Raw genomic sequence first — 96,447 nt, forward strand, 5'->3', positions numbered from 1 at the left:
CAACCAACATGTGGCGACAAATCGAAGCGACATAATCGACCAGTCCATCTGATTCCGCCAAGGCTTTCGCGACAATCGCCAAGATATCATCATAATCGAGAAAACTACGCGCACGTTTACGGGCTTCGTATTCTTTCATGATATCCGCGATTTGATCTTTCAACGCAAAGTACTCTGGCATTTGCTTTTCCATGGCAATGCTGAGTTTCTGACGTGTATTCCGCGCAAAGGAATACAGATCACAGAGTTCTTTCGGCTTGGGCAAGTGATTGGGGTTTTTCTTATCATCACGACCACGAATCAGGCGGAACATCATGAGTTGATCATCACGATCAATAATCGAAAACTGTTCTAGGCCAAAGGCTTTTGGAATGCGGCGCAATAGGTACATACAAAAGGTGTGAAAGGTTGATGCACGTAACCCTTTGGCTTGCTCCCCCAGAGCCAGCTCCACACGAGCAACAATTTCACTCGCTGCACGGCGAGTAAAAGTCAAAATTTGAATTTGATTGGCAGGCACGCCTTGATCAATTAAATAAGCTGCACGCGCTACGATGGTTTTGGTTTTACCACAACCTGCTCCTGCCAAAACCAAGCTATGCTGTGCTTCTGTTGTTGCGGCTTGTTTTTGTTGAGGATTTAATTCATCAATCAGGTTGGCTAAACTCATGGTGTCTCATCGTGCTATATGAATTGGTAGTTTAACAGAGCTACCCTAAATTCACAGCGTAGACGACTACAAAGTGACTCAACTTGACGCGGAAACACACCGTTTTAACCATGACTATTCATTTAAAATTTTCATTGTTTATACAGTAAAAAATCAGTAGATTTACAAATCAATATCATTAGAAAAACAAAGACCTATTTAAATCCATAGGCTTATAACTTTAGAAAATAACCGTCTCTAGGAATCATGACATGTTCAATAGATTTTCACAGCTTTCTCTGTTGGTACTGAGTAGTAGTTTTTTTCCATGTCCAAGTATTCAAGCTGCAGATAAACTTAGCCCCATGACACCTAGTGAGTGCCAAAAAGATTTTAACTTTAGCTCTGAATTTATACTCAAAAATGATGCGGGTATTCGAGCAAAAAACTGGGACAACTATCCAGAAAATATTCAAAAGGTCATAAATGAGCAAAACGCTAAAATTACACAAGTAAATTCGGTCGATGCCTGTAAAGAAATCACCAATCACTTTCTGAAATCTATCCGTAAAGGCCATCTGAGCTTAGGCCGAAAAACCATATCAGAAGCCATCACAGAGAGTTCAACAATACAATCAAGCAATCTCGTGACCACGCAAAAATTATCTGAGCAGACAACCTTAATTACCATCCCAACTTTTGCTCTGTCTGTTCAAGATCAACTTGAAAAGATCATTCAAGACAATCAAAACCAAGTGTTAGACGCACGTTATTTAATTCTTGATCTACGCAAAAACTCAGGCGGATTTGATACATCAGCACAACCCCTTTATCCACTTTTGGGAGCAGCTGAGTATTGGTTTGAAATACCCCAAATTTATGCATCTACAGAAAATATTCAATCATGGAAAGAAACAGCCAAAACCTTACCTGATGGGGAAATCAAGGTAGAATTTAATCGTATGATTGCTAAACTTGAAAGCAATAAAAATAGCTGGGTTGGGATGACGAAGCAGAAAGAGGAAAAATATGTGATCGCCCATTCAGACGTCAAAGCTACGCCCAAAAAAGTTGTTATTCTGTCAGATGAAGAATGCGGTAGTTCGTGTGAAATGTTTATTTTAACCGCACGTCAAAATCCGAATGTTTTAGTCATGGGGCGTAACACTTATGGTGCTTTAGATGCATCGAATATTCGAACCATCAAAACGCCATCTCAACAATTCACACTGTATTATGCAACCACATTTATCCACCGCCGTACGGGGCAGCAAATTGACGACATTGGTATTGCACCTAATATTCGCCTCCCTAAACCGCAAAATCCAACTGAGTACGATGCAGAAGTCACATTGGCACAGCACTATTTAGAAAATCGCTTATAGAAGTAACACTTTTCAGAACCGATCCATCTTAAGAGGAGTAGGTTCTGATCTTTTACATATAGAATTGATGAGATCTGTACAACTTTTTTCTAAGTATGTTTCGGCATTTTTTAATGCATCTTCCAACTTACAATCTGGTGGATTAATCCCAACAATCTGTGTGAAACCTAAATCATAAAGTTCTGTTATTTCCTCACCCACTAGACCAGCAAAGGCGATCACGGGTTTATTAAACTTTTTTGCAACCTGCGCCACACCAAATGGTGTTTTACCTAACTTGGTTTGATGATCAATTTTCCCTTCACCTGTCAGCACATAATCTGCCTGTGCTATTTTTTCCTTCAACTGAGTTTGTTCAATAACCAATTCCACACCTGATTGCATCGATGCACCTGCAAAAGCCATCAACCCAAAACCTAATCCACCTGCAGCACCTGCACCTGCTACATCACGTAAAGTACAACCCAGTGTCGCTTCAACCACATCGGCATAATGACTGAGGTTCTGATCTAACTGACGCACCATCTCCTGCGTTGCACCTTTTTGCGGGCTAAAGATATGGGATGCACCATTTTCACCACATAGTGTATTAATGACGTCGCTGGCAATGATAATTTCTGTATGCGCTAAACGTGAGTCGAGCTGCGTCAAATCAATACTGTTAATTTGATCAAGACAACCACCACAAACTGCTATTTCCAAGCCATTTTCATCTAAAAATTGTGCCCCCAAGGCCTGCGCCATACCTGCACCGCCATCATTGGTCACACTCCCGCCCAAGCCAATGATAATTTTACTTACTCCGAAGTCTAGAGCAGCCTGGATCATTTCGCCCGTACCATTAGTTGACGTCAGTAAAGGATTTCGCTGAGCAATATCGACAAGATGAATACCATTAGCTTTTGCCATTTCAATCACTGCGGTTTTCCCACCGTCGATCAAACCGAAATACGTCGTCACACGTTGATTGGGCAAAGGACCTGTAAGCGCTATCGTCACTTTTTGGCCGTCGCAAGCACTGAGTAACGCATCTACAGTTCCCTCACCGCCATCTGCCATTGGCACAGCGATGACATTGGCGTCAGGTATGAGCTTTAAAATTGCACGCTGCATCGCGTCACAGGCTTGTTGAGCACTCATACTTTCTTTAAATGAATCGGGCGCAAGAACAAAAGTGGTCATCTAAATGCTCAAAATAAAACTTGTCCTCAACCATAACGGTTTTAAAATAGCAGGTATATCTAAAAACATCAGAAAGGTTCGAAATGTCACGAATCAACCTAGGTCAATCTGCACCTGAGCTATATAAAAAAGTCGCAGAACTTGATGCACTGGCAATGCAAAAAATAAATGAGGCTGGCCTAAGTGAAGGATTAGCTCATTTACTCAAATTACGTGCATCCCAAATCAACGAATGTGCGTTCTGTATTCGTATGCATGCACAAGATGCACTTAAAACTGGTGAAAGTATTGAACGTATTAGCCTACTGACTGCATGGCGTGAAACTGCGTACTATGACGAAAAAGAACGTGCGGCTTTAAGCTTGATCGAAGCGATTACATTAATTGCCGAAGGCCAAGTTCCTGATGCAGTTTATGAAGATGCCCTACCATTTTTAACGGATGATCAAATCAGTGCGATTGAATGGCTCGCAATTGTCATTAACACATGGAATCGTATCGCCATTAGTAGCCGCTATAGCGTGAAACCTTAACGGGTTGTACACATTAAAAGTGAATAAAAAAAAGAGTGCCTCAGCACTCTTTTTTTATTTATCAGATCCGCAAGCAGCTTACTGCTCTGCCGAGCTTTTCGGCACTTCACGTCGAATATAAGAAGCCAAAGTAAGGTAGTTGACCCCTTGGAATAAAATATCAACCGCCAAGAATAATCCTAATACCCAAAATGGTGCATCAGGCGACATCAAAATGATCACACCCGTAATCAAGGTCAATAGACCTGAAAATAGTGTCCATCCCCAACCTTGAAATGTTTGAAATAGCACAGCATTAAAGATACGAATGACCCCTGCAATGATCAAAATAATCGCCAACAAATTGGTCAGGACAATGGCCGTTTTGACAGGCGTTGTAAATGCATAATAGCCTGCGACCAAATACAACACACCAAATAGTGCCCAGAACCAGCGGTAGCCGCCTTCAAAAATTTTAAATGCTGCGATGAAGTGAATTACGCCACCTAACATCATCAGCAAACCAAAAATATAAATCACCGTAAGTGTCGCAAATGGCAAGGCTACCAAAAGGACCAATCCGAAGACCACCAATAAAGCACCTAAACCGAGATACCACTTACGGTTTTCATGGAGCTGACTGCGAATTAAATCGTTGCCTACTGTTCTCATGCTTTTTCTCAAGTTATTCGTTATTCAATGGATTATGCAACTTCATGATGAAGAAAAATAAAAGAAAAGTCCAAATCTTATCCACACTGCCACTTGAAGCTGTGGATAAAATACGCTTTATCCACATTATTTTTTCCATCCCACTTCAATCGCTGTGACGTCATTCACCACAGTATCAGCTAAATCTTCAGGCATTTTACTTTGCGTCTGTGAAGTTGGAATGTGCCCAGCCATTAGTTCAGCTTTACTTTGTGGAAACAAAGGCTGCCGCTCAGGTTCTGCATAACCGACAGGGAAGATAGGCTGACCTGTGGCCAAATCATATTTATCAGTTGCACCCAAAGCGTGTAATAACTCATGGGCTAAAACGATTTTATTCTGCGCTGTCTGTTTATTCGATGCAAATATATTCACCGATCCAATTCGACCATTTTCCAAAGCTGTGGAATGTTTAAGTTCTTTGGTTTGAGTCGGATCATAATAATTTAAAAATAGCGTGACACTCGAAACACCATCTACATTTTCATGCTGCTGCCAAGCATAGTAGCGGAATTTCAAACTCCATAAGATAACGTCCAACATGCCAGCATCATTGGGTACTTTGGGAGGTAAAACTTTCAGCTCACGACCTAACTTAAAATACACATAAGTCGGTTGCCCTCGGTATTTCTGTGCTGTCGCTTGTAAATATTGTTGAACATCGTTTAAATCATTGACAGAGAGCTGCTGTATATAAGCTTGTGTGCTCTCTCGACCATCGGCATTAATTGGATGTAACAATACAAAGATCGGTTTACTCCAGTCTTGGTTTTTGTCTTTATAGGCATTGACTGCGACCACTAGTAGAATCAGCAGTAAACACAGTACCCGAATTTTTTTCCACATTCCCCAAGATCTCAATTAATTTTTAGCATTTATTTTCAGAATTAAAACAGAACATTCTTAAAATGTCTTGGACAATTTAAAAGCTCAATAGATTGCCTATCATCAAATATCCCTGATCAAAAGACATAAAAAATGCCGACCGAAGTCAGCACTTTATTGGTTTTAAAGCTTAAGCCTCAACCCACTTACCGTCTTGGTACACCAAAGACCATTTGGTTTGTTTGCCTTCAGCATTTTCAGAACCAATATATTGTGCTTGGTTTTTACGGCTGAATTTTACTAATGTTGGGTTTCCTTCAGGATCGACATCCGGTGCTTGCAAGATGAACTGATATTTTGCATCCAACTGATCTGCGACAGAACGTAGTTCAGCCACTTTCGGTGCACGAGTTTCACGAACTTTCGGGAACTTACTTGCAGCTAAGAATAAACCTGCTGCGCCATCACGAAGGACAAAGAAGTCATCATGTTTGGTTGAGCGTAAGTGTTCCATTTTAATTGGATCTACACGTGGAGGTGCAGGCTGACCGCTCTTCAACACTTTACGTGTATTATCACAGCTATTACATGCAAAGTATGGACCGAAACGGCCTGTCTTCAATTGCATTTCGCCATCACATTTGTCGCACGGAATGGTTGGACCATCATAACCTTTGATTTTGAACTCACCTTCTTCAAGCTCAAAACCAGCACAGTCTGGGTTATTACCACAGATATGCAACTTACGCCCACCATCAATCACATAGCTATCCATGGCTGTTTCACAGATTGGACAACGTTTTTTCGACATCAAATCTGCTGTTTCTGCCGAGTCATCGTCAGACAGTGCAGCCAATGATTCTACAGGTGTCAGGTTTAAAGTTCCCTTACAACGCTCTTTTGGCGGTAAGTTATAACCTGAACAACCCAAGAACACACCGGTAGTTCCTGTACGAATCTGCATCGGACGATCACATTCTTTACAGTGCACAGCATCCACTTCTACAGGTAAATTACGGCGCATGCCATTTTCACCCTGAGCTGTGGTTAAACGTGTTTTAAAATCACCGTAGAAGCTATTGAGTAACTCTTTCCAGTTACGATCACCATCCGCGACTTTATCTAGCTGACCTTCAAGATCTGCCGTAAATGCATAGTTCATCAAGTTATTAAAGTTTTCATCGAGACGGTCTGTCACGATTTCACCCATTTTCTCGGCGAACAAACGACGGTTATCAAGCTTCACATAACCACGGTCTTGAATAGTTGAGATAATCGCAGCATACGTCGATGGACGACCAATCCCTTTTTTCTCAAGCTCTTTGACCAAAGATGCTTCAGTGAAGCGCGCAGGTGGTTTAGTAAAGTGTTGCGATGGATCTAATTTTTCAAGTTTCAGTACTTCACCGACTTTTACAGCAGGCAACAGTACATCATCATCCGATTTGTTTTGACCACGCACTTTAGTGAAACCATCAAAAACCAATGTACGGCCTTTGGCTTTGAGTTCGACACCATTGGCATTGACTAAAATCGTTGATGATAAATATTCTGCTGGAGTCATTTGACATGCAACGAACTGACGCCAGATCAGGTCATAAAGACGCTGTGCATCACGCTCTACACCCACCAAACTATCGCCTTTTAGCGCGACATTTGATGGACGAATCGCTTCATGGGCTTCTTGCGCACCAGCTTTATTGCCGTAGCGATTTGGTTTAGCCGGTAAATATTTTTGACCAAACTCAGTTTCAATATGACCACGAACCATATTTACAGCGTCATCACTCAAGAATGTTGAGTCTGTACGCATGTAGGTAATAAAGCCGGCTTCATATAAACGCTGTGCCAACATCATGGTTTTCTTCACAGAAAAACCTAAACGTGTACTTGCTGCTTGTTGCAGTGTAGACGTGATGTATGGCGCACTTGGATTGACCTTGGTTGGTTTGTCTTCACGTGCTGAAACTGTGTAGTCGGCATCTTTAATCAGGTTCAGTAAAGCATCCGTTTCAGCTTTGTTGTGCAGTTTTAAAGTCTTGCCATTTTGCTTCACCGCTTCTAAGCGGATATCGTCTTTCTTCGACTTGGTATCTGCAAAAACTTGCCAAAACTCTTCTGGAATGAAGGCACGAATTTCACGTTCACGCTCAACCACAAGTTTAACAGCCACTGATTGCACACGACCTGCCGATAGACCACGGGCGATTTTTTCCCATAAGAGTGGCGAGATCATAAAGCCCACAATACGGTCGAGGAAACGACGGGCTTGTTGAGCATTGACTTTATCTGTATCGAGGCGAGAAGGATGTTTAAACGCTTCTTGGATGGCATTTTTGGTAATTTCGTTGAACACCACACGTTGATAACGTGAGTCGTCACCGCCAATCACTTCTTTTAAATGCCAAGCAATTGCTTCTCCTTCCCTATCCATATCCGTTGCGAGATAGACCTCGTCAACTTGCGATGCAAGCTTTTTCAGTTCTGCAACAACATGTTCTTTGCCCGGTAGGACTTCGTACTGTGCCTTCCAGTCATTTTCAGGGTCTACACCCATACGATTAACCAAAGCTTTTTGTGCTTTTTTGGCTTTTTCAGCTTCAGTTAATTTTGCACGAGTTACTGGCTTTTTCTCTGCTGTTTTACTCGAGCCGCCTGTAGGTAAATCACGGACATGACCCACCGATGATTTCACGATGTAATCAGAGCCCAAATATTTATTGATTGTTTTCGCTTTTGCAGGCGATTCCACAATCACTAACGCACGCTTTTTCCCAGCATCGGCAGATTTTGCTGTGGTACTTTTAGATGTGGACCGAGGAGCGTTCGCCATAGTTAACCATCATTCCTGTTTAATAGGTTTTTTAAAATTTAAAGTTCAGCCAATGAATGTAAAAATGCTTTCATATCTTCAAGCTGTGTGGCTCTTAAGTCAGATTCTTCGTTCCAATAGATTCCTACACAGTTTGCCTGCATATCAATAGCATAAATGCCCTTTAATGTAATGGCTAAATCCTTGAACTTGTCATCACCATGCACCAGTTCAAGTTTGTCATCGACCACTAAAGCACGCATTAAAGGCAAACGCGCATCTGGAATCAGCACACTGTAATACGCCACCATACTGGCACGTTTTTCAGATGCCATTGGAATCTTGGTCCAAGCAGGTGCAGCCACTAAACGTGGGTGCAGCCCCATCTTACGCGCCTTCTCGCGCATAATGCCCAAGGCTTTTTCTCTAGGATTTACTCGAAGTCCAAAAATCGACCCAAGTACAAAGACCACAATAAAAACGGTAACCCAGATTCCAGTATTTTCCATAGCACAACCTTTATATTCCTTTATTAGAGTTGCATAAGCGCAATATAAAACGCAAGTTCACTCGATAAAATTAATTCAGGAACATCTCGTGGCTATACAGCACTTCGTGACCATTCCAATAGATATATCCTTTTTCGATCAACTCTTTAAGTAATAATCGAACGTCAGATTGTGGGAACATTTGCTCCAATAAATCACGTAAGGCATAGATATCTTTTGGTTTATCTGACTTTAATTCATGCAATTTTCGGATCACTTCCATTTGCACAGGATCAATCTTATTGAAATTTTTAAATAAGCCTTGCTGTGCAGCCTGAATCATCGACGCCGTATCATCAGTATTTGAGGTTTGTTCTTCGAGTGAAGCAGTAAATGCATTCAGGTCTGTTTTTATCGGCAATGCTGTTTCAGCAGTCGTATTTAAATCTAGCTGCACCCATTGTTTGAGTACTTTTTTTCGAATCGAAATTTGCTCATCAAAGCGTTTGACGATTTTAAGATTGATCAACATACCGACCAAATGCTGAGCTTTTTCGCTAGAGACTTGCAAAATATTCATCAGCGAATTTTTCAGTTTATCCAAACTGTTGGGCTTGCCACTGAGTTTTTCCAGACCATCACAATAGTGTTTAATCAGTAATAAATCAGGTTTATTCCGAATGGTTTCTAGGTCAGGAATTTTATACTTCACTTTATGTGAAACTTCTTGTTCTGACTGAATTTGAATGAGATGTGCGCTGAGTCCAGAGCCGTCCAATTGTTCTATCAATAAGCCAATATCCGGCATCGCTGAAATCACTTCAATATGCGCATCTGGATCCATCAAGGCCATCAGTTGCCCCACAATCACCGCATATTCAAATTCTTTTTGCGGCGTTTCTGGAATATCCAAAACCACCAATTGACCACTCGCGATCCACCCTGCAATTTCAGTTAAATCTTCAAGTGCATATTCAAATTTTCCACTGCAGCTAAACACATACAAAGTACTGTAATGTTCAATGATATTGCGCAATAGATTTGCTGTGGGCGGGTTATTTTCCAAATCTAGCAGGACAACTTTTTGACTCATGAGATGAAATAATGGGTTTCGATCAGCAGATGCGGTGCATTAGACCTGTCACACTGCAAAAGGTCAAATAAATTTACACCAATCCACAGCTTTGGCCCTGATTCGTCATCTGCCTGTCATTCAAAATCGACATTAATAATGCGGTGGACGGTTGGTCATTGGGTCAAATGCCGCAATACCTTCAGATAAATCTGCCGATTCAATACGACGATACAATATCTGCATTTGTTTCTTTAAATCAGCGATTTCGGCGTTTTGACGCGCAACTTGATCATTCAGTTGGTCAACTAAATCATCTAAAAATGCAATTCGGACTTGCAAATCTTCAATGGGTGCGGAAAATGACGCCTGTTCATCAAGATTTTGTTGTGTAGTCAATTTACACTCCTCATATAAGATTTCAGGAAACATTATGGCCTATATTACTTTAAGGGACGTCCAGCTTGCATTTGGCGGACCTTCCCTACTCGACGGCGCGAACTTCAGTTTAGAACGTGGCGAGCGAGTGTGTCTAATCGGTCGTAATGGTGAAGGTAAGTCTACTTTACTTAAACTGATTGAGGGAACTTTATTGCCAGACGGCGGTGAAGTTTCATTACAAAATGGCATTACGATTTCAATGCTTGCGCAAGATGTACCCATGGATTCGGGCAAAGTCGCTGATATTGTAGCCGATGGTGCAGGTGAAGCTGCTACTGTACTGCGTGCTTATCATGAAGCCAGCGAAGCCTGCGTACTCGGTGATATGGACGCCTGTGAGCGCATGGGTAACCTACAACATCAGATGGATCAAATGGATGGCTGGTCACTTGAAACTAAAGTGAATGCCATCCTCAGTAAAATGGGCCTAGACCCAGAAGCTGACCTTGCAGATTTGTCTGGTGGTCGTAAGCGTCGTGTTCTATTGGCACGTGCTCTCTTAACGCAGCCCGATGTATTGCTACTCGACGAACCGACCAACCATTTGGACGTTGAAAGTATTGAATGGCTCGAAAAATTCCTGCTTGATCAAAACAACTTAACCCTGTTGTTTATTTCGCATGACCGTTCATTTGTCGATAGTATCGCAACCCGTATTGTGGAACTTGACCGCGGCATTTTGCGTAGCTATGAAGGTAACTATTCACGTTATCTCGAACTCAAAGCTCAGCAAATGGAAGCGGAAGAAAAGCAAAATGCGCTATTCGATAAAAAACTCGCTGAAGAAGAAGTGTGGATTCGTCAGGGCATTAAAGCGCGTCGTACCCGTAACGAAGGTCGTGTTCGTGCGCTAAAAGCATTGCGTGAAGAGTCTAAAGCACGCCGTTCACAACAAGGTAAAGTGAGCATGGCAACGCAAGATGCGCAGCGCTCAGGTAAAGTGGTCTTTGAAATTGAAAACTTAGCTGTGCAATTTGGCAACAGCGCTCCAATCATTAAAGACTTCTCGGCACTGGTGTTACGTGGTGACCGGATCGGTTTGGTCGGTGACAACGGCGTGGGTAAAACCACCCTCATCAAAGCTATTTTGGGTGAGCAAGAACATACTGGTACAGTGAAAACAGGTACACAGCTTGAAGTTGCTTACTTTGATCAGCTTCGAAATGCACTTGATCTTGAAAAATCAGTGAAAGATAACGTCTCTGAAGGCTCAGACCATGTCGATGTCAATGGTAGCCGTCGTCACATCTACAGTTATTTACAAGACTTTTTATTCTCTCCAGAACGCGCACGTACACCAGTTAAAGCACTGTCTGGGGGTGAGCGTAACCGTATTCTGTTGGCGAAACTGCTATTGAAACCATCGAACCTGATTGTGATGGACGAACCGACCAACGACTTGGATATGGTGACGCTTGAACTCTTGGAAGAAATGCTCAGTGCTTACAAAGGCACACTGTTACTGATTTCGCATGACCGTGCCTTTATGGACAACGTGGTGACTTCAACTTGGGTCTTTGATGGTAAAGGCCAAATCGATGAATACATCGGCGGTTACCAAGACTATTTGGAACAGCGTCCAGACCAAACTGTCGTTGATCAAAAAAGCGATGTGAAAAAAGCCATGGCTAAAGCCGAAGCAGCGGCTGCCGCTGCCGTGCCTAAAAAAGTCAAGCTTAGCTATAAAGACCAACGTGCCCTAGAACAACTGCCGACTGAAATTGAAGCATTGGAACAAGAGCAAGCTGAATTGTCTGAAAAATTAGCTGACGGTTCTTGGTTCATGACTGACGCCAATGCTGCGACCAAAGCATCACAGCGTCTTGCTGAAATTGATGACGAAATGTTGGAAAAAATGGAACGTTTAGATGAGCTAGAAACGCTCGCTAAAGGCTGAATCTACAAATATTCCACACAGAAAAAGCCGTATTTCGATACGGCTTTTTTATGTCATATGACTCGACTGGATGGCTAACCTAAATGACGCTGTTTCAAATTGGAGCATACAGCGTCTGTAAAGTCGATTCCGCAAATGTGAAAAGCTTGCTATGGTGACGTTCAATATAAGATTGAGTCACGAGCATGCAAATTTCAGATCAAATTGTCTTGGTTACAGGAGGCGCACGTGGCCTCGGTTTGGCAATTAGCCAAACTTTAATAGCTGAAGGGGCACGCGTGGTCGTGAACTATCTATCCAGTCAAACTGCGGCAGAACAGTTGGCGACCGCATTTCCTCAGCAAGTGTTTGCCTATCAAGCAGATGTCACAGATAAAGCTCAAGTAGAACAGCTTTTTGCCGCAGCAGAAGCACATTTTGGTACCGCGATCACCTCTGTCGTAAATAATGCCCTCATCCATTTTCAATTTAATGGCGATGCCCGTCCTAAAATGGAAGAACTGACCGCACAGCACTTACAGCAACAATTTGATGGAGCAGTCGTTGCTGCTCTCAACACCACACAAGCGGCGCTTCCCAAGATGAAAGCACAGGGTTTTGGTCGCATTGTCAATATTGGTACCAACCTGGTACAAAACCCTGTCGTGCCTTACCACGACTACACTGCAGCAAAGGCAGCTTTGTTGGCCTTCACCCGCACAGCGGCACATGAGCTGGGTGAGTTTGGGATTAATGTGAATATGCTTTCAGGTGGCTTATTACAAAGCACCGATGCCAGTAAAGCGACGCCCGATGCCGTGTTTGATTTAATCGCAGCATCGACACCTTTACGCACAGTGACCACACCTGAAGAATTTGCGGCGGCCATCATGATGTTCTTGTCCCCTTACTCACGTGCAGTCACCGGGCAGAATTTGATTGTCGATGGCGGTTTAGTCAAAGGTTAAGTCTAGCGCAGCATGAGTTTGAACTTTCTCTTTCAATTCAGCTTCATGCTAAACTGAACCCTATTTTTTAATCTTTGATTTAGCCCTATGAGTCAAAAGCCAACATATCAACCCGGAAAATTCCAATGGTCTTTCTTACTTCCTCAGTATTGGGGAATATGGATAGGGATTGTATTTCTTATGATTTTGGCGATTCTTCCTTGGGCAGTTCAGTATCGCCTTGGACAATTCCTCGGTTCTGTCGCATTTAAAAATCTCAAATCACGTCGTAAAACCACGATTCGCAACTTGGAAGTTTGCTTTCCTGAATGGACAGCAGAACAGGTTGAGGCCAATGCACGACAGGTTTTTATCGACCAAATGATTGGCATTTTTGAAACTTTAAATGCATGGTACAGTCCGCAGTGGTTCAAAAATCGGGTGCAAATTGAAGGCTTAGAACATATTCAAAATGCACAAGCTGAAGGCAAAGGTATTTTACTCCTCGGCACACATTCTACCCTGCTCGATGCTGGTGGCTACTTATGCGCACAGTTCTTTGAGCCGGATGTGGTTTATCGTCCGCAAAATAATCCGCTGTTGGATATGTTGATTGTGCGTTGCCGTGCCACCATCTATGCCAACCAAATCGACCATGACGATATGCGTGGCTTGATTCGCAATCTGAAAAATGGCCATGCCATTTGGTACAGTCCCGATCAAGACTTTGGTTTAAAACAAGGGGTCATGGCACCATTTTTTGGTACTCCAGCAGCCACTGTTACTGCACATCGTCGCTTATTAAAAATTGCTAAAGCCGAGGCGATCCCGTTGTATTTTTATCGCGATGGCGACATCAGCAACCCTCAATATCATGTGCTGATTGAACCTGCTTTGGATAATTTTCCGAGTGAAGATGAAGTTTCGGATGCTGTTCGAACCAATAAAATTATTGAAAATCAGCTACGAATCGCACCGACACAATACATGTGGTTCCATCGCCGCTTTAAAACCCGCCCACAAGGCTATGACAAAATCTATTGAGTTCAACTCAGCACATAAAAAAGAGAAATGCTATGAAAGTGATGCAGCTTTTACCTGAATTGAACAGTGGTGGTGTCGAGCGAGGAACCTTGGAAATAGCTCGTGCTTTAGTGACCGCCGGTCATGAGTCCTTAGTGGTTTCAAATGGTGGCCGCATGGTAACTCAATTGGAAGCTGAAGGTTCAACTCACCTCACGCTCGCAATCCATAAAAAAGCCTTATCAAGCTTATGGCAAATTCGTCCTCTACGTAAACTGATTGAGCAACATCAACCAGACATCGTGCATGTGCGCTCACGTGTCCCTGCGTGGCTCACGCATTTTGCCCTCAAAGGGATTCCTGCAAACAAGCGACCTCACCTGATTTCAACTGTACATGGTTTTTATTCGATTAATCGCTATAGTCAAATCATGACGCAGGCTGAAAAAGTCATTGCGGTCTCGGATAGTGTTGTCAAATACATCACGGACAACTACAAAAACTGTCCTACCAAGGACATTGTGCGTATTTATCGTGGCATTGACCCCGCTGCTTTTCCACATGGTTATCAACCCTCAGCACAGTGGCTCAATCAAACCCTAAAAGATTTCCCTGAACTAGAAAATAAGCGTCTGATTTGCTTACCAGGCCGTATCACCCGTTTGAAAGGTCATGAAACCCTGATCCATTTAATGGAACAGCTACAAACACAGTATCCCGACGTACATGCGGTGGTGGTCGGTGGTGCAGATCCGAAAAAAGCGGCTTATTTACAAGAAATGCAAGACAGTATTGCGGCTAAAGGGCTGAGTGATCGGATTACTTTTGTCGGTCATCGTTCAGATATCCGTGAATGGTTAGCTTTTAGCGATTTGGTTTTGTCTTTGTCGAGCCAAGCGGAAACCTTTGGACGGACAGTACTTGAAGCACTGTCTGTAGGTACACCTGTAATCGGTTGGAACCGTGGTGGCGTAGCTGAAATATTATCGAATGTCTATCCGCAAGGTTTAGTCACTGTCGATGATGAAACACAATTACTCGACACCTTAAAGTTGCATTTAGACCAACCACAACACGTGCAGCCTATCAGCATGTTTAGTTTAAAAGAGATGTGTGATCAGACTTTGGAGTTGTATACGCAAGTGGTCTCTCAGCATTCAGCTTGATTGACTACACGCCATAGATCTTTGCTGTGCAGGATAACGCTCTGGAAATCTTTTTAATTCGGCAACTAGATCAGCATCTAGAAAGGATATTGTGAAATGCACAATATCCTTTTTTATTATGAACGACTCAATGGTGATTCAACCCTTCCATACACGGTATCGGGCCATCAACCAAAGGATCAGCGGCAACAACATGACATTTAGAATATGTTTCAAACTTTGCCCTATACGCCAAAAGCCTCTATCTAAAATATCATGGCGTGCATTAAACAATTCCAATCCCACTGCGACGACCACAACAGTCCAAATCGCATAAGGTGATTTCAATTGGCGGTGATGGCAAAAGGCCACAAAAAAGAACAGTATTAAGCCAAGGTAAATGGAAAGTGCATCGGTGGATAAGTGTGTAATCTGCAATATTTTTTGGTGCCATTCGGACAGCATAGAACGTCTCATACCTATATTTTTATTGGAAATTCATCGTTTTTTTCTTGGCACACTGTAAAAGAAATTGATCAAAAGAAAAGCAAAAAATTCTATATCACAAAAGCAAAACCCGAGTTCTGCATCCTGCAAAACTCGGGTCTATGAGGTTGTGCTTTCACAAGTATTCTTTTTATTTTTTATTGGCTTTCCTTTCCTGCATCCGTTCCGTGATGCTTCCATCGGCTTCGTCTTCCTTAGTGGGATGTTCCGTTCCCAGTTCCATGTGCCGATGAACAAAGAATAAGTCAATACACTTGACCTGACCATTCGTCAGAAGCCGAAAGCTGTGTAAGCTATTTCTTACACTTTTCTCTTAAATCAAACAAAATCAAGGTGCCTTCGTACCATTCTTATAATCATGGGCGATTTCATCAGTCACAATCTTCTCCTCTTTCTCAGCTTTTTCTATACCCTCCTGAATTGCCTCTTGCGCTTCTTGTTCATCTTCATCTGTTTGCTCTAATTCTTCTTGGATTTGCTCAAATACCCTGCCTGTTTGCAGCACCACATAGACTGGAAAATGGTCTGAACCGATATTGGGCAAGCGTTCCATATGTACCAATGCAAAATCTGTACTATGAAAAATATGGTCGAGCGACCAACGCAGCAGTGGATAATTGGCATGAAAGGTATTTACGAAATGACGTCCAACACGCGGGTCTAAAAGCCCACTGATTCGTTGAAAGAGTCGTGTAGTACGTGACCATGCCACATCATTCAGGTCCCCCATAACGATGCAACTTTCATCTAAATCTTTAATCTGATCGCCCACAATCAGCAATTCTGCATCGCGTAAAGTTGAATCTTTGGCTTCTGTTGGACTTGGCGGTTTGGGATGTAAACAATACAGTTGAACCTGATTTCCTGATGCTAAGGTGACTCGGGTATGGATCGAAGGAATTTCATCACTGAGAATAAATTTGACTTCAGTTTCACTAAGTTCTAACTTGCTATACAAATGCATCCCATACAAATTATCCAAAGGTACGGGTACGCGATAAGGATAATCAGCTTCAATCACTGCCAATTCATTTTGCCAAGTTTGATCTGTTTCTAGCGTGAGTACTAAGTCAGGTTGATGCTTTTGTATTTGTGCCAATAATAAGTGATATTGAGTATTCGGCGTAAGTACATTTGAGACAATGATTGAAATTTGTTTCTGTTTATCTAACTGGTCTGAACGAACTTTTTTGACTTGTTTTTTCCAAATAAAGGTATAAGGCAAAACCATTTTTAATTGATATGCCAAGGCAGCAATCAACCCAATTAAAATGATTTCACGCGCCAAGTCCCATTCAGCATTCCATAAAATTAAGCCTATGAAGGCAAATATGCCCAAAGCCAAGATTTGCAGACGCGGAAAATCTGCACCACGAAACCACCATTCATCTCGTGGTATGAGTGACCAAAATGTCAACCAAATGACGAAGCCAGCCAGTATTTCAATCCAAATCATTACGCCTCCCTTATATTCTTTATTTTTTATTGATTCATAAATTTATATCAGTTTTGCATGTAACATAAACAAGATATATTGCACAATATTATTGGTGTTTTCATTATGTAGCGCTTGCAGTTATGCGCCCTTTTGGTACACTCGAACCCCCTTTTTATTTTTTTAACGCACCGAGGCAAAGTGACATGAAAGTAGGTCTGGTCGGTTGGCGCGGGATGGTTGGTTCCGTCCTTATGCAACGTATGGTTGAAGAAAACGATTTCGCTCATTTCGAACCGTTTTACTTTTCTACCAGTAATGCAGGTGGTGAAGCCCCTGCGTTTGGTGGTAAGACTGCCCCAGCACTTATGGATGCAACGGACATTGATAGTCTGAAGCAAATGGATGTCATTATCACCTGCCAAGGTGGCGATTATACGACTGAAGTTTTCCCTAAGCTTAAAGCTGAAAACTGGAATGGTTACTGGATCGATGCTGCATCGACTTTACGTATGGACGATGAAGCAATCATCGTACTTGACCCAGTAAACATGAATGTAATCAAAGACGGCTTAGTAAAAGGTACAAAAACATTCGTGGGCGGTAACTGTACCGTTTCATTAATGTTAATGGGTTTAGGCGGTCTATTCCAAAATAATTTAGTGGAATGGGCAACCTCAATGACTTATCAAGCAGCATCTGGTGCAGGCGCGCAAAACATGCGTGAACTGATTTCAGGTATGGGCTACTTGTACAACAATACCAAAGACTTGCTGGATGACCCACGTTCACCAATTTTAGATATCGATTCTAAAATTGCACAGTTACAACGTGGCGAAGGTTTCCCATCTGCAAACTTCGGTGTGCCTTTAGCGGGTTCTCTCATTCCTTATATCGACAAACAGCTTGAAAGCGGTCAGTCGAAAGAAGAGTGGAAAGGTCAAGTTGAAACCAACAAGATCTTAGGCAACCAGCAAATCGTTCCAATCGATGGCCACTGTGTCCGTATCGGTGCGATGCGTTGTCACTCACAAGCATTGACTTTAAAACTTCGTAAAGATGTTCCACTGGATGAAATCGAAGATATCATCGCAAGTGCCAACGATTGGTCTAAAGTGGTTCCAAATACCCGTGAAGCGTCAATGACTGATTTGACTCCTGTTGCTGTAACAGGCACCTTGTCTGTTCCAGTTGGTCGTCTCCGTAAGCTCAACATGGGTAAAGAATACCTAGGTGCATTCACTGTAGGTGACCAATTGCTTTGGGGTGCTGCTGAACCTTTACGCCGTATGCTAAGAATTCTCATTGATTATAAAACTGCTTAAGCATTTTTAAGTCTATGAACAGGAAGCCGATCACAATTGATCGGCTTTTTTATGTAACTGTCGTGTAAATATTTTACAATTCTTTGACAACTCGCTAATCTATAATTTTCGCCATGCGACATATATTCGAGCTAAAGATTAAGATGACCGTATATAACAAATTAAAGATCGCCATTTTAGCCGTTATTGCATCTCAAAACATTCACGCGATCAGCATTGATCCTGTACAAGTCCAGTCAGCACCCGGGGAATTGCTGTACGCTGAGATTCATTTTCGCCACTCAAACACATCTGTGCCGCTCAATGCAAGTTTAGCCACGGCAGAGGATTTGTTAAGTATGGGTACAGGGCATCAACCACCGGGACATTTAAACTTCTTTACGCGTCGTGATGGTGCAGGCAACGGGGTAATTACCATTACCTCTTCGCGTCCAGTAACCGATGCAGAACTTAATTTTATTGTTAATATTAAAGAAGGGAATGCTTCACGCCTGCAACAAATTCGCACACCATTAAAACGCAATCCAGCGCCGTCGAATGCGAATCAAACACGTGCCAATGAGCGTGCTTTAGCACCTGTCGTTATTGTAAATGAAAAAGATATTGCCTTAAATTTACCTGTCAGCACACTGTATACCGCAAAAGCACCCGTAGCTGCAGAACAACCCTTATTACTCAGTACCAAAGCACCTCCACAGTTAGCACAATTAGCAACGTCAACGCCTGTTGCGATTGAACCTGTCACGCATGTACAAAATTATAGTGTTACGCCTGCGGAGCAAAATAGCGCAAGTACTTCATCAGGTTCTGAAACATCAATTTCGCAAGTTACAAAAACCAATTCGACCGGCTCTGTCAGTTCAGAAATGCAAGCCACACAAACTGCAACAGCATCAACTGCAAGATCTAAAGACCCATTGGCACAAAAATTTGCTGCGGAGCAGGCAGCACAAAAACGTGAAAATCCAACAACGACAGCTCCAACAGCATCTACACCAAAACCAACAAGTACCGCGGCTTCATCGACAGCAACACCAGCAGCAAAATATGTGGTTCGCTCGAATGAAAGCCTTTGGGGGATTGCCTCACGTATTGCGACAGAACAAAACCGCCCTGTCTCTGAAGTCATGCAACAGATTAAAAACAGCAACGAACATGCATTCATTCAGGGCGACGTAAACCGTCTGCGCCGTGGTGCGGCCTTAAATCTGCATGGTATGCAGCAAGCAAAACAGCCTGTAAAAGTCTCTGCGGCAGAACTTGCCAAAGTGCCTTCGAAGCAGTCAGGCAAAACCAAATACCGCTTGAATCAAGCTGAAATGAGTCTGGTTGCAGAGAAAGCGCAAGATTCGGCACAATCTTCTGCCAACAGTGCAGCAGAAAAGAATAAAACTTCGAAAGAGTTGTCATTAAAAGTTATGACATCTCGTGAAAAAACCGTTAAATTACAGAGAAACGTAACTCAATTAGAATTGGCGCTAAATCAAAAGGATCACAGAATTCAATTATTAAATGCTCGTCTTGCTCAACTGCAACAACAGTTGAAAGCTCAACAAGCAGATAAAAGAAGCCAATAAACTAAAACGTTACCAATCAAGATTTTATAGGGATGAGTGCAACTTTATATCACTCTATCTCCAAGGGGTTAAAACATGCTGATTTATGTGATTCCATTAGTGATCTTAGTGATCGTATTGGTTTTTTTAAACAAACGCCAAAAAGATCAAGAATCAGATAAAGCCAAACCAACATCCACTAAAACCAAGAAAACGGGTGTTTCGGCCAAAGCGACTCCGAAGAAAACTCAAGTAGTTGAAAGCAGTGTCATTGAAAAAAAATCAATGACGCCATTAACGACCGATGCTCGTGGCAAAATTGAAAAATTAATTGCGGAACGTAATTTCTTTTCTGCTGAAGCGCAAATTAATCAATCATTAAAACGTGATAACTCACAACATGAGTTATATCTATATCTATTAGATATTCACATTTTACAAAAAGACGAATTTGCCATCAGCCAATTGCTGAGCCATATTCGTTCACTTGAACTCGATGAAATTTTAGAACAAGCTGAAGCAAAAAAAGTAGAGTTTGAAAATTCTCAAAATGTGAAAGATGATGCCATTAACTTTGTATCACCGATCACTGAAGAGGCTCCATCAAAAGCTCAAAATACCTCTGATTTTGATGCTCTAATGCAAAGTTCAACTGCTGCACCTGTTGAGCCAAAAGCAGCAGAAATTAAACCACTAGATTTTAATTTCACCACTGAAACACCTGCAAAAGCAGAAATTTCTTCCCCAGTTGAAAGTGCGCCTGCTGAAAAAATACAGCCGCTTGAATTTGACACGCTTTCAATTTCACCAGAACCTGCACTTGAAGCAACACCGAAAACCGAAGAGATTGCTCAGCCAACTCCTGCCGTTGAAGAAATCAAACCGATTGATTTTGCAATGGACTTTGCCCCAAGCACTGAAGCTGCGGCTGAAACCAAAACAGAAACTGTAGAAGAAAAAATCGAGCCTTTAGATTTTTCATTTACAACAGAAACACCGGTTGTAGAAGAAAACAAAGTTGAAGCTCCAACTTTAAACTTTGACTTAGGTGCTTTTGAAACAGCAAAAACAGAAGAAGCAGTTGTCGCTCCAGCAACAGAGTTTAGCTTAGAGTCTACGCCTGAAGTTAAACCTGCAGCCCCTGCTTCAAGTGGTGTGAGTTTTGACATTAGCGGTTTAGGCACACCGTCAACCCCATCTGCTACAGACCAAAACGATCCATTGGTTAAATCTTTCCCTGAACTGGTTGAAGTCAATGAAATTGAATTGAATCTTGAATTGGCAGCGCAATACATCAAACTAGGTGCTTATGACGCTGCACGTGAAATTTTAACTGAAAAAGAGGCTGAGTTTTCTTCAGCTCAGCGTCAACAAGTAGATCAGTTACTGAATCAAATCGCATCTTAAGCAAAAGCGATTTAAACTAAAGCAGTCTTTCAAGGCTGCTTTTTTTATGATGAAAAAAATTGCTCTTATTTATATGGGTGGTACCTTCGGTTGTATCGGTGAACCTTTAAGCCCCATGCCAGCGAATGCGTTTTTACCTAAATTACAGCATGTGCTGCCACTACACCTAAACATTGAATGTTTTGTTGCACCTGTCATTCGTGACAGTAGTGCTTGTACTGCACCCGACTGGCTGGCACTGATCCAACAAATTCAAAGTTTACAATTACAACAATTTCAGCATTTCGTAATTATTCATGGCACAGACACGCTTAGCTATGCCGGCGCAGTACTTGCACACTTTATGGCACAGTCTGCTCATATCGTGCTAACAGGCAGCCAATATCCGCTGTTTAATGTGGCTGGTGACAACACCCGTGAATTTACCGATGCCATCTACAATTTAAATTTTGCATTGGAATCGGTACACCAATCGAGTGTTGGGGTTTATTTGGCCTTTCATCATCAATTAATGCATGCTCAATCCGCACTAAAAGTACATACAACCGATCTGAAAGCCTTTGATGGGCTGCCAGCCACACAGCCACTTTCAATGCTGACATCGCCGTATATTGTTCAAGCCAATGATTTAGACAAAGCAGCTCATTTCAATTGCCTGAATTGGATGTGGCAACCGATAGCAACTGATCTACACAGTCAAAATTTAGCCACCCTGCTTACACACACGCCAGATGTTTTAATTTTACAAGGTTTTGGTACAGGCAACATTGCCGTTGATGCTGAATTACTCAATGTATTGAAGGCTATACAACAAAAAAATTGCAAAATTATCTTAAGTACACAGGTTGTTCATGGCGGTATAGATCAGCGCTATACTGTGAGTGACTGGGTCAAAGACAGTGGAATATTACTGAGCAATTGTTTGGGTCATGCAGATCTTTATGCCAAATGTTTGAAAATGTATTTACAATACGGCAGTGCCGCAGACTGGACTGCGCATTGGAACGATTAAGTCATTTGAGGTAACTATGCAACGTTTTGCGATTGGGATTGAGTTTTGTGGCATGCAATACAAGGGCTGGCAAACTCAGCAACCGGGCGTACCAAGCGTGCAAGAAACCATTGAAACAGTCCTCAGCAAAGTAGCCAATGAGCCGATCATGTTGCACGGCGCTGGTCGAACAGATGCCGGCGTCCATGCAACCAATATGGTGGCACATTTCGATACTCAGGCTATTCGCCCCATTCGTGGATGGTTAATGGGCAGCAATAGCCAATTACCTCGTGACATCTCCATCCAATGGATTAAGGAAATGGATCAGGACTTCCATGCCCGCTTTAAAGCGCAAGCACGTCGTTATCGCTATGTGGTCTATAACAATCCACAGCGACCAGCTTTACTGCACAAGCAAGTGACCCATGTTTATGCAAAATTAGATGTGCTAAAAATGCAACGTGCCGCGGCCAAATTTGAAGGCACTCATAATTTCGAAAGCTTCCGTGCCGCAGCCTGTCAGTCCAATCAGCCTGTTCGTCATGTCAGCCATTGCCGTCTGATCCAACACGGATGCTACTTGGTCCTAGATATTCAGGCCGATGGTTTTTTACATCACATGGTGCGTAACATCATGGGCTGTTTGTTGGAAATTGGGCAAGGTATGTATGACGTTGACCATATTGACGATATTTTTGCTGCTGAAGACCGAAAAGCAGCAGGTGTCACCGCACCACCCGATGGACTATATTTTATCCATGCAGACTATCCAGCTCAGTTTGAACTTCCTCAAGTTCCGTTAGGACCACATTGGCTAAATATGCCTGAATAAACAATCCCTCCCAACCTCACTTTCACAGAGAGGGTGTTTCATTTCCGCCATTGCCAGATTCTAAAGATGAAAATCCCCCTTTGAAAAAGGGGGATTCTGTTTAGGGAAGGATTTTATCGAAGATCAACCTTAACGCTGCTTCCGCTTACGATATTCCACAGGCGTTTCATTGGTCCAGCGTTTAAATGCGCGATAGAACGTACTTGGCTCAGAAAAACCCGTTAAGTACACAATGCGCTCCACACTTTCATTGGTATTGGCCAATAATTTTTTAGCCAAACGACAGCGATAGTCTGACAAAATTTGCTGAAAACTGGTATTGGCTTCTGACAACTGAGTCCGTAAACGACGCGGAGTAATGTTGAGCTGCGCAGCGACCGTTTCGAGTGTGGTTTCACCGCTTTCAAGCGTTGAACCAATAGCACGGCGAACTTCACCGACCAAATCATAACGCGCCAACTCCTGAAGCTTTTCAATCGCCAACTGCTCATGCAATTGTAATAACTCAGGTTCTGCCTGCCACAATTGATACTCTAAAATAGCCGGATCAAAATACAATCGGGTTTCTTTCTGCCCTAAGCTCACAGGACATTCATAAACACGGAAATACTCATCATCTGGCGCGCCCTGACTAAAGTTAAAGTCGATATAAATCGGCTGAAAACGCCCTTCAGTAATAAACTTAAAGAAACGCAAAACACCGGACATCGCGCATTCAGAAAAATGACGATTCACGATATTTTCTGCCCAAGGCTGATGACCATTGGTCAAATAGCAGCGGTCATCTTCAATCACCAATTGTGCATGAAAGGCATCGCTAATTAGGCGTTGATAGGCCAAAGCCCGCTTTAAACCTTCACCGAAATTCTCAGATGAAATAAATAAGTGTTCAATCACCTGCCCTCGATATAAAGGCAAATGCTCTCCCAGATGCAAACCAATATCAGGATCCTTACTGACTTCTTCTGCAGCCACCCAGAACGCAAATTGCGCATTCAATGGGGTACGGTCATTGGTTTCAACCTGATTTAATGCCACACCCGCTTTTGTTAAAATTTCTTCTGTTGGTAATCCGGCACGACGAATCGCTTGATACCCTAAACGCAACACAACAGATGCATCAGTTAGCTGACCCACTCCAGAACCTTCCTTGTATGTACTTCATTTATACCTAAAAAGATTGATTTTAGATTAACTGCGATTGACCAAACTGACAACTGTTACTGCACATTTTTTGTTGAAAATATTTAACTGAATTGTTCGCTTATTTTACTGACAGTCGATCAGTTCAAAGCCTTTTACGGCTTGTATTCTGAAAAAAAATTGACTATAATTTGCGCCTTGCTAATTTATTCATTCAGGTAGGCTATGGCCAATAAAGAGGAACTCATCGAGTTCGAAGGCGTTGTCACCGAGACGCTTCCTAATACTATGTTCCGTGTACGTTTAGAAAACGGTCATGAAGTGATTGCTCACATCTCTGGCAAAATGCGTAAACACTATATCCGTATTTTGACTGGCGACAGTGTTAAAGTAGAAATGACACCTTATGATTTGACTAAGGGTCGTATCACTTACCGTGCGCGCTAAGTTTTAGCGAAGCGAAAAAGCCACTTTATCAGTGGCTTTTTTTGTATTTATTTCAATGCAATGATAAAAATTGACTGCAAATTTGCTTTCCTTTACAGTCTAAAAACATAAAAATTCGATTATAAAATTCAAAATATAAGGACATAAAATCATATGAAACATCTAGGATTAGTCGGAGCTATCTTTTGTGTGGCTTGCGCCACGACAGGCCAAAAGCAACTCAATCAATCCCTACAACACTATATTGGGCAGCCAGCTGATCAAGTTCGTAAAGAGCTCAACTTGAGTCAATTGGGCTATAAAGTGATGGGAGCACCCGTACAAAGCAATGAAAAACTTAGCTATACCATTTTACGCTCGATGCCAATCCCGATTGGTACACCAAATATCGGCACCAGTATAGCCATGGGCGCCCCTATCCCAACGCCGTCTAAAGGTGGTGTCACTGTCGATATGGAATGTAAAATCGAGTTCAAATTACGCAATCAAATAGTTGAATCCATTGACTATGTTGGCAGAGCTTGTTGATCCTGCTTTAGAATACTAGAAGCTAATCTTGCTCAGCTGACCGTGTATCAAATGACTACAGTGTTATACAGACCGATCTGACTAAACTGAATTTATTTCGTAAGGAACTGACCCATGAAATTTATTTTAGAACATCAGGTTTACGAAGTTCAGCGTTTTATTCGCCCAATATTGAGCATGGGATGCGTTCTAAGCATTGTATGGTTGGCTGGTTGTACCACGACATCAACGATATCCTCCGTTGAACGTGAACGCTATTTAGCCTCATTTATTGGTCAATCGAGCCAAACGATTCAAGCAGAACTTAATCTCAGCAAACTCGGCTATCAAAGAACCTCTCCCGTAGAGGTCAGTTCAGACTACCTTCGTTATCGTGTTACACGCCCGATCAGTATTCCTTTACCGATGGCGGAAAATCCTGCGATGGGCATGGGCAGCGGCGCTGCTGTGCCGATTCCCAGTGGAAATACACACTATGAGGTTGAGTTAAACTGCCTTATTCAATTTCGCTTAAAGCATAATATTGCAACTGATGTCCGATTAACTGGTCGCACCTGTTAGCGCATCAATTCTAGGATTGATAATTTCTAGGCACAAAAAAACGCAGCATAAACGCTGCGTTTTTTGATTCGCCATTAGTTCAATGCAGAAACTACAGCTTGACCCATTTCAACAGTACCGACTTGAGTACTGCCTTCTGACATGATGTCACCTGTACGTAAGCCTTGATCTAAGACGTTACCTACTGCATCTTCAATCGCTTTTGCCGCCGCTTCTTCACGGAAGGTATAGCGCAGCATCATAGCAACAGACAGAATCGTTGCTAATGGGTTCGCAATGTTTTGACCTGCGATGTCTGGCGCTGAACCGTGGCAAGGTTCATACATACCTTTACCATTTTCATCTAAAGAAGCCGATGGCAGCATGCCGATAGAACCGGTTAACATCGCCGCTTCATCAGACAAGATATCGCCGAACAAGTTACCAGTCACGATCACATCAAACTGTTTTGGCGCACGGACCAATTGCATGGCAGCATTGTCAACGTACATATGAGACAAGTTAATTTCAGGATACTGCTCTTCTTTTAACGCAGTTACGGTTTGTTTCCAAAGCTCAGTCACTTCTAGCACGTTGGCTTTATCCACTGAACACACTTTACCACCACGTAAGTTCGCCATTTCAAAAGCAACTTTGGCAATACGCTTGATTTCAGATTCTGCATATACGTCAGTATTGAAACCTTGTTTTTCACCGTTTTCGAGTTCACGAATACCACGTGGTTGACCGAAATAGATACCGCCAGTTAACTCACGTACGATCAAGATATCCAAACCTGCTACGATTTCAGGTTTTAAGCTCGACGCATCTGCAAGCTGCGGATAAAGAATTGCTGGACGTAAATTGGCAAATAAATTTAATTCTGAACGAATTTTTAATAGGCCACGTTCTGGACGAATTGAACGCTCAATGGTATCCCACTTAGGACCACCCACTGCACCCAATAAAATCGCATCAGCAGTCTTCGCTTGTGCTGCTGTTACATCTGGATAAGGTGAACCGTGCGCGTCGATCGCTGCACCACCTAAAAGACCTTGTTCCCAAGTCAAACCTAAGTTGAATTTCTCGTTTACACGTGTCAGCACTTGTTCAGCCGCTTTCACGATTTCAGGACCAATACCATCACCTGGTAAAATCAAAATATGTTTTGACATGAGTCTTTCCATTTATACGCTGGCTTGATTACCAGTCAGATTTAAAGTTTCTTTTCTACAAACTCACCAAGTCCTGTGAGGACATTGTAGGGTCGGCAGAAACGTCGAATCGTTTTTGCGCCTTGCTTTAAGTCTACACAGAGCGGATCAGGCGCAGATTTATCTAGTAAACTGCCTCTGTTTTTTGAACGCTCACGGTACATTTTAAAGGTGTACTCGTGTTTGGACCTAAAGTTGTGAATGACATGCAAGCGCTCTGCTTTTTCCTGAGAAATTGGATAATAGCGAATCACGATTTCATGCTGACCTGTAGGTACAGACAAATACAAAGGATTAGGCTCAGACAATGAACGACCATTCAACCGTACAATGCCTGCTTTAATCGCAGCACGTTGCACACGTTGATTATTTGGATCAACCACTTGTATTTGATCAAAACGCTCAAATTCACAGTGCGCTGTACCTGCACAGTAAATCAAAGCATTATTGTTTGTACTTTCAGTTTCTTTCACATTTTTAATGCGTGCCGTGTCAAAGCTTTGACAGGCAGAGAGCGTTGCGAACAGCGCTCCCGTTACAACCAGCTGACCGAAGAACTTTTTCATTTTTCGAACCCAACCTGATAAATTCTGGCTAACGTATAAATTTTGTTTCGCCTGATATTAACAAGACTTAAGCCGACTGACTACTAAGAAGTTCTACAGTGACACTGACTTAAGCTTTAATTTCTGCAAATACCCAAGGGCGAGATGCTTTGGTTTTTTCTTCATAAGCACGGATATCATCGGCTGCTTGTAAAGTTAAACCGATATCATCCAAGCCATTCAATAGGCAGTGTTTACGAAATGGATCGACTTCAAATGTAAATGCTTCACCACTCGGTGTACGCACTTCTTGCGCAGCCAAATCAATGGTTAATTGATAGCCTTCAGATGCAGCACATTCTTTAAATAACTGATCGACGATCTCTTCAGACAAGATCACTGGCAACATGCCATTTTTAAAGCTGTTATTAAAGAAAATATCCGCATAGCTTGGTGCAATGACAGTACGGAAACCATATTCTTCTAATGCCCAAGGCGCATGCTCACGGCTCGAACCACAACCAAAGTTTGCACGAGAGATCAAAATCGACGCACCTTGATAACGCGGTTTATTCAATTCGAAATCTGGGTTAATTGGACGTTTTGAAATGTCTTGACCTAAATAGCCTTCATCCAAATAGCGCAACTCATCAAATAAGTTGGCACCAAAGCCTGTACGCTTAATAGATTTCAAAAACTGTTTTGGAATAATTAAATCTGTATCCACATTGGCACGGTCTAATGGTGCAACGATACCTTGTTCAACGGTATATTTTTTCATGCGATTTGCTCCTATTAGCCCTGATTAGAAGGTACGAACGTCAACGAAGTGACCAGCGATTGCCGCAGCTGCTGCCATTGCTGGACTCACCAAATGCGTGCGACCACCATTGCCTTGACGACCTTCAAAGTTACGGTTAGACGTCGATGCACAGTGCTCACCTGGTTGCAATTTGTCGGCATTCATTGCCAAACACATTGAGCAACCCGGCTCACGCCATTCAAAGCCTGCTTCAATTAAGATTTTATCTAAGCCTTCTGCTTCTGCTTGTGCTTTGACTAAACCTGAACCCGGTACCACCATGGCTTGCTTAATCGATGCCGCCACTTTTTTACCTTTGGCCACTTCAGCCGCTGCACGAATATCTTCGATGCGTGAGTTGGTACATGAACCAATAAATACACGGTCTAATTGAATATCAGCCAATGCCTGACCCGCTTCTAAGCCCATGTAGTTGTATGCACGTGTCCAGTCATTACGCTGTACATCATCTTTAGCTTGTTCTAAAGTTGGCACTGCTTGAGATACAGGAATCACCATCTCAGGAGAAGTCCCCCAAGACACTTGTGGCTCAATCTCTTCACCTTGCAACACCACAACAGTATCAAAATGCGCGCCTTCATCAGACACTAAAGTCTTCCAATATTCTACTGCAGCATCCCACTGTTCGCCCTTCGGTGCATATGGACGGTCTTTTACATAGGCAATGGTTTTGTCATCGACAGCCACCATACCCACGCGCGCGCCACCTTCGATCGCCATGTTACACACCGTCATACGACCTTCGATCGACATATCACGGAATACTTGACCACCAAACTCAATCGCGTGACCTGTACCACCTGCCGTACCGATTTTACCGATAATCGCTAAAACCACGTCTTTAGGAGTTACGCCTTGACCCAATTGACCGTCAACACGTACCAACATGTTTTTCATTTTCTTTTGAACTAAGCATTGGGTTGCCAATACATGTTCAACTTCAGATGTGCCGATACCATGAGCCAAGCAACCAAAAGCACCATGCGTTGCAGTATGTGAGTCACCACATACTACGGTCATACCCGGCAAGGTTAAACCTTGTTCAGGCCCAACTACATGCGCGATCCCTTGACGTACATCGTTGATGTCAAACTGGGCAACATTAAATGTTTTACAGTTGTCATCTAAAGTTTGCACTTGGATACGTGAAGTATCATCTTCAATACCCGCAATACCTTCAGCACGCTCCTTAGTAGAAGTAGGTACGTTATGGTCAGGAGTTGCCACGTTTGCACTTAAACGCCAAGGTTTACGACCTGCAAGCTGTAGCCCTTCAAAGGCTTGTGGAGAAGTCACTTCATGCAATAAATGACGGTCGATATACAATAATGAAGAGCCATCATCTCGTTGTTTTACTAGATGGTCATCCCACAATTTGTCATACAAGGTTTTTTTTATTTGGGTTTCCGCTTTTTGGGTTTCGCCTGCCATGTCGATTTGCTCCACTGGACTGGGTAAATTCTTTCGTTAAATCGATTATAACCACGTATTCACATAAATCTAATTTATCATTTTTATTAGTTTAAAAACTTATAGGAATGATATTTAACTGCTGATTTCCGCTGCATTTTAATCACCATTGATGCGTTCAAAACACGCTCACTTCAATACTTTCAGCAAATGAAACTTTAGAATTTTCTCCGACTTTTTGATCACTTTCTGCCATTTTTAAACAGTGATTTAGAAATTCAATGATCATAAATTGAATTATCTCTTTTACATTGCAAATAAGAATCATTACTATTAACTAATTGCCAAGATTTATCAATTTAACAAGGAGCATTCTCATGGCACACATTAACAAGTTCGTCGAAAATAATCAGCGCATGTTCAAAAAAACCTTGAGCTATTACATCATGCATATCACGGTTGCGATGTTGGTTGGTTATTACGTGACAGGCAGTATTGCAATGGCCATTACCTTAAGTTTACTAGAACCAACTGTTCAAGCGATTGCCTTTTTCTTCCACGAAAAAGCATGGGAAAAGAAAGATAAAGCAGCAGAGGAAAATATCCCCGCTTAATCCACCCCTGCTCCTTGTAAAAAAACCACCATCACGGTGGTTTTTTTAATGACCTTAAAACGTTCTTTTACTCTATCCACTTTAACTTTCTATTCATTTCATCCTATAGATTCAATTGTAGACGGATCATCAAAGCTTGGTTTTTTGCTGTAAGGCCAACTGATCATGCGCCTCAACCAATTGTTCTATCGCAAGAATCAGTTTGTTTTTTGCCGCATTACACTCGGCAGCTGCACGGTTTTCGTCGTCTTCATCATCTGCGATTTCATATATCGCACAGCGCTTTTCGACTGTCCCTTCAAAAATATCCAATAAATTTTTAATGTGTTTAATATCCATCGCCTTCTCCCTGTGAGGTACAACATCGCTAATCGATGCAGCCCTGACTGTACCTGTTGCTATTATTATTCACTGAAAAGTATGTTCCCCAAGCCATCAAAACTTGAGTTCATTTTTTGTTTTAGTTCAATGCTGAATTAAAAAGAAACGCCATCGCTCCTTTTCAAGTCAAACGGTTGAAATACTTTTAAGCCCTATATTTTTTATATTATGCATAACTCTGGTTTCGGTTTAAAAAACAACTTTGTAACAACGCATTTGAGCTAAAAACGTCTCAGCCCAATCTCGAATCGCGCGGCGATCAACTTCTCAAATAACACTATTGAACCCTGAAAATCACCTCAGATTTAACGCGTCATCTGGCTTGAACGCCTAGTTTTAAATCAAAAGATACAACTTTCCCTTTGATTTATTCTTAAAATATTATAACAATGAGACTAAGCATAAAAATTCTTTATAGGAATGAAGATGAATCTCGCAGCCTTTGAAGCCTTTGTAAAAGTTATGGAAACTGGTTCGATCTCTTTGGCAGCAGATCAGCTCTTCATTACGCAACCTGCTGTGACCAAGCGTATTCACAGTTTAGAAGAATACTTCGGTGTCAAACTTTTTGAATCCGCGGGTCGTGGTGTTCAAGCGACGCATGCAGCAAACTCTCTCTTGCCAAAAGTAAAAAGCTGGCTGAATGAGTTGGGCGATATTCACCATACGCTCAGCCATGAGCAAGGTCAGGTTCAGGGTAAACTGAAAATTGGCACCAGCCATCATATCGGCTTACACCATTTACCGGCTCATTTGCGTCAATACGTACAGCAATTTCCAGAAGTCACCTTAGATGTACACTTTGTTGATTCTGAACAAGCCCATGAGCAAGTTTTGGCTGGCGACTTAGAGTTGGCATTTTTGACTTTACCACCACAAGGTGACAGCCGTTTAAAATACATCACGACATGGAATGATCCATTGGTATTCGTGGTTGCGCCTTTCCATCCTTTGGCGCAAGTTGAACATTTAACCTTAGAAGATTTGATCCAATACCCAAGTCTTTTACCTGCGGCGCAAACCTATACCAGTCAAATTACTTTGGCTGAGTTTGAAAAGTATGGACTCAAGCCAAAAGTCACCATGAGCAATAACTCACTCGAGTCGATTCGTATGTTGGTTTCCATTGGTCTTGGTTGGTCAGTTCTTCCTAAAACCTTATTGAACCAAGATTTAAAACAACTGAATTTACCTTCAAACATGAATCGTCAATTGGGCATGGTATGGCATCCAGGCCGTACACAATCACTGGCTGCACAAAAACTGGTTGAATTGATGAAACACATCTAATTGAATGTTTTGCCTACAAAATTTAATCGTTAAAAAAGCCACCGACAGGGTGGCTTTTTGTATTGATCTGTTTGAGCGTTTAGAAAAAAGTGAATGATTTGATTTGCCAAGTGTTGAACAGTACGTGTTGAACAGTCGTTTAATTTTTTTCCAGTAAAAATGGGATCGCCTATTTCAGCCGATCCCATTAAAAAAACCAAGGAAGACCTGTCGGTTTTATTTCGTCAATGAATCTTCATGTAATGATTCATTCAATTGATCAACAATAATCGCCCACTCACCATCTGACTTAATTTTTTCGGCCAAGAACTGGCGCTGAGCATCTGTCCAATAATCTGCTTCGGTAATTTTAGTTTGGGCACTGAGTTGATGCGTCACGATAAATAAAGCAATCGCGTCTTCACTCGAATCTAAACCCAGTTGTTCAAATAGATGAGTCATGCGTGGACGTACACTCATTGTCATTCTCCCTGTTAAAACTTATTGTTTATGGATACAAAATTATTCTGTTTTAAGGATATAACATGGAATGAACACGCACTCAATTACAGAATTCTATAGCGGTGAAAATTGAATAAAAGGCAAACTGAGCATAATCATCACGACAGATTGAATAAATACCAACAATAAAGGTAGCCCCCAGTTCACTCCCCCTTCTTCAGCAAACACCTGTTCACTATATTTCGGCTGCTGCATATAGGCTTTGGTCTTTTGCACAGCAAAATCGCTATAAAGCCGCTTTCCGATCCCAGCGAGTATGAGGTTAGGAATCAAGGCTAGCCCCATCAAGACCTGATCAGGCACACCGATGATGAGTGCCAACATGCTAATCAAAAAACCAACCGCAAAGAATAAGAAGAAATAGCGGTACATCTTTCGATAGAGTAACCAATAGGGTCCAAAAATTAGCCCTGCCCAACTCAGACCATTGTTCTGTCCAACTTGTTGTTCAATGAAATTTAAATAAGATTGAGCACGTGGCCCTATAAAGATTTGAATTAAATGTTTAAAAGAAGCTTCTGTCTGCATATGGAGCGATAGTTCAAATAAGTGAGCTGAAGTTTAATCAAAAGGACGTCAAATAAAAAAGCATCTAATGATGCTTTTTTATCATATCTATTTTTAGGCTTGAATTGACCAGTCTTGAATGTCCCAACCTTGTTCTTTTGCAAGGACTTCTAAACGGTCATCTGGGTTAATTGCAAAGGCATGATCGGCATATTCCAATAGGAAGCGGTCATTAATCGAATCTGAATAGGCCCAAGATTCTGTCACATCACGACCTTCTAACCATTGATTCAAACGGACTAATTTGCCCTTTTGGTAGCACGGAGTATTAATCACTTTACCCGTATATTTACCATCCACAACTTCGGCATTGGTCGCAATGATTTCAGTAATACCAAATTCACGAAAAATCGGTGCGGTAATAAAATCAGACGTTGCGGTGATCCCGACCAATTGATGTCCTGCATCTTGATGGCGCTGAATGGCAGCAAAGCCCTCAGGACGCATTTGCGCACGAATAACTTTTTTCATAAACAACTGATGTAACTCAGTTAAGTAGGCATTGTCATGTTGGGTTAAAAACTCAAATACAAATTCGTTATAAGCAATCGGGTCAAGCTGGCCTTTTTTATAATCATCATAAAATTTGTCATTCATGGCACGATGACGAATTGGATCAACCAAGCCTTCATTGACCAAAAACTCCCCCCAAGAATGGTCTGAGTCGGTATTTAATAAGGTGTGATCAAGGTCAAACAGTGCCAATTTCATGAAAATACTCGTAAAAGCTGAAATTTAAGAAAAAAATTGTAAATCTATCTCCGCTAGTCGATAGAAATTCGTTAAGATCATAACAATTTTAACATTTTTACACTTTGCTTTTTCGAGATGGACACAGAAATAAACGTCCCCGCGAGCAAAGTCATAAATTACACAATATTTAGGTAGCCAAATGATCGATTCAGAAGGTTTCCGACCCAACGTCGGGATCATTTTGGCAAACGACATTGGACAAGTTTTATGGGCAAAGCGCATTGGTCACAATGCCTGGCAATTTCCACAAGGAGGTATCCAACATGGAGAAACCCCCGAACAGGCACTTTACCGTGAGCTGAGAGAAGAAGTTGGCTTACTGCCCGAACACGTCCAGGTGATAGCACAAACCCAAGGGTGGTTGCGCTATCGTTTGCCACATCGGTATATACGTACCGATTCAGCCCCCGTTTGTATTGGTCAAAAGCAAAAGTGGTTTTTATTGAAACTGACAGCTTCAGCACAGCATATTCAGCTTGATTTGTCAGATCCACCTGAGTTTGATCAATGGCAATGGGTCAGCTATTGGTACCCACTAGGACAAGTGGTGAATTTTAAACGCGATGTATATCGTAAAGCCATGGTGGAACTTTGCAGTCAGCTTCCACAAAAGCCGTAAAAATTTGCTGAATGGATGCAGATTTTTAGGATGAGTGTTGTTATAAATAAAGCAGAATAAATTTTGGAGCAGACACGATGTCGAACATGCAGCTGGATACATTAAGACGCATAGTCCAAGAGATTAATGCGTCAGCCAGTTTGCATGAATCTTTAGACATAATGGTCAATCAAGTGGCAGAAGCCATGCATGTGGATGTCTGCTCAATCTACTTGCTTGATGAACGAAACCATCGTTATTTACTGATGGCTTCTAAGGGTTTAAACCCTGAAGCCGTTGGGCATGTCTCTTTGCATACCAGTGAAGGTTTGGTTGGCTTAGTGGGACAACGTGAAGAAATCGTCAACCTTGATAACGCACCGAAGCATGAACGCTTTATGTATCTGCCAGAAACGGGGGAAGAAATTTACAATTCCTTCCTCGGTGTTCCGGTAATGTATCGCCGTAAAGTTATGGGTGTCTTGGTGGTTCAAAACAAAGAACCTCAAGACTTTAGCGAAGCTGCCGAATCCTTCCTCGTGACCCTATGCGCTCAGCTTTCAGGGGTGATTGCCCATGCACATGCCGTCGGCAATATCGAAGTCTTTCGTAAGCCGAATAATCTGCCAGCGTACAAAACCTTCCAAGGCATTTCAGGTTCAGGCGGTATTGCCCTAGGTCGGGCAGTTATCCTATATCCACCTGCTGACTTGGCGTCAGTCCCTGATCGTGAAGCCGATGACATTAGTGAGGAACTCGAATTACTCGACAATGCCATAGACGCAGTTCGTCAGGAAATTCAGTCGCTTGATGAAAAAATGCAAGATGCCCTCATGGCTGAAGAACGGGCATTATTTAGCGTGTTCTTACGGATGCTCGATGCCAATGCCCTCCCCGCGGAAATCAAAAGTGAAATTCGCGACGGTAACTGGGCACAAGGTGCTGTTCGCATTGTCATTGATAAACACATTGCACTGTTTGCACAAATGGAAGATGACTATCTCCGTGAACGTGTTTCAGACTTAAAAGATCTAGGGCGTCGTATCTTGGCCTTTTTGCAAGAAGCAGATGCTAGTCACCGTGAAATCACCGATGAAAGTATTTTAATTGGTGAGGAAATTTCTACAGCTGCTTTGGTTGAACTCCCAGTCGATAAAATCGCAGCGATTGTGACCACTGAAGGTGCCATGAACTCACACATGGTGATTGTGGCGCGTGCTCTCGGCATTCCAACTGTGGTTGGTGTGACTGAACTTCCGATTAACACCCTTGATGATGTCGAAATGATTGTCGATGCACATCAAGGTCGTGTATTCATCAATCCACCTCGTCGTTTACGCACACGTTATAAAGAGATTCAAAAAGAAGAAGAGCAAATTGCTAAAGATCTGAAGCAATACGAAACCAAAGATGCCATCACCCCTGATGGTGTCGCAGTTCGATTGTTTGTAAATACCGGCTTGATGATCGATGTAGTTCGCGGTGTACAACGTGGCGCCAAAGGTGTCGGTCTATACCGTTCTGAAATTCCATTTATGCTGCGTGATCGCTTCCCAGGTGAAGAAGAACAGCGCGCGATTTATCGTCAACAGCTCAGTCATTTTGCCAATAAACCCGTAGTGATGCGTACCCTCGATATTGGTGCAGATAAAGACCTGCCTTATTTCTCAATTGAAGAAGAAAACTCAGCTCTGGGTTGGCGTGGGATTCGCTTTACCCTCGATCATCCTGAGATTTTTTCAGCCCAAATTCGCGCCATGCTCAAAGCCAGTATTGGCCTCAACAACTTGCATATTTTGCTGCCGATGGTGACCAGTGTCAGCGAAGTCGAAGAAGCGTTGTATTTGCTCGATCGTGACTGGCAAGCGGTGCAAGAAGAAGAACAGGTGAAAATTACCAAACCCAAAATCGGCATCATGGTCGAAGTGCCGAGTGTGCTGTTACAGATCGATGAATTTGCTGAATTGGTTGACTTCTTCTCAGTGGGATCAAACGATTTAACCCAATATTTACTTGCGGTTGACCGTAATAACCCACGTGTTGCCAATGTCTATTCACACTCACACCCAGCCGTACTTCGTGCGCTGACTCGTTTGGTGCAAGAATGTCATAAATACGACAAGCCGATTAGTATTTGTGGGGAAATGGCTGGTGATCCACTCACCGCTATTTTATTGATGGCAATGGGCTTTAATACCCTATCGATGAGTTCGAGTAATATCCTGAAAGTTCGTAAAGCCATCTGCCATGTGCCGATGCCAGATGCAAAAGAGCTCTTGGATCGTGCCTTAAGCATGAATAATCCACTGATGGTGAAAAGCTTAATGGAGTATTACTTTAAGACTCATGGTCTAGGTGATATGGTGAAATCAGCGACACGAATAGTCAGTTAAATTATAAAAATACAGACCAATAAAAAGGGAGATAGTCATTTGAGTATCTCCCTTTTTTATGCTTGTCATAGCCACGTTTCGCATTTTTCTTTCGATCTACAAAAGTTTGGCTTTTGTTAAAATCATTCATGTGTTTTGCCACGAAGTTGCGAACTTCAACTTCTGGCAGGACTTTTTTCTTTGCCATTTGCATTCACCTTTTGCCTATACAGCACCTTCGTGCTGTAGTGCATATATTGGTCTATTTTTAGATTTTTTCAAGCACTTTCCTATGGCTTTTTGATACAGCGTAGTTAGTCCCATGTCCATAAAAAATTGTTTTCCCACATTATTCCCATCTCCGAAACCCTCTCCCATTAAGAGAGGGAAATACATTGTATTTAACTTGCGAAAGCCCGTTCCAACAAACGCTCTACATCGACCATTTTGGCATCCAACATCCCCACCACTTGCCCGTGTTTAGCGCTATAACGGCTTTGAATAAAACCATTTGCTACATAATCAGGCGCATAGCGTTTCAATAACACCGCTTGTGCAAGTACCGTTAAACGACTGACCAAACTGCGCCCCATAAATTGTAAATCTTCAGGCGATTGATGGAACAACCTGAACAAGTCCTGCAATTCTGTTTGCAAGCTTTCATCTGTACTTGCTGTACTGGCCAAATCTTTAAACAGCACCTCAATAGATTCAGGATCACGCCCAATCGCGCGCAGCACATCTAGGCACATGACATTGCCTGAACCTTCCCAAATGGTATTCACAGGTGCTTCTTTAAAGATGCGCGCCATGATGCCGTTATCGACATAGCCATTACCACCAAAGACTTCCATCATCTCACCTGTCAGTTCCACCGCACGCTTACAAATCCAAAACTTGGCTGCTGGGGTCATGATGCGTTTCCATGCCACAGACAAAGTATCATCCGATTCATAGCACTGCGCCAAATGGAAACTGAGCTGCGTCGCTGCTTCACTTTCCAAAGCTAAATCTGCCAAGACTGCTCGCATTAGGGGTTGATCAATCAGATGTTTACCAAAAGCCTGACGCTGACGGGTATAGGCAATGCATTGCACCAAAGCTTGACGCAGCATGGCGCTCGAACCGACCGAACAGGTCAGACGAGTATAGTTCGCCATTTCAATAATGGTTGGAATGCCACGCCCTGCCTCACCAATCATGATGCTCCATGCATTTTTGAATTCGACTTCCGAGCTTGAGTTACTGCGATTGCCGACTTTTTCTTTTAGGCGCTGTACCTGAATATTATTCTTCGTGCCATCTTCCAGCCAACGCGGTACGAAGAAACAGGCCAAGCCATCTTGTTCGGTTTTTGCCACCACCAAATGCGCATCACACATCGGCGCAGAGAAAAACCATTTATGCCCCGTGAGTAAATAAGCTTTACCTCGTCCTGTTTCTGCTACAGGTACAGCGATGGTTTCATTGGCACGCACATCCGAACCGCCCTGCTTTTCAGTCATGCCCATACCGAGCCAAATCGACTTTTTCTGTGCAATCGGCACATCACGTTCATCATATTCCGTCGATAGTAGTTTCTCGCCAATTTTGGCCCACAGTTCAGGTTCGCGCTGAATGAGTGGAATACTGCCGAGCGTCATTGAATTTGGACATAAATTGCCGCACTCGACCTGACCTGCTAAATAAAAACGTGCTGCCCATTCCACCCATTTTGCCTTTGAATTTGGCTGATTAAATGGATGTGCATGGGTATCAAACTGGCGATTGAGTCCCATCCATTTATGCCATGAAGGATGAAACTCGATAAAGTCAGTACGGCGACCTCGCGCATCGAAGGCATGTAAAATTGGGGTATGTTTGTTGGCTAAAGCCCCATGCTGAAAGTATTCACTCGAACCTGCCACTTTGCCCATTTCGCATAAAGTCGGCTGATCATGGCTGCCACAGCGTTTTAAGATTTCATGTAAAACCGTATCGCTTGAAAATAGATTGTAGTTTTCTAGTTCATCAAATTGGTTGCTGATTTGATGCGTCATCCATGGCTGTTCTAATGTATTCATCGTCTATATTTTCCACTTGTTCTTGTTGGCTTTTCATTTCAGTATAGAGAAAATTTAAAGCATAGACGTTCGGTTTTCAGCGCTTAACAATATGAAGAATTCAGCCATTCAGATACGGCGTAAGCCGCGTCAATCACGTGCAAAGCTCACCCAAGAAGCCTTACAGGAAAGTTTTGTTCGGCTTTTGCATGAGCGCCCTGCCGGCAAAATTACCATTCGTGAAATTACCGACCTTGCAGGCGTTGGCTTAGGGACATTTTATGAATATTTTTCTAAGAAGGAAGATTTGATTGCGCTAACCATTCATTTGCATGTGAAACACAATGCCGAACAGATGAAAACTTATGCACAATCGCTGATCAAGTTATCCACAGATTTGGATTTTCAAGAGTATTTACAGCAAATCATCCACTTTCAAATTGAGCAAATTCAAGCGCAGCAGTTTTTATGGTCCCAGGTGTTTTTATTGGAACGGCGGATTTCAGATATTGAAAGTTACCGTAAAAGTTATGTCATGATGGTGCAAATATGGCAACACATGCTTAAGCCTTTTATAAATAACGAGGAAAAGCTCAAGCCAATGGCTTTAAATATACAAAGAGTGTGTTATGGCTTTGTGTCGCAAAGCTTGTTGATCGTACCCAACTTTACTGAATGGGATGAATTAAAGCGAGATATAATTCATATGTTGCGCGATTAGACTTCGCGGACAAGTCTAATGACGTTTCAAATGCATCGGTGAATAAAATAAAGTCATGTTATTTACAAAAAAACCGGCTCTTAAACCAGTTATTTTAGATATTTAGGAAATTCATTTTTACGGTAGAAGAAAATCATTCATCACTTGGTTCATCCTTCAATAAAAGTGCTTTAGAAGTTAAGCTTTTATTGCCAGCTTACTTATCTCATTTATACGCCTTTGCAATGCTGGCCAGTTGTAAGCTCTTTAAAAATTCAGCCGTATATTTTGGACTATGGCCTAATGCACCCCGAGGATAGCCATTTGGGATCGCCTGATAACTACTGGCAATTTTTATTTGCACACTTTCTGGTAATAACTTTGAGTACCAAGGTGATCGACTAAATGGTCTGCGGCGCCTTAAACAAACATCAGTATTACGGTTAGGGTCATATATTCAATCGACTGCCGTTTTAAATAGCTTAGGGATGGCCTTAAGTCTGAATTTTTTAAAAGATTGGCTGAGGTGCTTGTTTTAACTAATTTTTTAGTTCTGATAAACAGCGTTTACGGGCTGATTTAGTAAAGACTGCATATCTGGACTAACCAGTTGATTTACATTGATCGATGGATCTGCTGCGGCTGCTCCCAACAACATGATTGGGAAAAATGCCGCTACATTGGTATCTGGATTTGGATTGGTTTCTACGTATTCAGCAATACATTCATATTGATAACCACCCGGTGCCAAGGGTATTGCAGCTTTAAGATTCAATTCAAGCGCATCTTTTTGTCCCTGAGCTGCAACCGCAATCACAGCTGCACCACCTTGACTATGCCCCATCACCATCCAGTCTTTATTAAATTGCCACGGCTTCCAAGAATGCAGTGCATGTACAGAATCCACCACATTATAAACTTAACTGACTACATTCATATGAGGGTGCAGTTTTGGCTTACCCAGTCCTTATAATCTGTTGCAACCACTACATAGCCATGCCTCAAACAACTGTCGATTGCATCATCTATGACTAGTTGCAAACTATATACAGGCCCATTGTATAATCACTTGAAGGAGCACTTGTATCAGCCACACAGTCGTGCCATGTGCTCATGCCAATACGTTCCAGTCTTGTTTAAGTGCTTATCCTTTTGGGCGTAAAATATATCCCGAGGTCAAAATGGGTTCGCCATTAACCCCCTCAACTACGATATGCGATCACGTAAGGTTGCCTAGTATGTTGAATGATGTAGGAATCGATACACGCTGGAGTGACAACACCTGACCTGATAACAATAAAGATAGGTGTGCCAACCATCACCCCATAAAGAATTTATTTACAATTTTCTAAAACAACTTAGACCACTTGCCAATATTTCTTCAGCTGTATTTTTAGCTTATTTTAAGTATTAAATAATATCTTTAATGTTGAAAAACTCTGCAATATTAACAACATAAAAATGTCTTTCATTAACTAGAATCAGCTAAAAAAACCTATATTAAGGCCAAAATCCATAATAAAAATATGGGTTTAAATATTTCGTCCTGTTCTACCTATCATAGCGATATATTTGAGTTTAATTCATCGATAAAATATTAAAACAAAATATATAAACAAATAATTTAAATTCAACAACTTGATTCATCGAATTAACCATTTATTCAAAACTATTTTTCCATTTGTAAAAAGCCACAGAAAGCTTTAGAGTCAATAAGTATATAAAGATTTTTAAGCTTTTAACGGCTACAGTTTTATAACTTCTCTTCGATTGATTGCTGCTTGAAAAATTTTAGAATAAGAGAAAAACTGTTGTCACATTGTCACTTTAAAATGAATTAACAAAACGGTTAATGTCATGTGCTGTTGAGCGTGTTATCAATTTAAAGGTTATAACTCCCAACTTTAATACATGATTATAATAATGGAGATACTCAATGAGCGACGACGTTAAAAAATGTCCTGTCACCCACCTAACAACTGATGCTGGTGCTCCTGTTGTAGATAATCAGAACAGTATGACGGCAGGTGCACGTGGTCCTTTACTTGCCCAAGACCTATGGCTTAATGAAAAACTCGGTAATTTCGTTCGTGAAGTAATTCCAGAGCGTCGTATGCATGCCAAAGGTTCTGGTGCTTTCGGTACGTTTACCGTGACTAACGATATTACCCAATATACCCGCGCTAAAATTTTCTCAGAAGTTGGTAAAAAAACTGAACTTTTTGCTCGTTTCTCTACCGTAGCGGGTGAGCGTGGTGCTGCAGATGCAGAACGCGATATTCGTGGTTTTGCCCTTAAATTCTATACTGAAGAAGGTAACTGGGATTTAGTTGGTAATAACACCCCTGTCTTCTTCCTACGTGATGCTCGTAAATTCCCTGACTTAAACAAAGCAGTAAAACGCGATCCTAAAACCAATAAGCGTAGTGCAACTAATAACTGGGATTTTTGGACTTTACTACCTGAAGCTCTACACCAAGTTACGATTGTGATGTCTGACCGCGGTATTCCAGATGGTTACCGTCATATGCATGGTTTTGGCAGTCATACTTTCAGTTTTATTAATGCCAATAATGAACGCTTCTGGGTTAAATTCCACATGCGCACTCAACAAGGCATTAAAAACTTAACCGATGCTGAAGCTGAAGCGATTATTGCCAAAGACCGTGAAAGCTCACAAACCGATCTGTTCAATGCAATTGAACGCGGCGATTTTCCAAAATGGAAAATGTACGTTCAAATTATGCCTGAACTTGATGCAGAAAAAGTACCTTATCACCCATTTGATTTAACCAAAGTATGGCCTAAAGGCGACTATCCGTTGATTGAAGTGGGTGAATTCGAACTCAACCGTAACCCTGAAAACTATTTCCAAGATGTTGAACAAGCCGCTTTTGCACCAAGTAACTTGGTGCCGGGCATTAGCTTCTCACCTGACCGTATGCTGCAAGCGCGTTTATTCAACTATGCTGATGCTGCACGTTATCGCGTGGGTGTAAACCATTACCAAATTCCTGTAAATGCACCACGTTGCCCTGTTCATTCCAACCGTCGTGATGGTCAAGGCCGTATGGATGGTAACTATGGTGCAACACCGCATTATGAACCAAACAGCTTCAGCCAATGGCAAGAGCAACCACAATACAAAGAACCACCATTGAAAATTACTGGTGATGCTGACTTGTGGGATTACCGCGAAGATGACAGCGACTATTTCAGTCAACCACGTGCATTATTCAACTTAATGAATGATGAACAAAAACAAGCATTGTTTAATAACACTGCTGGCGCAATGGGCGATGCACTCGACTTCATCAAATATCGTCATATCCGTAACTGTTACGCATGTGATCCAGCTTATGGTGAAGGTGTTGCAAAAGCATTAGGCTTAACTGTAGCGGATGCGCAAGCTGCTCGTGCAACTGATCCAGCTCAAGGTAATCCTGGCTTGCTTTAAGTTTTATCTTTGAATAAAAAAACCACCTTTTAAGGTGGTTTTTTCTTGGCATTAAATATTCCAATTACCTTCTATTAATCCTTAAACAATCAATTTTTTGCCTTCATGCATGGTTAAAAATGGATTCATTAACTTTGATGTTTTTCGCATTGCATGATGTAAGTCATGTTCAGGTTGGTCTCTAGCTTCATCAGTCAACTGAAAAGTCCGATAATGCATTGCCAATGAACATTTTGACTGTAAATCTTTATGCGCCTGAAAAGCTTCTTCGGGATTCATGTGCAAATATTTCATTAAACGACGTGGCTCATAAGCTCCAATCGGTAATAACGCTACTCGGGGTGCACCTAAGCGTGTATGGATTTGTTTGAAATGTGCGGCATAGCCCGTATCTCCAGCAAAGAAGAAATGTCCTGTACTATGCACGATGGAAAAACCTCCCCATAAGGCATGATTTTGATCTCGCCAACCACGACCTGAACCATGCTGTGCAGGCGTATAAACGATACGCAAATCTTCAAACATTTCCGATTGCCACCAATCAAGTTCAATGACATTGAAATGTGTGGGTAAATAATAAGCATTGCCTAAACCAGTATAAATCGGCATAGCAAATTGTTCATGTAACCAATTCAAGGTTGCTAAATCCATATGATCATAATGATTATGGCTCAGTAAAACCCCATGAATTGTAGGTAATTCTTCTAAGGCAATTCCTGCAGGACAAGCACGTCGTGGTCCAGTCCCTTGACGTGGGCCTGCATACTCCGCCCATACAGGATCGGTCAAAAAATTATATGGCCCAATTTGAATCAAAACCGTCGCATGTCCGACAAACCAAACCAACCAATCATCCATTTTAGCCAATGGCCGATTGTGCGGAATGCTACGCGAAGAAGCAAAAAACTGTTGGTATTCTTGCTCACGATCTACTTTCCATGTATCGCTTTTACGCGTCATGATCCATTTCAGCATATCTTTACGCGTAAACGCATCTGGATTTCGAAGGGTATTAAAGAATTTTTCCCCATTAAAATGGTCAGTTGCCAGATAATCAAATACAGGCTTCGTCCACGTATGTTTCATACAGCTTTTAGTACTGATTTGAAACTGTGCTGATTGAGTTTTTTGATTCATGTGTATTTAAAATTCATTCACTATGCTGACAAACCTTGCAAAGTATTTAACCTCGCAGACCTATTGATCAAGACGACCTTTCATGCGCTCAAGCCAAACCTTCCGAGATTGAGGCTTGACAAAGAGTGCCACAATTTCAGGATGAAGCTGTTTAATTTGTGCTTCAATTCTGTTGACACAAGCTTCTATATCATCTGACGTTAAATTATCTTTAAATTCAAGACTCAAAGATGCCAAAACTTGATGTGCACCCATCTGCTCTGTTAACACCCCATTGGCAGAATGCACTGCTGGATCTTGCTCTGCAACCATCAAGACATTATGCCTCAATTGTGGGTCAGCAGTTTCTCCCATGAGCAATCCTTTAGTCTCACGTGCAAGTAAAATTGCTGAAATAGCGAGTACAACCCCAATTAGAATTGATGCCAGACCATCAAGCATTGGCATATTCAGCGCGTGTGATAAATAGATACCGATCAGGGCAATAAACAGACCAATCAGCGCTGCTGAATCTTCAAATAACACGGTAAATGTCGTCGGATCTTTACTCCGTCGAAATGCTTCAAAATAGCCCTGTTTCCCTTTGATTTTACGAAATGCTTTGAGTGCCACAAACCAAGACGTCCCTTCACACAAAATCGCAATACCTAATACGATATAGTTAATCATCGGATTTTGCATTTCTTCGGGATGATAAATATGACTAACCCCTTGATAAATCGACACGATCGCACCCAAAGCAAAGACCATCAACGCCACAATAAAAGCCCAAAAATACAGCTCTCTCCCATAGCCAAACGGATGGCGTGCATTTGCTGGCTGCTGCGATTTTTTCATACCGTAGAGCAGTAAGATTTCATTTAAAGTATCAACCACAGAGTGAATAGCTTCACTCAACATGGCCGAACTATTCGTGATATAGGCAGCGACAAACTTCACCAGTGCAATCGCTAAATTGCCGAAGAGCGCTGCATATACCACGATTTTGTTAGATTCAGACATTTAAAATTGTCCTAAATTTATTTTTATCAAACAGATCTATTTGATTTTATAGCTCATTCCATAGTACTCAAACTGACTGTAGCTGTTGTTTGTTATTTTGTTGTTTTTACACCAACTGTCGATTGTTTCGACAATGCCATCATGTTCCATGTGAAAAACGCTCTTTAGCGCAAAGGGATAGAAAAAAAAGGAAGCCGCAGCTTCCTTATAATTCTGTAGATGTACACGGTTCAACGTACTTTATTAAAATATTGCTCGCGCCATTCTTTCCAAAAGTACATCACAATACCAAACATCACGACCACGATTCCAACAAAGGCATTGGAGCTAATATGTTCACTGTTCAACGTAGCTCCCAAAACCAATGCTATGACAGGTGTCATCACATTACTGAGTGACACCGTTGATGCGGCCAAACGTTTGATCAGCCAGAAGTAACACAGCATTGCCACAATGGATGACATGATCATGGTAAAGACAAATCCAATCATTGCACGGCCGCTTGGCAATTCTGTTGGAAAATGCTGCCAGATAAAAGGAATAATGAGCATCGATCCTAAAGCAGAAACAATCAGGGAACCGGTTGCCTGTGACATCGGCTTTAACGGTGCGTTAATCTGTTTCACCCAAAAAATCGAACTGATATATGACACCATACTGATTAGCATCAGTACAACGCCAATTGGATTGACTTTGCTATCAGCAGAATCTGCAAAGACAAAAGTTAGACCACCCACTGCAACCGCCATGCCCAACCACTGCAAAGCGACCAATTTATGTGTTTTTAATATTACATGCCCAATCAAACCGGCAATTAAGGGTGAAAAACCAAAAATCAGTGCCATTAAACCAGAGGTGAGATAATTGGCTGCCAGATAAATAAACAACTGTGCGCCAATCAAATTCAAACTCCCTGCCACATAACTTTTTAATGAGGTTTCATCAAACGGCAAAGGATCACGCATCAATTTCAACAGAAACAGCGCAATAATAGATGCGCCGAAGTAACGGATAATCAACACCCACATCGGATGTATTTCCTGCACACTCCACACAATCGCGAGCGGCGTCGTCGCCCAAATCAGTACCAAAAGAGCATATATACTTGCCGTCAGCGGCAGTGAAGATTTCATTTCATTCTCAAATTTGATTGTTCTAACGACTGAACCTGAAACCCACTATTCAGATCTGGAACTACTCGTAAGACCATTAACTAATAAAGTTTAAGACCAATTATTGTTCTCCCCGTTATCAACTAAATTGGAGGCGTTATGAATGCCACCCGATCGTTTGGGGTATAAGGACTTCTCTTCAAACGATCAATAATCTCCCCTAACCACTCTTAAAAAAAGAGGAGGGAAACATCTAAACGAAATCCATTCTTCACAAAGACTACTCCCTCCTTTGAAAAAGGAGGGCTGGGGAGGATTAAAACCGTTGAATAGATCTACATAAGCTAAAACTATATACATGGACTACAAAATAGCTTTATAAGTGCGACGCTAAAACTAAAGACATAAAAAAACAGACCTACGTTACCGTAAGTCTGCTCCTCTTAGACATTCAGCTTACTTTACAAGTTTACGTAAATCTTGGCTTAAATCTAAATATTTATCCGCTTCAAACGCCGCATTCTTGCTAATCAATTTTTTCAAATGACGCATTTCTTTCGCAGCATTCACCGTAATACCACCAACAATGACACCGTCAGTTACACCAAACAATACAAATGAAGACTCAGCCGCCAATTCAGGTTTAATTTCACCACGAACGATCCATTCGCTTGCAGCCATATCACCTACAAATTGATAGTTGATATTCAATTGATCTGTCCAGAACCACGCTGGATTTGGGGTTGGATGTTCAACACCCATTACATGACGAGCAAAGATACCTGCTTGCAAGTTCGCATTTTCCCAAGTTTCGACACGACGGTGGTTACCACAGTCACGAAGCTGAGTCGCAACGTCACCCGCTGCATAAATATCTGGATGCGAAGTTTGGCAGTTATCATTCACTTTAATGGCAAAATCAACGTCTAAACCTGCATCAACCGCAAGTTGAGCATTTGGCACAATGCCAATACCATAGATCACTGCATCGGCACGAAGTTCTTCACCGCCTTCAAGCGTGATCACCACTTCTTCGCCATCAAGCTTACAGTCAGCAATAGAAGTCGAAAGACGAACATCTACACCTGCAAGACGTTGTTGAGCCAATAAGAATTCGCTCAATACGCGTGGAGATGAACGCCCCATCACCATTGGACCCATTTCAATCACGGTCACGATACAGTCTTTAGAACGTGCTGAAGAAGCAAGCTCAAGACCAATCACACCACCGCCGATCAATACAATACGGCGACCCGCTTGTAATACAGGCACCAATGCTTGTGAATCTTCAAGGTTACGTAAGGTATAAACGTGTTTACCCAAAGCATCGAAATTCGGTAAACGGCGTGCTGCACCACCGGTTGCTAGAAGCAACTTGTCAAATGCAACAATTTCGCCATTTTTCAGTTCAACTGTTTTTGCATCGCTATGGATTTTCACAGCGCCATTGCCACGAATATGTTCAACACCGAGTTCTGCCAATTTTTCTTCTGACAGAATTTCGATTTTGGTCTCTTCAGGTTTTAGAATTACGTCTTTAGACAAAGGCGGACGTTCATAAGGAAGATGTGTTTCATCACCCACCAAAATGATTTTGCCTTCATACTTGTTCGCACGGAGTTCTAAAATGGCGCTAGCACCAGCTTGACCAGCTCCAACAATAACGATGGTTTCGATACCATTTTGGCTCATGGGTTTGTTCCTTATTTCAATTCTGCAGATACGATGCCGAAGCCCGCAATCCACTCACTAATATCTTCGTAGCAATGTGTTGTCATGTCGTATTCGCCCACTTCATGTAGTGCAGCAAAAGCAGCCATCCAAGAACGAACTTCTTGACCACCACGACCGCCTTCAACACGAATTTCAGCTTCAGTCATCGCTTCAATTGCAACAAAGTCAGCTTTGGCAAACGTCTCAAGCAATGCGCGATCCCATTCAGGGTTTAAAGGCACTGCGACAGAAGTATCACCCGCTGCGAGTTTTTGACCGACAGCAATGATTTTGCCTTGACGTGTATTACGTGCCTCTTCAGTTGGATTACGACCTGCAATCAGGAACTCTTCCACTTCTGGTGGAACTGAACCCATTTGCGGCGTTGGTGGATCATGAGACAAACCACCTGTACCCAAAACAAGTACACGTTCATTCTCTAAGTTCAATGATTTAATGAACTGACCGACTGCACGACCCAAAGCGACTGTACGCTTGGTTGTTGGCATCGGTGCAGCTGCACCATTGATAAAAATTGGAATCGTTGGATAACGATCGAGCTTGCCACCACAAAGGAAATGTAATGGTTGAGTCACACCGTGGTCTGCTTGCATACGATAAGAGTATGCAACATCGACACCTTCATCCAATACGCGACGAACCAGACTGATTGCTGTTTCTTCAGGCACATTAATGTGGTCATTGTCTTTACCATAATCCCAATCACCTGCTGCTTTGGCACGAATACCGACGCAGAAAGATGGCATGAGGTCATAGAAGAAACCATTGAAATGGTCTGGACCAAAAGTAATGATCAATGTTGGATTATAGTCTTCAACTTCTTTAGCAAGTTTGGCAAAAGTTTCGCGAACTTTTTCCTCTTTGTATTTCTCTTGCGGAGAAGCGAATTCCATTAGGGGACTGTGCGATGCACAAATAAGTTTAACGGCCATGGGTGACTCCTAAACGGAAGGCAGCCAAGACGGCTGCCGAGTAAGTCCTTTACGTATTTGGCGAATTAAATCTCGTCAAAGAAGCCAGCACGTGGTTGACGTAAACCACGGATACCCAGACCACATTCAGCATTAATTAAAACACCAGTTAATGGGCGGTTGTTTTGACGAGAAGCCAATAACACGTATGAACCAGTCATATCTTCAGGTTCGGGTAAGAAATTGAGCGGCATGCCGCGTGCAATCTTCTCAGGATCACGTGCATCGAGTAGACCGAGGTTTTCTTGGCCTAAAGAAGCAGCACCTTTGATGTTTACATTCATACCCGACGGAGCAACAGCGTTCACTCGTACTTTAGGCGCAAGCTCGTAGGCTAATTCTTTCATGATCCCAACGCCAGCATGCTTAGACGCTGTGTATACAGGGCCTCCGCCTGCCGAATACAGTGCTGAGTTAGACAAAGTAAATATGATAGAACCTTCTGAAGCTATCAATGCATCAAGTGCAGCTTTGGCACCTAAGATGAGAGATTTGGTGTTAATACCCATAATCTCATCAAAAGCTTTTTCCAGCTGTTCACCCGATGTATTGACGATATCTGCGTAATGATCCCAGATACCTGCGTTTCCGACGAAACAGTCAAGTTTGCCATAATGTTCTACAGTTGCTTGAACTGCGCGAACATTATCTTCATAGCTGGCTACATCTCCTGCGATCGCAAGCACGCGGTCACCAAAATGTTCTTTCAATGCATCAACTTTCGATTGAGAACGTTGAAGAACAGCAACTTGTGCACCTTCTTCTAAGAAACGTTCAACCAATGCCCAGCCTAAGCCTGAACCACCACCGGTAATAAGTGCAACTTCGCCTTGTAGCCAACCCATGATTACTCTCCTGCCATCTCTACGTATAAAGCACCATCTTCAACAATCACAGGGAATGTTTTGATAGGATCTGTTGCTGGTAAGCATAATGCTTGACCAGTTTTCAAACAGAATCGAGCCGAATGAAGTGGACATTCAACAGTGCCATCATCTTCAAGGTAACCTTCAGACATTGAAGCATTACCATGTGAACAACGGTCGTTCATCGCGAAAAATTCGCCATTGTTGTTGAATACTGCAAGCGCATCGATACCGTTAACGCCGCAATCTACTTTCAATGCTTCGCCTTCGTCTAATTCGTCAACTTGGCAAACAAAAATCTTATTCATTAGAAGAACACGCTCAGGTTATGTGAGTTGTAAGTCACCTGATCAAGGGTAATCTTACGGTTGAAGATTTCGAAACCTTGCTCAGTGTCGACTTTGCGGATCTTGTCGTGACGCTTACCACAGTAGATTGTTACATCTTTCTCTTTCTGGGTACGGTACAACAAGTACGTTACGTAAACGTCGTATTCGCCTTCAACTTCAGTCGCTTCAACAATCACATTTGAAACCATGTGTGTTGTACGTGAAGGAGGTTCTTCAGCCCAAGCCATACCTGTCTCTAAACGAGCTACACGGCGTTCCAACAAATCTTTAGTATCGTTAAATACCCAAGTTGTTGGCGGCTCAATCGAACGACGACGGTCACGTGTTTGCGCGTTTGGTGTTGTACGTAACGTATAAGAAATATCTTCAGCTAATACAGCTAACCAATCGCGGAACTTCCAATCGTCAAGCAATTTTGCTTCACGATAAAGAAACTGACTAATTTGGTGATGGAGTTCTAAACTAATTTGACTCATTTCATAAGCTCCTTCTCATATTCGTCAGCCGCAGCTTCAACGTCTTCCCATTTTTCATGAATCAATAAATCTGCCCAACGGCGGTACATACCACGTGCTGCAGTCTCAGAGAAAATATAGTTAGTGATACCCGGGATACCATCTTCACGTACTTTCTCGTTGCCTTTACCCATTTCCATAATGAGTTTGTTTTGACGTGCTTTATAACCACGTAATACTTTTTGGATTTCGATCCAGTTTTCAGAGTCATCTTGCTCTAGGAAACCAGCAGGACCGAAGGCACGTGTTGCAGAACGTTCAAATGCTGCTTGTACATCTTCTGGCGCGTCCGCATCACAGATACAGAATGCCCATACTTCAGTCTTGTTTGGACCACGTGGGTGCCATACACGAAGCGTTGCAGTACCGTTCAACCAAGATAGTGTTGGGAACATGGTGTTGTGACCAGCAAGACGCAGTGCACGAGTTTCACCTAGGCGTTCTTTCACTTCTTCATACGTTTCACGGAAGTAGTTTGCTACTTCACCATCCACCCATACGTTTGCGTCTGGTTTCTCAGTGAAGAAGAAGCCTGAACCGTGACCACGTGAACCGTATTGGATCGCGTCTTTGGCAGTTTCCCAAACTGGACGGGCAGTTTGTGCAGCACCTAATTTCTTAGAAGATTCATCATCTGGTTTAGCACCAAGCACCTGAATCGCAGATGCATGAGAGAACAACGCGTGGTATTGGTCAGAAGCGAACTGTTCAGCTGCAAATTTCCAGTTACAGTCGATTTCCCATTTGTGTACACCACCAACGATCACAGTACCACCTTCACGACGGTCTACAACGCCGTCCAGGTACCAAGCGATATCGCCCATGTATTCTTCTAGATCTGGAGTTGTTTCATCCCAGCAGCCGAATACTAAGCCTTTGTATGATTTAACGCGGTTAACTTCTACCAGACCCCATTGCTCTTTACATGCACCATGTGGGTAAGCACGATCTTCAAGCGGGATATCTTTTAGAGAACCGTCAATACCGTATGACCAGCCGTGGTATGGGCAAGTGAACGCACGTGTATTACCACAGTCCGCGAAGCTCACACGCATAGAGCGGTGACGACATTGGTTTAAGAATGCTTTGATTGAGCCATCTTTTTGACGTGCCACGATGATTGGATCTTCACCCATATAGGTATTGAAGAAATCGCCGGCTTTAGGAATTTGGCTCTCATGGCATAGGAATAACCATGTACGACCGAACACACGTTCTAATTCAAGTTCGTAGATGTCTGGATCGGTATAGATAGATGGCGTGATACGTCCATTTTGTGCATCGACTAAAGCATCGATTTCGCGCACATCAATTTTTCCACTCATGAAAAGCTCTCCTGTGACCATAAGGCACAAAGTAATAGACTCAACTTTTCAACGATGATGGATTTTAGAGCGATATTCGGGAAATATTTATTTTGTTTTAATTAAGAGATTTTATGGATTATTACGGTAGATTTTTTTTATAGTATTTTTTTTAAATTACCGAGAACACCATTTATTTCGTGAATGGCAAAATAATCCTCACGCAATAGTTGTTTATAGATTATACTGAACGAACTTCTAAGTAAGACATTTTTTGGATTACTCCACGGGTTGATTATATGGAATTACGACACTTACGCTACTTCATTACTGTTGCTGAAGAACTCAATTTCAGTAAAGCTGCGTTAAAACTTTATACTGCTCAACCTTCTTTAAGCCAACAAATTAAAGATCTTGAAGAAGATGTCGGCGTAAAATTGTTGCACCGGACTAAACGCAAAGTTGAGCTCACAGAAGAAGGTGCCGTATTTCTAGAACAAGCACGTTTGACACTAGCTCAAGCAGACAAGGCCGTAGCGATGGCACGTCAGGTTTCACAAGCCAAACAACAGATGCTGCGCATTGGTTTTGTGCCTGTCGCAGAGATGAAAATCTTCCCATACGTCTTGCCAAATCTGCGTGTTCAAAACCCAGAACTCAAAATTGAATTACTTAGTTTAAATAATCGCGATCAGATGAAATTACTGCAAAAAGGTGAACTAGATATCACTTTTACTCGCAATAACTTTCATAGCGACGAAATTGAAAGTCAGTTTGTACTACGTGAACCATTGATCTTTATTTTACCCAAAGATCACCCTTTAGCGAAGTACGAACGTATTCCAGTTAAAGCATTGAATGGTATTGATTTTATCATTCCTGCACGCGAACAATCAGGCACATTGCATGAAGCCATTTTAGACTTTGCTTCTAACCATGGCGTTCAATTTAATATCGTGCAAAAAGCCGACAATATCCTGTTTAACATTAACTCCATCGGCATGGGCTTAGGCTGCACGATCCTACCGGGATACATCGCGCCATTAACCATGAACAATACTGTGATTCGTCCTTTAGATGTCGAATTACCGTATCTAGACCTGTACGTAAGTTACCGAAAAACGGCGAGTTCTGTGGCTGTAGATAAATTCCTTGAACTGCTAACCAAAGTTTTTTATCTCGATATCAATCGCGAACAGCGTTAATTTTCGCCAAGTCATAATTTATAGATATAGCACCATTATTTTTAAAATGAATAATGGTGCTTTTTTTATGGCTAAAAAGTCGCTTTTTTAATCGTTTAAATGTTTTAATCGACGCATTTTATCTATCATACATATCGACTTGATGGAAAATAACTTATAAATTTTAGTTTAGACATTGATAAAAATTGCTAAAAATAGCCGATTTACAACTTAAGTCTAATAAATAATTCCCCTTCCCCAACCATTTAGATGAGCTTATTTTATGCCTTTTTACTGATTTAGACCGTACACTGTCGACCTTTTAATGAGAATAATACTCATTTAAATTATTTCTTTCAAAAGATTTATATAAAAAAAAGGATGGCAAAACCATCCTTTTTTTGAATTTCATGTCAGTGACAAGAAATTACACACCACGCGCTTTTAAATAATCTTTAATCACGGTGTTGAATTCTTCTGCTTTTTCAACTTGAGACCAGTGGCCACATTGGCTGAAAATATGCGCATCAGCATGAGGAACGGTATTCAAAATATCCCACGTACGAGATACAGGAATCACCACGTCTTGTACACCATGAATAAGCAATACTGGCACAGTAATGTCTTTCATTTTTTCAAAGTCGAGTGGGAATTCGAAACGGTCACGGTCGCGTGCGCCAACAACATCCATCAAACGATTTGATGCATAGTCATTTGCAGCAGAAGCGAAACGTACTTTTACCAATTCGTCTGTGATCAAGTCTTTGTTTACAACAAACATAGACAAGGTTTTCTTGATGCCTTCCTCGGTTAATACAGGGTTTGCATGTGCCTTAAGTGCTGCAGTTTGTTTAGCACCGCCTGTACCCATAGACACGATACCCAATACACGTTCTGGATAGTCCAAAGCCATTTGGAATGCTAACCAGCCACCGAGTGAGTTACCCACTAACCAAGTTTTTTCAATACCTAGGGCATCTAACGTACGTACAGCGTGATCAACCCAAGCACGGATACCATAAGCAGTATTCGGTGCAACAACAGTTTGACCATAGCCAATCGTATCGATAGCGATACAACGTGCTTGTTCACCAATTTGAGGTAGGTTCAACCACCAGTTAGCAGCAGCAGATACACCTGTACCTGAACCGTGTAAAAATAGAATTGGTGTGCCTTCACCCACTTCGTGGTAATGCGTTAATTCGCCTTCAGCAGTTTCAATCCATTTATCTTCTAAACCAAAGAATGAATCAGTTGTATAGTCAGGAATCTGAACAGTGCTCATACATGCTCCTCGTATTGCGTAGAGCTTATGTTTCAATCCATAACGGATTTAAACACAAGGGGGACTCTTTTGGATTTTGTGGTTTTTACAATCTCATATTACCTGTTCAGCCACTGCTAACTGATACATATTTACGATCATAAACAACAAATAGACTATAATTTAAGTTATTGTTTTTTAAATATATAATTCAAAAATATATCCATAAAATCTTTGAGGTATTTCTTTTTTAAATAACCCAGCAAATAAAAAGGGAAGCAATGAATCCACTTCCCTCTTTTTTATCCTGAGAAATTAGAACTTATAGGTATAAGTTGTCGCGACACGGTACTCTTGCAAGTCAGATTTGTAATCGAAATCGGCATCGATATACATTGCCTGGAAGCCTAAGCCCTTCAACTTACCTTCAGGCACGGTGTAGTTCACAATTAAGTTCAATTCATCTGACTTCTGATCTTTAAGACCAGCAATTTCTGCATCTGAACCTGTGAAATACACAGCAGTTGTATTTAAGCCTTTCACACCCATTTCTGAGAAATCATAGCCATAAGTAAAGCCCCATGATTTTTCATTTTTTGCAGTAAATGTTGCTATACCCCAGTTGACTAAGTACGGCTGCGGCACCCATCCACCCAGTGTTGGGAATGCATTATCACCAAACATTTGTTGATAACCCAAACCAAAGGTATGCGAACCGTAATTCACTTTCGCACCAACCGATAACGCTTGGTTATCAATTTCGCCATACAGTTTGTCACCCGAATCTGAGTTGTCAAAATAACGGATATGGCTATCCAGTTTGGCTTTGTCACCTAACTTAGTTTTATAGTTCGCGCCGACATATTGCTGTGTATAGATGTCTTGAACATCGGCATACCAATAGCTACCACCAATTTCAGGTGTAAATTGATGGTCAATACCCGCAATATACATCCCGTCAGATGCTGGACCGTTGTCAAAATGACCTATTTTTCCATTCGGCAGCTCTTTACCTGGTGAAAATAAAGTTAAATCACGGAACTGGTTATCATAACGATTATTAATACCGTCAATATAAGCCACGGTCAACTTGGTATCTTTCAGGTCTTTCGACTCCAGCCATGCACCGCTGTAAGTAGTCAGCAACTGACGTGATGGATCAAATACTAGCACTGGAGATACCGGCAATAGCTCGCCCACTTTCAATTCAGTTTTTGACACTTTGGCTTTAAGGGTCACACCCACTTTACCAAAGTTATCTTTTGATTCTTTACCATCGTGCGGCAAAATAAAGTCTGCATTGGTATCACGGCCATTGAGTTTAAAGGCATGCTGTACCAGCAGGTCCGCACCCACTTGAATACCTGCACCAATATCTTGATACCCTGACTTGGCATCCAAAGTCACACCCTGTGACCATGAACCCCAGTTACCCGCCGGATTTTCTTTAATTTGACGGTCTAAGTAGAAGTTTTTAAATTTCAATTGTACTTGGCTGTCGTCAACAAAGTCCGCATAAGTTGCAGATGTTCCTAATGTTGCTGTCGCAGCAAGAATTGCTATCCATAAATTTTGACGACGCATGGCTTATTTCCCAGTAATCAAATTAAGCTATGGCACCATCATGCTCAACAATACCTTGGAAAAAAATCCGACTACAGTATTAAGGTTTATCAGGCTTTTGTACAACTTGAACTTTGGAAGCTATTTCTGCTTATTTTCCTTAGAGATTAAAACAATAACTCTTTTTTATCATTTAGAACGACTGATTAAATTAACCCCATGTTTTATTAACGTAAAATTTAAAGTTTTTTATTTTTCGCAATTACATACGCTGTATTAATTGCTTTTAAGTTTAATCAAAGTTTTTTGCTGAGATTTATCCTTATTTAAGTTATAAAATTTAGCTATCACATAATATTTAATTTATATAATCATCAACAGCTTAAAGTTAAATTTCACTATTATGACTGCTCGAAATCGACCATTGGTTCGCAGAACTTTTCTTATTTCAATCCGCTTTCTATGCATCAATTCAATCTCAACTAAAAACCAAGCCCATATAGTCAGTTGAGACATAAAAAAAGCGCCCATTTCGGGCGCTTTTTGATTTAAAGCAAATTAAGCATTGGCTTCTTTTTCTTTAGACATGGTCAATGCCAAATCTTCGATCATATCTTCTTGACCACCAACAGTACCACGACGACCAAGCTCAAGAAGAATTTCACGCGCAGAAACGCCATATTTCGCTTCAGCACGTTTCGCGAATAACAAGAATGATGAGTAAACACCGGCATAACCTAAAGTTGCTGCATCACGGTCAGCACGGATCTGATGTGTCATCATTGGAATGATTAAATCTTCCGCAACATCTTGAACTTTAAACAAGTCCACACCTGTCTCCATTTGCATACGGTTGGCAACCGCAACAAACAATTCAAGTGGAGTATTACCTGCACCTGCACCTAAACCTGCAGAAGCTAAATCGACACGCGTTGCACCAGCTTGAACCGCTGAAACAGAGTTCGCAACACCCATACCTAAGTTATGGTGACCGTGGAAACCGATTTCGATCTCTGAAGCCAGGTTGGCACGTAAAATACCCACGCGGTCAGTCACGTCTTGAGGCAACATATAACCAGCAGAGTCAGTCACATAAATACAGTTTGCACCGTATGACACCATTTTGCTGGCTTCTTCCAAAAGTTTTTCAGGAGTTGCCATGTGCGCCATCATCAAGAAGCCCACAGTGTCCATGCCAAGTTTACGTGCAGCAGTAATGTGCTGTTCAGAAACGTCAGCTTCAGTTGAGTGCGTTGCAACACGAATGGTTGCTACACCAACATCATGTGCCATTTTCAAATGGTCAACCGTACCAATACCAGGAAGTAAAAGTGCAGATACTTTCGCCTGTTTCAGGTTTGGAATCACCGCTTTTAGGTATTCTTCATCGGTTGCTGCTGCAAAACCATAGTTCACAGAGTTACCGCCTAAGCCGTCACCATGCGTAACTTCGATTAAAGGTACACCTGCATCATCCAAAGCAGTTGCAATGGCAACCATTTGTTCAGGTGTAGTTTGATGGCGCATAGGATGCATACCATCACGTAAAGTCATATCATTAATAATAATCTTAGACATTTTGGTATTCCTTAAGCTTCAGCAGTGTTTAATACGCGTTCTGCAAACATTTCTGCAGTACGTGCAGCTGCCGCAGTCATAATGTCGAGGTTACCTGCATATTTAGGAAGATAATCACCTAAACCTTCAACTTCTAAGAAGATTGAAACACGGTTACCGTCAAATACAGGACCATTTACAAGTTTGTAACCTGGTACATATTTTTGAACTTCAAGAATCATCGCATGTACAGATTCAGTGATTGCTGCTTGATCTGGTTCACCTTCAACAAGACAGTGAACAGTATCACGCATCATCAGTGGTGGCTCAGCAGGGTTAATGATGATGATCGCTTTACCTTGTTTCGCACCGCCCACTTTTTCAATAGCGCCAGCAGTCGTACGAGTAAATTCATCAATGTTTTTACGTGTACCTGGACCCACAGATTTTGTTGAAACTGTTGCAATGATTTCGCCGTATTCAACAGGCTGAACTCGTGAAATCGCAGCAACCATAGGAATCGTTGCCTGACCACCACATGTCACCATGTTGACGTTCGGAACTTCACCTGCGTCCAATAACGCTTCTAAGTTTACTGGTGGTACGCAGAATGGACCGATTGCAGCAGGTGTTAAGTCAATCATTAACACGCCAAGTTCATTTAATTTGCGGCTGTTTTCAGCATGAACATAGGCAGAAGTTGCATCAAATGCGATTTTAATGTCGTCTTCAATTACGTGTGGAAGTAAACCATCCACGCCTTCAGCAGTGGTTTTTAAACCCATTTTAGCAGCGCGAGCCAAACCTTCAGACGTCGGGTCAATACCAACCATCCATACTGGTTCTAAAAATTCGCTGCGTTGAAGTTTGTAAAGCAAGTCAGTACCAATGTTCCCTGGACCGATCAATGCACATTTAATCTTTTTCATGAATGTGTACTCTTAAAAATTCCGTAAAACCCAAGCTTATTTCGCTGCAAATGCTGCAGTCACAGAACCAAAGCCTTCAATTTCAACTTTGAATTCATCACCAGGATTTGCCACAACCATTGGGCCTAAGGCACCGGTCAATACGATGTCACCTGCAAGCAATGGACGACCACGACGAACCATTTCGTCAGCCAACCATACAGCTGCATTTAATGGGTTAGAAAGACACGCTTTACCCACACCTTGTGAAACCACTTCTTCACCACGAGTCATGACCATTTTGCAATTTACAAGGTCAAGATCTGCAAGTTTTACAGGCTTAGAACCCAGCACAAAACCTGCTGAAGATGCGTTATCTGCCACAGTATCAATCAACGAGATTTTCCAGTTTTCAATACGGCTATCGACCACTTCAATTGCAGGCAGTGCATATTCTGTTGCACTAATAATGTCTGCATAGGTGTGTTTTTCTTTGGTCAAATCTTGGTTAATCACCAAAGCAATTTCTGCTTCAACTTTTGGCTGAATCAATAAACCAGCAGGGATTTCTTCACCATCGCCATACGCCATGTCAGCAAACAACATACCGAAGTCAGGTTGATCAACGCCTAACTGCGCTTGTACAACTTTTGAAGTTAAGCCAATTTTACGACCTACAAGGCGACGACCTTCTGCCACCGCACGTTTGGTATTCACTTCTTGAACGGCATAAGCAATATCTACATCAGCACTTTCACCACCAAGTTGTGGACGGATCGGTGCAATCGCAGCCTGATTTACTTCCGCATCGCGTAATGCTTGCGCAACTGATTCAACAACAGCAGAATTCGACATCAATGTTTCCTTAAACTGCAAAAATTGGATGCACAACGTGTTTCATCCCGATCACCATCAAAATCAAAGTGATGAAAGTCATGTCAGGATTCGCCTAAAGCATTTCACTTGACATACTACACGTTATGTTTAGATGCATTTAGCATCGAGATTTTAGAAAGTGAATACCAATACTTATTTTATTTATGACTATAGCTATTAGCTATAAATTAATCATTATTTATTATTAATATTCAAAAACTTAAGTCAAAATAATTAAATAAAATTCACTATTTTTTTCGCCCTTAAATCTGAATCTCTACTAAAAAACTTGGCTTATACGACTAAAAGATAAGATTAAAAGATTATTTTAGCGTCAGGCCAACTTTTACGCATAGGTTTTCAATTTCATCTGATTTAGTTTAATAAATTGAAAATTTAAAAATAAATCAATAAACAACAATAAGATAAAACCAAAAATTCAAACAAAAAATCTATTCCAGCTTGTGGTAAAAGGCCAAATAGTTGCGCTCAACTTTTTAAGGTAAATTTGCTAGAAGACTGCTTGTTATTGTAGAAAAATCTAGTGTTATTACTTTTTTAAATAATTGAATTTACTCATTTCATCAAGTAGAGCTTGCGTTACTATTCATTTGGTAACAAAAAAGGTGAAAACAAATTTCACCCTTTTTACTCGTTTGTATCTAAAACTATACAGCTAGACGTAATTTCACGTGTTCTAGTAGAAATTCAGTCAAATCACCTACGCTATGTGCAATATGTAAGGGTTGAAAACACTGGAGTGTTTCTACAGTATGCACTCCATAGCTCACGCCTACACGTGGCATCTGAATATTGAGGGCCATTTCTAAATCATACGACGTATCACCAACCATAATGGCTTGATCGGCACGTAGTCCTGTTTCCGCCAAAATTTCTGCCAACATCAACGGATCTGGCTTAGATTTGGTTTCACTGGCTGCACGTGTCGCACGAAACAACTCATGACTTTGCGTTTGAGCCAAGACACGGTCTAGACCTTTACGACTTTTTCCTGTTGCAACAGCCAATTGTAGACCGGCATCGCGTAATTCCTGCAACATATCCGCGACACCATCAAACCACATATCCCCTTTGGAATGGGCCACATAGTGATCGGCATAACTTTGCAAAATGTCGCTGTGCAATTCAGGAACCGTCGGAAATAACCGCTGTGCGACTTCCGGCAGACCTAAACCAATAATACTTTTCGCATCAGCATCGGTCAGCGGCTGTGAATATTGATCTGCTGCAAATTTTAAACTCGCTACAATTTGACCCACAGAATCAAATAAAGTGCCATCCCAATCGAAAATGACTAGTTTTACAGCTGAGTTCATACGTTTTCCTAGATTTGATTCAGTGTTTGGTAATTCAGATTCTGGAGTGCATCAATTTATTTACCTCACCCCGGCCCTCTCCTTAAAGGAGAGGGAGAAAGAAAACTTACGAAGCAGTCCTGCTCAGGGAGAGAAGTCTCGTATTTAAAACTTACTCGTCATCTTCCGAAGACTTCACCACTTTGTCAGCTTTTTGCGCGCGTAGCTGCGCCACAAGGCTTTGCATATCTTCTGGCAATGGCGCTTCAATGGTTTGGTAACCCGGAATTTCTAAACGCATAGCATGCAGACATAAACGACGTGGCTTTGGACCACGGTATTCAGTTTCATGACCATATTTTTCATCGCCCACCAATGGATGACCAATACTTAAACCATGTACACGGATCTGATGGGTACGGCCCGAAAGTGGAGACGCATACACCAATGTGGCATGCATAAAACGTTCTTTCACGTTCCACAGCGTCTTCGACTCTTTACCTTCTTTAGGTGATACACGAACACGACGCTCGCCATTTGCCAGTTCGTAACGATGCAAAGGCTGATCAATGAGCTGCTTATCCAAACTCACCACGCCTTTCACCACAGCAGCATAAGTTTTTTGGATTTTGTGCTCACGTAACATGTCTTGCAGGCTTTTTAACACACTACGTTTTTTCGAAATCATCACCAAACCAGAAGTGTCGCGGTCAATTCGGTGAATCAGCTCAAGGTATTTCTTCCCTGTTGCGGCACGTAAGCCTTCGATCAAGCCATACGCCACACCACTACCGCCGTGAACAGCAATACCAGAAGGTTTGTTTACCACCATTAAGCCTTCATCTTCGTACACCACACGGCTCAGTAAACTTTGTGCCACTTTGTCCGATACGGGAACCGCAGACTCATCTTTTTGCTCATAACGAATTGGAGCAACTCGAACTTGGTCACCAATATTGAGTTTGGTTTCCGCTTTGACGCGTTTTTTATTGACGCGGACTTGGCTTTCACGAATCAGACGATAAATGCGACTTTTAGGCACACCTTTCAGACGACTAAACAGGAAATTATCAATACGTTGACCCGCCTGATGCTCGTCCACTTCAAACCAGGTGACGCTTTGCCATTCTTGCGTAGAATTCATACAGTTACTGTGACCTAAAAAAATACTAAAATTGATTAAAAACTGATCATTTAAGCTATACTTTTCGCAAGAAACATAAGCTTAGCCCATAGGCAGATGATGCAAGGTTTGATATAGTCAGCGCACGGAAACCACCGTAACTGAGTAAAAGTTGATTCATTTCAGTATTTACTGTCATTGAACTTTCAAGCAATTACTCATTTAGCTCGGAAAGGTCCCAAAAGAATTATGCCGACGCCGAAGGCTTATTATATCGGCAAAACTGCAAACTGTTGCGTTTAATTGTGCCGTAGGTACATAAAACAGTTTGCCCCAAAAAAATATGTGCCAACCAAGGTTGGTTTTTAAACGTAAACTGATACACATCAGACCAGTCGCTCCCTGGAAATCGTGTTCAGGCCACAACGTTTGATGCATTGGATCTGCACAGTTTGTAAAGGTACGATGATAATTCCGTATCAAGACGCTCTATCAGATATGAATGGATGCTCTTCGAGCAATGTGACAGTGAAAGTTACTCACATCCAATGCACCGTTTGTCCGCCAGTGAAACGCGTTCAGGTGACTTTAATCGTTTAAAAGATTGAAGCCGTATTGCCATCATCAATACGTGAATCAAAAATCGTTGCCCACCCAAAGAAGGTCGGTACACATGCACAGATGATGTTTTTCGATCTGTGCAACTTGATCCATGCTATCTGATGCTCGCTACGAGTCAGGCGATGTTCTTCTGTGTATCACTATTAGGTGTTACACCCATGAAACGTATGTTGATTAATGCAACACATGCCGAAGAAATTCGCGTTGCACTTGTCACTGGTCAGCGTCTTTACGATTTTGACTTAGAGAATCGTACCCGTGAACAAAAAAAATCGAATATCTATAAAGGTCATGTGACTCGCGTAGAGCCGTCTTTAGAAGCTGTATTTGTTGAATACGGTGCAGGTCGTCAAGGCTTCTTGTCGATGCGCGAAATTGCTAACTCTTATTACAAAGCTGATCCTCGCCAAACTTCAAACATCCGCGAATTGATCACTGAAGGCACTGAGCTTTTAGTTCAAGTGGAAAAAGAAGAGCGTGGTAATAAAGGTGCTGCCCTTTCTACATTTATCTCACTTGCTGGTCGTTATTTGGTCTTAATGCCAAACAACCCGAAAGGTGGCGGTATTAGCCGTCAAATTTCAGGTTCAGTTCGTGAAGAATTGAAAGAAATGTTGGCGTCTTTAAATGTCCCTCGTGGCATGAGCGTGATTGTACGTACTGCAGGTATTGGTCGTTCTCAAGAAGAACTGCAACTTGACCTGCAACACTTGCTTGACCTTTGGGCACAAATCCAAAGCACATCAAGTTCAGGTCCATCACCAATGTTGGTTCACCAAGAAGCTGGTGTGGTTACACGTGCAATTCGTGACTATTTACGTGATGATGTTGCTGAAATTCTGATTGACTCTGAGCAAGCGTATAACGAAGCGTATAACTTTGTTAAAGCAGTGATGCCACGTCAAATCGACAAATTAAAAACCTATACGTTAAATGAACCGTTATTCGCTCATTTTGGTATCGAAAGTCAAATCCAAACTGCCTATGAACGTGAAGTAAAACTTCCTTCTGGTGGTTCAATTGTGATTGACCAAACTGAAGCATTGGTTTCAATTGATATTAACTCTGCAAAATCAACACGTGGTAGCGACGTAGAAGATACAGCGCTCAATACCAACCTTGAAGCTGCTGAAGAAATCGCTCGCCAATTACGTTTACGTGATATCGGTGGTTTGGTTGTGATCGACTTCATCGACATGACCAAAGACCGTAACCAACGTATGGTTGAAGCTAAACTTCGTGAAGCAACACAAAGTGACCGTGCCCGTATCCAATTCGGTCAATTGTCACGCTTTGGTTTGATGGAAATGAGCCGTCAACGCTTACGCCCATCGCTTGAAGAAGCCACTGGTTATGTGTGCCCACGCTGTCATGGCACAGGTATGGTACGTGACCTACGTTCTTTATCACTTTCAATTATGCGTAAAGTGGAAGAAATTGCGCTACGTGAACGTCATGGTGAAGTTCAAGTTGAAGTGCCTGTTGAAATTGCTGCATTCTTATTGAATGAAAAGCGTCACAGCCTTGTATATCTTGAACAAACTTCAAATGTTCGTGTGACTGTACTTCCACACCCTCACCTAGAAACACCACATTACGAAATTTCGTATAACCCTGAAGGTTTTGCACCAACAAGCTATGAACGCACTGAAGCGACACGTTCTAGCGAAAAAGAATTGGGTTACGAAGCATCTGAATGGCATTTAGGTGAAGAACAGGCCGCTGCTGCTCAGCAACAAGCACCTGTACAACAACAAGAAAAAGGCCACAAAAAGAATAAGCAACAACCCGTTGCTGCTCAACAAGCACCTGCACAAGTTGCCGCTCCTGCAGCATCATCTAGTCCATGTGCATGGTTAGAAAACTTATTTGTTCAAAAACAAGCTGCAACCGTTGACCAGTCGCGTACTGCAAACAATGCCGCTGCTGCAATTGAACAAATGGTAAATAGCGGTGCTGCAAGCCGTGGCCAGTTTGGTCAAATTACCCCTGCATCGGCAGCGCCTGTTGTTGTCGTAGACAATAATGCTTACCTTGCGCCTTCTTCTGTTGTGCACAAACAAGAACGTGACAGCCATTCAGAAAAAGCTGACCGTGAAGAAAAACGTCACAACAAAAAGCGTACTAAGCATAAAGAACCACGTGAACAAGAAGCTCAACCGCATCAAGTTCATGAAGAAGTGTTACAACCTTCACGTCAAGATCGTCAAGAGCAGCGCAATAACGAAGCACGTCAAAACGAACGCCAAGAGCAACGTTCTGAACGTCAAGAACCGCGCCAAGACAACCGTCAAGACCAACGTGAAAACCGTCGTAACTCACGCCGTCAACATAACAATGAACAAGTACAGCACGATGTTCAAAACAATGAACAACCGCAGTCTGTTCCACGTCGTGACCGCAACAACCAACAACGTCCAAATCGCCCAAATCGCCACCGCGATCAAAGCGTATTGAACGAGCAAGCGATTGCTCAGGAAGTTGCAACTGAGCAACAACCTGAAAACCGCAATCAACGTCAACCTAAAGTTGAAGTTGTTAATGCACCACGTCAAGACGTGATGCCAACAGCACTTGTAGTAAATGTTGATCAAGCTCAAAGCGAAATCGTAGCGCTAAATACTGCTCCAGCAGTTGAAAAACCTGTAGAAACCCCAGTGGTCGAAAAGGCCGCTGTCGTTGAAGCAGTAAAAGTGGAAAAACCTGCGACTGAAACAAAAGAAGCAGCGCATAAACCACAGCATGCGCAGCAAAAACCGTCTCGTGCAAGCAATGACCCTCGTCAGCGCCGCCGCGAACAGCGTGAAGCTCGTGCTCAACAAGCACAGGCTCCGAAAATTTCGCCATCTCAAGTGCCGACACTAGGTCAATACACTATAAGCAGCTTGATTAAGCATGTATACGGTGAAGACTGCTCAGTACTGATTGAGCAATTTGGCTTAATTCCAACATTCAACCGTGCATTGCAAAAATTCACGGAAGAATATGCCGCAACTTTGACTGCACCTGCAGCTGAAACAGCTGTAGAGAAAAAGCCTGTCACTCGTGATGTTCAAGTTGCAAAAGCTGCACCTGAAGCTGAACCAGCGCCAATGTTGGATTTGACACCACCAAAGCCTGTGTCAGATAAACGTGTTGCTAATGACCCACGTGAGCGTCGTCGCCTTGCTAAACTTGCCGCTGAACAAGCGAAACAAGACCAAGCAAAAGCACATGCTGAGGTGGAAGCTACGCCTGTCGCAGACACTGCTATTGAGGCGCCTGTAGTTGCAGAAGCTAAAGCTGCTACAGTTGAAGCCAATGTATCCGACGTTGCAGGTCAAACTGAAGCACCTGAACCCGTTCAAGCTGAACTGGATGTGAGTGCGCAGCCTGAAAAGACGGAAGATGTGTCTGAAGCTCCTACTAAACCAGTAGAAGAAAAAGCTCAAGCCGTTGAAGCAGAAAAGAAAGTTGAGGTTCCTGTAGACGAAAACTCGGCCGCTGAAGGTGAAAAACCTGCACGCCCTCGTCGTCCTCGCGGTCGTCCACCGAAAAAAGCAAACACCGCAACTGAGCAGTAATTTGCTATTTTGCAGGTGAATAAAAAAATCCAGTCATTTCGGTGACTGGTTTTTTTTTGATACTTTTGTCAAATTAGGTTGATTGCACTAGATCGAAACGATTAAAAGACAATTGTAGAATTTGCTGCAAATTTCATTGCAAAGAAATAGACCGTATCGGATTACGAAAAATAAATAGGATTCACATGAGCCAAACTACACAACACGACCTTATTGGGATTGCTGATGTTGCAGCAAAAATTCCCGCGTTCATTAGCAAAGTACCCAACCTGTTGAGTGGTCTAAAGCAAGCCTATTTACGTACCCCAAATACTTCCGCAGGCTTGGGAATTGCATTTGAAAAAGCCGTAAAGCGTAATCCCAAGGGTTATGCGCTTTATTTTGAAGAGCAAAAATATACCTATAACGAACTCAATGAATGGGCCAATCAAATTGGTCACTATTACCTTGCACTCGGTGCAAAAAAAGGTGATGTGATTGCGGTGATGATCGAAAACCGATCTGAACTCGTGGCAACCATCGTGGCTTTAGCCAAAATTGGCGTCACCAGTGCCTTGGTCAACACCTCACAAGTTGGCAAAGTCCTGACACACAGCATCAACTTAGTGAACCCAATTGCGGTAATTGTGGGCGAAGAATGCCGTCAAGCCGTAGAAGATATTCGTAATGATCTCAGTGTGGCTACAGATCGTTTACATTGGTTTGCAGATCAAGCCACTCGTGTAGATGCCGGTCAAGCACCGAAAGGCTTCTTAAACCTTGCAGAAGCGATTGATAAATTTCCAAAATTCAACACACCCACCACTGCAAGTGTAAAAGGCAAAGACGGCCTATTTTATATCTACACTTCTGGGACAACAGGCTTACCTAAAGCGGTGATTTTCACCAACAGCCGTTGGACTTTGGCTTATGGAACATATGGTCACGTCCTTAATCTGAATAAAGATGATGTGATGTACGTAACTTTACCGCTCTATCACGCTACAGGCACTGTAGTTTGTTGGTGTGGGGTGATTGCAGGTAGCGCCACCCTTGCCCTGCGTCGCAAGTTTTCAACTTCATCGTTTTGGAAAGATGTACAAAAATTTGATGCATCAGCCATTGGCTATGTGGGCGAGCTTTGCCGTTATTTGATGGATGCTCCACATTCAGACCTTGAAAAAGGCCATCGTGTGAAAAAAATGATTGGTAACGGCATGCGACCAAACATTTGGGATAAGTTTAAAGAACGCTTTGGAGTCGAAGAAGTCCTTGAACTTTATGCTTCAAGTGAAGGCAACGTCGGCTTTAGTAATGTGTTTAACTTCGACAATACCGTTGGTTTTTCACCAACGCCTTATGCGATTATTCAGTTTGATAAAGAAAAAAATGAAGCTGTACATGATGCTAAAGGTCGCTGCATTAAAGTCAAAAAAGGTGAAGTCGGCTTACTCATCGGTAAAATTACCCGTCGCTCACCTTTTGATGGCTATACCGACACGGAAAAAAACAAATCCGTTATTATGAAAGATGTATTTAAGCATGGTGATTCATACTTCAACACTGGTGACTTGGTTCGTGACATTGGCTTCCGCCATGCACAATTTGTCGACCGTCTAGGTGATACTTTCCGCTGGAAAGGTGAAAACGTTTCAACCACTGAAGTTGAAAACATGGTGAGTGAGTACGATAAAATTGCTGAAGCTGTGGTTTATGGCGTAGAAATTCCAGATACCAATGGCCGTGCAGGTATGGCTGCCATCACGCTCACCGATGGTGCCGAACTCAACGAACAAGATTGTAGTGAAATGGTTCTGCAATTTAAAAAATGCTTACCAGCTTATGCCGTGCCAGTATTTTTACGTGTACAGAAAAAAGTCGAAACCACAGGCACATTTAAATACCAAAAAAACAAGCTGAAAGAACAAGCTTTTGATCCTAAGCAAACTGATGAACGTTTATTGGTATTGCTGCCAAATGCAACTGCTTACTGTGATTTAACTCCTGAAATTTATGCCAATATTCAGGCATATAAATACCGTTTTTAAGCAAATAGCGCTCATTTTAGCGACAGATATCCGCTAAAATGAGCTACTTTGTTGTATTTATAATCAAACACAAGCAAGTTTATGAATTTTTACTTGCGCTTGAAGCAGATCTTGCTACAATACGCACCATCAAGCGAAATGGGTCGTTAGCTCAGTTGGTAGAGCAGTAGACTTTTAATCTATTGGTCCCGCGTTCGAGTCGCGGACGACCCACCATTTCCTTCGATACCACAAGATGGGTCGTTAGCTCAGTTGGTAGAGCAGTAGACTTTTAATCTATTGGTCCCGCGTTCGAGTCGCGGACGACCCACCATCTTTCTAAAATGCCAGTTTTAGATTACAATCTTGTGCATACCCCCTAAGGGTCGTTAGCTCAGTTGGTAGAGCAGTAGACTTTTAATCTATTGGTCCCGCGTTCGAGTCGCGGACGACCCACCATTCTTTCTTAGGGCTTCTTTCTTCCGGCAGTTGAAGAAAAAGAAACCTGCAGGTTCCGACCAAGACAAACCATCACCATTATTGGTTTTGATTCGCCATTCTCGAAATTTTGCTATAGCGATGTTGCGAAGTATCATTCTTGTCTTGCTAGATGAAGTATTTGACCTGAAAAATTTTAGATAACAAATATTCCCTAGTATTCAAAACTACGCGCTTCGTTTATCTTGCTAAAATTTTAAAATGCTCTTTTAAAATTTTCCCAGGGTTGTTAGCTCAGTTGGTAGAGCAGTAGACTCTTAATCTATTGGTCGTGGGTTCGAACCCCACACAACCCACCAATTCTGTTTTGTCTTAACTATATCGTATTAATAATTCAATTTTTTATAAGCTAGTTGCATTCGATTAGCCAAGATTTGCGAATTTCACGCCAACGCTCAAACGCAATTTATAATTTTATTTACTTCATTCGCAGTATTTAATTTGGGTCTTTCACCAAGGTATAGGCATGTTGCGGCTGAGGATAACCCTTGGAAAATAATTCCTGATTTCGGTCGACTTCACCTTGACGAATTTTGTCTAAATCCATGGTGATTTTATTTTCATTAATCACATGATAATAAAAATTCACGCCTTCTTTTCGATGAACCACCAGCTCGGTATGTGCTTCATTAACACTCCACGTATCCTTACGGTATTTCACATTAATGCCTGGCGTATTGGTTTTTTCAGCAAACACTTTACCAATTTGAATAATACTGCGGTGTACCGTGCCATCTGGCAATAAGTTAAGAATAAACTCCGCATCGCCTTCTGGGCATGGAATAAAACTGTCATCGCATTTTACTTTGGCATGAAAACGTCCAATAAAAATTTTGGCATGCTCAGGAACAGGAGCTGACTTTATGTCCTCGTCATTCGGCAATGTCGCCTGCCCTGCCACTTGGGTTAATTTTTTTCCATGATCTTGCTTCGCTTGAACTTCCGATGCGATAGCTGATGCTGAACTTTCACCCTTATCCGCTGCGGGTTGAGGCGTTGGACTACAACCACTAAAAGAGAGGCTGAACACTCCTGCAAACACTGAAAGATATGCAAATTTCATCAAAAAAGGTGAAGCCGATGTTTTCATATAATGTGCCAAGACCAATCATTCATTGGTTTTTTCAGTTCTTGCTGACTTAATATTGTAATCAAATAATCAACGCTGTATACATATATTTGCGATATATGTTAATCATATCTCATTGTTATCGTTGATATTTAATTAATACTCAAGCTATTTTAAAGGCAAACTAATCAAACCAATTCTTCAAATTACATAACTTTACTTAATTTTTTTTCTGCACCCTTTAAATCGCAAAGCTTGTCACCATTTCTATAATATGAATTTGGAAATATTCAAATTTATTCTTTTTTGAAGGAGACCTGAATGGCCAATGTTGGTTTATATCGCTCAAACCGCTCTAACATGATTGCTGGTGTGATGGGGGGTATTGCTGAACGTTTTGGTTGGAACGCAAATTTACTGCGTATTATTTTTATCTTTGTATCATGCTTAAGCGCAGCCTTTCCCGGTATTTTGGTGTACTTGGTTTTATGGTTAGTCATGCCTAAAGCACAAGATAACTTTTTCCGTACCAATGGCTATTCAGACCCTATTCGTACTGTGAATGATGACAGACGTTAAAATCCTTTGACCCAGTTTGGTCGCTACGGTTTCTCCCCCAAGATTCCGTAGCTTTTTTTTGCCTATATATTGGCAAAGCCATATTTAAGTCTGATGAATTTAAATTAAAGTTTAAGGCTTAAGATTTTGTTTGCTGATTTAGCTGTTGATATAAGGCGGCAATCATATCGGCACGGCTAATCATTCCCACCAACCGTTTTTGCTCAACGACTGGAATATAATTAAAAGATCTTTCCACAAAATACGGCACTAAATCTTGAATGGGTTGATCCGGCTGCACGGTCACCACTTTGGGATTCATAATTTGATAAACGTGATTTTCCCAACTGGCTTTGGGGTCTGCGGCACGTTTAAACCATTCCACTACATCATATAAAGCCAAATTTCCCACCAAGCGATCCAAATCACTCACCACAGGCAAACTCATCAAATTGACTTGTTTAAACTTTTCCAATGCTGACTGAATATCATCTTCTGCACGCAGGGTAATCACTTGCTGACTCATGATGTCACGACAATGAAACTGGCTTAGGCCACGACGACTGGCTAATTGCTGTGCTTCTAAAATAATTTTTTGTAAGTCATATTCACTAATATCAAGCAACTGACTTTGCTGTTCTAAGACTTGCTGAATATCCGCTGGCTGAATCGACACTTTTTGTGTCGGTGTTGGATCTGTCGTCCGAGTATTGACTTGTGCTTTTTGTGGATACTGCTTGCCTAGTAATCGGTTATAAATGATAGCAACCACCATCAAGAGGACCGAATTTAAAAGGACTGGATAAAAAAGAAAGGCATAGCCTAAATCATGGACTGCCTCTCCGCCCAATACCGCTGTAATCGCCACGGCTCCACTTGGTGGATGCAATGAGTCTGTGGTCATCATTAAGATAATCGCTAATGCAACCGCGATACTAAATGCTTCGGTTAAATTAGGAATAAACATCGCACACGTCACGCCAATCAAGGCCGCAAGACTATTACCGACTACCATATTCCACGGCTGTGCCAATGGGCTGGCAGGTACAGCAAAGAGCAGTACGGACGATGCGCCCATCGGGGCGATATACCACGCATTTAAGTCATCTAGCGCCAGCCAACTGATCAGTGAAGAAATACTCAGGCCCAGCAAAGCACCTACCCCACACAGGATGCGGTCTTTTAAAGGCAGAACTTTAAAGTTGGGTTTAAGCGTATTGAGCCAAGCTGATTTTGCGTGAAACACGAGATACCTTGTTTGTTGTTTTGCGAGATGTGGCAATTATAAAGCCATGCAAGCAATAAGATGTATTCAACTTACATCTTTATCTTATAAATTTTACTTTTGATTCTTTTGAATGATGTATACGCCGCTTACTTGCGTAGTTTTATCCCAAGAAATGAGCCTAAAATTCTCATTATATGTTACTGATAATTAAAATAAAAAATCTATCAGCGCTCACATCTGTACTCACTAAAACAAAGGAACATTTAGGCGGTCAGCTTATTCATCTTGATCAATTAAATCTTCACTGCCATAAATAATTTTCTGAGCTGTTTCATCATACACAATAGGAAACCATTCATAATAAGCCGAAGGGATTCGTTCAACTCGAATACGTCCAATCACATAATTATGCCCACCCAATAAATCAACAGTGAATCGAGCTGGACGAGCGATAACTAGCTGTGAATTATGATCAATGACGAGCTCAGTTTTGCCCTGTTCTACAGCGGTGGTAAACCGTCCGTGAATAGGTGAGTCAAAAGCCATTCCTCTTGTGACTTTTCGCGTCCCCCTGCTGACCATTGACCTCAAGCAAAAGACCTTCGCTCATTTGATACTTTGAGCTGACCACTAACTGCTGTTTAATCAAATTCTTACATTCCGCGTTGCAAGAATTTGTAATAGTCGCAATTTTTGAAGCGTGAAGTGATGAATCTGAATACAAAGCTACAGGCGTCGTACTACAGGCAGATAGCACCATACTTATCACAATAAAAGACTTCTTAAACATTGTTATCGCTCATCATTCAATTTATTCATCCACTTTATGCCACAAGTAACTTCGTTTTTATTCTGTACAATAGGAAAATATAAAATTCTGCGCATCATTAAAACATCAAAGCTTGATTCAAGAATGATTAACCCTTTGCCACACACCCCCAAAATCCTTATAATTGAGCACAATTTTTATCTAATTTTAAGTGGATGACCATGAGTCGCGCCATATCGCATATTGATACCTTCCAAGGCTTAATTCTTGCCTTACAAAACTACTGGGCTGAACAAGGTTGTGTAGTGTTACAACCTTACGATATGGAAATGGGTGCAGGTACTTTCCACACTGCAACTTTCCTACGTGCTTTAGGCCCTGAAACTTGGAACGCGGCTTATGTTCAGCCTTCTCGTCGTCCTAAAGATGGCCGTTATGGTGAGAACCCAAACCGCCTACAACACTACTACCAGTTCCAAGTCGTGTTGAAGCCAAACCCAGACAACATCCAACAGTTGTACTTAGATTCATTAAAAGCCATTGGTATTGATACCCTTGTTCACGACATTCGTTTCGTGGAAGACAACTGGGAATCTCCAACACTTGGCGCATGGGGCTTAGGTTGGGAAGTTTGGTTAAACGGTATGGAAGTGACTCAGTTCACTTACTTCCAACAAGTCGGTGGTGTTGAATGCTACCCTGTAACTGGCGAAATCACTTACGGTCTAGAACGTCTAGCGATGTACCTCCAAGGTGTAGACTCAGTTTACGACTTGGTTTGGACTAAAGGTCAGTTTGGTACAGTGACTTATGGCGACGTGTTCCACCAAAACGAAGTTGAACAATCAACCTATAACTTTGAATATGCCAACGTTGAAAAAATGTTTGAGCTATTTGACTTCTATGAAGCTGAAGCAACTCGCTTGATGGAAGCGGAACTTCCACTTCCTGCATACGAACAAGTGATTAAAGCATCTCATAGCTTTAACTTGCTTGATGCACGTGGCGCAATTTCAGTAACTGAACGTCAACGTTACATTTTACGTGTACGTACATTGGCTCGTGCGATTGCCCAAAGTTATGTCGCTGCGCGTGCGAAGCTTGGCTTCCCGATGGCAGAACCTGCTTTACGTGACGAAGTATTAGCTCAGTTAAAAGCACAAGTTGAAGCTGAAGCAAAAGTAGAATCTAAGGAGAGCAAATAATGTCTAAACATACCGTATTGTTCGAATTAGGCTGCGAAGAACTTCCACCAAAAAGCTTAAAAAAATTACGTGATGCACTTCATGCAGAAACGGTAAAAGGTTTAAAAGACGCAGGTCTTGCATTTGATGCGATTGAAGCTTATGCAGCACCACGTCGCCTTGCATTGAAAATTGTCAATGTAGACGGTGCACAAGCAGACACACAAAAACGTTTTGATGGCCCTGCTAAACAAGCAGCGTTTGATGCCGAAGGCAAACCGACTAAAGCTTTAGAAGGCTTTATGCGCGGTCAAGGCATTACGGTTGATCAAGTTTCAACTTTCCAAGCAGGTAAAGTTGAAAAAGTGTGCTACTTAAAAGATGTAAAAGGTCAAAGCCTTGATGTTTTACTTCCTCAAATTTTACAAGCTGCTTTAGATAACCTACCAATTGCAAAACGCATGCGTTCTGCGGCAAGCCGTACTGAGTTTGTACGTCCTGTAAAATGGGTTGTGTTGTTGAAAGACAGTGATGTAATTGAAGCAACCATTCAGGATCACCAAGCAGGTAACGTGACTTATGGTCACCGTTTCCATGCTCCTGAAGCAATTACACTTACAAATGCCGATGCTTATCTTGATGCCCTGCGTACTGCAAAAGTGATTGCAAACTTTGAAGAGCGCCAAGCCATCATCGACCAACAAGTCAAAGCTTTGGCTGATGAAGTAAATGCCATTGCGATTGTCCCTTCGGACTTACGTGACGAAGTAACAGCATTGGTTGAATGGCCAGTTGCGCTTCGTGCAAGCTTTGAAGAACGCTTCCTTGCAGTGCCTCAAGAAGCACTCATCACCACGATGCAGGACAACCAAAAATATTTCTGCTTAGTGAATAGCGACAATAAACTTCAACCTTACTTCATTACTGTGTCAAACATTGAGTCGAAAGATCCGTCTCAAATTATTGAAGGTAACGAAAAAGTCGTTCGTCCACGTTTGTCAGATGCTGAATTCTTCTTCTTACAAGACCAAAAGCAACCGCTTGCATCTCGTAAAGAGAAACTTGCAAACATGGTGTTCCAAGCAGAACTTGGCACACTATGGAACAAGTCTGAACGTATCGCGACTTTGGCTGTTGCACTTTCTGCAATCACTGGTGCAAACCCAGCAGATGCTGAAAAAGCTGCACTCCTTGCAAAATGCGACTTAACCTCTGAGTTGGTGGGTGAGTTCCCTGAGCTTCAAGGTATTGCCGGTACTTACTACGCACGTATTGAAGGCGAAAATGATGAAGTGGCACAAGCTTTAGGTGAACAATACTTACCTAAATTTGCAGGTGACGTTTTACCAAAAACCAAGACCGGTACAACGCTTGCGCTTGCTGACCGTTTAGATACGCTCACAGGTATTTTTGGTATTGGTCAGGCGCCTACAGGTTCTAAAGACCCGTTTGCACTACGCCGTTCAGCCATTGGTATCTTGCGTCTTGTGACTGAAAATGATTTAGATGTTTCGATTGAAGATCTAATCAAACTTGCACTTGCTGCTTATGGCGATGTATTGAAAGATCACGGCAAGACTTTAAACGATGCTGTTGCATTCCTTGAAGGTCGTTACCGTGCAAAATACGAAGACCAAGGCGTGGCTGTAGATGTGATTCAAGCGGTTCAAGCTCTTTCTCCAAAATCGCCACTTGATTTTGATAAACGTGTAAATGCGGTAAATCATTTCCGTGACTTACCTGAAGCTGCTGCACTTGCCGCTGCCAACAAGCGTGTTGCAAACATTCTTGCGAAAGAAGCTGCACCTGAAGGCGCTGTGGTTGAAGCCAACTTGGTTGAAGATGCTGAAAAAGCATTGTTCGCTGAACTTGCGAAAATCACACCTGTGGTTGAGCCGTTATTTGCTGCGAAGGACTACACTGCTGCCCTTTCTGCACTTGCTGCACTTCGTGCGCCAGTCGATGCATTCTTTGACGGTGTAATGGTGATGGCAGATGATGCTGACCTGAAAGCAAACCGTTTACGTATGCTTGCACAGCTTCGTGACTTGTTCACGAAAGTGGCTGATATTTCAGTACTTCAACATTAATACTAAGCATTTGTAAAATAATAAAAAAACCGTTATCTTTATAACGGTTTTTTTATATTGTGAAATAAAAGAAATGATTATTGGGATGTTCTTAAGGAATGTTAAAACTTATAGAAAAATAACCTACATTCCAATTAGTGATGGTGAAAAATTTTGTGGATTACTAGGTGACAATGGTGCAGGTAAAAGCTCGATTTTAGAAGCATTAGATAGTTTCTTTAATGATCGTCCTATTAATCCGAATCTTTCATATAAACAAACACCCGATCCAAAAAATTTACCACATTTAGTACCTATTTTTTTATTAAAAAAATCACTGTTTTCCACGGAAGAAGCTGTAATACTTCAGACTATGCATGATTTTTTAATGCAGGCTAATGACAAAACAGATGTACCTAGACCTAATATTTCTCAGCTTAAAAAGTTTTTAGAACATCGAGATAGTTTATTAAAATACACTGATACTGAGGAATATTTTTTAATTGCCCTTGGAAAAGACTTTTTTTCAAATATAAATTTATCAATTTTTCATAGAATAAATATTTACTATACAACTGAAGAGATACAAGATGATAATGTTTTAGTACTCTATAACGAAATACTAGGTAAAATATATAAAAAAATCCAAGATCATTTCGAATATATCTATATTCCGAGAGAAATTAATACTGAAACTTTTACTCAACTTGAAACAAACGAAATCCAAAAACTAATGGGTGAAAATTTATATGATGAGTTAGAAAAACTTATTACTGTTGCAAATATTAAAGAGATAAATCAAAAATTGAATAGCTATATTGATAGTTTATCAAATGATTTAGTTGAATATACATATAGAACTTCTGGACAACGCCAACAAAATTTAAAAGCACAACAACTATATAATCTTGTAATTCAAGCATTTTTCAATATTAGAAAACTTTGCAAAAAAGAGAATAATGATTGGTTAGAAATTCATAAATTAAGTTCAGGTGAAAAGCAAAAAGCCTTATTGGATATCGCAGAAAACCTTTTAGAGAAAAGAAATGCCAATAAGCAAAACGTAATTCTAGCAATAGATGAACCAGAATCATCTTTACATATGTCATCATGTTATGAGGTTTTTAATCAACTTCACAATATGAGTTCAAATTGTCATCAATTATTATTTACTACTCATTGGTATGGTTTTTTACCTATAATTTCTAACGGAAATTCAACAGTAATCACAAAAGCAAATGATGATTCGCATACTGCAGACTTAGTAAATCTTTATCACTATAAAGAGCAAATTAAATCACTTACCGCAAGTTCTAAGGGTAGTTTTCCATCCAATATTAGACTTAAGAGTACAAATGATTTAGTTCAATCTATTATTACTAGCTCAACCAATGAAGAACCATATAACTGGTTAATATGTGAAGGCTCTTCAGATAAAGTATATTTAAATTACTACCTAAATGATTTAGTCAAAACTAAAAATTTAAGAATTATTCCAGTTGGTTCGGCATCAGCAATAAAACAATTATACAATTATATATCAACAGCATATGATGATTTTAAAACTGAGATTAAAGGTAAAATATTTTTATTAACAGATACTGATGAACAATTAGTTAGCTTCCCTGTTAAAAATGATGACCAACATAAAAATTTACGTTGTAAACGACTTGCAAACTCAGAGACTGAATTTAATACTCATTTAGTCAAAATCGATGATAATAAAATGACATCTCCAACAGTTATTGAAGATGTATTAAATGGTGATATTTACTCTAAAACTCTTAAGTTATTTAAAGATGAATACAAGATGGACTTTCTTGAAGAAGCTCAATTTTATAAACAATATTGTTCTGCATGGTGTTATCTCTTGCCACCTCATCACAAAAAAGAAATCAAGAACTTCTTCAAAGAAGATGGAATTAAGTATAAATTCTCAAAAAGTTATATTGAATTAGCTAAATTACATGATCATGAAATACCTGATTGGATACAGGAGATCTATGAATGGTTTGATAAGTAATATTTATATCAGATTATATTAGTTATTTAGCAAAAGCTTTCTGAATTATTTAACCATCAAATAATACAAAGGCTTTTGTTAAGGCTATAGGCATATCTCTATATATTTCATATACTCAATCCAACAACACTCAACAAGAATGAAACTTATGAAATTGAAAGCATTCCTTTTGACTGGTCTTGCGGGTCTAACACTTTCTGCATGTACATCTGCACCAACGATTCCACAACTTGAAACAGGTGTATTACAAGAAGTTCAAAACATTGATGTCTACCCAGATACCACAGATAACAAAGCAAAACTGACTAAATTTGTAGATAAATGCGTGATTGAATTTACAGGCAATTTAGAAGAAGCAAAATCGGTTGAACAGTGGTCATTTAAAGGCTTAACCCTTATTTCAGGTGGTACAGCAACCTTTGCCAAAGATGGTACAAGTTCAGCGCACAATTTTGATTTAAATGCGGCGGATGTACAAAAGAACTTCCTTGCATTACGCGGTCATTTTGCAAAAGATGCGCTTACACAATGTGAATAAATAATAAAAACCATATCTCCAAAATGGAGGTATGGTTTCATTTTTCGTTGAATCTTGAACCATAATCTGTTCAAACCCATAATTTTTAATCATGAAAATCGTAACTAGAACCACACCACAGCAACGCGCAAAACACACATAAGCCACTGTATTTTCATAAAATTACAATACTGCATTAACTTAACCAAGTTTCCACACTTCAAACTTCCGCGTATCTGAGCTGTTATCGCATTGTGTGACTTATCGCACAAAACCACTTTTTGCTTTTTTTTACTCTTAAGATGTCCTCTGCTCCAAAAGCGCTAATGCTGAGTGCAACAGCAGCGTTCAATAAAAGAGGACAAATGCAAAGATGAAACCTTTATTTAAAACAACACTGATCACCGCAGCATTATTCGCAACCACTCCACTATTTGCGAACACCGCAGTAGAAGCCAATGCGAAAGTTGAAACACAGCAACCGTCTGTACTGCAAAATCTAAAACAAGACATTAATCAGTCTGCGCATACAGCGGGTGACAAAATTGAGAAAGGCGTCGATAAGACCAAAACCTTCACCCAAGAAAAATGGCAAGACACCAAAGAATTCAGTGCAGACAAAAAGCAAGATGCTAAAAATAAATGGGCTGACCTAAAACAGTCTAAAGATGAAAAATCAGATGCAGCGAAAGCCAAGATCGATGCCAAAGCTGAGCAAAATAAAGCTAAGCTTGATGAGCGTAAAGCACAGCTCGATGAAAAAGCTGCAAAAGACAAAGCAAAACTCGATGAACGTAAAAGCAATGTCGACAACAAAGTTAATCAAACCAAGAGTTATTTAGGTGAAAAAGCTCAGGAAGGTCGCCAATTTGCCAGTGAAAAATGGCAACAAACCAAAGCGAATTTCCAAAAAGGTCAAGAAGCCAATGTGAGTGGCAGTAGCAATGTACAGTTGCAAACGCCTGTCGCACAAGCTGAAGTCCATAGCTCACATGAAGCCAGCTTAGGTGCTCACAAATAAATAAACTGGCTTTCATACCCTCTCCTCCAGAGAGTAGGCTCACCCTTCAGTGGGCCTTTTTTTTACCCTAGGCAAAATACAAAAGTGTACAAAGCTCTCATTTGCTGTATTGATTTTGCTACGGCAGGTTTTTTTCGCTGCAATTTTTCCTATAATGCGTTAAAACCATTCATCAGATAGAAAATCTATAAAATTCAGAGGTGAAGCTGTGAAGATTTCATTAAAAGCAACGTTATGCCTAAGCTTAATATTCACGACACCCGTGCTTTGGGCACAAGAAAACACAGCAGCGCAAAGTATTGAGCAACAAACGAAAAAGCCTGTGAGCCCTTATGGCGATAATCCAAATTTATTACATGTTTGGGCCTATAAAGCCCAAGAAGGCGTGGTCGGTGCTGCTAAAAATATTGGTGAAATGACTGAACGCGGAATTTCTAAAATTAAGCCTTCGGTTGACCAAGCTTGGGACAATACGAAAACTGCTACTCAAAATACAGTGCAACAGGTTGATCAGGGCGCACAGCAAGCCACTCAAAACGTAAATGAAAAATTGAAACAAACCCGTGAAAATATTACAGGTAAAACTAGCCAACTTGCGCCCATTAGCCAACAGTCGTTGAGTGAACCGTCTTCAGGCAATACAATCAATACGGCTCCGAGCAACAATGCAGGGCAAAATAACAATCAATATCCTCAAAGTAGCTATCCTTCGAGTTCGACGTCTACAACCTATCCTGTGACTGATTTATAATTTAACACTACATTTAAAAGCTCAACTTTGGTTGGGCTTTTTTAAAACCAAAATTAAATACTTTTAGTCTTTGGCCTATGCCTATAAAAACAATGAATTAATGAGAAAAAAATGCGAATTTTATTTGGTATTTTGCTTGGCATTCTGCTCTGTGTTAGCTCTGTGATTGGCTTACAACGTTTTCCACAATTGTTGAAAAGTTATCCACAGTTGCAAACTATTTTTCCCCAATTGTACGATTCATACCAATATAATCATGATGCCGAAGGTAAATTATTACAAACCTTAGAGATGCTAGATGACGAAGAATACAAATCGACTGAAGGCAATGAAGCGACACTGTATCAACTCGATGGTCAATGCAAAATTAATCTTTATCTTTTTGGAGAATCCAATCAATCCCTAACAAGTTTCTATTTTCACAATGATCAGATTTTACGTGCTTATGAGACAAATTTGATCTACCCAAATGGTGGCTTTAATCCTGTACCCAATACCAAAGAGCCTTTTAAACTCGAAAAAAGTTATTTACGAATCATGATGCCAAACAGTATCAAGACTGAACTTGAATTTGAGCGGATCAAAAATCATTTCAATGCTAAATTTTTGAAAAATTGCTAGAAGCTTCCTTTACATATTCTCTAAGATCTACCTAGCGAATAGGTGAATTTCATCAACTCAAATTTAGCTATTAAATTAAGCATTAAGGAGCAGGTTTGAGATATCGCCTACGTACAAACGATGCTGTACAGATTTGAATAAGCATCAACAGGCAAAATGGATAGTCAACCCAGACTGATAAATGATCAATATGAGCAACCAATCCAAAGACAGAAAAATAGACCTGTCCCACAATAATAGGTACTACAACCAGCCATAGTCCCCAATACCAATAGCGATTTAAAAAATCAATAAGTGCTAAGACGAAATGCGCAATAAAAAATACCGAAACCAGCACAACTTGTAAGGTCGGCATAAATTTATGAACTTCAAAATCGGGGTTCTGGAATAAATAATTTTCACTGATATTTAGTACATAACTGTACCATGCCCAAGAGATGCATGCGGTAAAGAGAATCAGCATGCAAAATAATCTTAAACTTTTTTTATTGGCAAGATCGACCTGCATAGACATCCCTATTTATATAGAGCTTTGTTCAAAAATAAGGTTCCTTAAACTCGTTTTAATTCACCTGCCGAATGACCATCCCCGCTTTAAAGGCTTCTACATTTTCCACCAATTGCTGCACAATGCGTTGTCGCGCATCGACGCTTCCCCATGCACTATGTGGGGTAATAATTAAATTTGGAATACTTGGGTCGAGCAGCACATTACCCTGCTTGGGTGGCTCAACCGTCAAGACATCGGTTGCTGCGCCTGCGATCGTCCCTAATTTTAATGCCTCGGCTAATGCAGTTTCATTGACAACACCACCTCGTGCGCAATTGATCACAAAGGCCGATGCTTTCATTTGAGCCAAGCTTTCATGATTGAGTAAATCACGAGTATCATTTGTTAAAGGACAATGCAAACTCAGAAAATCGACCTGCGCTAACATCTCAGAAAAGGCCACTCGTTCAGCCGCCATGGGGCGATTCGGTAGTCCACCAATCATAATTTTCATACCAAAAGCTTTAGCTAAATGTGCCACGGCTTGCCCCAATTCGCCATAGCCGACAATCCCCAAAGTCTTACCAGCCAACTCAATAATTGGAAAATCCAGTAAGCAGAACTGATCCGCTTTTTGCCAATTTCCCTGTTGAACCGCCCGATCATACTGTCGAAATGATGTCGCCAAGTTCAACATTAACATCAAGGTATGCTGTGCAACCGCAGCGGTGCCATAAGCTTGGCAATTACACACCACGATGCCTTGTTGCTGTGCGTGTACAAGGTCAACGTTATTGGTGCCAGTGGCAGAAATTAAGATCAGTTTTAATTGCGGATTGAGCTGCATGTGCTCAGCATTGATGTGTACTTTATTGCTGATAATCACATCAGCCCCTTGTATGCGCTGAGCAACCTCTGCAGCCATTGTTGCGGGATAGAGCGTCAAGTCATCAAACTGTACTTCTAGTCCGCTAAAATCTAAGTCCTGTTTATCTAGAGACTGATAATCTAGAAATACCGCTTTCATGGCTGCTTCCCTTCTGGCCGATTATAAAGATTCGATTGTGAATGATTAAAACCTGTGATGCACCAAAGTGCAATCGAACAGCATATAAAAAACCCGCTATTTCGCGGGTTTATCGAGATGATGTTGCAGTGAATTTCGAATTTTGAGTATGACATAAATGGTTAGTATCGTAAGTAACAACATACTGCTGCTAAAAATCAGTATGCTTGAACTAACCCCCTGTGCATAGGCTGAACCCATGGTTAGCACTAAGATGAATAATACAGCAAGCATCTGTGTTGAATGCATACTGATACCCCTCATATTCCTTATGATGTTTTGGGCAGTATGATTGTTTTTTATACTGCCTTTCTCTCATCATAATCTCTTCCTACAAATTAGCAAGCTTTGGATTTTCAACCCAATGTCGAGCTTAAATCTGTTCGGGCTGCACCACGAACTGGCAAGACGCATCGGGGTTTTCGACAAAGAAGACTTGACCAAATTCATCGCTACTCAAACGCAGTTCTTTATAGTTCAGCGTGTAATAGCCCACATATTTCTGCATTAAAAGAGGGTGCATACCTGTCGCAAGTTCATCTTGTGCTAAGACTAATTTCATTACCTGACGGTCATTCATCACCACCATGTAACGCTCATCTTGGACTTGGACGTAAACTAGACCTGTGCCTTTTGGCTGTAAAGGAATCAAAAACTTATGGTTCAGCGCAATCACACCGGCTGCATAGCTTTCAATTTTTTGGCTAATCACATTAAACACTAAACCATGTTCAAACTGGTCGAGTAGTAGGCTACGATTTTCCTGTGGCAAAAAGGTCGTGATCCCCAACTTTTGCAGATCTTGCTCACTGACTTGTTTGTTATTAAACAATACCCGTAATAAGGTTTGTTTTTGTTTGGCATCAAAAAACTGAGGGTCAAGCTGAAACGAATTGCTTTTTAAAATTTCACCCAAGGCATCACGATGACGTGTCAGTAAATTTTCGATGACTTTTCGATAGTAGAATTTACTGTTTTTCTTAACCCGACGCATTTTTTGATAAAAATACGGCGCATCAAATGGATGTCTCAAGAAATCATTTAACAGTTCTGAACTCGCCAATACCGCAATGGCATCATGCCCTGTAAACGGCAGATGCAACACATGCACATGCGGAATTAAAGCCTGTAGTTTTTCAAAGTGAGCGCGATCTTCTGGACAATAAGGATCATACACCACGATATATTCGCGTGTAGTCGATACATCTTCAGCAAGTACTCGCATATTGGCATGCAGATTAGGTTGAAAGAACATGCCATAGCGTGTATCGACAATGTCTTCAGGGTCTATGGAGAACTGTGGCACCATACTCACCACGCGCTGGAATCCAAATAAATTGGCATACTTAATGGCTGCATAGCCACCCATGGAACCACCATAGGCAATACGCAGATCAAATTGTTCAAGGATCGGCTTGATGGCTTGATACATCGGTTGCATTGATGATGCTGGAAACCACGATTTTTGTTTCGGCATCACACCGATCACATTAAAATCATATTTTTGCAAAGACTTCTCAGCATTAATGCTCAAGCCCTTGGCGCGGGTAATCAAATCACCGAAGGAGAAAATAAGCTCACGAGAACTGCCAGGCTGAAAAATGACACGAATTTGATCATCTTCAAAAATGATGTGCTTTTCCATTGTACTTTGCTCCAGTCCTTGTTGCGTCACGCTTTTCCTTCCTTGTTGCATTCAAAGTTTATCTTGTTCCGAATATGCTATTTTATAGAGGTCATACAGATTAAAAAGTGCAGAATATGACACATTCAATACATCCTGCCGCACAACAAGGCTTTAGCTCTGCAGCTGAACTCTATCAACAAGCCCGTCCTGACTACCCGATTGAAATCAGTGCGTGGCTACAACAACATTTAGCTTTAGCCCCTCAATCCCATCTGGTGGACTTAGGCGCAGGTACAGGCAAATTTCTCGAGTATATTCGCCCACTCAGTGAAAATATCACCGCGATCGAACCTGTGCATGAAATGCTGCAACAATTGCAGAAAAAACATCCGCATATTGCAACTTTAGCCGCCCAAAGTGATCAGATTCCACTGCATGATCATTCTGTAGCAGCGGTATTTTGTGCCCAATCTTTTCATTGGTTTGCCACCCCTGAAACCCTCAATGAAATCAGTCGTATCTTAGTTCCCAATGGTGATCTTGTTTTGATTTGGAACCAGCGTGATATCCAAGTCAATTGGGTCAAACAACTCGCTGATGTCTTGAGTGAACTCGAAGGTGACACACCACGTTATCATAGTGGGCAATGGCAAAAAGTGTTTGAGCAGCAGCAAGTGTTCAAATTAATTGCCGAAACCACCTTTCAACAATTGCATCATGGTACAGTGGAACACGTGGTTTCCAAACGATTATTGTCCACCAGTTTTATTGCAGCGTTAAACCCGGATGAACAACAAAAACTGAAACAACAATTTGAAAATATCGTGGCTGAATCAACCCAAAAGACTGCGCAGGATTTCATTGATTTCCCCTATATCACGCATGTCTATATCTTTAGAAAAACACATTAGGACACGATTATGCTCATGCCAATCTCTTTAAAAAAACTCAGTGTCATCTTCCTCATGGGTACAGTCTTAGGACTCACTGCATGTGAAAAATCATCAAAAACGGTGGAACAAAATAGTGAAATCAGTTCCGACGATCAAATCATGAAAGAGCTGAGTAGTGATCCTATTAAAAACTTTGCCAAGACCCCAGATGATCTACACGACTTAACGCTTCTGACGCAATATGACGAGAGCTTTAGTCAAATTAGCGATGAGATGGAAGATGAGCTGATGAAACTGCGTGAGGAAGGCAAACTCACCGATGAATTTGCTACACAGCGTAAGCGTGACAACATCCAGTCAGCACTGAATATGCTCAAAGAACTCGAAATGAAAACTGAGCAAGGCCGTTATATTCAAGGCTTGATGTATCAGTACTGGGACAATCAATCACAAATTTATCGTGAGAAAAATCAAGCAGCCGATGGCGAGTTAAAAAATCCTAGTGATAGTGTCAAAGGTCTCGGTCAGTTTATTCATGCTCAAGAACAATTGGGACATTGGCAGGAACAATATCCTGAACTACAAAAAACTCGACAGCCTTAATCTTCCAACCCTTTGCAATCTATTCACCCAAATTCAATGTGGATGAATGAGAGGGCGACACGAGCTTAAAGACACAACATAAACTCAACTTCAAGGGCACATCCATGCCCTTGAAGTGATTGCTCAATCTTGATTTGCACTATGGTCGTTCAGCATATTGCGGTAAATCACCTGTAATATCATCCCATTCTGCTTTGGATGCGACAAAGATATGACAGGTCGGTTTCTGCGTCAGAGGCGTATCTAAGGTACCTATACGTAGGCGGTAATAATCCGGCGTTTCAGCCTTAATACTGATGATCGGCGAACCACACTCACTACAAAAACAGCGCTGCGTGGTGGCCGTAGACGCATACTGTTTCAGAAACTGCTCGCCGGCCACAATTTTAAAATCTGCTTTGGCAATCGGGGCATTGGTCGCAAATGCTGTACCATTGGCTTTTCTACACCGAGAACAATGACATTGTACGATCTCACCAATCGGACCATTGATCTCATAACAAACCGCTCCACACAAGCAGCTTCCGGTATATTGTTCTTGTACGCGCATAGTGGTCTTTCTTAGAAGAATTTCATCTCAAAATATCACAACTCCTCAGCAAGATTGTGACAATTTGAAGCGCTTAGCTCTGCAAAGAAACCAGATAGTTTTGAACCCCTTCACCCGCTGCTCGACCGGTTGCAAGGCATGCTGTTAGCAAATAGCCTCCTGTAGGCGCATCCCAATCCAACATTTCTCCGCAGACAAATACAAAAGGATTACGCTTCAATTGTAAGCCATCATTTAGGACTGAACGCTTCACACCACCCGCGCAGCTAATCGCCTCATCTATCGGGCGAAATCCGTCAAGTTGAATATTTAAGTGTTTAATTTTCGCAGCAAGTAAGGCAGGTTCATGCCACAAAGATTTATCCACCAGTTCACGGACCAGTGCAGCTTTCGCCACATCTAAACCGGCTTTACGCCAAACATTGGTTAAAGACTGCTTCTTCGAAGGCTGTAGTTTCTTTGCCAATTGCTCAACACTTTGATCTGGCAATAAGTCCAAAGTCAGCTGCATGGGCTGAGCAGATTTCACCTGTTGACGTAAAGCACGACCTTGTTTGTAGATCAATCCACTTTCCAGTCCATAGTGTGAAATGATGATATCGCCTTGGGTCGGCTCGGCTTGATCGACCCATGCATTGACCCGCTTTAAAGGCTGTCCAAACACGGGCTGCATGAACTTTGACCAATCGCGTTCCACACCGGCATTACTGGCCTGAAAAGTTTCAATGCTCTCAGGCTGCAGCCATTTTTGCCATGCACCATCACTGCCTAAACGTGACCAAGACACAGCCCCACATGCCATAATAATCGCATCAAAGCCAAGCGCTTGATTTGATCCATCAACAAGGTTTTGAATTGTCAGCTGATTGGACTGTAAGTCCAAAACTTGATGTCGATAATGAAACTGAACCCCGTCGAGACTGAGACGTTTTAACCAGGCACGCAGCAAAGGCGCAGCTTTCATTTCAATAGGAAAGACCCGACCCGATGAACCAATATAGGTTTCAATGCCCAACCCCTTCATCCATTGTTGAATCCATGCTGCATCCCACTGCTTAACCCATGGACTCAGCCATTCCACTTGATCATAGCGCTGCACAAATTGTTCAACGGGTTCTGCATGCGAAATATTCAGCCCCGTCTTACCCGCCATTAAAAATTTACGGGCTGCCGATGGTTTTTGCTCATAAACATGAATGTCATAGTCAAATTGGCTAAGCACTTCCGCCGCCATCAATCCCGCAGGACCTGCCCCAATGATTGCAATACGCTGAGTCATGCCCAATTATTCCGCAGATGCTTCGGTGGGTTGCTTGCCTTGTAGTGGCTGAAAATCATCAAAACGTGTGGTGTAATCTACAGGCTTGGTAATGATTAGCTGCTGACAGAGTTCACCGCGTTCTAGATATTTAATTTCAAAATGCGTGCGTGCTGAAGTCTCTGCAATGCGTTCTTTGACAAAAGGTAGCTTCCAAACATCGATTAACTGCTGCTGTGCTTCCTCAATATATTCAGGAATATTACTGGCCAAGGTAATCTGACCACCCGGCTGCAAACGCGACAATAGAAATTCAAAAAATGGCATATTTAACCAGCGCTGTGCAGGATTATGCGGTTCAGGGTTGGGATACAGAATAAAGAATTGCTGTACTTGCGCAGGATGTAAGGCATGTACAACCCAAGGAATCGCATCTGCATGAACAGGGCTAAGATTTTGCTGCCCTTCAATTTGATGCTGTTTTTGCATCGCAACAAATTTTTCACGGGTACGCTCTACTGCGATCAGCTGAAATTTAGGATGTTGTGCAGTGAATAGTAAGGCGTGTTTTCCTTTGCCTGCACCAATTTCCACACAAATTGGAGTTGGCTGAATGGACTGAAAATCACGGGGAGCATGCATACGCTGCGCTTGAAATTGACGAATAGGCATAAACAGATCAAACTAAACAGAACCGCATAAGTCTAACAACTGCGACTGTTTTTGCCTAATTGAATCATCCATTTTCGCTGGAGTTGCCCCATGCCAACCACCATGAACTGCCCTCGCTGTGGCAAACTCACCACATGGGAAGACAATGAATACCGCCCATTCTGCTCAGATCGCTGCAAATTGATTGATCTTGGTGCTTGGGCCAATGACGAATATCGTCTGCCGACACAAGATGCACCTCAGGCTGATGGCGGCCGTGAAGAAGACCAATTCTAAGGACTCAAGTGCATAAACCTATTATTTGGGTAAATAAAAAAGGAATCCGTTTGGATTCCTTTTTTTGTTAATTCAATTTTCTCTATCTTGTTGCTTAACCAGCTTTACCCGCAACAAAAGGATTGTGCTGCTTTTCATAGCCAATGGTACTCATTGGACCGTGCCCTGAAATAAACTGGGTGTCATCTGGCAAGCTAAAACATTCACGCTGAATGGAGTCGAGTAATTGTTGATGGTTACCACGCGGAAAGTCAGTACGGCCTATCGAGCCTTTAAATAACACATCACCCGTCCAAAGCACAGCATATTTTGCGTTATAGAACATGACATGACCCGGTGTATGCCCCGGTGCAAAACGCACTTCAAACTCTTCTGCACCCAGCTTCAAGGTTTCGCCGCCTTCCAACCATTGAGTCACATGGACATTTTCAGGGATCGGGAAACCATATTTCGCAGAAACTTCCTGAATCATGTCCAACCAAAATGCATCTTCTTTATGCGGGCCAATCACCGGAACATTCCATGCTTGGGTTAATGCCCCAACCGCACCCGCATGGTCTAAATGGCCATGCGTCAACCACAAGGCTTTGACCGTTAAACCAAGCGCTTCAACTTCAGCTTTTAATTTTTCAGGCTCTCCCCCTGCATCAATCAAGACCGCTTCTTTCGACTCAGAGTCCCAAACAATGGAACAGTTTTGTTGAAATGCCGTGACGGGCACGATTTTAACTTGCAACATAGGGCGACAACCTCAAGGCGTTAATGGGCTAATGTTTGCTTTAAGGCATCAAGATTAGCTTGAAGTAACAAATTGAGCAATCCAACATGATCATCCCGCGCATTTAATGCGGGAATATAACCATATTCGCCACCGCCTGCTGCTTGGAAAATTTCAGCATTTTGCAGCGCCAACTCTTCTAGCGTTTCCAAACAATCCGCTGAAAATGCTGGGCTCATGACCTGTACCGATTTCACGCCTTGTTTGCCCCATGCTTCCAAGGTGGCATCAGTATAAGGCTTCACCCACTCTTGCTTACCAAAACGCGATTGGAAACTAATTTCATACTGTTCAGCAGTTAAACCCAAGGCTTTTGCAACCAAATGCCCAGTCACACGGCAACGATCTGCATAGGGATCACCTTTATCGGCATAAGGCTGTGGAATACCGTGGAATGACATCAATAATTTATCTGGCACACCATGTTTAGCTTGATAATCACGCACACTTTGCGCCAAGGCCTGTATAAACACAGGATGCTGGTAATAGTCACGAATAATGCTCAGACCCGGTAAATTACGCTGCTGCGGAATCCATTGTGCGATCGCATCATATAGCGGTGCAGTCGATGTTGCTGAATATTGTGGGAATAGTGGAAACAGGACGATGTGGTCTTGTGGCTGCTCAGCCAATTGCGCTAAAGCGGTAGAAATCCCTGGATTACCATAAGTCATGGCCGGAATCACATTCAGTTCAAATTCTGGATATTTTGCTGTGAGATGCTGTTTTACTGCGGCAACTTGCTCAAATAAAATTTCACGCATGGGCGAATCATTACCCCAAACCATGTCATAAGCATGTGCAACACGTTTAGGGCGAAATGGCAAAATAAACAAACGTAGAATGATTTGCCAAATCGGTTTCGGGATTTCAATCACCCGCTGATCCGACAAAAACTGTTGCAGAAAACGACGCACTGCGGGCACAGTTGGCGCATCAGGCGTACCTAGATTCGCCAGAATAATGGTGACTTTAGCTTTTTCGGCAGGCAACATTACGCTTATTCCATCAATTTCAATGACGCTAATGTAGCAGCTTTTTATCTATTTAATAAAATAGATTAATATGCAGATTTAAATTGAAAAACTCGATCATTATCAAGCAAATTACTTTCTAGCAATTTTTGACCTTTACTGGTCACTTGCCACAACATCCGCTGACGATCATCTCGGCCATTGGGCACAATCCAGTCATTCTGCCGCATCTGGCTTTTAATGCTGTGTAAAGCACGAATATTCACTTGTGCCCGCGCAACCGCATGTGCACGTGGCATCTCAATACGTGCATCATCCAAACCTGTTTCATTCAAAAACTCATTCATTCGTTTAGAGAAGAATTCTTCAGGGGTTGGATTAACAAAGGTTGCGCCTAAAATCGACAAGAGCTGCGCCCACGTCATTTTCTTCTGTACTTTTAATTCTTTGAAATTACCATCTTGATAAGCGTGCATGCGGTATTCAAATGAAAATAGTTCATGCATCGACACTTTTGGTAAAGATAGGAATGGATCAACTTCGCGTTTTCCAGACTCTGTTTCGAGTTGAACTAACTGGGCTTTTAAACGATCAATTTCATCATGTAAAGCTTGAGTATTCTGTGGTCGCACCCAACCTGTAACAGGATAGCGTTCTAGCATTTGTGGCATGTTCAATCGAACTGCCATTTCTAAATCACGCAAACTACGATAGGTAAAAACTTGATCAACTTCATTTTGTAATAGTTTTCTAAATTCTTTAAATTTTTCACGAAGTTCAGGTTTAGCATCATGTAACGCATCATCACGTGAATCTGGATCATCATGCATAAACACAATGACAGGTTTTTGCTTGGTCACCGCATAGATGTATTCAAGGTGCATATAGCCCACACCAGACACAGACTGCTCACCGTATTGACTACCCAATAAAATCATCACATAGTCACAATCGTCAATTTGACGACGTGCAAAAGCAGTGCTCAATGGTGTGCGTTGTTCTAGCCCCCATGAGAAAAACCCCATTCCCACAAGCGTCTGAGCCAAAATAATCCGTTCTGGCTGCATTTCGCTACCAGATGTGGAAATGAATACTTGATAACGCTTATCGAGCATTAGTGATCCTCTCCCGCTGCATAACGCACTCAGCATCGAATTGATCTTAGCTGGAAAATGCGACATGACTACCCCAATATAAAACTAATTTTTTCATTTAACGTTGTCCAAAATGACTGATTTAGTCTTCTGAACTTATAAGTCCAATGTTGGCAATGTTCCAAGAAATATCATCTTGAATCAGGCGCGCCACAACCGGTTTTAAATTTTCCGCATTATTGCCACTGACATAGCACTCTATACGCAAACAATTTTCTCTTTTCTGATCAAATAATAACTCATTTTTAATCAAAATTCGGGCTGTTTGTCGTGCAACTGCAAAACCTGAGTCAATTAATGTCAGCTTCTGACCAAAAATATACTGAATTGCCGATTTTAGAAAGGGGTAATGTGTACATCCAAGCACTAAAAAATCTGCACCTTGATTTACAACTGGCTGTAAAACATCAGTTAATGTGTTAAGACAAGCCTCACTCATCTGCGCACCTGCTTCTACAAAGGGTACTAATTCCAAACTGGTAACAGTCAGAACATTGACCCCTGCCGGCTCAGCAAAACGATGCATCACATCTTTAATCAACTTTCCACGAAATGTCGCAGGTGTTGCAAGAACAGCCACTGTTTTACTTTTTGTTTGCAGAACGGCAGGCTTTAACGCAGGAACTAAACCAATAATGGGGAAGTTCTCCCCATAATGTTCACGCAAATAATCTAAACTAAATGCCGATGCCGTATTGCATGCCACTACCGCGACTTTACACCCCTGACGGTATAACCACTCTATGGCATGTGCAGTCAATTCACGGATATCCTGATCTTGACGCGGGCCATAGGGTACATGTGCAGTATCGGCATAATACACAATGCGTTCATTCGGTAAATAACGTGCAATTTCCAACGCAACAGATAAACCACCAATACCTGAGTCAAATACCCCAATAGGCGCATCAGCAGTCGCTTTTGGCATGGGTACATTTAAGGGGTAAATGGGATGAATGGCGGTCATAGGGTCACTTTAATTTAGATTCAGAATGACAAGGTGGAAAGCTTAAACCTCAGGTGCCTAATTGCAAGTGCAAATCACCACTTTGTAACACTAAAATGGACTCCCCTTGCTCATTTTCAAGCAGCTCACCCATCTCGACTAAATGAAAAAAAGCTGCACGTTGAATTAAGGCATTTATACCAAAACGAACATGCACATAAGGACGTAGTTCACCCTGATATTCACGCATAAAAATAGGATGTTCATCATCCACAACAATCACGTCTTGTGTTGTGGTCGTAAACTGGATATAGCGCTTGTTTTCTAGCTCAAGCGTATCGACTTGATTAACAAATAAAGGCTCATCTTCCACCTGTATTTCAATTTGTTCCACAGGGGTTTTTAAATAGAATTTCCCATCTTCTTTCCAAAGCACGGTTGAGAACAGATCTATGAGTGCTTGCCGCTTGATCAATTGACCATCGTGCCACCATTCTCCATTGGCTAAAACCTTCAAATCCATTGCACCACAATGCTTTGGATGCCATTGATCTAATGGAGGGATTGACCTTTTGTGACCGGTCTGTCCATCTTTTAAGTATTGTGCAATGTTCATTAAATTTCTATCATCCCTATTAATGAATTTTTTCGTCGGGTTTTCGTTCAATTGCTGCTTCATCCGCCTAATAAATACCTTAGTGACGGAAAAATAATATGATTCAGCCAATTGGCTAGAACTCGGTTTAAAACTATACTAGCCCACAATATCAAAGACACGATAGAAAAATTGTGTCTGGGCATTAAGAACACTCATGGCAGCACCATTTAAATGAATTGAATGGATGCCACCTTCCGAAATATGAGGAGTCCTACATGGAACACATCGAACGTGAATCGATGGAGTTTGACGTAGTTATCGTCGGTGCAGGTCCTGCCGGCCTATCTGCTGCGATTAAAATTCGTCAACTTGCAATTGAAAATAACCTAAACGATCTGTCCGTTTGTGTCGTGGAAAAGGGCTCCGAAGTGGGTGCGCATATTCTATCGGGTGCTGTGCTTGAACCCCGCGCGATGAATGAATTGTTCCCAGATTGGAAAGAACAAGGCGCACCGTTAAATGTGCCTGTGACTGAAGATAAAACCTTCTTCTTATTGTCTGATGAAAAATCACAAGAAGCACCGCATTGGATGGTGCCTAAAACCATGCATAACGATGGCAACTATGTTATTTCGTTAGGTAACGTGGTTCGTTGGTTGGGCGCTAAAGCTGAAGAATTAGAAGTGTCTATTTTCCCAGGCTTTGCCGCGTCTGAAATCCTTTACCATGAAGATGGTACTGTGAAAGGTATTCAGACTGGTGACATGGGCATTGGTAAAGATGGCGAACCAACGCACAACTTTACCCCTGGCTATGAACTGCATGCGAAATACACATTATTTGCTGAAGGCTGTCGTGGTCACTTGGGTAAACGTCTGATTGCTCAGTTCAACTTAGATAAAGATGCTGATCCGCAACATTACGGTATTGGTATTAAAGAACTTTGGGAAATCGATCCTGCAAAACACAAGCCAGGTTTGGTGATGCACGGTGCAGGTTGGCCTTTAAGTGAAACAGGTTCTTCAGGCGGTTGGTGGTTATACCACGCTGAAAACAACCAAGTGACTTTGGGCATGATCGTTGACTTATCATATACCAATCCACACATGTATCCATTTATGGAAATGCAGCGTTGGAAAACACATCCACTGATCAAGCAATATCTTGAGGGTGGCAAACGTATTTCTTATGGCGCACGTGCGGTTGTAAAAGGTGGCTTCAACTCTTTACCTAAATTCACTTTCCCAGGTGGTAGCTTAATTGGTGATGACGCAGGCTTCCTAAACTTTGCGAAAATCAAAGGCTCTCATACAGCAATGAAATCAGGCATGCTGTGCGGTGAAGCTGTATTTGAAGCGATTGCTGCGGGTGTGGAAAAAGGTGGTGACCTTGCCATTGCACGTGTGACTGAAGGTGAAGACTTCTTCACTAAAGAGTTAACTGCGTATACTGACAAGTTTAACAACAGTTGGTTGAAAGAAGAGTTATATAACTCTCGTAACTTTGGCCCTGCTATGCATAAGTTTGGTCAATGGATGGGTGGTGCGTTCAACTTTGTTGATCAAAACATCTTTAAAGTGCCATTTACACTACATGACTTACAGCCAGATTTCAGTGCTTTAAAAACTGTCGATGCTGCGAACTTCAAACCGAATTATCCAAAACCAGATGGTAAAATTACATTTGACCGTTTGTCTTCAGTATTTGTATCGAATACCGTTCATGAAGAAAACCAACCTGCGCACTTGAAACTGACAGATGCGTCTATTCCTGTAAATGTGAACTTACCAAAATGGGATGAGCCTGCTCAGCGCTATTGCCCTGCTGGTGTTTATGAAATTATGGAAGAGAATGACGGTTCTAAACGTTTCCAAATTAACGCAGCAAACTGCGTACACTGTAAGACGTGTGATATTAAAGATCCATCACAAAACATTACTTGGGTAACACCTGAAGGTGGTGGTGGTCCTAACTATCCGAATATGTAATCTCTCTTGAGATAAAAATAAACCCGCTTAGGCGGGTTTATTCTCAGTTAAAATAATTTATTCAAAGTTAGAATTCGTCAAATTTGAATAGTTAAATTATAAATAATATTTGAGTACCAAAAATTCATAATCTAATAATAAATATTCTAATTCTAGCTTCTACTCCATAAGAATATGCTTATTCCAATGCATACTCCTCTGCATTTAATATTTGATTCTTATCGATTTTAAATCGATTTGAAATAATTATTTTTGATTTAGTCATTCCACCAAAAACGACTTCACAACTTAAATTTGTTTTTATTCTATTCCTAAAATCTTCAATATTTTTAACACAATGCTCACTATTAGCATCATCTTCCGGACATATTTTCAACAAAAAATCCGATTGAAAAGTATTCTTCTTTCTTTTTTCATCTTTTACTTTTAAATACGCATAAGGTTTGAACTCATTCAACTTGTCACACTCAATACGTGCAAAGTCGAATTGTTCTTTTATCAAAACTTCTTTTAATGAAACTGAACTTATTAAATTTCCTGTAACTGCTAATGCAGGTTTTTCTTCTGAACCGATAATACTGTAGCTTAATTTAAGAGAAGGATTAACAGTAATTTTTCTATCTAAGCTTTGATGATTAGCATTTTGGCAACCCAAAATAAATACAACAAAACCCAAAATGTATTTTTTTTTCATTTTATTTTCTTCAATTGAGTGAACATCATATCTTCAGCAGACTGGCCCATAAATATTTTTTCTTTCATCATTTCCTTAAATTCAGCATGACTATATTTTGTAGAATAAAAAACATTTGCTCTCTCTCTGGGTTTATCCCTCCACTGCCCTCCTGAATCTGCAACAGCATCGTTACTATCATACGACTTTGGCTCGCATGTTACACTTATCCAATAATTACAATTAGGTGAAGGCTCTCTAAAATAGATTCGAGCTCTTACTGGAGTTAATGCACTATACGATAATAAAGTTCCAACAGGATCAATTGTTATAAGTAAATTAACTTTACATATCTTTTTCTTCACTAGTTCAGCTGCTAGGCCAGCTGCGTTCCATCCACCTAAACTATGTCCAATAATATTTACCTGAGTATTCGGGTTTTTTTCTAAGAATTTCTTAATATTGTCAAATGCATCTAATTTTTTCCCTCCAGCTTTCATGCCAGTATATGCTTCCTCATACCCGTAATATTCAATCGTCGCATTTTTAAATTTCTTCTTTTGTGATAAATCAAACTCATCAAAATATTCACCAACAAATCTATTAGGTCCTAAGCCTCTACCTCCTATATTAATAGGCAGATCGTTAGGAGCAAAAGAGTACTTATCAGATGCTCCACCAATAAATGCGGTATAACTATGTGTATATACCACCAGCTGAACAGGAACTACAGGTGGTGTAGGGTTTACATTTCCCATAGTTGTCCTAACTAAGTCAGCATAGGCTTGTTCTTCTAATCCCATCACATCACCACATGTATTTTATATTGTTTATTTAATTCTTCAGTTTCTAACCTAACAAGACCGGATTTATCTAATTTTCCACGTTCAACTTCTTTGTCTGTTTCATCGTAAATAATATATTCCGTACCTGAAGCAAGTTTCTTTCCTTGATGATCCATCACATCAAACCATACGCCATATTTTTGCTTTTCTTTTTCAGGCAAAAATGGAAGCGGCTTATTTACTTTTGCACCCTGTTTAAAATTATGCTGCCCCGCCTTCACCTCAAACTTCCCTGCAGTAGTTGGAAATACACCGGCACTACTAATCTCAATCTGGCTACCACCAGCTGTCAGCACGATTTTTTTGCTCGCTTTGATTTCAACTTTATCTTCCGTGGAAATAATTTGAATACCTTTTCGTGCAATCAGATCCGCCCCATCTCCTTGGGCTTGGATTTCAACTTTGCCTTTGCCTGCATACGCGCGTAAACCTTCTTGTGCTGCAAATAGACTGATCTTGCTTTGTGCATGGGCAATCAAGGATTTTTGACTGCTAAGGTTGATGCTATCGCCTGCACTTTGGCTGATCTGTCCATCTGCTGAAAGATGAACATCTTCCTGACTACTCACAGCAATTGAGTTTGGTGCAGATAAAATCATTAAGGCTTGTTTAAAGGCATCAGCTTTTTCTTTACTGCCTTTTTCGATTTGTCCAAGGAAGTTTTTTAGGTTATCTAAGACTTCAAGCGGGTCAGTTTGCTGGTTTTTCGCCACTTCACTTAAGGCTT

The 96,447-nt window shown here is 41.5% G+C and carries 90 protein-coding genes, 4 tRNA genes and 1 pseudogene (1 of these 95 running past the window's edge); 39 read left to right on the plus strand and 56 right to left on the minus strand.

Features of this window, described 5'->3' with window-relative positions; all coding sequences use genetic code 11:
* Positions 1 to 670, minus strand: partial view of an ATP-dependent helicase gene (locus tag FTT92_RS07555; protein ID WP_180171783.1) — the beginning only. It extends 1,319 nt beyond the left edge of the window; 670 of the gene's 1,989 nt are visible here — the first part of the coding sequence; the start codon lies at positions 668 to 670; its stop codon lies beyond the left edge, outside the window.
* A 251-nt stretch (positions 671 to 921) separates the two neighbouring features.
* Here FTT92_RS07555 and FTT92_RS07560 point away from each other — a divergent pair, with 251 nt between their 5' ends.
* The gene (locus FTT92_RS07560; protein ID WP_180171784.1) at positions 922 to 2,034 is read left to right on the plus strand and encodes a S41 family peptidase; all 1,113 of its coding nucleotides are present in this window, start codon (positions 922 to 924) and stop codon (positions 2,032 to 2,034) included.
* Between the two features lie 12 nt (positions 2,035 to 2,046).
* Here the strand turns inward: FTT92_RS07560 and FTT92_RS07565 are convergent, their stop codons facing one another.
* Complete coding sequence (locus tag FTT92_RS07565; protein WP_180171785.1) at positions 2,047 to 3,216, minus strand: glycerate kinase; 1,170 nt, start codon at positions 3,214 to 3,216, stop codon at positions 2,047 to 2,049.
* Positions 3,217 to 3,299: 83 nt separating this feature from the next.
* Here FTT92_RS07565 and FTT92_RS07570 point away from each other — a divergent pair, with 83 nt between their 5' ends.
* Positions 3,300 to 3,749, plus strand: coding sequence for a carboxymuconolactone decarboxylase family protein (locus FTT92_RS07570; RefSeq protein WP_180171786.1), 450 nt, complete (start codon positions 3,300 to 3,302; stop codon positions 3,747 to 3,749).
* Between the two features lie 78 nt (positions 3,750 to 3,827).
* Here the strand turns inward: FTT92_RS07570 and FTT92_RS07575 are convergent, their stop codons facing one another.
* The 6 genes from FTT92_RS07575 to FTT92_RS07600 all read right to left on the minus strand — a co-directional run bounded on the left by FTT92_RS07575 (position 3,828) and on the right by FTT92_RS07600 (position 10,035).
* Positions 3,828 to 4,400, minus strand: a complete 573-nt coding sequence (locus FTT92_RS07575) for an HdeD family acid-resistance protein (RefSeq protein WP_180171787.1) — start codon at positions 4,398 to 4,400, stop codon at positions 3,828 to 3,830.
* Between the two features lie 126 nt (positions 4,401 to 4,526).
* Entirely contained in the window at positions 4,527 to 5,285 is a 759-nt protein-coding gene (locus tag FTT92_RS07580; protein WP_180171788.1) for a hypothetical protein, read from the minus strand.
* Positions 5,286 to 5,454: 169 nt separating this feature from the next.
* Complete coding sequence (gene topA, locus FTT92_RS07585) at positions 5,455 to 8,097, minus strand: type I DNA topoisomerase (RefSeq protein ID WP_180007162.1); 2,643 nt, start codon at positions 8,095 to 8,097, stop codon at positions 5,455 to 5,457.
* A gap of 38 nt (positions 8,098 to 8,135) precedes the next feature.
* Entirely contained in the window at positions 8,136 to 8,585 is a 450-nt protein-coding gene (locus tag FTT92_RS07590; protein ID WP_180156946.1) for an ammonium transporter, read from the minus strand.
* Between the two features lie 70 nt (positions 8,586 to 8,655).
* A complete protein-coding gene (locus FTT92_RS07595; RefSeq protein ID WP_180171789.1) occupies positions 8,656 to 9,657 on the minus strand; it encodes a hypothetical protein in 1,002 nt (333 codons plus the stop codon).
* A 132-nt stretch (positions 9,658 to 9,789) separates the two neighbouring features.
* Positions 9,790 to 10,035: a SlyX family protein gene (locus FTT92_RS07600; protein WP_180024468.1), complete on the minus strand. Its 246-nt coding sequence runs from the start codon at positions 10,033 to 10,035 to the stop codon at positions 9,790 to 9,792.
* A 34-nt stretch (positions 10,036 to 10,069) separates the two neighbouring features.
* On the opposite strand from FTT92_RS07600, the gene FTT92_RS07605 reads away from it, so the two are divergent.
* From FTT92_RS07605 to FTT92_RS07620, 4 genes are all read left to right on the plus strand, one after another.
* Positions 10,070 to 11,974 (plus strand): ATP-binding cassette domain-containing protein, encoded by a 1,905-nt coding sequence (locus FTT92_RS07605; protein ID WP_180007159.1) that lies wholly within the window; start codon positions 10,070 to 10,072, stop codon positions 11,972 to 11,974.
* Between the two features lie 185 nt (positions 11,975 to 12,159).
* A complete protein-coding gene (locus FTT92_RS07610; protein WP_078192745.1) occupies positions 12,160 to 12,921 on the plus strand; it encodes a 3-oxoacyl-ACP reductase in 762 nt (253 codons plus the stop codon).
* A gap of 87 nt (positions 12,922 to 13,008) precedes the next feature.
* Complete coding sequence (gene lpxL / locus FTT92_RS07615) at positions 13,009 to 13,944, plus strand: LpxL/LpxP family Kdo(2)-lipid IV(A) lauroyl/palmitoleoyl acyltransferase (protein WP_078192746.1); 936 nt, start codon at positions 13,009 to 13,011, stop codon at positions 13,942 to 13,944.
* 32 nt (positions 13,945 to 13,976) lie between these two features.
* Positions 13,977 to 15,089 (plus strand): glycosyltransferase family 4 protein, encoded by a 1,113-nt coding sequence (locus FTT92_RS07620; RefSeq protein ID WP_180010178.1) that lies wholly within the window; start codon positions 13,977 to 13,979, stop codon positions 15,087 to 15,089.
* 138 nt (positions 15,090 to 15,227) lie between these two features.
* On the opposite strand, the gene FTT92_RS07625 is transcribed toward FTT92_RS07620, so the two are convergent.
* Together FTT92_RS07625 and FTT92_RS07630 are read right to left on the minus strand one after the other, a co-directional pair.
* On the minus strand, positions 15,228 to 15,533 hold the full coding sequence (locus FTT92_RS07625) for a hypothetical protein (RefSeq protein WP_228144755.1): 306 nt from the start codon (positions 15,531 to 15,533) through the stop codon (positions 15,228 to 15,230).
* A gap of 370 nt (positions 15,534 to 15,903) precedes the next feature.
* Positions 15,904 to 17,031: an endonuclease/exonuclease/phosphatase family protein gene (locus tag FTT92_RS07630; protein ID WP_180171790.1), complete on the minus strand. Its 1,128-nt coding sequence runs from the start codon at positions 17,029 to 17,031 to the stop codon at positions 15,904 to 15,906.
* 185 nt (positions 17,032 to 17,216) lie between these two features.
* Between FTT92_RS07630 and asd the strand changes: the two genes are divergently transcribed.
* From asd to truA, 5 genes are all read left to right on the plus strand, one after another.
* On the plus strand, positions 17,217 to 18,335 hold the full coding sequence (gene asd / locus FTT92_RS07635) for an aspartate-semialdehyde dehydrogenase (RefSeq protein ID WP_111884081.1): 1,119 nt from the start codon (positions 17,217 to 17,219) through the stop codon (positions 18,333 to 18,335).
* Between the two features lie 143 nt (positions 18,336 to 18,478).
* Entirely contained in the window at positions 18,479 to 19,912 is a 1,434-nt protein-coding gene (locus FTT92_RS07640) for a hypothetical protein (protein ID WP_180171791.1), read from the plus strand.
* A 75-nt stretch (positions 19,913 to 19,987) separates the two neighbouring features.
* On the plus strand, positions 19,988 to 21,298 hold the full coding sequence (locus FTT92_RS07645) for a fimbrial protein FimV (protein WP_180171792.1): 1,311 nt from the start codon (positions 19,988 to 19,990) through the stop codon (positions 21,296 to 21,298).
* A 49-nt stretch (positions 21,299 to 21,347) separates the two neighbouring features.
* Positions 21,348 to 22,310 (plus strand): asparaginase domain-containing protein, encoded by a 963-nt coding sequence (locus tag FTT92_RS07650; protein ID WP_180171818.1) that lies wholly within the window; start codon positions 21,348 to 21,350, stop codon positions 22,308 to 22,310.
* A 16-nt stretch (positions 22,311 to 22,326) separates the two neighbouring features.
* On the plus strand, positions 22,327 to 23,124 hold the full coding sequence (truA, locus tag FTT92_RS07655; protein ID WP_078189716.1) for a tRNA pseudouridine(38-40) synthase TruA: 798 nt from the start codon (positions 22,327 to 22,329) through the stop codon (positions 23,122 to 23,124).
* 129 nt (positions 23,125 to 23,253) lie between these two features.
* On the opposite strand, the gene FTT92_RS07660 is transcribed toward truA, so the two are convergent.
* Complete coding sequence (locus tag FTT92_RS07660) at positions 23,254 to 24,261, minus strand: AraC family transcriptional regulator (protein WP_078189717.1); 1,008 nt, start codon at positions 24,259 to 24,261, stop codon at positions 23,254 to 23,256.
* A 231-nt stretch (positions 24,262 to 24,492) separates the two neighbouring features.
* Between FTT92_RS07660 and infA the strand changes: the two genes are divergently transcribed.
* The 3 genes from infA to FTT92_RS07675 all read left to right on the plus strand — a co-directional run bounded on the left by infA (position 24,493) and on the right by FTT92_RS07675 (position 25,803).
* Positions 24,493 to 24,714: a translation initiation factor IF-1 gene (gene infA / locus FTT92_RS07665; RefSeq protein WP_001284370.1), complete on the plus strand. Its 222-nt coding sequence runs from the start codon at positions 24,493 to 24,495 to the stop codon at positions 24,712 to 24,714.
* Positions 24,715 to 24,867: 153 nt separating this feature from the next.
* The gene (locus FTT92_RS07670) at positions 24,868 to 25,242 is read left to right on the plus strand and encodes a hypothetical protein (RefSeq protein WP_078189718.1); all 375 of its coding nucleotides are present in this window, start codon (positions 24,868 to 24,870) and stop codon (positions 25,240 to 25,242) included.
* A gap of 114 nt (positions 25,243 to 25,356) precedes the next feature.
* Entirely contained in the window at positions 25,357 to 25,803 is a 447-nt protein-coding gene (locus FTT92_RS07675) for a hypothetical protein (protein ID WP_373684104.1), read from the plus strand.
* Positions 25,804 to 25,877: 74 nt separating this feature from the next.
* Here FTT92_RS07675 and leuB read toward each other — a convergent pair whose 3' ends face one another.
* The 4 genes from leuB to leuC all read right to left on the minus strand — a co-directional run bounded on the left by leuB (position 25,878) and on the right by leuC (position 29,795).
* Complete coding sequence (gene leuB, locus FTT92_RS07680) at positions 25,878 to 26,957, minus strand: 3-isopropylmalate dehydrogenase (RefSeq protein ID WP_078189719.1); 1,080 nt, start codon at positions 26,955 to 26,957, stop codon at positions 25,878 to 25,880.
* A 41-nt stretch (positions 26,958 to 26,998) separates the two neighbouring features.
* Positions 26,999 to 27,562, minus strand: a complete 564-nt coding sequence (locus tag FTT92_RS07685; RefSeq protein WP_111884086.1) for a hypothetical protein — start codon at positions 27,560 to 27,562, stop codon at positions 26,999 to 27,001.
* Between the two features lie 109 nt (positions 27,563 to 27,671).
* Positions 27,672 to 28,322, minus strand: coding sequence for a 3-isopropylmalate dehydratase small subunit (leuD, locus tag FTT92_RS07690; RefSeq protein ID WP_078189721.1), 651 nt, complete (start codon positions 28,320 to 28,322; stop codon positions 27,672 to 27,674).
* A 24-nt stretch (positions 28,323 to 28,346) separates the two neighbouring features.
* Positions 28,347 to 29,795, minus strand: a complete 1,449-nt coding sequence (gene leuC, locus FTT92_RS07695) for a 3-isopropylmalate dehydratase large subunit (protein ID WP_180055611.1) — start codon at positions 29,793 to 29,795, stop codon at positions 28,347 to 28,349.
* Positions 29,796 to 30,151: 356 nt separating this feature from the next.
* Here leuC and FTT92_RS07700 point away from each other — a divergent pair, with 356 nt between their 5' ends.
* Positions 30,152 to 30,388, plus strand: a complete 237-nt coding sequence (locus FTT92_RS07700) for a DUF2061 domain-containing protein (protein WP_180007146.1) — start codon at positions 30,152 to 30,154, stop codon at positions 30,386 to 30,388.
* A gap of 129 nt (positions 30,389 to 30,517) precedes the next feature.
* Here the strand turns inward: FTT92_RS07700 and FTT92_RS07705 are convergent, their stop codons facing one another.
* Complete coding sequence (locus tag FTT92_RS07705; RefSeq protein WP_180024477.1) at positions 30,518 to 30,727, minus strand: hypothetical protein; 210 nt, start codon at positions 30,725 to 30,727, stop codon at positions 30,518 to 30,520.
* A 468-nt stretch (positions 30,728 to 31,195) separates the two neighbouring features.
* Here FTT92_RS07705 and FTT92_RS07710 point away from each other — a divergent pair, with 468 nt between their 5' ends.
* Positions 31,196 to 32,059: a LysR family transcriptional regulator gene (locus FTT92_RS07710; RefSeq protein WP_078189725.1), complete on the plus strand. Its 864-nt coding sequence runs from the start codon at positions 31,196 to 31,198 to the stop codon at positions 32,057 to 32,059.
* Between the two features lie 216 nt (positions 32,060 to 32,275).
* Here FTT92_RS07710 and FTT92_RS07715 read toward each other — a convergent pair whose 3' ends face one another.
* The 3 genes from FTT92_RS07715 to FTT92_RS07725 all read right to left on the minus strand — a co-directional run bounded on the left by FTT92_RS07715 (position 32,276) and on the right by FTT92_RS07725 (position 33,838).
* The gene (locus tag FTT92_RS07715) at positions 32,276 to 32,518 is read right to left on the minus strand and encodes a DUF2789 family protein (RefSeq protein ID WP_078189726.1); all 243 of its coding nucleotides are present in this window, start codon (positions 32,516 to 32,518) and stop codon (positions 32,276 to 32,278) included.
* A gap of 96 nt (positions 32,519 to 32,614) precedes the next feature.
* A complete protein-coding gene (locus tag FTT92_RS07720; protein ID WP_180171793.1) occupies positions 32,615 to 33,088 on the minus strand; it encodes a DUF2628 domain-containing protein in 474 nt (157 codons plus the stop codon).
* Positions 33,089 to 33,181: 93 nt separating this feature from the next.
* A complete protein-coding gene (locus FTT92_RS07725; protein WP_111884093.1) occupies positions 33,182 to 33,838 on the minus strand; it encodes an HAD family phosphatase in 657 nt (218 codons plus the stop codon).
* A 181-nt stretch (positions 33,839 to 34,019) separates the two neighbouring features.
* Between FTT92_RS07725 and FTT92_RS07730 the strand changes: the two genes are divergently transcribed.
* Positions 34,020 to 34,499, plus strand: a complete 480-nt coding sequence (locus FTT92_RS07730) for an RNA pyrophosphohydrolase (protein WP_078192761.1) — start codon at positions 34,020 to 34,022, stop codon at positions 34,497 to 34,499.
* A gap of 77 nt (positions 34,500 to 34,576) precedes the next feature.
* Positions 34,577 to 36,871 (plus strand): phosphoenolpyruvate--protein phosphotransferase, encoded by a 2,295-nt coding sequence (gene ptsP, locus FTT92_RS07735; protein ID WP_180024480.1) that lies wholly within the window; start codon positions 34,577 to 34,579, stop codon positions 36,869 to 36,871.
* 1 nt (position 36,872) lies between these two features.
* On the opposite strand, the gene FTT92_RS07740 is transcribed toward ptsP, so the two are convergent.
* Both FTT92_RS07740 and FTT92_RS07745 read right to left on the minus strand, forming a co-directional pair.
* Positions 36,873 to 37,058 (minus strand): hypothetical protein, encoded by a 186-nt coding sequence (locus tag FTT92_RS07740; protein ID WP_078192875.1) that lies wholly within the window; start codon positions 37,056 to 37,058, stop codon positions 36,873 to 36,875.
* A gap of 193 nt (positions 37,059 to 37,251) precedes the next feature.
* The gene (locus FTT92_RS07745) at positions 37,252 to 38,913 is read right to left on the minus strand and encodes an acyl-CoA dehydrogenase family protein (protein ID WP_180171794.1); all 1,662 of its coding nucleotides are present in this window, start codon (positions 38,911 to 38,913) and stop codon (positions 37,252 to 37,254) included.
* Between the two features lie 91 nt (positions 38,914 to 39,004).
* Between FTT92_RS07745 and FTT92_RS07750 the strand changes: the two genes are divergently transcribed.
* Positions 39,005 to 39,613, plus strand: a complete 609-nt coding sequence (locus FTT92_RS07750) for a TetR/AcrR family transcriptional regulator (protein ID WP_180171795.1) — start codon at positions 39,005 to 39,007, stop codon at positions 39,611 to 39,613.
* Between the two features lie 526 nt (positions 39,614 to 40,139).
* Here the strand turns inward: FTT92_RS07750 and FTT92_RS16840 are convergent.
* Positions 40,140 to 40,502, minus strand: a complete 363-nt coding sequence (locus FTT92_RS16840; RefSeq protein ID WP_180171796.1) for a hypothetical protein — start codon at positions 40,500 to 40,502, stop codon at positions 40,140 to 40,142.
* Positions 40,503 to 41,528: 1,026 nt separating this feature from the next.
* Here FTT92_RS16840 and FTT92_RS07760 point away from each other — a divergent pair.
* Positions 41,529 to 43,049 (plus strand): catalase, encoded by a 1,521-nt coding sequence (locus FTT92_RS07760; protein WP_111884100.1) that lies wholly within the window; start codon positions 41,529 to 41,531, stop codon positions 43,047 to 43,049.
* Positions 43,050 to 43,130: 81 nt separating this feature from the next.
* Here the strand turns inward: FTT92_RS07760 and FTT92_RS07765 are convergent, their stop codons facing one another.
* From FTT92_RS07765 to hcaE, 9 genes are all read right to left on the minus strand, one after another.
* Positions 43,131 to 44,186 (minus strand): MBL fold metallo-hydrolase, encoded by a 1,056-nt coding sequence (locus tag FTT92_RS07765; RefSeq protein ID WP_078192767.1) that lies wholly within the window; start codon positions 44,184 to 44,186, stop codon positions 43,131 to 43,133.
* Between the two features lie 60 nt (positions 44,187 to 44,246).
* Complete coding sequence (locus tag FTT92_RS07770) at positions 44,247 to 45,188, minus strand: cation diffusion facilitator family transporter (RefSeq protein ID WP_180034972.1); 942 nt, start codon at positions 45,186 to 45,188, stop codon at positions 44,247 to 44,249.
* Between the two features lie 230 nt (positions 45,189 to 45,418).
* Complete coding sequence (locus tag FTT92_RS07775) at positions 45,419 to 46,321, minus strand: DMT family transporter (protein ID WP_078192769.1); 903 nt, start codon at positions 46,319 to 46,321, stop codon at positions 45,419 to 45,421.
* 435 nt (positions 46,322 to 46,756) lie between these two features.
* The gene (gene hcaD, locus FTT92_RS07780) at positions 46,757 to 47,992 is read right to left on the minus strand and encodes a 3-phenylpropionate/cinnamic acid dioxygenase ferredoxin--NAD(+) reductase subunit (protein ID WP_180171797.1); all 1,236 of its coding nucleotides are present in this window, start codon (positions 47,990 to 47,992) and stop codon (positions 46,757 to 46,759) included.
* 11 nt (positions 47,993 to 48,003) lie between these two features.
* Positions 48,004 to 48,966: a 3-carboxyethylcatechol 2,3-dioxygenase gene (locus tag FTT92_RS07785; protein WP_180171798.1), complete on the minus strand. Its 963-nt coding sequence runs from the start codon at positions 48,964 to 48,966 to the stop codon at positions 48,004 to 48,006.
* A gap of 65 nt (positions 48,967 to 49,031) precedes the next feature.
* Positions 49,032 to 49,850, minus strand: coding sequence for a 3-phenylpropionate-dihydrodiol/cinnamic acid-dihydrodiol dehydrogenase (gene hcaB / locus FTT92_RS07790; protein ID WP_078192772.1), 819 nt, complete (start codon positions 49,848 to 49,850; stop codon positions 49,032 to 49,034).
* A 2-nt stretch (positions 49,851 to 49,852) separates the two neighbouring features.
* Positions 49,853 to 50,179: a 3-phenylpropionate/cinnamic acid dioxygenase ferredoxin subunit gene (hcaC, locus tag FTT92_RS07795; RefSeq protein WP_067763933.1), complete on the minus strand. Its 327-nt coding sequence runs from the start codon at positions 50,177 to 50,179 to the stop codon at positions 49,853 to 49,855.
* Positions 50,179 to 50,697, minus strand: a complete 519-nt coding sequence (hcaF, locus tag FTT92_RS07800) for a 3-phenylpropionate/cinnamic acid dioxygenase subunit beta (RefSeq protein ID WP_067763936.1) — start codon at positions 50,695 to 50,697, stop codon at positions 50,179 to 50,181. The genes hcaC and hcaF overlap by 1 nt, the downstream gene beginning before the upstream one ends.
* Entirely contained in the window at positions 50,694 to 52,061 is a 1,368-nt protein-coding gene (hcaE, locus tag FTT92_RS07805; RefSeq protein WP_078192774.1) for a 3-phenylpropionate/cinnamic acid dioxygenase subunit alpha, read from the minus strand. The genes hcaF and hcaE overlap by 4 nt, the downstream gene beginning before the upstream one ends.
* A 278-nt stretch (positions 52,062 to 52,339) precedes the next feature.
* Here hcaE and hcaR point away from each other — a divergent pair, with 278 nt between their 5' ends.
* Entirely contained in the window at positions 52,340 to 53,245 is a 906-nt protein-coding gene (gene hcaR, locus FTT92_RS07810) for a DNA-binding transcriptional regulator HcaR (protein WP_078192775.1), read from the plus strand.
* Positions 53,246 to 53,651: 406 nt separating this feature from the next.
* Here the strand turns inward: hcaR and FTT92_RS07815 are convergent, their stop codons facing one another.
* The 8 genes and pseudogenes from FTT92_RS07815 to FTT92_RS16845 all read right to left on the minus strand — a co-directional run bounded on the left by FTT92_RS07815 (position 53,652) and on the right by FTT92_RS16845 (position 62,216).
* Complete coding sequence (locus FTT92_RS07815; protein WP_078192776.1) at positions 53,652 to 54,509, minus strand: alpha/beta fold hydrolase; 858 nt, start codon at positions 54,507 to 54,509, stop codon at positions 53,652 to 53,654.
* Positions 54,510 to 54,803: 294 nt separating this feature from the next.
* Complete coding sequence (locus FTT92_RS07820) at positions 54,804 to 56,072, minus strand: OprD family outer membrane porin (RefSeq protein WP_180034975.1); 1,269 nt, start codon at positions 56,070 to 56,072, stop codon at positions 54,804 to 54,806.
* A gap of 537 nt (positions 56,073 to 56,609) precedes the next feature.
* Entirely contained in the window at positions 56,610 to 57,629 is a 1,020-nt protein-coding gene (gene dmpG, locus FTT92_RS07825; protein WP_180171799.1) for a 4-hydroxy-2-oxovalerate aldolase, read from the minus strand.
* Between the two features lie 11 nt (positions 57,630 to 57,640).
* Entirely contained in the window at positions 57,641 to 58,537 is an 897-nt protein-coding gene (locus FTT92_RS07830) for an acetaldehyde dehydrogenase (acetylating) (RefSeq protein WP_180024489.1), read from the minus strand.
* A 36-nt stretch (positions 58,538 to 58,573) separates the two neighbouring features.
* Positions 58,574 to 59,371, minus strand: a complete 798-nt coding sequence (mhpD, locus tag FTT92_RS07835; protein WP_078189749.1) for a 2-keto-4-pentenoate hydratase — start codon at positions 59,369 to 59,371, stop codon at positions 58,574 to 58,576.
* Positions 59,372 to 60,060: 689 nt separating this feature from the next.
* Positions 60,061 to 60,729: an HAD-IA family hydrolase gene (locus FTT92_RS07840; protein WP_111884106.1), complete on the minus strand. Its 669-nt coding sequence runs from the start codon at positions 60,727 to 60,729 to the stop codon at positions 60,061 to 60,063.
* Positions 60,730 to 60,880: 151 nt separating this feature from the next.
* Entirely contained in the window at positions 60,881 to 61,852 is a 972-nt protein-coding gene (locus FTT92_RS07845; protein ID WP_078189751.1) for an RluA family pseudouridine synthase, read from the minus strand.
* Between the two features lie 55 nt (positions 61,853 to 61,907).
* Positions 61,908 to 62,216, minus strand: a pseudogene (locus FTT92_RS16845) (hypothetical protein).
* 394 nt (positions 62,217 to 62,610) lie between these two features.
* Between FTT92_RS16845 and FTT92_RS07850 the strand changes: the two are divergent.
* From FTT92_RS07850 to FTT92_RS07875, 6 genes are all read left to right on the plus strand, one after another.
* Positions 62,611 to 66,015 (plus strand): Rne/Rng family ribonuclease, encoded by a 3,405-nt coding sequence (locus FTT92_RS07850; protein WP_180171800.1) that lies wholly within the window; start codon positions 62,611 to 62,613, stop codon positions 66,013 to 66,015.
* 185 nt (positions 66,016 to 66,200) lie between these two features.
* The gene (locus FTT92_RS07855) at positions 66,201 to 68,042 is read left to right on the plus strand and encodes a long-chain-acyl-CoA synthetase (RefSeq protein ID WP_180084735.1); all 1,842 of its coding nucleotides are present in this window, start codon (positions 66,201 to 66,203) and stop codon (positions 68,040 to 68,042) included.
* A 140-nt stretch (positions 68,043 to 68,182) separates the two neighbouring features.
* Positions 68,183 to 68,258 (plus strand) — tRNA-Lys (locus FTT92_RS07860).
* Between the two features lie 21 nt (positions 68,259 to 68,279).
* Positions 68,280 to 68,355: transfer RNA gene (locus tag FTT92_RS07865), tRNA-Lys, on the plus strand.
* Between the two features lie 49 nt (positions 68,356 to 68,404).
* Positions 68,405 to 68,480, plus strand: a tRNA-Lys gene (locus FTT92_RS07870).
* A 262-nt stretch (positions 68,481 to 68,742) separates the two neighbouring features.
* Positions 68,743 to 68,818: transfer RNA gene (locus tag FTT92_RS07875), tRNA-Lys, on the plus strand.
* Positions 68,819 to 68,955: 137 nt separating this feature from the next.
* Here FTT92_RS07875 and FTT92_RS07880 read toward each other — a convergent pair.
* Positions 68,956 to 69,609, minus strand: coding sequence for a hypothetical protein (locus FTT92_RS07880; RefSeq protein ID WP_218949023.1), 654 nt, complete (start codon positions 69,607 to 69,609; stop codon positions 68,956 to 68,958).
* Between the two features lie 300 nt (positions 69,610 to 69,909).
* On the opposite strand from FTT92_RS07880, the gene FTT92_RS07885 reads away from it, so the two are divergent.
* Positions 69,910 to 70,167, plus strand: a complete 258-nt coding sequence (locus FTT92_RS07885) for a PspC domain-containing protein (RefSeq protein ID WP_078189754.1) — start codon at positions 69,910 to 69,912, stop codon at positions 70,165 to 70,167.
* A gap of 118 nt (positions 70,168 to 70,285) precedes the next feature.
* On the opposite strand, the gene FTT92_RS07890 is transcribed toward FTT92_RS07885, so the two are convergent.
* Positions 70,286 to 71,392: an HPP family protein gene (locus FTT92_RS07890; RefSeq protein WP_180034978.1), complete on the minus strand. Its 1,107-nt coding sequence runs from the start codon at positions 71,390 to 71,392 to the stop codon at positions 70,286 to 70,288.
* Between the two features lie 258 nt (positions 71,393 to 71,650).
* Entirely contained in the window at positions 71,651 to 71,920 is a 270-nt protein-coding gene (locus FTT92_RS16730) for a hypothetical protein (protein WP_257231637.1), read from the minus strand.
* Positions 71,921 to 72,364: 444 nt separating this feature from the next.
* On the opposite strand from FTT92_RS16730, the gene glyQ reads away from it, so the two are divergent.
* From glyQ to FTT92_RS07930, 7 genes are all read left to right on the plus strand, one after another.
* Complete coding sequence (gene glyQ, locus FTT92_RS07900; RefSeq protein ID WP_078192785.1) at positions 72,365 to 73,348, plus strand: glycine--tRNA ligase subunit alpha; 984 nt, start codon at positions 72,365 to 72,367, stop codon at positions 73,346 to 73,348.
* Entirely contained in the window at positions 73,348 to 75,417 is a 2,070-nt protein-coding gene (gene glyS / locus FTT92_RS07905; protein ID WP_180171801.1) for a glycine--tRNA ligase subunit beta, read from the plus strand. Before glyQ ends, glyS begins: the two co-directional genes overlap by 1 nt.
* Before the next feature lie 73 nt (positions 75,418 to 75,490).
* Positions 75,491 to 77,419, plus strand: coding sequence for an AAA family ATPase (locus FTT92_RS07910; protein WP_168377939.1), 1,929 nt, complete (start codon positions 75,491 to 75,493; stop codon positions 77,417 to 77,419).
* Positions 77,420 to 77,567: 148 nt separating this feature from the next.
* Positions 77,568 to 77,957: a hypothetical protein gene (locus FTT92_RS07915; protein ID WP_078189759.1), complete on the plus strand. Its 390-nt coding sequence runs from the start codon at positions 77,568 to 77,570 to the stop codon at positions 77,955 to 77,957.
* A gap of 352 nt (positions 77,958 to 78,309) precedes the next feature.
* The gene (locus FTT92_RS07920; RefSeq protein WP_180171802.1) at positions 78,310 to 78,957 is read left to right on the plus strand and encodes a hypothetical protein; all 648 of its coding nucleotides are present in this window, start codon (positions 78,310 to 78,312) and stop codon (positions 78,955 to 78,957) included.
* Positions 78,958 to 79,165: 208 nt separating this feature from the next.
* Positions 79,166 to 79,708 carry a hypothetical protein gene (locus FTT92_RS07925; protein ID WP_373684105.1) on the plus strand — a complete coding sequence of 181 codons (543 nt, stop codon included), beginning with the start codon at positions 79,166 to 79,168 and terminating at the stop codon, positions 79,706 to 79,708.
* Positions 79,709 to 79,819: 111 nt separating this feature from the next.
* The gene (locus FTT92_RS07930) at positions 79,820 to 80,329 is read left to right on the plus strand and encodes a hypothetical protein (RefSeq protein ID WP_180171803.1); all 510 of its coding nucleotides are present in this window, start codon (positions 79,820 to 79,822) and stop codon (positions 80,327 to 80,329) included.
* 82 nt (positions 80,330 to 80,411) lie between these two features.
* Here FTT92_RS07930 and FTT92_RS07935 read toward each other — a convergent pair whose 3' ends face one another.
* From FTT92_RS07935 to FTT92_RS07945, 3 genes are all read right to left on the minus strand, one after another.
* Complete coding sequence (locus FTT92_RS07935; protein WP_180056281.1) at positions 80,412 to 80,792, minus strand: hypothetical protein; 381 nt, start codon at positions 80,790 to 80,792, stop codon at positions 80,412 to 80,414.
* Positions 80,793 to 80,892: 100 nt separating this feature from the next.
* The gene (locus tag FTT92_RS07940) at positions 80,893 to 81,846 is read right to left on the minus strand and encodes a 2-hydroxyacid dehydrogenase (protein ID WP_180171804.1); all 954 of its coding nucleotides are present in this window, start codon (positions 81,844 to 81,846) and stop codon (positions 80,893 to 80,895) included.
* A 412-nt stretch (positions 81,847 to 82,258) separates the two neighbouring features.
* Complete coding sequence (locus FTT92_RS07945) at positions 82,259 to 83,530, minus strand: alpha/beta fold hydrolase (RefSeq protein WP_180171819.1); 1,272 nt, start codon at positions 83,528 to 83,530, stop codon at positions 82,259 to 82,261.
* 116 nt (positions 83,531 to 83,646) lie between these two features.
* Between FTT92_RS07945 and FTT92_RS07950 the strand changes: the two genes are divergently transcribed.
* Both FTT92_RS07950 and FTT92_RS07955 read left to right on the plus strand, forming a co-directional pair.
* Entirely contained in the window at positions 83,647 to 84,423 is a 777-nt protein-coding gene (locus tag FTT92_RS07950; protein WP_180171805.1) for a class I SAM-dependent methyltransferase, read from the plus strand.
* Positions 84,424 to 84,438: 15 nt separating this feature from the next.
* Positions 84,439 to 85,008, plus strand: coding sequence for a hypothetical protein (locus FTT92_RS07955; protein WP_180171820.1), 570 nt, complete (start codon positions 84,439 to 84,441; stop codon positions 85,006 to 85,008).
* 139 nt (positions 85,009 to 85,147) lie between these two features.
* On the opposite strand, the gene FTT92_RS07960 is transcribed toward FTT92_RS07955, so the two are convergent.
* The 3 genes from FTT92_RS07960 to FTT92_RS07970 all read right to left on the minus strand — a co-directional run bounded on the left by FTT92_RS07960 (position 85,148) and on the right by FTT92_RS07970 (position 87,494).
* Positions 85,148 to 85,558, minus strand: coding sequence for a GFA family protein (locus FTT92_RS07960; RefSeq protein WP_180171806.1), 411 nt, complete (start codon positions 85,556 to 85,558; stop codon positions 85,148 to 85,150).
* Between the two features lie 73 nt (positions 85,559 to 85,631).
* A complete protein-coding gene (locus FTT92_RS07965; RefSeq protein ID WP_180171807.1) occupies positions 85,632 to 86,837 on the minus strand; it encodes a TIGR03862 family flavoprotein in 1,206 nt (401 codons plus the stop codon).
* Positions 86,838 to 86,843: 6 nt separating this feature from the next.
* The gene (locus tag FTT92_RS07970; protein ID WP_180171821.1) at positions 86,844 to 87,494 is read right to left on the minus strand and encodes an SAM-dependent methyltransferase; all 651 of its coding nucleotides are present in this window, start codon (positions 87,492 to 87,494) and stop codon (positions 86,844 to 86,846) included.
* An 84-nt stretch (positions 87,495 to 87,578) separates the two neighbouring features.
* Between FTT92_RS07970 and FTT92_RS07975 the strand changes: the two genes are divergently transcribed.
* Positions 87,579 to 87,764 carry a DNA gyrase inhibitor YacG gene (locus FTT92_RS07975; protein ID WP_067764029.1) on the plus strand — a complete coding sequence of 62 codons (186 nt, stop codon included), beginning with the start codon at positions 87,579 to 87,581 and terminating at the stop codon, positions 87,762 to 87,764.
* 94 nt (positions 87,765 to 87,858) lie between these two features.
* On the opposite strand, the gene FTT92_RS07980 is transcribed toward FTT92_RS07975, so the two are convergent.
* The 5 genes from FTT92_RS07980 to FTT92_RS08000 form a co-directional block, all read right to left on the minus strand.
* The gene (locus tag FTT92_RS07980) at positions 87,859 to 88,503 is read right to left on the minus strand and encodes an MBL fold metallo-hydrolase (RefSeq protein WP_078189772.1); all 645 of its coding nucleotides are present in this window, start codon (positions 88,501 to 88,503) and stop codon (positions 87,859 to 87,861) included.
* Positions 88,504 to 88,523: 20 nt separating this feature from the next.
* Positions 88,524 to 89,537: a ferrochelatase gene (hemH, locus tag FTT92_RS07985; RefSeq protein ID WP_180171808.1), complete on the minus strand. Its 1,014-nt coding sequence runs from the start codon at positions 89,535 to 89,537 to the stop codon at positions 88,524 to 88,526.
* 65 nt (positions 89,538 to 89,602) lie between these two features.
* A complete protein-coding gene (locus tag FTT92_RS07990) occupies positions 89,603 to 90,631 on the minus strand; it encodes a DUF4062 domain-containing protein (protein ID WP_067764038.1) in 1,029 nt (342 codons plus the stop codon).
* A gap of 121 nt (positions 90,632 to 90,752) precedes the next feature.
* Positions 90,753 to 91,637 carry a glutamate racemase gene (gene murI / locus FTT92_RS07995; protein WP_180121961.1) on the minus strand — a complete coding sequence of 295 codons (885 nt, stop codon included), beginning with the start codon at positions 91,635 to 91,637 and terminating at the stop codon, positions 90,753 to 90,755.
* 49 nt (positions 91,638 to 91,686) lie between these two features.
* Complete coding sequence (locus FTT92_RS08000) at positions 91,687 to 92,295, minus strand: DUF1285 domain-containing protein (protein WP_180121959.1); 609 nt, start codon at positions 92,293 to 92,295, stop codon at positions 91,687 to 91,689.
* Positions 92,296 to 92,489: 194 nt separating this feature from the next.
* Between FTT92_RS08000 and FTT92_RS08005 the strand changes: the two genes are divergently transcribed.
* Positions 92,490 to 94,202, plus strand: coding sequence for an electron transfer flavoprotein-ubiquinone oxidoreductase (locus tag FTT92_RS08005; protein WP_180026642.1), 1,713 nt, complete (start codon positions 92,490 to 92,492; stop codon positions 94,200 to 94,202).
* 178 nt (positions 94,203 to 94,380) lie between these two features.
* Here the strand turns inward: FTT92_RS08005 and FTT92_RS08010 are convergent, their stop codons facing one another.
* The 3 genes from FTT92_RS08010 to FTT92_RS08020 all read right to left on the minus strand — a co-directional run.
* Positions 94,381 to 94,896, minus strand: coding sequence for a hypothetical protein (locus FTT92_RS08010; protein WP_078192806.1), 516 nt, complete (start codon positions 94,894 to 94,896; stop codon positions 94,381 to 94,383).
* Entirely contained in the window at positions 94,893 to 95,678 is a 786-nt protein-coding gene (locus FTT92_RS08015; protein WP_180171809.1) for a lipase family protein, read from the minus strand. Before FTT92_RS08015 ends, FTT92_RS08010 begins: the two co-directional genes overlap by 4 nt.
* A partial coding sequence (locus FTT92_RS08020) for a DUF2345 domain-containing protein (protein ID WP_180171810.1) occupies positions 95,678 to 96,447 on the minus strand: 770 nt, incomplete at its 5' end. The genes FTT92_RS08020 and FTT92_RS08015, both read right to left, overlap by 1 nt.

The sequence above is a fragment of the Acinetobacter sp. YH12023 genome, from assembly GCF_013420135.1.
Taxonomy (GTDB): Bacteria; Pseudomonadota; Gammaproteobacteria; order Pseudomonadales; family Moraxellaceae; genus Acinetobacter; species Acinetobacter amyesii.

Excerpts from the sequence above, each read along its gene's own strand:
- FTT92_RS07960 (WP_180171806.1), bottom strand. The coding sequence starts at position 85,558 with ATGCGCGTACAAGAACAATATACCGGAAGCTGCTTGTGTGGAGCGGTT.
- FTT92_RS07845 (WP_078189751.1), bottom strand. The coding sequence starts at position 61,852 with ATGAATTCTACGCAAGAATGGCAAAGCGTCACCTGGTTTGAAGTGGAC.
- glyQ (WP_078192785.1), top strand. The coding sequence starts at position 72,365 with ATGAGTCGCGCCATATCGCATATTGATACCTTCCAAGGCTTAATTCTT.
- FTT92_RS07595 (WP_180171789.1), bottom strand. The coding sequence starts at position 9,657 with ATGAGTCAAAAAGTTGTCCTGCTAGATTTGGAAAATAACCCGCCCACA.
- FTT92_RS07840 (WP_111884106.1), bottom strand. The coding sequence starts at position 60,729 with ATGAACTCAGCTGTAAAACTAGTCATTTTCGATTGGGATGGCACTTTA.
- FTT92_RS16730 (WP_257231637.1), bottom strand. The coding sequence starts at position 71,920 with ATGGCTTTTGACTCACCTATTCACGGACGGTTTACCACCGCTGTAGAA.
- FTT92_RS07855 (WP_180084735.1), top strand. The coding sequence starts at position 66,201 with ATGAGCCAAACTACACAACACGACCTTATTGGGATTGCTGATGTTGCA.
- murI (WP_180121961.1), bottom strand. The coding sequence starts at position 91,637 with ATGACCGCCATTCATCCCATTTACCCCTTAAATGTACCCATGCCAAAA.
- leuB (WP_078189719.1), bottom strand. The coding sequence starts at position 26,957 with ATGTCAAAACATATTTTGATTTTACCAGGTGATGGTATTGGTCCTGAA.
- FTT92_RS07775 (WP_078192769.1), bottom strand. The coding sequence starts at position 46,321 with ATGAAATCTTCACTGCCGCTGACGGCAAGTATATATGCTCTTTTGGTA.
- hcaF (WP_067763936.1), bottom strand. The coding sequence starts at position 50,697 with ATGAGTCAAATTAGTTTAGAACTCCATCACCAAATTAGTCAGTTTCTT.
- ptsP (WP_180024480.1), top strand. The coding sequence starts at position 34,577 with ATGTCGAACATGCAGCTGGATACATTAAGACGCATAGTCCAAGAGATT.
- FTT92_RS07830 (WP_180024489.1), bottom strand. The coding sequence starts at position 58,537 with ATGAAAAAGATTAAATGTGCATTGATCGGTCCAGGGAACATTGGTACT.
- asd (WP_111884081.1), top strand. The coding sequence starts at position 17,217 with ATGAAAGTAGGTCTGGTCGGTTGGCGCGGGATGGTTGGTTCCGTCCTT.
- FTT92_RS07565 (WP_180171785.1), bottom strand. The coding sequence starts at position 3,216 with ATGACCACTTTTGTTCTTGCGCCCGATTCATTTAAAGAAAGTATGAGT.
- FTT92_RS07945 (WP_180171819.1), bottom strand. The coding sequence starts at position 83,530 with ATGGAAAAGCACATCATTTTTGAAGATGATCAAATTCGTGTCATTTTT.
- FTT92_RS07705 (WP_180024477.1), bottom strand. The coding sequence starts at position 30,727 with ATGGATATTAAACACATTAAAAATTTATTGGATATTTTTGAAGGGACA.
- hcaB (WP_078192772.1), bottom strand. The coding sequence starts at position 49,850 with ATGGGTTGGCTACAAGGCGAAGTTGCACTTATTACCGGTGGTGGTTCA.
- FTT92_RS08000 (WP_180121959.1), bottom strand. The coding sequence starts at position 92,295 with ATGAAGCAGCAATTGAACGAAAACCCGACGAAAAAATTCATTAATAGG.
- FTT92_RS07920 (WP_180171802.1), top strand. The coding sequence starts at position 78,310 with ATGAAACCTTTATTTAAAACAACACTGATCACCGCAGCATTATTCGCA.
- FTT92_RS07605 (WP_180007159.1), top strand. The coding sequence starts at position 10,070 with ATGGCCTATATTACTTTAAGGGACGTCCAGCTTGCATTTGGCGGACCT.
- FTT92_RS07590 (WP_180156946.1), bottom strand. The coding sequence starts at position 8,585 with ATGGAAAATACTGGAATCTGGGTTACCGTTTTTATTGTGGTCTTTGTA.
- FTT92_RS07580 (WP_180171788.1), bottom strand. The coding sequence starts at position 5,285 with ATGTGGAAAAAAATTCGGGTACTGTGTTTACTGCTGATTCTACTAGTG.
- FTT92_RS07880 (WP_218949023.1), bottom strand. The coding sequence starts at position 69,609 with ATGAAAACATCGGCTTCACCTTTTTTGATGAAATTTGCATATCTTTCA.
- FTT92_RS07570 (WP_180171786.1), top strand. The coding sequence starts at position 3,300 with ATGTCACGAATCAACCTAGGTCAATCTGCACCTGAGCTATATAAAAAA.
- FTT92_RS07955 (WP_180171820.1), top strand. The coding sequence starts at position 84,439 with ATGCCAATCTCTTTAAAAAAACTCAGTGTCATCTTCCTCATGGGTACA.
- FTT92_RS07675 (WP_373684104.1), top strand. The coding sequence starts at position 25,357 with ATGAAATTTATTTTAGAACATCAGGTTTACGAAGTTCAGCGTTTTATT.
- FTT92_RS07650 (WP_180171818.1), top strand. The coding sequence starts at position 21,348 with ATGAAAAAAATTGCTCTTATTTATATGGGTGGTACCTTCGGTTGTATC.
- truA (WP_078189716.1), top strand. The coding sequence starts at position 22,327 with ATGCAACGTTTTGCGATTGGGATTGAGTTTTGTGGCATGCAATACAAG.
- FTT92_RS08015 (WP_180171809.1), bottom strand. The coding sequence starts at position 95,678 with ATGGGATTAGAAGAACAAGCCTATGCTGACTTAGTTAGGACAACTATG.
- FTT92_RS07850 (WP_180171800.1), top strand. The coding sequence starts at position 62,611 with ATGAAACGTATGTTGATTAATGCAACACATGCCGAAGAAATTCGCGTT.
- FTT92_RS07715 (WP_078189726.1), bottom strand. The coding sequence starts at position 32,518 with ATGAGTGTACGTCCACGCATGACTCATCTATTTGAACAACTGGGTTTA.
- FTT92_RS07610 (WP_078192745.1), top strand. The coding sequence starts at position 12,160 with ATGCAAATTTCAGATCAAATTGTCTTGGTTACAGGAGGCGCACGTGGC.
- dmpG (WP_180171799.1), bottom strand. The coding sequence starts at position 57,629 with ATGTCTAAGATTATTATTAATGATATGACTTTACGTGATGGTATGCAT.
- hcaE (WP_078192774.1), bottom strand. The coding sequence starts at position 52,061 with ATGAGTGGAAAAATTGATGTGCGCGAAATCGATGCTTTAGTCGATGCA.
- FTT92_RS07620 (WP_180010178.1), top strand. The coding sequence starts at position 13,977 with ATGAAAGTGATGCAGCTTTTACCTGAATTGAACAGTGGTGGTGTCGAG.
- hemH (WP_180171808.1), bottom strand. The coding sequence starts at position 89,537 with ATGTTGCCTGCCGAAAAAGCTAAAGTCACCATTATTCTGGCGAATCTA.
- FTT92_RS07750 (WP_180171795.1), top strand. The coding sequence starts at position 39,005 with ATGAAGAATTCAGCCATTCAGATACGGCGTAAGCCGCGTCAATCACGT.
- FTT92_RS07625 (WP_228144755.1), bottom strand. The coding sequence starts at position 15,533 with ATGCTGTCCGAATGGCACCAAAAAATATTGCAGATTACACACTTATCC.
- FTT92_RS07980 (WP_078189772.1), bottom strand. The coding sequence starts at position 88,503 with ATGTTGCAAGTTAAAATCGTGCCCGTCACGGCATTTCAACAAAACTGT.
- FTT92_RS07910 (WP_168377939.1), top strand. The coding sequence starts at position 75,491 with ATGATTATTGGGATGTTCTTAAGGAATGTTAAAACTTATAGAAAAATA.
- infA (WP_001284370.1), top strand. The coding sequence starts at position 24,493 with ATGGCCAATAAAGAGGAACTCATCGAGTTCGAAGGCGTTGTCACCGAG.
- FTT92_RS07685 (WP_111884086.1), bottom strand. The coding sequence starts at position 27,562 with ATGAAAAAGTTCTTCGGTCAGCTGGTTGTAACGGGAGCGCTGTTCGCA.
- mhpD (WP_078189749.1), bottom strand. The coding sequence starts at position 59,371 with ATGTCGAATTCTGCTGTTGTTGAATCAGTTGCGCAAGCATTACGCGAT.
- FTT92_RS07740 (WP_078192875.1), bottom strand. The coding sequence starts at position 37,058 with ATGGCAAAGAAAAAAGTCCTGCCAGAAGTTGAAGTTCGCAACTTCGTG.
- FTT92_RS07710 (WP_078189725.1), top strand. The coding sequence starts at position 31,196 with ATGAATCTCGCAGCCTTTGAAGCCTTTGTAAAAGTTATGGAAACTGGT.
- FTT92_RS07930 (WP_180171803.1), top strand. The coding sequence starts at position 79,820 with ATGCGAATTTTATTTGGTATTTTGCTTGGCATTCTGCTCTGTGTTAGC.
- FTT92_RS07560 (WP_180171784.1), top strand. The coding sequence starts at position 922 with ATGTTCAATAGATTTTCACAGCTTTCTCTGTTGGTACTGAGTAGTAGT.
- FTT92_RS07575 (WP_180171787.1), bottom strand. The coding sequence starts at position 4,400 with ATGAGAACAGTAGGCAACGATTTAATTCGCAGTCAGCTCCATGAAAAC.
- FTT92_RS07640 (WP_180171791.1), top strand. The coding sequence starts at position 18,479 with ATGACCGTATATAACAAATTAAAGATCGCCATTTTAGCCGTTATTGCA.
- leuD (WP_078189721.1), bottom strand. The coding sequence starts at position 28,322 with ATGAAAAAATATACCGTTGAACAAGGTATCGTTGCACCATTAGACCGT.
- FTT92_RS07815 (WP_078192776.1), bottom strand. The coding sequence starts at position 54,509 with ATGAGCACTGTTCAGATTCCTGACTATACAACTGATTCATTCTTTGGT.
- hcaR (WP_078192775.1), top strand. The coding sequence starts at position 52,340 with ATGGAATTACGACACTTACGCTACTTCATTACTGTTGCTGAAGAACTC.
- FTT92_RS07885 (WP_078189754.1), top strand. The coding sequence starts at position 69,910 with ATGGCCAATGTTGGTTTATATCGCTCAAACCGCTCTAACATGATTGCT.
- FTT92_RS08010 (WP_078192806.1), bottom strand. The coding sequence starts at position 94,896 with ATGAAAAAAAAATACATTTTGGGTTTTGTTGTATTTATTTTGGGTTGC.
- FTT92_RS07630 (WP_180171790.1), bottom strand. The coding sequence starts at position 17,031 with ATGATTTGGATTGAAATACTGGCTGGCTTCGTCATTTGGTTGACATTT.
- topA (WP_180007162.1), bottom strand. The coding sequence starts at position 8,097 with ATGGCGAACGCTCCTCGGTCCACATCTAAAAGTACCACAGCAAAATCT.
- FTT92_RS07765 (WP_078192767.1), bottom strand. The coding sequence starts at position 44,186 with ATGAATCAAAAAACTCAATCAGCACAGTTTCAAATCAGTACTAAAAGC.
- FTT92_RS08005 (WP_180026642.1), top strand. The coding sequence starts at position 92,490 with ATGGAACACATCGAACGTGAATCGATGGAGTTTGACGTAGTTATCGTC.
- FTT92_RS07915 (WP_078189759.1), top strand. The coding sequence starts at position 77,568 with ATGAAATTGAAAGCATTCCTTTTGACTGGTCTTGCGGGTCTAACACTT.
- hcaD (WP_180171797.1), bottom strand. The coding sequence starts at position 47,992 with ATGAGCCAAAATGGTATCGAAACCATCGTTATTGTTGGAGCTGGTCAA.
- FTT92_RS07990 (WP_067764038.1), bottom strand. The coding sequence starts at position 90,631 with ATGCTCGATAAGCGTTATCAAGTATTCATTTCCACATCTGGTAGCGAA.
- FTT92_RS07700 (WP_180007146.1), top strand. The coding sequence starts at position 30,152 with ATGGCACACATTAACAAGTTCGTCGAAAATAATCAGCGCATGTTCAAA.
- glyS (WP_180171801.1), top strand. The coding sequence starts at position 73,348 with ATGTCTAAACATACCGTATTGTTCGAATTAGGCTGCGAAGAACTTCCA.
- FTT92_RS07770 (WP_180034972.1), bottom strand. The coding sequence starts at position 45,188 with ATGTCTGAATCTAACAAAATCGTGGTATATGCAGCGCTCTTCGGCAAT.
- FTT92_RS07785 (WP_180171798.1), bottom strand. The coding sequence starts at position 48,966 with ATGGCCGTTAAACTTATTTGTGCATCGCACAGTCCCCTAATGGAATTC.
- hcaC (WP_067763933.1), bottom strand. The coding sequence starts at position 50,179 with ATGAATAAGATTTTTGTTTGCCAAGTTGACGAATTAGACGAAGGCGAA.
- FTT92_RS07975 (WP_067764029.1), top strand. The coding sequence starts at position 87,579 with ATGCCAACCACCATGAACTGCCCTCGCTGTGGCAAACTCACCACATGG.
- FTT92_RS07760 (WP_111884100.1), top strand. The coding sequence starts at position 41,529 with ATGAGCGACGACGTTAAAAAATGTCCTGTCACCCACCTAACAACTGAT.
- FTT92_RS07670 (WP_078189718.1), top strand. The coding sequence starts at position 24,868 with ATGAAACATCTAGGATTAGTCGGAGCTATCTTTTGTGTGGCTTGCGCC.
- FTT92_RS07965 (WP_180171807.1), bottom strand. The coding sequence starts at position 86,837 with ATGACTCAGCGTATTGCAATCATTGGGGCAGGTCCTGCGGGATTGATG.
- FTT92_RS07645 (WP_180171792.1), top strand. The coding sequence starts at position 19,988 with ATGCTGATTTATGTGATTCCATTAGTGATCTTAGTGATCGTATTGGTT.
- FTT92_RS07745 (WP_180171794.1), bottom strand. The coding sequence starts at position 38,913 with ATGAATACATTAGAACAGCCATGGATGACGCATCAAATCAGCAACCAA.
- FTT92_RS07730 (WP_078192761.1), top strand. The coding sequence starts at position 34,020 with ATGATCGATTCAGAAGGTTTCCGACCCAACGTCGGGATCATTTTGGCA.
- FTT92_RS07820 (WP_180034975.1), bottom strand. The coding sequence starts at position 56,072 with ATGCGTCGTCAAAATTTATGGATAGCAATTCTTGCTGCGACAGCAACA.
- lpxL (WP_078192746.1), top strand. The coding sequence starts at position 13,009 with ATGAGTCAAAAGCCAACATATCAACCCGGAAAATTCCAATGGTCTTTC.
- FTT92_RS07935 (WP_180056281.1), bottom strand. The coding sequence starts at position 80,792 with ATGCTGATTCTCTTTACCGCATGCATCTCTTGGGCATGGTACAGTTAT.
- FTT92_RS07940 (WP_180171804.1), bottom strand. The coding sequence starts at position 81,846 with ATGAAAGCGGTATTTCTAGATTATCAGTCTCTAGATAAACAGGACTTA.
- FTT92_RS07950 (WP_180171805.1), top strand. The coding sequence starts at position 83,647 with ATGACACATTCAATACATCCTGCCGCACAACAAGGCTTTAGCTCTGCA.
- FTT92_RS07725 (WP_111884093.1), bottom strand. The coding sequence starts at position 33,838 with ATGAAATTGGCACTGTTTGACCTTGATCACACCTTATTAAATACCGAC.
- leuC (WP_180055611.1), bottom strand. The coding sequence starts at position 29,795 with ATGGCAGGCGAAACCCAAAAAGCGGAAACCCAAATAAAAAAAACCTTG.
- FTT92_RS07720 (WP_180171793.1), bottom strand. The coding sequence starts at position 33,088 with ATGCAGACAGAAGCTTCTTTTAAACATTTAATTCAAATCTTTATAGGG.